The following is a 114,801-nucleotide window of genomic DNA, read 5'->3' as shown; positions in this document are numbered from 1 at the left end:
CCATGAGCTTTGCTGATGGTTCACAGGTACGGCTTGCCGATGTGTCGGAAGCCACAATCGGCACGATCCCCGCAACGCCTGCATTCCAGATCATGCGCTATCGCACGGCCAGCGTGCGCCTGTCCAAGCAGGTGGATATCTCCGATGAGGTCCGCGCTGATCGCAACGTGCCCGGCATCACCGATGTCGGCCGCAATGTGAGCGGATCGATCGAAACCCGGTTTTCGTACGGCACCTATGACAGGTGGCTTGAGCGTGTGCTGTGCTCCGAGTTCACGGGCGGTGTGCTGAAAAACGGCGTCACCCACAAGGCCGGCACCCTCGAAATGACATACGAGCAGGGTGCGACCGACAGCTATGTCCGCTATCGCGGTTGCCGCTGGAACACGCTCGACCTCAACCTGCGCTCGCGCCAGCCTGTGCAGGCGACGTGGGGCATCATGGGCATCGGCAGTCCGACGCCGACCACGGCGATCATTGCCGGCGCCACTTATGCGGCCGCGACCACCACCGAAGACTTCAACGCCGGCCTCAATGTGGCGAACCTGTCGATCCAGTCGGCAGCCATGGTCTCGTCGCCCAAGGTGCAGGCGCTGTCGCTGCGCATCAACAACAACATCTATCAGGTCGATGTCGTCGGCCAGTATGATGCCTATGGCCACGGTCTCGGCCGGTTCGAAGCGACTGGCAACATGACCGTGCTGTTCGAGGATCTGTCGGCCTACACCGCGATCCTGAACCACGAAGATGTGACCATCGGTTTCGACATGGTCGATCCGGTGGGCAACAAATATGCCTTCGCCATTCCGAAGGTGAAATTCAACGATGGCGGCCCGGCCGCTCCGGGCAATGGTCAGCCTGTCGTTCTGGAAGTGCCGTTCCAGGCATTCTTCGATCCGACCAGCGCGGCTTCCATGTCCATCACAAAAACGGATGGCTGATCATGGCAAAGCGCAGCAAATCCGCCCGGCCGGAAGATGCCGGTCCCGAATCCATCCTGCCGCTGACCGATTTCCGGGGCGATCCGTGGGGCATCGGCAACGAAAACGCCGTCGCCTTCCGGGCCGGCATCCTGTCATCGCCGGTTCCGGCAGAATTTGCCCGACGCATGCGCGATGAGGGCAAGGCGGAGAAAGCCGGAATTGTTGGGATCACTGACGATGCGCCCGCCGCCTTGCTTGCCGCCGACACGGCATCTGATCAGTCGCAGGACTGATATCTGCGCAGATCGGCCGGGGCGCTTGTCGGGGCGCTCCGGCCACCAATCCCGACAAAGGAAATCCCCATGACGATCAAGCTCGGCAGCCTTGCGGCTGACCTGACCAAAGAACGCGAAGGCGAGTGGATCGAGCCGAAGGAATGGCCCGGCCTCAATCCGGATAAGCCGCTGGACATGATGCCGCTGCCCGGCGTGTCATTCCACGTTCGGTCGACCAACTATCCGCCCTATGTCACCGCGCGCCAGACGGCGCTCGAAGACATGAAAAAGGACTATCCCGACGACAAGGTGCCGCCTGAGGTCGCAGCCCGCATTGAGGGTCAGCTTGCCGTCGAGCACCTGCTGCTGGGCTGGAAGGGCTTCGATATCGAGTATTCGGCCCAGGCCGTGAAGACGATCCTTGCCGCCGAAGAGCACCGCGTGCTGCGCACGATGATCTACTGGTGCGCCGGCCGTGTCGGCAAACGTCAGGTCGAGTTCGTGTCGGATGCCACAAAAAACTCCGAAGCGCCTTCCGCTGGCAAATAAGCAGGAAGGCGCCAGAGCACGAAGAGTGGATCGAAGAACTCATCAGGGCCTATCCGGGCGAGAAGTGGCTGGAGCGGGCGGTTGAAAAGCCGCCTGCCGGTGCCGAGCCGGAAGCATGGCACGCCTTTTACCTGCGGGCGTGGCAGGTGCTGCGTTTCGATCGCCAATATGGCGCATTCGGCGGGGAAACGCCGATCAGCTTCATGGCGCTGGACGGATATGCCCGGCGCTACGGCATCGAGGGCGAGGCGTTCGAGCGGTTCCTCGCGTTCGTGACGGCGCTGGATGATGAGTGGCTGGAGCATGTGGCGCGCTCCCAGTCTCAAAAGACCGACGAATAAGCCGGAGAAATCCATTGGTCACACAGATTTCATCGCTGATTGTGCAGCCTGCCGTCGATGCCTCAAAATATACCGCTGGTGCACAGGACAAGGTTGCCGCCGATAAGGCCATGGCAGCTTCGTCGCGCGAAGCGGGTGCGGCTGTCGTCGACACATCTGCAAAGATCAGCACCAGTGGAGATGTGCTGGCGCGGCTCTCGCGTCAGTATGTCGAGGGATATGCATCACAGCAGCGTTTCGAGCAGGGCTTGAGGCAACTCAATCGCGGGCTGGAAAGTGGCAAGATCAGTGCCGAAGGTGCTGAGCGCATCCTTGTCGGCATGAATCAGCGTCTCGGCCTGACCGCCAATGCATCCGATCTCGCAGCCAAGGGGCAGATGTCGCTCGCGGCTGCTGTCGAGCGCGCGAACATTCAGATTGCCCGTCAGGCAAATGATCTCGTCGCCGCCGAGGCTGCCAGCCGTCGAGTGCAGGCTGCGAACTCCAACACGATATCGGCCGAGGCAAAGCGCGCTGCGGGGTTCAACGCTGGTCAGCAGTTGCAGGACATCGCCATGATGTCGCTGATCGGTCAGGATCCGCGCACGCTGGCCCTCCAGCAGGGTCCGCAGCTTGCAACCGCCATTCAGCAGGGCGGCGGTCTGACGGCGCTGGGTGCTGGTCTGGCATCCGTATTCAGCATGACAACCTTGCTGACGGTCGGCTTTACGGCGGCAACCGCTGCGACCATTCAGTGGGCAATGAAAGGCAAGGATGGAGCGAAGTCGCTTGATGATGCCCTGAAGGCTCACTCTGAATCCCTGCGGTTGCTTAAAGACCAGTATGGCGAGCTTGGAGAGGCTGCGAAAACGGCAGGCAATGCCGGGGGCATGGCCTTCACCGGCGCGACGAGCCGGGATGCTCAGACGTTGATTCAGGCTCAGATCCGCGAAAGAAGCGGTCCCTTTCTCGATACTCTGGGTGGAACCGGTTGGGTTAAGGGTTTTTTTGGCAATGGTGGCGGCATCGAGGCGCTGCGCAATCTGTCGGGTGATCAGAAGCAGTTCGCAGCACCCATGGCTGCTCTCATCGAGAGCGCGAAGAGCGGGAAAACCGATCTTGCTGCCTTCAACGAAGAGGTTGAGCGGCTTTTTGAGAGGGCGCTGGGCAAAACCGACAATCCAGCTCGGTTGCGTGCGACGGCGGACGCCGTTCAATTGCTTGGCGCCAATGCTTTTGAGGTGAGCGGGAAATTTGCTCCGTTCGCGGACGCGATCAACCGGCTGAGGGTGGAGGCGGCGGATGGAAAGCCAAACCTGTCGGCTTTCAACACCGAAATCGAACGTCTTGGACAGCAGAAAGGCCTGCGCAAGCTGGCAGACGAGGCGATTCTCGCCGGTAAGGAAATTGTCTCTCTCGCTGACAAGGCAAAGGCGCTGGAAGAAATACTGCGGCGCATCGATCGGGAAGAAACCCGCCCGGGCCTTGCCGACCGCCGCGCGCTGGGCGCCTATGTCAATCGACGCGCTGCTGATCTTGGCACTCTTAACGACCAGTTCGCAGCCGAGCAACAAATGGCGCGTGCGCGGAGCAATGCCGAGCGCCTCGCCGCCATAGAGGCGCAAGTGCGTTCCCGGGCGCGTGAAGATGGCGACACCGGCGGCGGCTTGCAGGCGCGCGTAGATCGCGCCCTTGCCGAAGAGCGAACCCGACAGGAAGTCGAGGCTCGTGATGCCGCCATCCAGCGTGCCCAGTCAATCGAGCGCTCGCTTCAGCAGCAGCGTCTTGAACTCGACCTGATCGGCAAAACCGGTGGCGAGCAGGCCAAGCTGCGGTTTGAGTTCGAGCGCATGCAGGAATTGCGCGAGCAGGCTGCGCGCACTGGCGCTCCGATCGATCAGAAAGAGGTGGCCCTTATTCGCGCCGCAGCTGCTGAGATGGCCCGCTATGCAGATGCGCTGGCGCTGGCAAAGCTCGGCAGCGACCTTCAGTTCGAGCGGGATCAGTTGGCGCGCACTCCGCTTGATCAGCAGGTTGCCAGCCAGTTGCGCGGCATAGGTCAGGCCGTTGATCTGGATGGCGAGGCTGCACGCGAGATCCGTATCAATGCGATCCTCAAGCAGCGTGTGGGTATCTGGAACGAAATTCGTGACACCGGCATGGACGCGATCGACCAACTGGTGAGCAGCGCCAGCCGGGGCTTTGACGATATCGGTGAGACTTTCGAGGGCATCGCCAGCGACATCACCCGACAGATACTGCAGCTGTCCGTCGCCAATCCGCTGAAAAACGCAATTTACGGTGCGGGCCTGCCGACTCTGGATGATATCGGCGGCGCCGGCGGATTTCTGGGGACGTTGCTGGGGCAAACGGCGAACCCTGCATCAGGTTTTCAGAGTGTCGGCGCGATGACCGTAAATGCCGGGTCTGTCATGCTGACCGGCTCGATTGACATGAACGCCGGCGCCGATATTCTGGATCGCCTTTTCTCGTCTGGAAAGATGGGTGGGGAGTATCAGCCTACATCGACCATGTCGTCATATGCGGCTGCGATCCGATCAATCGAAAGCGCTGGCAATGGAGGTTATTCCGCCCTCGGGCCGCTGCTGAGCAACGGCAATCAGGCGCTCGGCGCTTACGGCATGATGCAGTCGAACCTGCCGTCATGGTCGATGGAGGCGCTGGGCCGAAGGGTTTCGCGCGCGGAATTCATGGCCTCGCCCAGCATTCAGGATGCGATCTTCGAGAACAAGTTCGGCAGCTACATCTCCAAATACGGAAACCCGCAGGATGCGGCCTCGACATGGTTCACCGGGCGTCCGCTGGCGAGCGGGAAGAATGCGGTCGACGTGCTCGGCACCTCGGGTGCCGCTTATGTCGACAAGTTCAATCGCGCGCTGGGTGCTGCCACCGGCGGCGCGACAGACTTCAGCAAGGGCTTGCAGGCCGGTCTGGGCGACATTGGCAAGGGGATGGGCGATCTGTGGAAAGGGCTTGGCTCTTTCCTTCAGTCACCCACCGGCGGCGGATCATTATGGTTTCAGGGCTTGTCGTCGATGTTTGGCGGCATAAGCGGCGCCATGAACCATATGCTGTCGATATCCCCCGCAGCCACCGGAAACATCCTTTCCGGTTCGTGGGGGCTTTACGACAGGGGCGGCTATACCGGCGACGGCGACAAGTATCAGGTAGCTGGTCTCGCGCACCGCGGCGAGTTCTATTTCTCCAAGGAGGCCACCGCCAATCTGGGTGTCGACTATCTGTCATCGCTCCATGAGGCGGGCCGGCGCGGGCGCGGATTGGCAAGCGGCGGCTTTGCGGGTGGCCCTGTTCCGACGCCAAGCCGGATAGGCTCCGACCGTGGCATGGTGGTCAACGTCATCGATCAGCGAGAGGCCGGAGCGCCTGAGGTCGAGCAGCGGGAAACCGTTGGGGCGGACGGAACGCGTCAACTCGACATTCTTATCCGCCGCACGACACAGGATGAGGTGGGGCGGCCATCTGCTGCAACCAATCGCCAACTGCGTGGCGCTTATGGCCTTTCAAATCAGGTGGTGCGTCGATGATCGCGTGGCCGGCAACACTTCCGCAGCGAGCGCTGCGCGATGGGTATCAGTCGGGCTTTGGCGACGGCCGTGCCCGCACCGAGACGGATTCCGGCATTGCCAAGATGCGACGAAGGTTTTCTGCTGCTCCCCGGCCGCTGACCTTCTCCATGCACATGAACGCTGGTCAACTGGCGATCTTCAAGACTTTTGTGACGACGGACACCGCTGGTGGCGTCAAACCCTTCACGTTCCCGGCGCAGGACGAGCCGGGAACATGGATTGTCCAGTTCGGCCGCGACATGCCCCGATGGGTGCCGCGCGGCATCGACTGGGTTGTAAGCTTTGATCTGGTGATCCTGCCATGAGAACCGTATCTGACACCTTCCGCCATGCGATGTTCGATCAGCAGACGGACGAACTGCCGGTGCTGCTGCTTACGATCAGCCACCCTGATCTGGGCAGCGTATGGCGCCTGTCTTCAGACAACGCCGATCTGCTGGACGCTGAAGAGCAGTTGCGCGGCACGATCAGCCGGGGACAGAACTACTATTTCTTTCCGATGGATGTGAGCCTGCCCGAGGATGGGGAGGATGCATCGAACGTCATCCAGATCACGCTCGACAACGTAACGCGGGAGATCACGCCGCTGCTCAAATCGACGGTGACGCCGGCATCGGTGACGATCGAGATCGTGCTCGCCAGCGCACCGGATGAAGTCGAGATCGAGTTTCCGGATTTCGAGCTGGCATCCGCTGATGTGGATGCCGGCTCAGTGGTGCTGTCGCTGACTGTCGACACAATGGCATCGGAGCCGTTTCCGGCTGACAATTTCACACCCTCATCCTTCGGCGGTCTCTGGGCTTCCACCTGACATGATCGATCTCAATCACTATGTCGGCCTGCCTTGGCGGGATCGCGGGCGCATGCGCAATGGCTGCGACTGCTGGGGGCTCCTGCGCCTTGTCTATGCCGGGGAGCTGGGCATTGGCCTGCCTGACCATTCGAATGGCTACGCCGACACGTCAGATCGGCCTGCCGTTGCCGGATTGATCGAGGCGGGGCTCGCAGACTGGATGCCTGTCGCTGCGGGGCGTGAGCGTCCACTCGATGCGATCCTGATCCGTCAGGCGCCGTGGCATGTCGGCATTGTCGTCCGCAGGGGCCTGATGCTCCACATGCCCGAAAACCAATCCAGTTGCATCGAGCCATATGACACCGGCCGCTGGTCGCGCCGGGTCGAGGGCATTTATCGTCACAGGAGCGCAGCGCCATGAATGCACTTGTCCGCGCGCCTGTCGCTGGCGAGATCCTTGGCCCGGCTGATGTGATCACCGTCACGGCCGCCGTGCATCCCCTGAAGCCGCATGCCGAGATCCTGATCCTGCCGGCCGGATTGTCGCTGGCAGAAATCGTCGATGAGGTTGCGCAACGCTGCCATGTCTCCCGGCTTGCACGTGGCGCCGATGTCTCTGTCTCGGGCCATGCGATCGATCAGGTGTTGTGGTCGAGGGTGCGCGTAAAATCCGGCGCCCATGTCACGGTACGTGCGCGTGCTGGAAAGGCCATCGGCGGCATCCTGAAATCTGTGCTCATGATCGCATTGTCGGTGGCGGCGTCCTTCATCGTCGGGCCGGCCGGCTTGGGTATTGCCGCAGCCATCGGTGGCACTGCGGGGCAGGTGGTTGCTTCGCTCGCTGCCGGCGCGATCATGATGGCCGGTGGGTTTGCGCTCAACGCGCTGTTTCCGCCGACGCAGACCCGCTCGGAAAGCAACAATCCATCCTATTCGATTTCGGCCGGAAGGAACGGCGCATCGAAATGGGGACCGATCCCGGTTGTGCTGGGCAAAGTCCGCGCGCTGCCGAAATATGCCGCGCTGCCCTACACTGAATTTGAGGGCGACGATCAGTATCTGCGGCTGCTGTTTGTCTGGGGCTATGGCCCTATGAACATCGAGGATATCCGCATCGGGGATACCTCCATTGCCGAGTTTGAAGGCGTCGAGATCGAGACGTTCGAAGGATATGGCAACGATCCGCAGCAGACCATCTATCCCTCCGAGGTGGTGCAGGACGATCTGTCGATCGATCCCGCGTACAATGTGCCGGTAACGCGCACATCGGCCGAAAATGTCGACGAGATCGTGCTGGATTTCGTGGCGCCGGCCGGTTTGTGTCATGTCAGCAAGAAGGGCAAGCGGCAGAGCAAAGTTGTCGACTTCAAGGTCGAGATGAGCCCGGCCGGCGCGAATGCCTGGGTCAACAAAGGCAATGTGCAGCTTCAGGGCGCTACGAACGATCCGGTTCGCCGCTCGTTCCGCTATGTCGTGTCAAAAGGCCGATACGACATCAGGATCACCCGCCTGACGGGCGATGAGAACACGACGACCGATTTTTCCGAAGTCACATGGACTGCGATCAAAAGCTTCCGGGTTGGGGATCCGCCGATCTCCTTTGGCAAGCCCCTCGCCATCACGGCGTTGCGCATCAAGGCCTCGAAGCAACTCAACGGCATGGTCGATACGCTGAATGCGCTGGTGACGTCTGTCGGCAAAAGCTGGAACGGGACATCTTGGGTTGAGGCGCAGGAGACGCGCAATCCGGGCGACCTGATGCGGCTGGTGCTTCAGGGACCGGCCAACGCGCGTGCGGTTTCCGACAGCCGCCTCGACCTTTCCGGGCTCGCAGCCTTTGCTGATCATTGCAGGGCGAAGGGCTACACCTTCGACATGTATCGCGACTTTACTGCATCGGTGCGAGATACGCTGCGCGACATCGCGGCGGCAGGCCGAGGCGTCCCAACCTTCCGCGACGGGAAATGGTCGGTCACATGGGAGGACGCATCCGCTCCTGTGGTCCAGCATTTTACGCCGCGCAACAGTCGCGATTTCCGCTGGAGCCAGACCTACAGGACCTTGCCTCAGGGCTTGCGGTGCAAGTTCGTCAATGCCGACAAGGATTATATCGAGGACGAACTCCTGTGCTTTGCCGATGGCTACAACAAGGATAACGCCAAGCTCTATGAGCAGGCAGAGTTTCCGGGCGTCACGTCGGGTGAACTCGTCTACAAACACGGGCTCTACCGCCATGCCGACGCAAAAGAGCGCCCGGCTGTTTACAGCTTCAGTGTCGATTTCGAGCATCTGGTTGCGCAGCGCGGCGATCGCGTGGCAATGGCCTACGATGTGGTGCGACAGGGAATTGCATCAGGTCGCATTCAGGCCGTGGCCGGCCAGCAGCTGACGCTTGATGAGCCGGCCATCATGGAGTCCGGCAAGCTCTACGGCATTCGCATTCGCCGCAGGGACGGCACATCGATCGTAAGGCAGGTGACGACCAATCCGGGCACCCGGACTGTCATCACCATAACCGGCACGCCGCCTGAAGCCGGAGATCTGTACACCTTCGGCATTCGCGATCAGGAAACCGGCATCTATCGCATTCTGCGCATCCGGCCCGGTAGCGATCTGTCGGCCGAGGTGGATCTCGTGGATGATGGGCCGAACGTCCAGACCGGCGACAGCTCTACCGACATTCCGTCCGGATCCGTGACGCCGCCGGCACCGGTGTCCAGTCTCACACCCTTCGGGTTGCGGGCAGAAAGCTTTGTGCAGGCCGGAGAGGTTGGCCGCACATATGTCGTGCGTCTCTATTGGCAGCCGGTTCTGGGGCCGGACTATACCTCCTTCGAGGTCATCGGAACGAGCGACCCGGGTATCGTCCGCAAAGTTGTGGCAGGTGATCAGCAGGTTGCTGAGTTCGAAAACATCCAGTCGGGACTCTGGAGCTTTACCGTCAGGGGGCTGATGTCAGACGGTGGCTATACGCTGCCATCTGCACCGCTCGTCGTGCCTGTTGAGGTTCCATATGACGATGTCGGCATCGAGTTTGACGATATCGCGGCTGAAGTCGACCAGCACGTCACCGAAATGCTCGACTGGCTGGATTCCGACAGCCCAATCTACGAACTTGGGCAGGAGGTTTCCGCCAACACAGACGCCATCGTTGCCGAGAGATCAGAGCGAATGGTGGATGTTGGCGGTCTGGCTGACCGCTGGCGATCTCTGTACGAGACGGTCAACCGCACAGCTTTTGCGCTCAGCGACACCATGCTGGCGCAAAAGCGCGACCTCATCCTCGTGCGCGAGGAGTTGGTATCAGTTGACGAGACCGGACGTGCATTTGCGCTCGATCAGATCCAGCTTGCGGTGGGGCCTGGATCAGCTCTGGCAGAGCGACTGACGACGATCGAGGGGCAGGCCGACGCGAATTATGTCGCCCTGTCCGGTGCGATCCAGACCGTGCAGTCCGTGGCGCTCGATGCCGTAGCCGACGAAGCGACGGCAAGGCAGGCGCTGCGCATTCAGCTTGTCGGCAATTACACCGGCAACGACATCAAACAGGTCACACAGGGGTTGCTCTATCAGAGCCAGCAAGGCTGGATCAGCGAAACTGAAGCGCTAGCCGAGCAGGTGGGGCTTCTGTCGGTAAATGTTGGCAATGCATCGCTGTTCAACCAGATCATCGGATGGGCCTTCGCTGATAGTGTACTGGGATGGTCTGGTAATGGAGCGCCCTCCATCGACAACGGCTGGCTTACGCCGGCCAATCATGGAAGTGAACCCTATCTCGTCAGCCCAGCAGGCCTTGGCGTGCAGGGGTCTCGTTATCAGCAGGTCCGTCTATACATCCGCAAAATCGGAAGTCCGACATGGGCTGGACGCCTGTGGTGGAAAGCTACTGGTGATGCCACATGGGATGCCTCCCGACGTGTTGACATCGCTGAGCCTGCATTCGTCGATGGCGTTGCAGCCATCACCGTCAATGTCGGGTGGGTCGGAACAATTGAGCAGGTTCGGCTTGATCTGACTTCGGCCCAATCTTCTGGGCAGGGAGCCCAGATAAAGAACTTCTACATCGGTGAGCCGGCAGCAGGCTTCAGTCAGGCGCAGGCATCAGCGATGCAGCAAGCGCTGGCCAGCCAGATACTTGCGGAGGCATCGAGCCGTGAGGCGCTGTCTGTCGCGCTGACCGGGCTTGCCGATCCGACAGGGGCGACGATCCCCAGCCTGTCGCAGGGGCTGATTTACGACGAGAGCGTTGCCCGAGTGACGGGCGACGAGGCCAATACGCTGCTCATACAGGGCGTCGCGGCGCAGATCGATGATCCATCGACCGGCCTCGATGCTCTGGCGCAGGTCCAGTCCACCATGCAGGGGCAGATATCCAGCCTCGACGGCGTGGTGACAGTGATGGGCCAGAGTATTGATGATCTGGTCTTGTCTGTGGACGATCTGGAGACAGGCAAGGCCGACATCGGCATCACCGATGGCTTGCAGGCTCAGATCAATCAGATGGGTGGTGGCGAGGGTCTGTCGTTGATCGCGGAAGCCATCCGCTCGATGCACCTGACCGTGGAGAAGCTTGCTCTTGGGCAGGCCGGTGTCTGGCTGGCGGGCCAGAATGACCGACGGGAGCTTGGCAATATCGTTGCCGATGTCCATCAGCAGACCACCAGCCGCATTGATGCGACCGACGATCAGGTAACGCTTCATGGTCAGATACTCGACCGTATCCGGCTCGACATGGGTGGGTTAGCTGACCTTGATGCGGTGCAGGCGCTCGACGGCCGCGTCACCGCCACCGAGAGCGGAATTGAGAACATCGGCCAGAGCATCCTGCAGATGCGGGGCACGATCGGGGATCTGGAAACCGGAAAGGCCGACGCTTCGGTGCTGGTCAACTACCGTACGAAGCTCGACAGCTACAGCAAAACGGAGACACAGGAGGCAGCCACAAACGCGGCGGCCGAGGCCACCACCACACTGTCATCTGCTCTGACGCCGCAGATCGAGGAGGCGCTCGGAAAATCAGGCACGGCACTTGATGCACTCGCCGGCTACACAGCTCCCCAGGCAGTGGCGACGGCGATGCTGGCGACGAACACGGCGGTTTCAGAACTCGGCGGTGTGGTTTCGGCGCAGGCATCCCGCACAGACGAGTTGTTCGCAGCGGCCGGTGGTGACGAGAATTCCATACGTGCCAAGTGGGAAGTGCTGACAGGGCCAAACGGTTACACGCGCTACGGACTGCGGCTCCTGACTTCTGCGGGTGCACAACGCGCGATCACCATGTTCGGCGACGTTCCGAATGATCCGGCAAAGAAAACGAAATGGATGTGGGACGCGCAGGAGTTTGCATTCATCGACACATCCTCCGGAGAGGTCTCACCCAACTTTCTCATTTATGCCGATGGCGCGTGGCGGTTGAGCGTCGCGGACATTGGGCTGGTCAGAGCAGGGACCGTCGAGTCACCGAACGGCAAGCATCGATACACGGTTTCCGAGGGCACGATGGAGTGGTGGGACTGATGACGTTGCGCGGCTACATGAAAAGGATCAACGGCAGCCTGCGTATGCGCTTCGTGATGCCCGGCTACGATGCCGATGACGAAAACGTTCCGCCAAACAAGGTCATCTTCGACAGCGACAACATCGGCACGCTGTCCATACTGCTGAGCGGTGTGTACTCGTGGAATGGCGAATCCCCGACCGATCAGTGGGTGCCGATTGCCACGTGGTCTGCACTGAGCTTCGTGCCGCTGTGCTACTTCGTGTCTCGGCAGGCTGCCTACCCTGCCTCCGAAGCCCGTACCCAGAACTTCTTGCCGCTCCATCCGACCGCGGGACAGGCCATAGTGTCGCTGACTAATAACATGATCCGAGTGAAGAAGAACGGGATCGATCTGAAGTACCGGGGATCGCAGCCCGGAACTACGCACATCTACTGGTACGCCTTTAATCTGAGGGCAGCGTGATGGCGAAGCGGGGCATAATTTCCAGCAGCAAGATCCGCTTCAGCCCTCCGGGCGTGGATGTGGACACCGCCCAGCCGCACGAACTGCTGATGCGCGAGCAGTTCCTGTTCACGCAGCCGTACTTCTTCAGGTTCGTAGCCTGCCCCTTTGCCGGAAACACATCCACCAGCCTGCTCGACCAGACGGTCAGCGTCACCATCCCCAATGTCACGCCTAGCCCGATCGTGCTGCTGTGGCCTGTCGACTCCGACGAATCGATCGCATGGCCAAGGCCGCGCGACGAGACAGGCGGGTGGGCTACGAACTGGACAGTCTATCATGAGGTGATGAGTTCGACGCGGCTCGATGTTCGCTTCATCAAGGGCCTTGACAGCCAGCGCTCGCCGAATGGTGCCTATGTCGTTCTCATGAGGAATGCAGATGCCTAGAATGAGATTGTCATCTGCCGGACCCGAGATCGCGCTGCCGGGATATGATGTGGACACGGCGCCGCTTGAGAAGATGGCTTTCTCGCCGTCATTCGTGGCAATGCGGCTCGCTCTCTCCGGTACCGTGACTGTGGGGCCATTTTCAGGCCTCCTGTCTGTATATGGGTACCAAGGTGTGGTGACATTCCCGACACCGTTCGTCAGGCCTCCGATTGTGATGGTCGCCGGGTTAAACAGCGACGGCACCACTCAGCAGTCTCCCTTCGTTCGGAACATCAGAGCAGGTGTGTCCGGAGTAGACAGAGTCATGCCGTGGTCCGAGATACGTACGTACAGGGACAGATTCGAGCTGTTCGTCCTGATGAGACAGGGCAGCGACCCAACCCCATACGAGGACAGGCCCCTCAACTGGCGATATTTCGTCTTCGAAAATACTCTTGACGCCTCCTAACGTCATCTGACCTCAGAAAAAGGAGTACTCCCATGACAACCGACGCACCCGCGCCGGCCGGCATTGCCGTGCCTGCATCCACCCCTGTTGCCCGCGATTACACTGTAGCGCGGCTGACACGACAGCGAGACGCGGCAGAGCAGCTGGTCGATACGCTCTCAGCACGCGTTGCGGCGCTTGAGCAGGACAAGATCGAGCTGGCCGCAAAGCTTGCTGAGGTGTCGGCCGAGGCCGCAGCACCCAAGACCCGAAAGGAGGCAAGCAATGGCTGACTGGAGCCCGATCTACAAAACCGGCACCGCCACCCTGACCAACGGCCAGACGGCTGTGACTGGACAGGGCACAAGCTGGAATACTGCAGGGCTGCGGGCTGGTGACCAGATCAAAGCGGCCGGCTTTTCGGTGACCATTGCTGCCATCAATCCCAACGGCACCGGCCTCACACTGGCCGAGGGGTGGCCCGGCGTTACGCGAACGGCGCTGCCCTACGAAATCCTGCGGGTCTCCGATGCCGATCGGCTGATCGCTGCCCATGCCGATCTCATGGCCGCACTGGTGCCCAACCTCACCAGCCTCGGCGGGCTGACCCTCGCCGCCAACAAGGGCATCCATGCCACTGGTGCCGGCGCGCTGGCAACGCATAACCTGACGGCATTTATGCGTGGCGTGCTCGGTTCGGCCGACGGCAGTGCGGCACGGCTCGCCCTCGGCGCCAATGACGCCGCCAACCTCAATGCCGGCATCCTGCCGGCTGCCCGGCTCCCGTTTGTGGCAGGCACATCTAACCTCACGTTGACCGCAACAACGACATCTCCGACCATCAGCTCTTATGCCGCTCGTATCTGCACGTGGATAAAACTAGGCCAACTCGTCCTGTGCAACTTCGACATTCGCCCCACCGTAACAGATGTTGGCTCGGGATCCGTTCAGATCGATGGTGTGCCTTTTGTGCCTGCTGGTGGTCGGGCAGTCTCTGCTGCAATCGGCCTGAATTCGTTAACATCCGTGCCGGTCAACATCGACATCTCTGCTGTGGGACAAGCGCGCATGCTCACAAATCCCGGCGGCTCCGCACCCACCAGTGTGCTGAAGACAGGTGCGAATATTCTGTTCTTCAGCGCGGCATTTTGGACGGCGGCTTAGGAGGCACACATGGATATCACCATCTTCACCGATCCAACCGGCCCCATCACGCTCCGCGATGCTGGCGGCCACACAACGCTCTACGCACCGGGTGTGTGGCGGCAGGGCGTATGGGAGGCCACCGCGGTGGCCAGCTTGCCCGAGGCTGTACGTGAGGCTGCCGAGGAGCATTGGACGGCTGCGCGCGTTGCCTCTTACCGCACTGCTTCGGAGCCCCCGGTGCCGACACGAGATGATCTGCATGCCGCCATCAATGCCGAGCGCCAGCGCCGTATCGAGGCCGGCAAGGTTATCGATGGCGTCTACGTCACCGGCCGGGATGAGGATGCCCGCAACCTGACCAATCTGGCGCTGGCTGCCCAGATGCGCATTGCTGGCGGCGACACCTCGACAATCACGGTTTATCGCGACGGCAACAATGTCAACCACGAGCTGACGCCGCCTCAGGTATTGTCGCTGTGGCAACAGTCGTCTGCTTATGTCTCCGACCTCTATGCGGCAAGCTGGGCGGTCAAGGCTATGGAGCCATTGCCGGTGGACGTGACGGCGGATGATCTGTGGCCGGTGTTACCGAGTTAAAGAGCTGCGAACCGAACTTGCGCGCTACAGCTACCTGCCGGAAATAGCTCGCTGATCACCTGCAACCGAGAAGCTTCACGCGTGGCTGTTGCCGGGTCAGGAAGGAGCCCGGGACGTTTTCCTGCGATTGCGCGCGAATACGGATATTAACTGGCTTTGCGTCGGGAACCCTCCGGCCCTCGAAAATGACTGATCGCTCGACCTGGGCGACAACGGCAGCGGCTGATCGATTGATCACCTTGAAGTATGTGTACTGGTGATCACTCGACATGCTGCTGCTGATCGTGACGGTCGATGGGCACGAGGTCACATCTACCTTGGATGACAACGAACACGACGACGCCATTGCCGCAGCCGACAGCGCTAGAAAGACTTTGTAGTTCACTGAGCCCCTCCCTTAATCCCCGGGGCGATACAAGCACAGCGTCAGGCAGGGAGTCGAGTCACGCAAAGATCAGCGCGGCCAGCACGACTACAACAGCCGCCATGACAATGATGATGCCAAGCCCGCTGTTACCGGGCGGATTGCCGTAGTCGGGAGATTTTTCGTAGCCGGTCACAAGATCCCTCTTCGGCGAGGCAATGGCTAACCCTAAGTCCTGAATAGGGCTGAGACATTTGCCCCGGTGAGGGTTATTGTCATAAGCGACAGCAAAAGAAGACCGAATGCTATCCAGCAAACAATAGAAATTGCTTCGTTTCGTGAATTTTTAAGTCGGAGTTGTGGTGCGGTCGTCGCAGTTGAAGCGCTATCGGAAGGATCGTTACTTGGTGGATGTTCCATTCAATTTCGCCCTCCACAAAAATGATGTTGGTCGGGCTTTTATCAAATTGTTTCAGTCTTGTCACGTTTCGTGATGAAGGAAGGCGCATCTGCCGCCAGTCATCTTCATCTCAAAAAAGAGCCGGCGCTCTGTATGGTCCTTGGGGAGGAAAGAGCGCCGGCTCACGGCAACATGGGAACCGCAGCACCATTTTGGTCAACGAAGTTCATCGCTGTCAATCTTCAGGCGGGCATTGAGTTCCTTCATGGACTGTAGGTGGTCATAAAGCCCGTAGACGCCAGTCGCCCCAACCGCGAGCGTCACCAGCACAATGGCAACGTATAAAATCCTAAGTGCATCGCGCTGTCGCATGCGCCAACCTGAAACCCTTCTTTTGGTTGGGCTGACGCACCGTCTAGTTCCCTGCCGGATAGCGCGCCAGCCCTGCGGCTGCTGGAGAAAAGCCGCAGGCGACCATATGAAAAGTTATCAGGAACGCAATGCTGTTCTGTCCGGCAATGGTTTGCTGACCCATGTCTGTATGATCATGGCGACCGTCTCGGATGAAAGCTTCAGCGTATAGCGATACGTGGAGGCGTCGTAGATGCCTTCAGCATCCATCGTCAGCCATATTCCATCAATGTCATGCGTGATGGCTGTTGGCATCAGCGGCGATTTTCGGATCAGCTTGCGTCTGCCGGGCCTTTTGGCCGGCTCCACGTACATTTCCATGACTTGCCCCCGCAAAGATTGAAGCCCGAACGATAGCGCCGGCACCGCGGGGCCGTCCAATACCTCTTTTGGCTAATGCCAGAGAGGCCCACCACCACAACGAAAGGAACTGACATGACGAACGTGCCAACTGGCGCGGGCGACCGCTATTACGTGTACCGCCCTGTGCTCGACCTTCTCGGCCTTTCTGAAGGCACCGACAAAGGCCGAGGATACAACGAGACTCTGGCCTACGGTGCGTACACGGGCGGCCCGGTCGATCTGGTCAAGATGACGCTCAAGCAGGTCGATGGTTTGCAAGGCAGAATGCTCGCCCACCCGAAAAACAAGTGGAAGTCGTCTGCGTGTGGCCGCTACCAGATCGTGCGCACCACGCGCCGGAATATCCAGAAGGCGCTCAGTCTCCCGTCAAGCACACTGTTTGACCGTGACATGCAGGATCGGATGGCCTGCTACCTGCTTGGTCAGCGCGGCATCGACAAGTGGCTGGCGGGTCGGCTGTCGCTCAACTCTCTGCTCGACAATCTGGCGCGCGAATGGGCCTCGCTGCCGACCTCCAAAGGCAAAGGCTACTACAGCGGCCAGAATGCATCCGTCTCCGTCATGCAGGTCACGGCGGCGCTGTCTGAGGTCAAGCGCTGGCATGAGGCGGGACAGCCAAAGATTGAGGTGCCCGTCGAGGTCGAGAAGGAAGTCGTGCCTCCCGAGGTCGAAGCCAAGGTCAAGGAGAAATCCGACCTGTGGACCAAACTCACCGGCGGTGGCGGCATTGCGGCTCTTGGCCTTGGCGGCATCTTCGGCATGGACTGGCAGGCGATTGTCGCCGGCGGCGTGGTCCTTCTGGTGATCATTCTGCTGCTGCTTCTCCTTCGCCGCCAGATCGTCGCCGCAGTTCGCCAGATCAAGTCCGAGGTGTCGGGATGATCTCCTTCCTCTTGTCACCCCTCGGCCGCGTGCTCGGCGCTCTTGTGGGTGCAGCCTTTATCACGGGCATTCCTTGGCTCCACGGCTACCAGCGGGGCGCTGCGTCCGAACGGCAGGCCATTCTCACCCGATCCGTTGAAGTTCTCAGGCAAAGGAGCGCGACCGATGAGAAAGTGCGCAACATGGATGATGCTGGCCTGTGTGCCGCTCTTGGCGGGAGCATCCTGCCAGATGGTTCCTGCCAGTGAATGCGATGGGTGGCGAAAGCTTACGCCATCGGCAGAAACCCGGCAGGTCATCATCGCCAGCGACAGGCCGTTTGCCGAGCAGGTGGCGGCTCACAACCAGTTTGGAAAAGGCCGGGGATGCTGGAAATGATAAGCGATCTGCTGCGTTCGATCGGGATCGATCCGAGCTTTCTTGCCGCAGGTGCTGCCGGCGGCTTGCTCCGCTCGATCACCCGCAAGAAGATCCGGCTGAGGGAGATCATTGTTTCTCCCATCGCCGGCATGTTGGCATGCGTCTATCTCACAGTGCCTATCGTCCAGTACCTGCAACTGATCGGCTGGCCGATGCCGGAGAACAATTTCCATGTATATCTGGCGTCGTCGTTTCTTGTCGGCAACTCGGCCATGTGGGCGTCTGATCTGCTGTTTGGTGCGATTGCGAAATGGTTCGGGGTGACAAAGGAGCCGCCGTCCTAAAAAGCCACAGAACCCGGAAACACCGTCAGGCCCGCTATCCAAGAGGGTGGCGGGCTTTTCTCATTCTTCAGCGATCGCAGCGGTGGGATTGGGATCGACTCTCGCTGGAGCAATGGAGATTGCCACAACTGCGCCTAGGACGGCCGCGGCGAACGCGACCAAGAATATGTGGATTGCTGTATTCATAATGCGATCCTCCTGTCCGATAGTTAACAAGACCGGTAGCAAGATGTTCCACAGGATCGACGAAACCAAAATACGCTGAAGCCGGACGGCCGATTTTAAAAGAGAGCGGGAACCTTCTTGATTTGTGAACGTTAACAGGGTTCATCACGAGAGATGTTGCCACACTGCCCGCTGTCGAATGTTCCCTCGGCAGCGGGCTTTTTTCTGGTGTGGCCGATGTGCTGAAGCCGATATGCTGAAATAGAGTTGCACCTAAGGATTTGAGATGCCGACTTTCTCTTTCATGTATCTGGATTGTGACGACGTTGAGCAGGAAATTAAGGGTATCGAATTTCCAACCCCAGAAGCCGCCCGCGCTGAAGCGCTGCGCTCAGCAAAGGATCTCTACGACGAGGCTGTCGAGGCGGGCCAGCAGCCGTCAGGATGGGCGGTCAGGGTGCGCGATAAAGACGGTAAACAGATCTGCGAGATATCGTTCGATGACGTGAAGGGGATGGCGGTTGCCTCCCCGTTGTGAGCGCCTGTGGTGGCTCTCTACTGGGGCAGCGCGAGAATCTGCGGGACCCGGAAGGATTCAGAGGAGTGTCCTCTAACGCGCATGCTCTGAAACATATTTTTCGCCCGTCTGAATAAATCTTTGAGCGCTTTCGCAAAAACGAGCTTCTGCCTCAACGGAGGGGTAAGTCATTGTGGCAACAACGCCAACAACGGCAAAAACGCGCTCTCCAGCCTCTGTAGTAAACGCGTCTGTTCCCCCGGCAGCTTTAATAAGTGCATCCGACGCAGGAGGCGTAGAGCAGCGATTTTTGGTGAAAAGTGCCATTGCATAGGATGTCAGAAGCGGGCTCGCTGTTGCCAGACGCTCGAACTCTTCCTGCGCTTTCCCCGGAACCAGAAAGAGGGATTGGACATACTCTTTGTAGAGCGGGTCATCTTTGGCGACAGCAGGCGAAGCCCATCGCAGTTGAAGCTCAGCGCCGCCGATCCCAGCGAGAAGCGCAAGTATCGCTAAACCGCAAAAAAGCTTCCACCTCATTCCGATCCCCCTACCCTAGCTCATTGCCCTGCCCTCGCCTGCCGCTTGGCCTTCGCGATCCGCGCCATGTCGGCCTTGTCCTTCTCGCGGCGGCAAGCCTCATGGGCCGGGGCGCAGATCGTGTTCACGTCCGGCCCGAGCAAGCCGAGGGCGCGGATATGTTCGACGGTCCACTGGTCGCTGTGCCTGTGTATCAGCTTACCGCACAGACAGCACGGTGCGACGTGGTGCCCGGTGCAGTGCTCGGTGAAGATTGCCTGCCTGCGCTTGGCGGACATGGGGCGGCTCGGCGTTGCGGTCGCGCTGGCAGTTTCCAATGGTGACACCTTGGTGACACAGGGGTTTGTACCGCAGCAGTACAAAGATGCTAAGTCATTGGAATTATTGGCGCACCCGACAGGATTCGAACCTGTGACCTTCGCCTTCGGAGGGCGACACTCTATCCAGCTGAGCTACGGGTGCATAAGCAGTGCGAGCAACCTCTTAGACGATCCGTGCGCGGGCATCAACGGGAGAGATTGCGAAATGGGTGTTTTGTAAGGGAAGCTGCGGCCAACATGGTGATAGTCGTTCGCTGACGTTACCGATGTGACGGCGCTCATGCTGCCCGTTCGGCAATCGCGGTTCCCGCCGCCCAGCCGGACGACCACGCCCACTGGAAATTGTAGCCGCCGAGCCAGCCGGTCACGTCCACCACCTCGCCGATGAAATGCAGGCCCGGAACGGCTTTGGCTTCCATGGTGCGGGAATCGAGGCCGCCGGTGTCGACACCGCCGAGCGTGACCTCCGCCGTGCGGTAGCCTTCCGTGCCGATGGGGAAGACCTCCCAGCCCTGAAGCGTGGCGGCGATTGCGGCAAGCCTTTTGTCGGTCGTTTCGCCGAGCGTTCCGGTCCAGCCCTGCGTCTGCGCCAGATGTGTTGCCAGCCGCTTTGGCAGGAGTTCGCCAAGCGCGGTGGCAATGCTGCGGCGGCCGTTTTCCCGCTTGGCCGCGGCAAGGGCGGCAAAAAAATCCTGACCGGGCAGAAAGGCGATGCGAACGGGCTGCTTTTCGCGCCAGTAGGATGAAATCTGCAGGATGGCGGGACCGGAAAGGCCCCGATGCGTGAACAGCAAGGCCTCCTCGAAAGCAGTCTTGCCGCAGCTGACGCGCGCATCGACCGCGACGCCTGAGATTTCACGAAAGCCGGTGAGCACATCCTCGCCAAAGGTCAGGGGAACGAGCCCGGCGCGGGTTTCGGTCACGGCGAGACCGAATTGCGTTGCGATCTGGTAGCCGAGGCCGGTCGCGCCCATCTTCGGGATGGATTTGCCGCCGCAGGCGACGACGAAGTTGCGGCAGACAATGTCTGCAGCGCCCTCGCCGCCCAGCGTCACCGAAAAACCGGCTTCACTGCACCCGACCTTTTCCAGCGTGGTCGAAAGCCGGACCTCGCAGCCAGCCTGCGCCATCTCGTCCAGCAGCATGGCGATGATGTCCTTGGCGGAATGATTGCAGAAGAGCTGGCCGAGCGTCTTTTCGTGATAGGCGATCCCATGTTTCTCGACCAGCGCGATAAAATGCTGCGGCGTGTAGCGGCCGAGTGCGGACTTGGCGAAATGCGGGTTCGCTGACAGGAAATTGCGCGCAGTGGCGCCGGTGTTGGTGAAGTTGCAGCGGCCGCCGCCGGAAATGCGGATCTTTTCGCACGGATTGCGGGCATGATCGACAATCAGCACGCGGCCGCCGCGGGCGGCGCCGTGGATCGCGCACATCATGCCGGCGGCACCGGCGCCGAGAATGACGGTGTCGAAACTTTGTGTGCGCATCCGGACCTTTCCGCGGGGCAATTTCGCCCGGCGCCCGCCCTACCCCATCATGGCTTCGAGGGGAACCTGTTTCGGCAGCAGCAGCCCCGACCTCAGGTGGAGGCAAAAGGCGTGAAGCTGCTGCGCGTCTCGTCGATGCGCAGCGCCTGCGCCACCGGCGGGAAGGCGCGCTGCGGGCAGGCGGGCCGCTCGCAGATCTTGCAGCCGGCGCCGATCGGCGTGCGCGCCTCGGCGTCGTCGAGTCGCAATCCCTTGGAGTAGACCAGCCCCGGCGCATGCTGGAGGTCACAGCCAAGACCGATGGCGAAGGTCTTGTCGGGCGTTCCGTAGCCACCTGCCGAATGATCGACCGTGCGCGCCATCCACAGATAGGTGCGCCCGTCCGGCATCTCGGCAAGCTGGGTGACGATGCGTCCGGGCCGGGTGAAGGCTTCATAGACATTCCACAGCGGACAGGTTCCTCCCACTCGCGAGAAGTGAAAGTCCGTGGCCGACTGGCGCTTGGAGATGTTGCCGGCGCGATCGACGCGGATGAAAAAGAAGGGAACGCCGCGCGCGCCCGACCGCTGCAATGTGCTGAGGCGATGGCAGACGGTCTCGAAACCGACATCGAATTTCTGTCCGAGCAGGTCGATGTCGTAGCGCAGCTCCTTGGCCGATTGCAGGAAGACGGAATAGGGCAGCACCAGTGCGCCGGCGAAATAATTGGCAAGGCCGATGCGGGCGAGCGCCCGCGTCTCCGCATTGGAGAACGAGGCTTCCGCCAGTTCCGCATCGATCAGCCCGCCATATTCGAGAAAGGCGAGCTGGGTTGCCAGCTGGAATGCCTGCTGGCCGCCGCTCAGGCGCTCCGAAAGCCGCAATATGCGTCCCTGCGGATCGAAAGCGCGCTGCACGCCGGAGCCGGGCGGCAGCGCGTGGCGCAACACCCGCACACCGTGTTTCGCTTCCAGATAGGTCTCCAGCCCCGTTACCATGCGCCCCGGCGGCAGGCCAAGCCCCGTGGCGGCGGCCTCGGCAGCCCGGTCAAGCGCATCGATATGGTTGTGCCTTGCATAGAAGAAGTCGCGCACCTCCTCGAAGGGAGCGGCCGCGATGGGTGCTGAGTCCGCCCCGCCGTCGCCCTGCCGGTCATCGCCCAGCCGCGCGGCCAGCGCCGCAGACTGGTCCAGCGCGCGCGACAGGCGCTTGTGCAGCCCGACGATGGCGCGCCCCACGGCCGGCATGCCGGTGGCGATCTCCTTCAGCTCAGCGCTCGAAATCTCCTCTCCCACGCCCGGATCGAACAGCGCCTCGCGCAGCTCGCCCACCAGCCGCGCCTCGTCCTCGCCGGAGAAAAGCTGCACGTCGACACCGAAGGCGGCGTTGAGCTTCAGGAGTACCGCTACGGTGAGCGGGCGCTGGTTGTTCTCGATCTGGTTGAGATAGCTCAGCGAAATGCCGATGGAGTCGGCCAGCGCCTGCTGGGTGAGCCGGCGCTCTTCCCGCAGCCGCTTCAATCGCACGCCCATAAACAGCTTTTTCACGGCGTCACCCTCGCCTCACAAACTTCGCAAACTTTGCAAATTCACTGATCTGGCTTCGCAAATGTCTGCCTTTTCAGTGGTTTACGATTTTTAACATATGCGGATATTGCGGATTAGCAAAGAGGCTCTCGAACCAAGGAGCACGTTTCAGGAATGCCGGAGGAACTTTCCCTGCACAGCGATGCGCGCTTCAGTGAACTGGTTCTGCCTGCACTGACCAATCACTACGGCACGCTTTATGGCGCCAATGCGCTGCACCTGATGGGCAAGGCCGCCTTCCTGTGCGCTGCCCGCCATGCCGGCTGCGATGTCGTCATGGCGAAAGCCGATGGCATCGAATTCCATCGCCCGGTGCGGCTGGGCGAGATCATCGACATCAGCGCCCGCATCGTGTTTCGCGGCCGCTCCTCCATGACCATTCTGGTCAATGCCTTCACCGATGACAGCGGTGAGAAAGACCCCGCCATCAGCGGCCATTTCATGATGGTCGCCGTCGATGGCGACGGCAGGCCGACACCCCTCCCCACTTCCGATCAATGCAACGCAGAGGATATTCATTCGTGAAGTCGCATAAGGTCCGCACCTACAAATCCGCCGAAAATCTGGCCCGCGAAGACCAGCTCGCCTGGAAGATCGCCTCGATTGCCGCCGACAACGTCGCGCTCGACGCCGATGTGGTCGAGATGATCGGCAATCGCATCATCGACAATGCGGCGGTTGCCGCCGCATCGCTGGCGCGCCGCCCGGTGGCGAGCGCCCGGGCGCAGGCGCAGGCTCACCCCTTCCTGCCCGGCGCTACCGTGTTTGGCCTTTCCACCGCCAAGCGCATCTCGCCGGAATGGGCGGCATGGGCCAACGGCGTGGCGGTGCGCGAACTTGATTTCCACGACACCTTCCTCGCCGCCGACTATTCGCATCCGGGCGACAACATCCCGCCGATCCTTGCCGTGGCGCAGCATTGCGGCCTGTCGGGCGCGGCACTCGCCAGAGGCATCGCCACCGGCTACGAGGTGCAGGTCAATCTCGTGAAGGGCATCTGCCTGCACGAGCACAAGATCGACCACATCGCCCATCTCGGCCCCTCGGCCGCCGCCGGCATCGGCACGGCGCTGGGGCTTTCGGCGGAAGTGATCTATCAGGCCGTGCAGCAGGCGCTGCATGTCACCACCACCACCCGCCAGTCGCGCAAGGGCGAGATTTCGAGCTGGAAGGCTTATGCTCCGGCCTTCGCCGGCAAGATGGCGGTCGAGGCCGTGGACCGCGTGCTGCGCGGCGAAGGCGCGCCGTCGCCGGCATGGGAAGGCGAGGACGGCTTCATCGCTTACCTGCTTTCAGGCCCCAAGGCCGAATATGTGGTGCCGCTGCCCGAAAAGGGTGAGGCCAAGCGCGCCATCATGGACACCTACACCAAGGAGCATTCGGCCGAATACCAGAGCCAGGCGCTCATCGATCTGGCACGCCGCATGGGGCCGAAAATCGGCGACCTCACCAGGGTGAAGGACATCGTCATCCACACCAGCCATCACACCCACTACGTGATCGGCACCGGCGCCAACGACCCGCAGAAGATGGACCCGAAGGCGAGCCGCGAAACGCTCGACCATTCGATCATGTACATCTTCGCCGTGGCACTGGAAGACGGCGGCTGGCACCACGAGCGTTCCTATGCGCCCGAACGCGCCAACCGGTCTGAAACGGTGGCCCTCTGGCACAAGATCTCCACCGTGGAGGATCCCGAATGGACGCGCCGCTATCACAGCCATGATCCGAAGGAAAAGGCGTTCGGCGGCCGCGTCACCGTCACCCTTCAGGACGGTTCGGTCATCGAGGACGAACTGGCGATCGCCGATGCGCATCCACTGGGCGCACGCCCCTTCACCCGTCCGGACTACGTCAACAAGTTCCGCACGCTGGCCGAGGGCGTCGTGGAGAAGGCCGAGCAGGACCGTTTCATCGCCACAGTCGAGCGCCTTCTGGAACTGAAGCCGGAAGAACTGTCGGGCCTCACCTTCACGGTCGCGCAGGACAAGCTCGGCCCGGCCGCCGCCACCGGCATTTTCGACTGGAAGAGGTAGGGAGGAAGTAATGAGCGCATTCAAGCCGAAGAAGTCCGTTGCCCTGTCCGGCGTCGTTGCCGGCAACACGGCGCTGTGCACCGTCGGGCGCACCGGAAACGATCTCCACTATCGCGGCTACGACATTCTCGATGTGGCCGAGACCTGCGAGTTCGAGGAGATCGCCCATCTCCTCGTCCACGGCACGCTGCCGACGCAGGCCGAGCTTGCCGCCTACAAGGCGAAGCTGAAGGCCCTGCGCGGGCTGCCGGATGCAGTGAAGCGCACGCTGGAGCTGTTGCCGGCCGCGACCCATCCGATGGACGTGATGCGCTCCGGCGTCTCCGCTCTCGGCTGCGTTTTGCCGGAAGCGGCGGACCACAACCTGCCCGGCGCGCGCGACATCGCCGACAGGCTGATGGCCTCGCTCGGCTCGATGCTGCTCTACTGGCACCACTTTGCCCATAACGGGCGGCGCATCGAGGTCGAGACTGACGACGACAGCATCGGCGGCCATTTCCTGCATCTTCTGCACGGCAAGGCACCGAAGGCCTCGCATGTGAAGGCGATGCACATCTCGCTGATCCTCTATGCGGAACACGAGTTCAACGCCTCGACCTTCACCGGGCGCATGATCGCCGGCACCGGCTCGGACATGTACTCGGCCATCACCGGGGCCATCGGCGCGCTGCGGGGGCCGAAGCACGGCGGGGCCAACGAGGTCGCCTTCGAGATCCAGAAGCGCTACGCCGATCCGGATGAGGCGGAAGCCGACATTCGCAGCCGCGTCGAGGCGAAAGAGGTCGTCATCGGCTTCGGCCATCCGGTCTATACGGTGAGCGACCCGCGCAACAAGGTCATCAAGACCGTGGCGCGCCAGCTTTCCGTCGAGGCCGGATCGACGAAGATGTTCGACATTGCCGAGCGCATCGAATCCACCATGGCCGATGCCAAGGCGATGTTCCCGAACCTCGACTGGTTCAGCGCGGTCTCCTATCACATGATGGGCGTGCCGACGGCAATGTTCACACCGCTGTTCGTCATCTCGCGCACCAGCGGCTGGGCCGCGCACATCATCGAGCAACGCGTCGACAACAAGATCATCCGGCCTTCCGCCAATTACACGGGACCGGAAAATCTGGAATTCGTGTCGATCGAGCGCCGTGGCCGGCCGGCCGAAAACTCCAAGGCAGCCTGAGGAAAAGCATGCCCTATCTCGTCTCTTCAGACCTTCCGCAACACTCCGCAGGCGAGCGCTTCAGGGCGCTCGTCGCAAGCGGCGGCATCACCCGCCTTCCCGGAGCCCATAACGGCATGGCCGCCCTTCAGGCCAAGGCCGCCGGCTTCGAGGGGCTTTATTTGTCGGGCGCGGCCATGACCGCCTCGATGGGCATCCCCGATCTCGGCATCATCACCGTCGACGAAGTGGCCTTCTTCATCCGCCAGATCGCGCGCGCTTCCGGCCTGCCGCTGCTGGTCGACGGCGACACCGGCTATGGCGAGGCGCTCAACGTCATGCACATGGTGCGCACATTCGAGGAGGCTGGCGCCGGCGCGGTTCACCTCGAAGACCAGCTCCTGCCCAAGAAATGCGGCCATCTCAACGACAAGAAGCTGGCCGACGCCAACGACATGGCGGCCAAGGTCGCCGCTGCGGCAAAGGCGCGGCGCAACCTCTACATCATCGCCCGCACCGATGCGGCGGCCAGCGAAGGCATGGACGGCGCCGTGGCGCGGGCAAAGCTCTACATGGAAGCGGGCGCGGATGCGATCTTCCCCGAGGCGCTGACCACGGCGGACATGTTCCGCGAATTCGCCGCGCGCATGCCGGGTGTGCCGCTGCTCGCCAACATGACCGAATTCGGCCGCACGCCCTTCTTTACCGCCGACGAGTTCGAGGCAATGGGCTACAAAATGGTGATCTGGCCGGTTTCCTCACTGCGCGTCGCCAACAAGGCGCAGGAAAAGCTTTACGCGACGCTGAAGCGCGACGGCTCGACAAAGGCGATGGTGCCCGAAATGCAGACCCGGGCCGAGCTCTACGACATGATCGACCTTGCCGGTTACGAGGCGCTCGACGCGTCCATCGTGGCGACGGTGGTGCCGACGCCGGTCTGAACACCGAGGCCCCGGAAGCGGTCCGTCAGAGTCGTTCAGTATTTCACGGAATCACTGAACGGCTCCAAGTCTTTGATTCGTCGCGTTTCCGAACCGGAAAAGTGGTTCCACTTTTCCTGGAAACGCTCCAGCCGCAAGCAGTGGCCGCCCGGCAAGCCGGGGCGGCCATTCGCTTTTCGAAGCTGCCGGCGCAGTTGTCTAGTGCCGGGCGGGTCAGTCGTTGATTGCCGTTATCCGGATTTCGCCCGGCTCCCCGACCGCCGAAAACCAGATTTCGCCGTCGCCAACCATCACCCCCTGCCAGTTCGCGAACAGGCTCTCATAGGCCTGCGCCTCAAGGGCATGCTTCACCTTTGCGGTGACGACCTGATCGTAATCGGCAACGAAATGGGCGGCATCGCGGATTTTCACCGACTTGCCCTTTATCCGGGCCTGAAACGGATAATCCACCATTTCCGCGAATGACTTCTTGTCACCCTCCGCGACCGCTTTCTTCAGCGCTGTGAAAAAGCTGTGGTAGCGGTCGTGCTCGCCGAACAGGGAATCGAGGCTGGCATTCATCTCATCGGCTGTCTGCGCACTGGCCGGCAGAGGCATCGCCACGCCAGCCAGAAGTGAAATGCCTGCTGCGATAAACAGTCTGCGCATGTTTTCCCTCTCCTTTGTAGAAGCTCTCAACCTGCCCACCGTAGCATGGGCGCGCGCCCTTCAAAATCGGACGTCGCAGCGAAAACATCGGCCCAGAACCTTGCTGCTTCCGCCATCATGAGCGACATGGCATCACAGATGCCGAAACCGGAGATGTCAGCCATGACTGGTACAGTGCCGCAACACGCTCCCGCCTCCGAAGTGCGGATCCAGTCCATCGCCCGCGCCAAAGCCCTGCTGGATGCCATGGCTGGCGGCGAATGGGTTTCGCTGCGGGATCTGGCCCAACGCACCGGGCTCTTGAAAACGACGGCGTTCAACCTGATCAAGGCGCTGGTCGAGACGGGGCTCGCCGAGCACGACACGGGAACGGGCTCCTACCGGCTCGGACTTCAGCACCTCGTCTACGGAAACGCAGTGGCCCGCCGGCTGGACATCGCCACGATTGCACGTCCGCATCTGACCGCCCTGTGCGCGCAGACGCGCGAGACGATCAACCTTGCCATTCCGGGCCCCGCCGACGTGTTCATCGCGGAGAGCCTCGAAGGCAGCTACAATCTGCGCGTTTCCTCCTATTCCGGCACGAGGGCTTCCTATCATTCCACCGCCTGCGGGCGCGCGCTGCTGGCTTACCAGCCCGAGGATTTCCGGCGCTTCATCTATGAGGTCGCGCCGCTGCAAAAACTGACGCCCAACACCATTACCGATCCGGAAGAACTCGAAAGCGTATTGCAGGACTGTCGCACCAGAGGATGGACGCAGGAGTTCGAGGAAAACGAACCCGGCAGTGCGTGCTTAGCAGCCCCGATTTTCGGTCCGGGCGGCAATGTCGTCGCCTCCGTCAGCATCGCCGGCCCTGCCTCACGGTTCGATGGCCCGGCCGTCTCGCGCCTTTCCAATATCCTCATTACCAGCCTCGCCGGCATCACCCGGGATCTCGCTGGCCAGTCCTGACAGAGACGCGGAAAAGGCCCAAGTTCCTGAAATCTTATAATGTAGGATGTTTTTCTCAGAATTGACCTCGATAACGATAAATCATGATGGTTTATCGTGATAATCAGCTTGATAAAGGCTAAAATTCCGTATTAGATCGCCACATGAACATCGGAAGTCGTCCTACATTATGCGACTAACGATCTTATAGGGAACGGGGCACTCAGACATGCCTGCACCGTCGCGGCCAGTCCGTGGCGGCCACAGACTGCAGCCTCTGTGAGCGCACCGCCTCATCTGTCTTATCGGGAGCAAGACATGACTGCCTCAAGCAACGCCATCACATCGGACCTTCTGTCCTTTACCAGATCGGCGGAGGCCATCCGGCACAACTGCCAATGGATGGCGGGCGGCGTTAACAGCAATTTCCGCCTGAACATCTCCCCCACGCCGCTGGTGATCGAGCGTGGCGAAGGTCCCTTTCTGTATGACGTCGATGGCAACCGGCTGATCGACTACTATCTGGGCATGGGGCCGATGATCCTCGGCCACAACCCCGCAGCCCTCACACAGGCCGTCAAAAGGCAGATCGACGACGGCATTCTGTTCGGCGCGCAGAGCGCTGTCGAAGCCGAGGCTGCGCGCCTTGTCTGCCAGATGGTTCCTTCGGCTGAGCGCATGCGCTTCGGCGGCTCCGGCTCCGAAGTGGATCAGGCAGCCCTTCGCCTTGCACGCGCCGCCACGGGGCGCCGGAACATCATCAAGTTCGAGGGCCATTATCACGGCTGGTTCGACAATGTGCTGTGGTCGACGGCACCCGCACCCGACGCGGCCGGCCCGCGCGAAGCACCGAAGGCTGTCGCGGGCAGCAAGGGGCAACTTGCCGATACCGCCGACACGCTGGTCGTGTTGCCATGGAACGATCCGGAGCTTCTGGAAGCCCGCCTCGCGCAGGGAGATATCGCCGCCGTCATCATGGAAGCCGCCATGTGCAATGCGGGCGCCGTTCACCCCCTTCCCGGCTATCTGGAAGGCGTTCGCGAAGCCTGCACCCGTCACGGCACGATCCTCATCTTCGATGAGGTCATCACCGGTTTCCGCCTCGCCCCCGGCGGCGCACAGGAACTGTTCGGCGTCACGCCCGATCTTTCAACCTTCGGCAAGGCAATCGCCAACGGCTTCCCCGTCGCCGCCATCGCCGGCCGGGCCGACCTTCTGGACATGTTCGTGAGCGGCGGCGTCGTGCATGGCGGCACCTACAATGCACAGCCCATCGCCATGGCGGCCACCGTTGCAACCCTGCAGTCGCTGAAGCCTTCGCTTTACGAAGAGATCGCCGTCAATGGCACAAGGCTGATGGATGGCATGCGCGAGATTTTCGCACGGCATGGCGTCAAAGCCGTGGTCGAAGGCTTTCCGCAGGTCTTCCATGTCGCCTTCGGGCTTGAGCAGCCGGCACGGGACTATCGCGATCTGGCACGCATGAACCGGCAGGCTTACGTCGCCTTTACCACCGCCCTGCTGCATCGCGGCGTGCGCGCGCTCGAACGCGGCGCATGGTTCATGTCGATCGCCCATGACGACGCGGTGGTCGCCTCCACGCTGGAGGCGGTCGAAGGTGCCGTGAAGCAGATCAGGGCCGATGGCGCGATCTGAGCCACATCATCGGTCGCGGATCAGGATCGGGTGGAAGCACCCGGTTCCAGCTTCACCGGCAGGATGATCTCATGAGAGCTGAACGTTGCCGCCTGAAGCCGCGCGATCAGCTCCGCCGCGGCCCGCTCGCCCAGCGCATGGGCGGCGGAACGCACGGTGGTCAGCACCGGATCGACATAGCGCCAGAAATCGAAGGCATTGAAGCCGGTGATCTGGATATCTTCCGGAACCCGCAATCCGTGGGCGATACAGGCCTTCATCGCCCCCACCGCCATCTGGTCGTTGCCGCCGACAATGGCATCAGGCGCCTTGCGGCTGCGCAGGGCGGCGAGCGTTTCGGCATAGTTGACGTCAAAACTCTCGTCGGCGCAGCGGATCACTTCGGGCGGCGGCAGGCCAGCCTCCCGCCACACGGAGGCAACGCCTTCCATACGCGCCCGCATTGCCGGCCATTCGGTCTGCGGCATCAGCATCCAGCAGGTGCGGGTTCCGTTGGCGATGAGATGCCGCGCAATCTGGCGACCGCCATCGAAATCATCCTGCCGGATGATCGTGCAGTCGTCATGGGCCGGGCGCTGGTGCTCCTGCAGGAGCACGAACGGTACACGCAAGGTGGCCAGTTCGCTCACGAACCATTTGCGCTGCACCTCGTCGCCCGAGAGAATGGCCACCATGCCATCGGCTTCAATGTCCTGAAACAGTCCAGACGTGCGGAAATCCGAAGGCTTGATCCCACGCAGGATCAGGCTGTAGGCATGCGCTGTGAGATAGTTGGTCAGGCCCGTCACCTGCGCGGTGATGAAGGGATCGGAAAGAAAATCCGGGTCTTCCACGACGATCAGCATGCCGATCGTCCATTGCTGGGAAAGCCGCAGCCGCCGTGCCGCCACCGAAGGCCGATACCCAAGCCGCTCGACGACATCGCGCACGTTCTGCGCCGTGGTTTCGGCCACGCGCCCGCGCCCGTTCAGAACATTGGAGACGGTCATCGCCGAGACTCCCGCCTCGCGCGCCACATCCTTGATCGTTACCGGCTTGTCCGACATATGCATCTCTGGCTGTTTTCTCTGGTTTGACCGAAAACCAATCCAGTCTGCAATAGAGCGTTTCGGCTTTTCCCGCCGCTGCGCCCGTTCATCATTATCGTCGGGCAGAAATAGTGCCCGAAACAATGAACCGCCGGACGCTATACATCATCCGGCGGCCCGATCATCTGATACGAAAGTCCTGAGCCAGGACTAGGCGTCCGCCTTCACATTCTGCTTCTGCGTGCCCAGCCCTTCGATGCCGAGTTCGATAACATCGCCGGCCCTGAGAAAACGCTGCGGCTTCATGCCCATGCCGACGCCCGGTGGCGTGCCTGTGGAAATGATGTCGCCCGGCATCAGGCTCATGAACTGGCTCAGATACGAAACCAGATAGGCCACCTGATAGACCATGGTTCTGGTCGAGCCGTTCTGCATCGTCTCGCCGTTCACCTTCAGCCACATGCCAAGCTGCTGCGGATCGGCGATCTCGTCTTTCGTCACCATCCACGGCCCGATCGGCCCGAAAGTGTCGCAGCTCTTGCCCTTGGTCCACTGACCCTGACGCTCGTTCTGGAAAGCGCGCTCGGACACGTCGTGCGCAACGCAGTAGCCAGCCACATAATCCATCGCCTCGGCTTCGGAGACGTATTTCGCCTTGCGGCCGATGACGATGCCAAGCTCGACTTCCCAGTCGGTCTTTTCGGAACCGCGCGGGATCAGCACATCGTCATCGGGACCGACAATGGCGGACGAGGCTTTCATGAACACCACCGGCTCGGACGGCACGGCGAGGCCCGATTCTGCGGCGTGGTCGGCATAGTTGAGGCCGATGCAGATGAACTTGCCGACATTGGCGACGCAAGGCCCGATGCGCGGCGAGCCTGAGACCGCAGGCAGGGTCTGCGGGTCGAGTTTCGCCAGTTCCGCCAGCGCGGCGGGGTCGAGCGCAGCGCCCCCGATATCGGTCACATGTGCCGACAGGTCGCGGATCCCGCCTTCAGCATCGAGCAGACCGGGCTTTTCAGCGCCCGGCTCTCCATAGCGCAACAATTTCATGAAATATCCTCTCCACAGCGCCCGTTCCGGGCTTCTTGTCAACCCGCGACGCCGGAGCGTCGCCGGTCAGGTGGTCTGTTCCAGAACGGCTGTCAGGAACTTCCTGAGCCGCTCGCTCTTCGGCCGGGTGAAAACCTCCTCCGGTGGTCCGACCTCGACCACGACCCCGCCATCCATGAACACGACCCTGTCCGCAAATTCGCGGGCAAAGCGCATTTCATGGGTAACGAGTAGCATGGTCATGCCCTGACGCGCCAGATCGCGCACCACATCGAGAACCTCGCCGACCAGCTCGGGATCGAGCGCGGAGGTGATCTCGTCGAGCAGCAGAAGCCGCGGTTGCATGGCAAGGCAGCGCGCAATGGCCACACGCTGCTTCTGCCCGCCGGAAAGCTGCCTCGGGAAGGAATTCGCCTTCTCCAGCATGCCCACCTTTTCCAGAAGGCGGCGCGCTTCAGCCTCGGCCTGATCACGCTTTATCCCGCGCACATGAACCGGCGCTTCCATCACATTGGCAAGAGCCGTCATGTGCGGAAACAGGTTGAACTGCTGGAACACCATGCCCATGCGCGTGCGCAGCTGGTTGATGTCGGTGCGCGCATCGATGCGGTTTCCCTCGAAGAGCACATTGCCGCCGGTCGGGGTTTCCAGCCGGTTCAGGCAGCGCAGCAGCGTGCTCTTGCCCGAGCCGCTCGGCCCGATGATGGCAATGCTCTCGCCCTCTTCGACCTTCAGGTCCACGCCGCGCAGAACGCTGAGCTGGCCGAAGGCCATCTCAAGCCCCTGCAGTTCGAGTATGGTCTTGCTCATCGGGAAGCCCTGCGCTTTTCAAGAGCCTTCGCAAACCCGGACAGGGGAAGGCAAATCGCCAGATAGAGAACGGCCGCCATCGAATAGATGGCCATGCTGCGGTACGACTGGCTGGACGCATCGTAGGACCGGTACATGATCTCCGGAACCGAAATGGTCAGCGCCAGCGACGTGTCCTTGATCATGGAAATGACAAAGTTGGTGAAGGGCGGCAGAACGATCACCGCCGCCTGCGGCAGGATGATGCGGCGCATCGCCAGCGGGGTGGACATGCCAAGGCTGCGGGCGGCCTCGAACTGCCCGGTATCCACCGCCTCGATGCCGGCGCGGAAGATTTCCGCCGCATAGGCGCCGCCGACCAGTGACAGGGTGATGGACGCCGCGGTGAACGGATCCAGCCGCAGGCCGAACGAGGTCAGGCCGAAATAGATGATGAAGAGCTGCAGCAGCGCCGGCGTGGCGCGGATCAGCTCGATGTAAATGCTGGCAACGATGCGCAGCAGACGCAAATTGGCGAGCTTGGCGAAGGTCGTGAGAAGACCCAGCGCCACGCTGCCCAGCAGCGCCACGATCGTCAGCTGGATCGTGATCGACGCGCCCTTGGCCACGTAGGGAAAATAGGTTTGCACAAGCTGGAGATAATCGCTCATCGATTTCCAATCCGGGAGACAGGAGCCCCGACGCCTGCGCGCCGGGGGCCTTGTTCATGAGATGCGGGGCATTTGCGCCTTTAAGGGAAGAGCGAAATGCGCCTGCTCTTTGATGAAAGCAATTCGGAATGCCGAATTGCGGGCACTTCTGCCTGAACCCTCAGAACTTTCCGGTCAGGTAGGACGGGTTGCTGAGGCCGTATTTTTCCATGATCTGCTTGTCGACGCCGGCAGCCTTGAGCTTCTCCGTGGCGGCATCGAAGGCCTGGATCAGGCCGGCGGTGCCGTTCTTGGAGAAGACGTAGTAGTTGCCGGGCAGCGTCTCGCTGTTGAGATATTCCGGCGCCAGATACTCGACGACCTTGAAGTCGTAATCCGGGTTCTGCTGGGCAGCGTAGTCGAATGTGTAGCCCCACCAGACCGCGGCATCGAGGCGACCGGCCTTGAGGTCCATCAGCATCGGATCGGCTGCATCGTACTTGCGTATGTCGGAAATGCCGTAGCGCTTCTGCAGTTCGGCAGCCTCGATTTCCTGCGCGGAGCCGCGCACGGTGCCGATCACCTTGTCCTTGAGGTCTTCAACCGTGGCCACGCCGCCTTCCGAGCGGGTGAGCAGCACGTCGATGCCGTACCAGTAAGGTGCGGAGGCATATGCCATCACCTTTTCGCGCTCAGCGGTGCGATAAAGGCCGGAAATGACGTCGATACGGCCGGAATCGAGGGCCGGGGCCAGCGCCGAGTGAACCAGCACGACCGGATCGACCTCAACGCCGATCTCTTCCGCCACAGCCTTGGTGAAGTCGGCCGCGATGCCTTTCCATTCGCCGGTGCTGATGTCGATCCAGGTTTCCGGCGGAATGCTGAATGTGCCGACGCGGATGAAACCGCGCTTTTTGATATCTGCCAGCAGATCGGCGTCCTGCGCGAAGGCGAGGCTGGTGCCGGCGGCGAGGCCCGCACCGGCAGAAGCCGCAGCCAGACCGAAAGTTGCGCCCGCACGCATGAACCCGCGGCGCGTCATCCCATTGTTCATCTCAAGTCTCCATTGTCGTTTTTGTAGGAAGGACTGACACTTGCCGGCGCGGGCCCTCCATACCCGACCCACGCCATTACTTCACACTGCACTCCCCCACCCCGCTCCGGAGAGCCTGACGGGAAATCTTTCATTCAACGTCTCGTCCGCCATCCGGCGCGGCACGCTCTGGCGCCGGGAACCGCCCTCCTTCACGCGAGGGAGTTGACGAGCTGTTCCGCGACCCCGATTTTGGCGTCGGTGTAATCGAGCGAGATCGAGACCTGCCTTGTGACCGCCTGGAAATGGAACACGCCATTTCGATCAGCACATGACGACAGGCGAGACGCCCGGGCGGATGATGGCGATCACCGCCTCACCGACTTCCGGGTTGCCATGGCCGAACAGTTGCGAGGGCGTGATCACTCGGTTCAGCGACATCGTTCCACCAGCACTGTACCGGCGCCGACGATCAACGGTGCTCGCAAGGTCTGCCGACATAACTCCCCTTTCGCCGATATGCGATGCAGGCGGCTTTTAGCACCTGCTTACAGCGCGTCCGCTTCTTATCCCGGCAATCTAGGTGAGTTAAGTTTAACGTTAAGTCAAGTGGGTTATTCGCAGGATTCGGCCATAAATGTCATCCCGGCCGAATTTTCCACGAAATACACCCGATCGAGGACGCCGTGGCGCGCAAACGCGGCGAAGGCAGATTTTCTACATTTCATATTGTAGGACGGATATCGAAAATCTTCCGGACGGAATGGGCAACTGACGGGAAGACGAGGAGCCCAATGCCTTCCTTCACCGCTGTCAGCGCGGAAGCAAGAGCTGTGTTCTCGTGCGATGTCAGAGCGACTGCCTTGCCGCACTGGTGCCAAATGATGCCAGCACACATTAAGACAAGAGCAGATTTCGCTCGCCAAAAAGAAACGGCGCCACCGGCAAAAGCCGGCAGCGCCGTCGAAGCAAGCTATCCATCCTGGCAGCACGAAGACTGGAGAACCGAAATGGCGGCCCTTCTCTCCGAGCCGGAATTCCTGCCTTTTTCAGCCGCATTCCTGCGGCATCAGCCGCTCAGTCGATGCCACCTTGCGGGGCGTTATCATCGGCATTTTCCGGCGTTACATCCAGCACCGCCGCATGCATTTTGACCTCCGCCTTGTCCGGCTTGCAATCACGCATGCAGGGATCCGACTTGTCGGCATAGTGCGGCTCGCTCTCGCGATCGTCTTCGATGAAATTATCCGCATTGGGCAATTTGATCGATGTGAAGTTTTCCTTCGACAGCTCGAAATCCTCATCATCGACGATATCATTGAGATAGAGGAGGTAAGCCGTCAGCGCGTAGACATCGTCATCGGAAAGAGACCGCGCATTGCCGAACGGCATGGCGCGACGCACGTAATCATAGACGGTCGACAGATGGGGCCAGTAAGAGCCGATGGTCTTTTCGGGCCGTTCGTTCTCCAGCGTGCCCTGCCCGCCGGCCAGAACCGGCCAGCGATCCACCGCCTCACCGAAATCGCCATGACAGGAAGCGCAGTTCTCGTCATAGATCGCCATGCCTTCGGCTGCGGTGCCGCGTCCTTCCGGAAGGCCCAGACCATCGGGGCGCACGTCGATATCCCATGCAGCTACTTCTTCCGGCGTGGCCTCGCGGCCAATGCCGAATTTTCCGGCTGCCGGCGCGTCCTGCGCGGCAAGGGAAGCCGATGCGGGAGCCACCAACAGCGCGGCGGCCAGGACAAGCTCAGGAAATCTCGACATTCTCGACCACTCCCTCGCCGTCGACATGCCAGGTCTGGATGCCATTGTTGTGATAGATGGAATTCGGGCCGCGCACCGAGCGCAGCTGCTCCTTGGTGGGCTGGATGAAGCCCCTGTCATCGATGGCGCGCGACTGCAGGAACAGTTCCGAACCGTCCCAGTCGAACTCATAGTAGAAGCGATGCAATGCCATGGGCAGGCTCGGCCCGTCGATGCGCGCCGCGTGCCAGTTGCGGCCGCCATCGATGGAGACATCCACCCGGCTGATCGCGCCATTGCCCGACCAGGCCAGCCCGGAAAGCACCATGGCGCCCTTGCCGTGCGTGATCGGGGCCTGCGGGCTTGGATTGGTGATCACCGACTTCACGTCCATCACCCATGTGTGACGACGCGCCTTGCCGTTGGCGAGCAGGTCCGTGTATTTCGAGGTTTCCTCGCGCTGCTCCCATGGCTCATCGCCCACTTCGAGGCGGCGCAGCCACTTGATCCACATATTGCCTTCCCAGCCGGGCACCACGAGACGTATCGGATAGCCCTGCTCGGGACGCAGCGCCTCGCCATTCATGGCGAAGGCGACCATGCAGTCGTCCAGCGCCTTTTCCATCGGGATCGACCGGGTCATGGCCGACGCGTCGGCGCCTTCGGCCAGAAGCCACTTGCCTGCCGTCTTCACGCCGGCTTCCTCAAGCAGATATTTGAGGCGAACGCCGGTATAGGCGACGCAATGGATCATGCCATGGGTGAACTGGCAGCCGTTGAGCTGTGCGCCGCGCCATTCCATGCCGGAATTGGCTGCGCATTCGAGGAAGAAGATCCGGTTTTCACGCGGGAAGCGCTTCAGATCCGCCATGGTGAAAACCAGCTGCCGATCCACCAGACCGTTGATCATCAGCCGGTGCGATCCGGGCTCGATCTCGGCAATGCCGGCATGGTGACGCTCGAAGCACAGCCCGTTCGGCGTGATGATGCCATCCAGCTCATGCAAAGGCGTGAAGTTGATCGACGAGATGGAATCGGACGTCAGCCACGGCACGTTCTTGCGCACCACATGCGCCTCGAACTGGGAGGGCTGGCCGTAAGGGCGCGCGTCGACGCCATCGCCGGGATAGCGGTTCCAGTCCTGGATCTCAGTGATGACCTCCTCGCCTTCCGAAGCACGGGCAAGACCCGTGCCCGCAAGAGCGGCAGCGCCCATCAGCCCGCCAGTGAGGAAGCCGCGCCGCGATGGCGACAGCACCTGCTGCCGTTCAGCCATGATGTCCTCCAGACAATTCTTTCATCAATTCTAACATATGAATTTTTCTATGTATAGAACAGCAAGAAAGCCGGCGTAAAGCCGGCTCGCTTGCGGACTGCGCTTATTGGATGACTTTTACGGTCCGCTCATCCGCAACGGACACCGTGCCCTTGCCGGAAATGTAGCTTTCCATGAGGTCGTAGATGGCGGGACCTTCGGTGCCTTCGTTGACGGAGGCCCAGCCCCCGACGACATAGGTCGCATCCGGCTCTATCGCCTCGCCGGTGGCGGCAAGCTTCATGTCGGAAATGCGGTTGCCGATCTTCTCGCCCACCGTGCAGCTGTAGGTCATACCACCGACGCGCACCATGTCGCCGCCCTGCTGCAGGAAGGGATCCGGGTTGAAGAGGTTGTCGCAGACATCCTCCAGCACTTCCTTGAGCTGCGCGCCGGTCATCTCGTTGCGATAGACGGCGGGATAGCTCATCGAGGTTTCGGTGTAGAGATCGTCGATGGTGATGTCCTGACCCGGCAGCAGGGTCGTGCCCCAGCGGAAGCCCGGCGACAACGCAATCTGCGTATCCCGCTCTTCCATGATGCCGCGGCAGATGAGATCGTCCCACGTGCCGTTGAAGTTGCCCCGGCGATAGAGCAGCGTATCGGTCTTGCCGATGACGCGGCCAAGCTCGTCCTTGTAGGGGTCGCGCACTTCTGCAATCTTGGCGGCCATTTCGGCGTCAGGCGCAATCACGTCTGAGAACACCGGGATCAGCTTCGAGCTGTAGCCGGTCACCTTGCCATCGGACACTTCCAGATCGATGCGGCCGAGATATTTGCCATGCGAACCGGACGACATGACGAGCGTGTCCTCCACCTGAAGGGCGACCGGCACGGCATCATGGGTATGGCCGGTGAGGATGACATCGATACCCTTGACCACGCTGCACAGCTTGCGATCGACGTCGAAGCCGTTGTGCGAGATCAGCACGACGATCTCGGCACCGGCTTCGCGGGCGGCGTCGACATTGGCCTGAAGCACATCCGGGCGGATGCCGAACGACCATTTGGGGAACATCCAGCGCGGATTGGCGATCGGCGTGTAGGGCATCGCCTGACCGATCACCGCCACCTGCACGCCGCCGCGCTCGAACATGGCGGTGTTGTCGAAGGCCGGTTCGTCCCACTCCGCATCGAAGATGTTGGAGGCGAGGAAGGGGTAGCCCATGCTCTCGACGATTTCGAGAAAACGGTCTTCGCCGAAGGTGAACTCCCAGTGGCCGGTCATGGCATCCGGCTTCAGGAGCTTCATGCAGTCAACCATATCCTGACCGTTGGTCTTCAGCGAGGTGTAAGACCCCTGCCAGGTGTCGCCGCCATCGAGGAACAGAACCTTGTCGTCACCACGCTCGGCGCGGATCGCCTTGACCAGCGTGGCGGTGCGGTCGAGGCCACCGAGCCGGCCGTAAGCACGGGCGAGATCGACATAGTCGAGGAAGGTGTGCGCATAGGCAAGCGGACTGCCGGCATCAATGCCGAACTCCTTCAGGAAAGCCTCTCCGACCAGATGCGGCGGGATGCCCGCATAGTCGCCCACCCCGATATTGGTATCCGGCGGGCGGAAATAGATCGGCATCAGCTGGGCATGAACGTCGGTAAAATGCAGCAGCGTCACCTGCCCTTTGGTATCGAAACTCAGCAGGTCATCCTGCGTCAGCTTCTGCTGGGCCAGCGCGCGGGTGGGATTCGACAGATAGCCGGCAGCGCCCAGCGCCATGCCGGCATTGGCTGCGAACTGAAAGAAATCCCGACGGGTATAGGTCATGCTTGCCTCTTCAGGGCGTGGGGCCCGGAAAGTGTTCTGGGGCAATTCCGCGCTTCTCCGAAGCGCCGAAATGCTCCAACCCTTTGTTTTAATGCAACTCCGAATACAAAACCGCTGCGTATTTCTGCCGGAATTGCTTCAGCCGGCCGGAACGCCCGGCCGGGCTGCATGTCATCGCTGACGTCGTGCTTACTGACGGACGGCAGGCGTCTCGACCGACAGGCCGGTTCCGCGCCACGTCACGTAGACCTCCAGCGCCATCAGATCGTCGGAGAAGGCATCCGGCATTTCGGCGCGCGTGTCCTTGATGCAGCCGCGCAGGCGGTCATGCAGCGAGATCACCTTGCCGTCGCGGAAGCGGTAGGTCGGGAAGCCGTTGGCCTGCCCCTGGCTGAGGTGGTCGGCACGGATATATTTGCCCATCGAGGCCTCGTGGCACGATGCACAGGCAAAATTGAGCTGCCCCATGCGGGTGTAGTAGTTCTCCTTGCCCTTGTCCCACCAGCTCTGCATCTGGCCTTCGGCCAGATCGATCTTCACCGGCATGCCCAGCGACTGGTGCTTGATATAGGCGGCGAGCGCGATCTGGTCGGGATGGTCGAACTTGTAGGACTCCGCCTCCATGTTTTCGACCCTGCACTTGTTGATCTGCAGTTCCAGATTGACGGGCTTGCCGGAGGCCGCATCCCATTTCGGGAAACGCGCGCCCACGCCCTTCATGCTCTCCGCCGCTTCATTGTGGCAGGAGGAACAGGACTTGCCTGCCGCACCCTCGACCGTGTCCCAGACATCGGCGCCGCGCTCGACGGTGAGCATGCCCGGATTGGCAAAGGAATCGGCTTCCGTCTCGCGTGTCTCCGCCTCGCGGAACAGCCAGCCCGACAGCACCTCATCGAAAGGGTGCCCCTCCGGAGCGGGGGCGCGGGTGATCATTTCCACGCCGTCGATCTCAAGCTCCTCATCAACCGGATCAGCCCAGGCAGCCCCAACCACCAATGCCGCAACACTTGCACAAAGAGCGGACAATGCCGCAATGGAACGTGTGCTCACCCTCGTCCTCCCCCGCTGGCGCGCGGCATGTCAGCCGCGCATCTGGCTCAGGCCACTTCGATTGTCTGCTCGTCGGTGTATACCGATCCGTCGTCATCGACCCATGTCAGCTTGAAGGTGCCGCTTTCGTTAACCTTCGCGCTGAACTCGAAATAGGGATTGGCCGAAATGGCCGGATCGATGTCGCACGAGAACACCGGCTGACCGTTGAACTCGCAGGTAAACTTGTTGATGATCTTGCGCGGGATGACATTGCCATCCTTGTCCTTGCGCTGACCCGATTCCATTTCATGGCTGATCAGGGTCTTGAGCACGACGATCTCGCCGGCCTTGGCCTTCTTCGGAATCTTCACGCGGGGCTTGGGAGCTGCAGACATTTCTTTTCCTTCAAATCAGAACCAGAGGGGGATGAAAGCACCGGTCAGCCGCCGCAGCCGCCGATGGTCACCTTCACTTCCTTCCTGTCCATGTAGACCGACCCGTCGGCCATCTTCGCCACCGCGATGACGTTCTGGGTCTTGGCCAGACGCATGCGGGTGGTTGCGGCCGCCTTGCCGCTCATCGCGGTGAAGGCGAAGGTCGCCACATCGGCGCTCGGATTGCCATCAGCCAGAATCAGCACCTGATTGACCATGTCGTCACCTTCCATCTCGCTCTCAACCTCGACCGAGATCGGCACGGTGTTGCCATTCTCGGCGATCTCCGGCGCGGTGAGCGTGATCTTGCCGCTCTGCGGCTCCTTGCCGCCGGCAAAGTCCGCAATCAGCTTGCCGACCTCTTCAGGGGCAGCAAGCGCCCGTCCGGGCAGAAACTGAAATGCGGGCACGACAGCCGCGCCTGCGGCCAGTGCGAGTACATGACGCCTGCTGAGAGCCATGCTTGTCTCCTTCCTGTTCATTCCTTGAGCGTCGCCAGATAAGCGACCACATCCTCGACCTGCTGCGCGGTCAGTATCGTTTTTCCGGCAAGGTCCTTGCGGACATCCTTGCCCAGATTCAGGCTGTAAAAGCCCGGCATCATCGTTTCATCCGAGAACACCTGCTTGGCATCGACGACGATGGCGCGCAGCTCTTCCGGCGACCAGCGATCCGCGACCCCATCGAGCGCCGGCGCAACATCGCCGTGGAACTGCTCCTTCGTCAAAGCAGCCACCGCATGGCAGGCGAGGCAATTGCCGAGACCGCGATTGGCGAGCGCCTTGGCGCCCTCTTCCGGGTTACCCGGCGCACCGGTCAGCGACGTGGCGACCGCCATGTCCTCGAAAGCCACATCGGCCGGCGCGATCTCGCCAGCCCGCGCCATTCCGGCAACGGCGCAAACGGCAACAGCAGCGATAGCGGTGAGCGTCCGCCTCATTCGGCCTTCTCCTCCAACCCGCGATCCGCAAAGGGCGAACCGCTCCTCCTGACGTAACGATAATCCGGCCTTACCGGCCAATCAATCAAAAAATATGAATTTGTGAATATATCACTCTTCATCCCCAAGCCGGCCTTCGGCGCGCAGCTCGTTTATGATGCGCGCATGATATTGCTGGAAGTGCTCGTCGCGCTCGTAGCCCTTCTCCCTCACCCAGCGGAACATGTTGAGAAAGGTCCATTTCCCGAAGGCGCCGGGCATGGTGGCCACAGCGGCTTCCGCCACCGTCTTGCCTTCCGGTGCTTCCTCCGGAAGAAACACGATGGTCGGCGTGAAAACGTAGCCCCACCGGCGCGCGGCGGTTTTTTCCGTCAGCGTCTCGCCATCCAGATCGGTGACCTCCTCGTCGCCGAACATATTGTACTGCACGACCATGAAGTTCGCCGCGATATAGTCGCGCACTTCAGGATCGGAGAGAATCTTCTCGTGCATCTGCGCGCAATAGATGCAGCCGCGCTGCTCGAAGGTGAGAGCCAGCCGCTTGCCCTCGGCCTTTGCCTGCGCGATGTCGTCGGCAATGTCGCGGAAGGTGATGGTGAACCACGCCTCCTTGTGCAGGCCATCATCGCCCACTTCCGCCGCATGCAGCGTCTGTGAAAAAGCAAGCGCCATCAGCATGGTGACGGCGCGGGCCAGAAGCTTGTGCATGTTTTCTCCTCCTAACCGATGGTCTGGCTAACCGATGGTCTGGAATGCCGGAAAGGTTTCCAGAAGCCAGTACGAGATCGCCGACATCTGGCCGGTGATGAACAATATGCCGGTGAGCACCAGCAGGCCGCCCATTGCCATCTCGACCTTGCGCATGTGCTTTTTGAAACGCGCGGCCCAGCCAAGGAAACGGCTGGCGAAGATGGCGGCGAGCAGGAAGGGGATGCCGATGCCCAGCGAATAGGCGCCAAGCAGGGCGGCACCGCGCAGTGCGGTGCCCTCACTGCCGGCAATGAACAGAATGGCGGCCAGAACCGGCCCGACGCAGGGCGTCCAGCCAAAGGCAAAGGCCAGTCCGATGACATAGGCGCCCAGCGGCCCCGCCGGCTTGCGGTCCACCTGTACGCGCGCCTCGCGATAGAGCATGCCGATGCGGAACACGCCCAGAAAGTGCAGCCCCATGATGATGATCAGAATGCCGGCGACGATCGCCAGCGTATCGAAGTACTGGGCGATGGTCTTGCCGATGACACTTGCGGTTGCACCGAGCGCGATGAATACCGTGGCAAAGCCGAGCACGAAAGCGAAAGCGGCAATGATCACCCGCCTGCGCTGCTCAGCACCGGGCGCTTCGTCGCGCAGTTCATCGAAGCTCACACCGGCCAGCCAGGCCAGATAAGGGGGAACGATCGGCAGGACGCAGGGGGACACAAATGACAACAGCCCCGCCAGCAATGCGGCGCCCACGCTTACATCCAGCATTTCCCCTCCCGGATCGCAGATCAGGCCTTGCGTCAGTCTGGCCTATTGAATGCATACAATGCTATATTTCTATATTAAACAAGGGCCGACGTTGTGCGAGGACACCTATGATCAGTTTCAGGGCGTTGCTGAAATTCGCGCCTGTCTTGTTTTTGCTCGGGTTTTCACCTGCATCCGCGGCCGAATTGCTGATGATGGAGCAGCCGGGCTGCGCGTGGTGCGCGCGCTTCGATGCCGAGATCGCCCCAGCTTGGCCAAAGACCGAAGAAGGCCGCCGCGCGCCCTTGCGGCGCGTCGACATCACGCGCCCATGGCCGGAAGATCTCAGGCATGTGCAAAAGGAGCGTTTCACTCCGACCTTTGTCCTGATGGACAACGGCAAGGAAATCGGGCGTATCCGGGGCTATGTGGGTGATGAGTTTTTCTGGTATCGTGTCGGCGAACTTCTTGCCCTGTTGCCGAAAGACCAGCCGATACAGTAACAGACCTCAAGATATGCAAATGTGCGGCGCACAAATGCGCGGCCTCAACTGCGGATGGTCAGTGACGTTATGAGCTTGCCGAAAATCCAGGACGCCCAGACGCCGGAAGATTTCAACGAGCTGCTGGCGCAGGCCCGTGAAGCCAGCGAGTTGCTGAAGGCCCTTGCCCATGAAGGCCGGCTTCTGATCCTGTGCCTGCTGGCGGAGGGTGAAAAGTCGGTGTCCGAACTGGAGGAGGCCATGCGTCTGCCGCAGGCCGCCGTTTCGCAGCAGCTTGCGCGCCTGCGCTTCGACCGGCTGGTAAACACCCGCCGCGAAGGCCGGGTGATCTACTATTCGATCGCCAGCAAGGAAGTGTCCTCGGTCATCGAAACGCTGTACAATCTGTTCTGTGCTCCGGTGAGGCGCCCGAAAGGCGACTGAACCTGACTGCCGCGAACGGGAGAGCGCGGCGGCACGGATACCAGCCAGAGACCGGACCGCCGTCGACGCGAATCCGGTCTTCAGCCAGAGGGAGGGAAACATGAATATCGCCACCCATCCATGGTTCCTTGCCTTTGCCGGGCTCGGGGCCGGCATTCTGCTCGGCTTCGTGGCACGCGCCAATCATTTCTGCACCATGTCCGCGCTGGAGCGCATGTGGTACGCCGACGACAGCCGCGGCGTTCGCACATGGATGCTGGCCGCAGCCACCGCCATGATCGCCACCCAGTCGCTGCAGGCGCTCGGCGTGGTCGATACGCAATCGAGCTTCTACATCCATTCCAGCTTCGCCTGGGTGGGCGCCATAGCAGGCGGGCTGGCCTTCGGCATCGGCATGGCGCTGGTGGGCACATGCAGCTTCGGCGCGCTCGTGCGGCTGGGCGGCGGCAGCCTGCGCTCCCTGATCGTGCTGATCGTGCTGGGTCTCGCGGCAATGTCGGCGCAGAAAGGTCTCGTCGCGCAGGCGCGCGTCGCGCTTTCGGACAATCACGCCATCGACCTGTCCGAAATGGGCGGCCAGTCTATCGGTGCGCTGGCGTCATGGTGGTCGGGACATGACCTGACCCTCACCATCGCTCTGGTTGCCGGCCTCGCCATGTTCTGCTGGATATTCAGCGAACGCCGTTATCGCAGCCATGCGGGCTCGATCCTGACCGGTCTCACCATCGGCCTGATCATCACCTTCGGCTGGTGGGCCACGACCTATGCGAGCGAACACTCTTTCGAGGTGGTGCAGATCGAGGCCGGATCCTTCGTGGTGCCGGTGGCAGACACCATTCTGCACGCCATTACCTTCACCGGCGTGGTGCCGGATTACGGTGTCGGCCTTGTGCTGGGCGTTATCGGCGGTGCTGCGGCCTGCGCCGCGTGGAAGCGCGACGTGCGCTGGGAAGCCTGCGACGACGCGCGCGAGCTTGGCCGCCACATTGCCGGCGGCGCGCTGATGGGCTTTGGCGGCGTCTTCGCCATGGGCTGCACCATCGGTCAGGGCGTTACCGGCGTTTCGGCCCTCGCCATATCGGCGCCACTGGTGCTGGCCTCCATCTTTCTCGGCGCGAAGCTCGGGCTCGCCTATCTGATCGAAGGCTCGCCGCTCGGCGCATTCCGCGCCATGGATCGCCAGCCTGCCGAATAGGGCCAGGGTACATTGCCCGAAGCCACCATTTCCGGGCGTCAGGCGGCCACGTAGACGAAAGCCGCGCCGCGCCGCTCGACAATGCCCGCACCCGGATGCGGAAAGTGGAAGCCGATGGCTCTTGCCTTGTCGCCCGCCAGCCTGTCCAGCAGCGCCGCCCGGGTCTTCGCACCCAGTGCAGGATCCTGATCGCTGGCGGTCGGCCACTCGGGATGTGCGAAGGCGACCGTGTCGTTGCCGATGGCATCGCCGACGATCAGCACCGGCTCCGGCCCATGGACCATGAACGACAGATGGCCCGGCGTATGACCGGGCGTCTCCATGGCCTCGATGCCCGGCAAAACCTCATCGCCATTTCCAATAAGGTTCACGCGACCGTCGAGCGCCGCAAAACGGTTCTGCGCGCCGACCACGAAGGTCTGCCGGTCCTCCGGCATCTGCGCCATGGCATCGGGCGAGGACCAGAATTCCCATTCCCTCGCCCCGATATGATAATCCGCATCCGCGAACACCAGTTCGTCAAAGTCGTCGGTCAGGCCCCATATATGGTCGGGATGGGCGTGGGTGATGACGACATCGGTCACGTCGCCGGGAGCAACGCCCGCCGCCGCCAGAGAACCCAGCAGCTTTCCCGTGCTGGACATGAAGTTCGGCCCCGCGCCCACATCGAAGATGGCGAGCCGATCCCCCGTGCGCACCAGCGTGACGTTGCAATCGGGCCGCATTGCATCGGCCGGCTGCCCGTATTCCTCCAGCAGCTTCACCAGCTCTTCCTGCGGCGCATCGGGAAAAATGAGGCCGAGCGGCAAGGTCATCATGCCGTCGCTGACGACGGTCAGCTCGGCGCTGCCCGTGGAAAGAGTTTGCGCAAAGGCCCTTGCAAAGGGAAAAGCAACGGTGCCACCAAGCAAGGCAGCCGCTCCGCCAAGAAAGTGCCTGCGGTCCGGTCCGCTTCTGCGGGACGACATGGTGGGCATATGCCAATCTCCTTCTATGCAAACATTTTATTTTTTGCATATTATGAAGAAGCAGGCTAGCCTTGCATGGCGGATTGCAGCCTCATGCAATTCGGGGTTGGGACCCGAGGAGGAATTATATGCTTATGCCAAAAGGTGTCGGCGCAGCCCTGCTTGCGCTGGGATTGGCCGGTGCCGTTATGAGCCCCGACGCGCAGGCGCAGGACGGTGTCCACACCGTGACGACGGATACGGCTTTCACGCAGGTGATCGCCGATCTCGAAGACGCCATCGTCAATCGCGGCTATGTCGTGGACTATCACGGCCATATCGGCGACATGCTGGAACGCACCGCCGCAGACGTGGGTGGCAGGAAGCTTTATCGCAATGCGGAGTTCCTGCAATTCTGCTCCGCCGTGGTGTCGCGCAACGCCATGGAAGCCGACATCGCCAACATCGCCTTCTGCCCCTACATCGTTTTCGCCTATGAGGCGGAAACGAAACCCGGCGAGGTCGTCATCGGCTTCCGCGAGTTGCCGTCAGGTCCCGGCCGGGATGAGGTCAACACGCTTCTCACCGAAATCGTCGATCAGGCGGCAAATGGTCTCTGAGGCTTTTTCGCCGCTTGACCCCGAAACCGAATATTGGAACGCATGGACGCGGAAGTGCAGTCCCGGCGCGCTCCATGTCCTTGTTTTTACTGGAGGTACTATCTTGAAGACGTTTTTTGCCGCTGCTGTGGCCATCGGTCTTGCGCTGCCTGTTTCCGCCCTTGCGGCGGACCATGAGGTAAAGATGCTGAACAAGGCCTCGGATGGCACGGCGATGATGTTCGAGCCGCTCGTGGTCAGGGCTGCGCCGGGCGACACCATCACCTTCATCCCCACCGACAAGAGCCACAATTCGGCCAGCATGAAGGATGGCCTGCCCGAGGGCGCCGAAACCTGGAAAGGCAAGACCAACGAGCAGATCACCGTCACGGTGGGACCGGAAGGTGTCTACATGTATCAGTGCACGCCGCACTTCGGCATGGGCATGATCGGCGCTGTCGTCGTTGGGCAGCCGACGAACCTCGATGCAGTGAAGGGGCTGAAATATCCCGGTAAGGCCAAGAAGACGGCGGAGCGGATTTTCGCCGAGATCGAAGCCGGTTCCTGAGGCTTTTCATGTGGCCCGCATCACGCTGTGCGTGCGGGCCACATCACTCTGCGGAACAGTCGTCTGTTCCGAAACTATCTGGCGAACTTTCTGGCGCCTGCGACGCAGGCCACGATGGCGACGGTCACGACGATCATGGCCGCATTGACCTCTTCGTGCAGCAGCAGCGCCGCCAGCGCCAACCCGAAGAAGGGCTGCAGGAGCTGAAGCTGGCCCACCGCCGCGATGCCGCCCAGCGCCAGTCCGCGATACCAGAAGACGAAACCGATCAGCATCGAAAACAGCGACACATAGGCAAGCCCGATCCATGCCGGGCCGCCGATACCGGCGAGCGTGGCCGGACTGGTGAGCAGGGCGACCAGTGCCATGACGGGAAGCGACAGCACCAGCGCCCATGAGATCACCTGCCAGCCGCCCAGCTTGCGCGACAGCCTGCCGCCTTCCGCATAGCCCAGCCCGCACACGATGATCGCGGCCAGCATCAGCGCATCGCCAAGCGGTGCCGCCGACACGCCCTGCGAGATGGCGAAGCCCACGACCAGCGCGCTGCCCAGACAGGAGAACGCCCAGAAGGCAGGACGCGGACGCTCACCGCCGCGCAGCACGCCAAAGATAGCGGTGGCCAGCGGCAGCAGGCCGATGAACACGATGGAATGGGCCGAGGTCATATGCTGCAGGGCAATCGCCGTCAAAAGCGGAAAGCCGACCACAACGCCAAGCGAAACGATGGCGAGCGACACAAGGTCGTCACGACCCGGCCGGCGCTCGCGCAGCGCCACCAGCAGTGCCAGCGCGATCAGGCCGGCTATGGTGCCGCGCGCTGCCGTCAGGAAGACGGGATCGAAATCGGCAACGGCCACGCGCGTGGCCGGCAGGGATCCCGAAAAGATCAGAACCCCCAGAAATCCACTCAGCCATCCGGTCGTCGTCTTGTCCATGTCCATCACCTGCCGTTTCCGTTGCTATCGGCCGGGAGGGCATGGTTTTTCCAGATACAGTGCAGTACGGTTTCACCGAACTGTATTGGTCTGAAGGGCAGTACGAATGGAAACCGCTTCCTCCCGGCAAGGTGCCGCTCAGGGTGATACCCTGATCAGCACTGTGATGGCCTCGATCCGCCGGCGCATCGTATCGCGCGGCCTGACGCCGGGTGCCCGTCTGCCCTCGATCCGCGCGCTCGCCACCACCATGCGCGTGTCGAAATCGACTGTGGTGGAGGCTTACGAACGGCTTGCGGCGGAAGGGCTCATCCGCGCGCGGCCGGGCTCTGGCTACTATGTCAGCGCGCCCATGGCTCCGCTTTCGCTGGCCGAGATCGGCCCGAGGCTCGACCGCGAGGTCGATCCCCTGTGGATCTCGCGCCAGTCGCTGGATGCGGGCGACACCGTGCTGAAGCCGGGCTGCGGCTGGCTGCCGGCGTCATGGATGCCGCATGAGGCGATCCGGCGCGGCCTGCGCACGGCATCGCGCGCGGCCGATGCAACGCTTGCCGACTACGGCACGCCGCTCGGCCTGCGGCCGCTGCGCGAATTGCTGGCGCGGCGCATGGGCGCGCATGGCATTCCCGCCGCGCCCGAACAGGTGATGCTGAGCGAATCCGGCACGCACACCCTCGACCTGATCTGCCGCTACCTGCTCGAACCGGGCAATACGGTGGTGGTCGACGATCCCTGCTACTTCAATTTCCATGCCCTGCTGCGCGCCCACCGGGCCAGGGTGGTGAGCGTGCCCTATGGGCCGGATGGGCCAGACATCGCGAAGTTCGCGGCTGTGCTGGAAGAACACCGGCCAAGGCTCTACCTGACCAACAGCGGCATTCACAATCCCACCGGCGCCACCCTTTCGCCGGTGACGGCCCATCGCCTGCTCAAGCTGGCCGACCAGCATGAGCTGATCATCGTCGAGGACGATATCTTCGCCGATTTCGAGATCTCTCCCGCACCCCGGCTCGCCGCTTTCGACGGGCTGGAGCGGGTCATCGCCACGGGAAGCTTTTCAAAGACCCTTTCGGCCTCGGTGCGCTGCGGCTATGTGGCGGCAAGACCGGACTGGCTGGAAGGGCTGGTCGATCTCAAGATCGCCACCAGCTTCGGCGGCAGCCACTTCGCCGAGGCTCTGGTGCTGAACCTTCTGATCGACGGCAGCTACCGCAAGCATCTGGAAGCGTTGCGTGTGAAACTCGCGCGCTCGATGGCCGAAACGGCCGGACGGCTGGAAGCGATCGGCATCAGGCCATGGCTGATGCCGCAGGCCGGAATGTTCCTGTGGTGTCACCTGCCGGAAGGCGTGGATGCGGGCAATGTCGCCCGGCAGGCGCTGGCCGAGGACATCGTGCTTGCACCCGGAAACGCCTTCAGCCTCTCGCAGACCGCGCACGGCTTCATGCGCTTCAACGTCGCCCAGTCGGGCGACGAGCGGATTTATCGCAGTCTTGAAGCCGCGATGCGCGGCTAGAGCATCGGACCGAATGGTGGAATCCGGTTTTCGGTGCTTCCGATGCTCTATCAATAATTCAGATCGTCCTTTGTGCGTCCGAATGGACGCACGGCGATCTGAATTCAGTGCGCGGCAGGAGCTGCCGGCGAACGCATCAGCATGCCGAACAGATCGCGCGGATCGTCCGGATCGGCGATCAGGTCGAGCGCTTCCAGCGCATCGCCATCCACCGTCAGATCATAGACGTAGCGCAGCGCGGAGAAATCCTCGATGGCGAAGCCGACCGAATCGAACAGCGTGATCTGACGCTCGTCGCGGCGGCCCTGAACATGACCGGCGATCACATCCCACAATTCGATGACGGGATGATCCGGGCCAAGCTGCTGGATCTCGCCCTCGATGCGGGTCTGCGGCGGAAACTCCACGAAAATGTCCGAGCGCCGCAGGATGTCGCCATGGATCTCGGTCTTGCCGGGGCAATCGCCGCCCACGGCGTTGATGTGGACGCCGAGACCGACCATGTTGTCGGTGAGGATCGTGGCATATTGCTTGTCGGCGGTGGCGGTGGTGATGATCGAGGCACCCTCGACAGCCTCGGCTGCCGCACCGAAGATCTCGATCGAAGCAAAGCCGTGCCGCGCCAGATTGCCGGCACATTTGCGCGATGCGGCCGGGTCGATGTCGTAGAGGCGAAGCTTGTCCACGCCAAGCAGCGCCTTGAAGGCGAGCGCCTGAAACTCGGACTGCGCGCCATTGCCGATCAGGGCCATGGTCCTGCCGCCCTTCGGCGCCAGATATTTGCCGGCGAGTGCCGACATGGCGGCGGTGCGCAGCGCCGTCAGCATCGTCATTTCCGACAAAAGCACCGGATAGCCGGTCGCCACATCCGCCAGCAGCCCGAAGGCGGTCACCGTCTGGAGGCCGTCGCGCGTGTTCTTGGGATGGCCGTTGACATATTTGAAGCCGTAGAGCTTGCCGTCGCTGGTCGGCATCAGTTCGATGACGCCATCCACGCTGTGCGAAGCGATGCGCGGCGTCTTGTCAAAACTCTGCCAGCGGCGGAAGTCTTCCTCGATATAGCCGGCGAGTTCGGTCAGAAATCGTTCGATCCCCACCGAATGCACCAGCCGCATCATGCGGTCGACGCTGACGAACGGCACCACGTTCAGTTGCTTGTCCATTCAGGCTGCCCTCCTCTTGCCCGTTATCGTCTTGCCGAGCAGGCTGCTCACCAGTTCGATGGCGAGCCCTGCCGTGCGGCCACGCTCGTCGAGCGTGGGATTGAGTTCGACCACATCAAGGCTGGCCACCAGTCCGCTCTCATGCAGCATCTCCATCGCCAGATGGGCCTCGCGGAAGGTGGCGCCGCCCTGAACCGGCGTGCCAACACCCGGCGCCAGCGGCGGATCGAGGAAATCCACGTCGAAGGAGACATGCAGCAGGCCGTTGGCCGCGCGTACTTCATCGAGGAAGGCTTCAAGCAGGGGCGCGATGCCCTTGCGGTCGATGGTGCTCATGTCATAGGCGCGCACGGGTGAACTGGCCAAGGCCTCACGCTCAGCCCTGTCGACGCTGCGCAGTCCCAGAATGCAGACCCGCTCCTGCGCCAGCGGCGCAACAAGCGGCGGGAAGTAGCCTTCAAAGCCCGGCAGGCCGCACAGATAGGCCAGCGGTACGCCGTGCAGATTGCCGCTGGTGGTGGTGTCCAGCGTGTGGAAATCGGAATGGGCATCCATCCAAAGGACGAAAAGCGGACGGCCCTGTTCGGCGGCGCGGCGGGCGATGCCCGACACCGAGCCGGCCGAAATGCTGTGGTCGCCGCCAATGAAGATCGGAAAGCCATCCGCGCTGGCCTCATAAGCCATGTTGGCGGTCGCCTCGATCCAGGCGCTGATTTCGGGCAGATGCTTCAGATTGTTGGCATGGGGCGGTACGGGGTGCGGTGCGGGCGTCGGCACGGCGCCAAGATCGGTCACATCATGGCCAAGCTCGCCGAGCGCGGCGGCCACACCGGCACCCTTCAGCGCCTCGGGGCCAAGCGCACATCCGGGAACGGGTTGTCCCTGTTCGACCGGTACGGAAATCAGTTTGCAGTTCATGGCCGTTCCTCAAGCTCTTTGCAGAGCTAGGAAACTCCATTCTCCCGGCACTTGGAAGCAGCCAGATTGCCTAATTCGCGCGTGTGACTTACCTATATGGTCAGACTGATTGATCGAAATGAGCAGCAAATGGACGCAATCGACCAACGGCTTATCACCATATTGCGCCATGACGGGCGACGCAGCCTTTCCGATCTGGCGACGGAGCTCGGGCTCACCCGCGCCACGGTGCGCGCACGGCTGGAGCGGCTGAAGAAAAGTGGCGAAATCATCGGCTTCACCGTCATCCTGCGTTCCGATGCCATCGACCTGCCGGTGCGCGGCATCATGATGATCGAGATCGGCGGGCACAGCGCCGATGCCGTCATCAAGACGCTGAACGGCTTTTCGGAGGTGAGCGCCATCCACACCACCAACGGCAAATGGGATCTGGTGGCGGAGCTCGGCACCTCCGACCTGATCGCCTTCGATCAGGTGCTGCGGCGCATCAGGCTGATTGCCGGCATCACCAATTCGGAGACCAGCCTGCTGCTGGCCACGCCGCGCAGCGTCAAGGCAAGGCTTTAGAAGAAGGTAGAGATACGCGCGGATCGTTAAGCGGACGAACGTCCCGTTCAGGAAGCTTCAGCCAGCTTCCGCTCCAGATCGTAAATCACCTGCCGCAGCGCGCCGCAGGCTTCAAGGTCCAGCCGGATCGTAACCCTGTCACCGCCCTCATTCTCAAACAGGACTTCACCGAAAACCGGAGTTTCCTCCCGCGGCGAGATGATTCTGATCGTGGAGGGGACGAATGGCGTGGTCATGGTTAGACCCAGCTACCCGACTTTCATGACAGTTATATTGCAGTGCCCGGCAGCGTCTCCACCATGTCCGTGGCCGACAATTCCTGACCCATGGCAAGCCAGCCGCAATATCACGCGGCGCCAGCAGCCTGACTGGCTGCGACGTGCCGTATGATGCAAATCTGATGAAGAGGAGTGGTGCCGCTTGCGTGACTCGAACACGCGACCCCATCATTACGAATGATGTGCTCTACCAACTGAGCTAAAGCGGCCCGGGAGGACCAGCCTCCGAGAATGCGGGCGTGATAGCTGCAAGCCTGCGCAAATTCAAGATGCCAATGCAATTTCGGAGACGATTGTCGATGATAATTGCCCCGCAACCCGGTTCCGGTTTCACAAACCCGCCCTCATCAGCCTGTTCATGGCTCATTACGTAGGCCTGCGGCGTTGATTGATCGGCATTCTGCGGGTAACCATCAGCATAGTGTAAAGCAGCGTACAGAGGATTCCGGCTTGGACCCGATCGAAAAAGCGATTCGGAATGCCCTGGAAAAAGGCGATTCCACAGACCGGGCCTTTCGCGAAAAGGTCTATCGGTCGGCCTTCTCCGCGCTCGACCGGGCCCTGAAGGCCAATCCGAACGTGACGGTGGAATCGGCCATCAACCGTCGCAAGGCGATGACGGCCAGGATCGCCGAGATCGAAGCGGAGTTCCTGCCCGCACCCGCGGCTGCCGGAAATCCGGCCGGAGCCGATGCCCCCAGCATAGACGCGCCGGGCCATCACGGCAGCTCCGCCTCCGATGCGCACATAATGCCGGTCGTGCCCGACATCATGCCCGATGCGCCCTTGCCGCGCACCATGGAGCCGGAGCCCGACATCGCTCCGCGCCGGAGGCGGCCGCGCAGGCGCGGGCTGCCCGCCCTGTTCGCCGCACTGACCGTGCTTGCCGTCGTCGCTCTTGGCGCATGGTGGCTGCTGCAATCGGGAGCCCTGCGGACGCCCGAGCAGCGTGGCGAAGTGCCGGTGCCGCCGGCAACGGTCGAGGACGAGGATTTCAGCCCCTCCGGCGGGGCCACGGCGCCGCTGCGCACGGGCGAGAACGGCTTCTCGGGCGAATGGATCACCGTCTTCACGCCGCTGGACCCGACAACGGTATCCACCCCCTCGGACGCCAAAGCCGATGTCATGGAAGATGACAGCGGCACCTACCTGCGGGTGCGCTCGGGCAGTTCTGGCTCCGCCGTATCCTTCGATGTCGGACAGGGCATACTGGACGAGGTTGCCGGCACGCGCGCTGTCTTCGTCATCGTCGCGCGCGGCGAAGGCGGCACGGCAACGCAGGTTTCTATCGACTGCAATTTCGGTGAACTCGGCGATTGCGGACGCAAGCGCTACGACGTGAAGGGCGACCGCGGAGAATATCTGTTCGACGTGCAGTTCCCGGACAAGCGCGCAGGGGCTGCCGGCACCATCGCCATCACGTCCGACGTGGAAAACCAGGGTCGGTCGGTCGATATCTACGAAATCCGCGTTTCGGTGGCGGAGTAGCCGCCTCCGGCTTCGAGCCTGAAACTTGCGCGACAGCCGGATCAGGTCCGGGCGGCCGCTTCGTCTGCCTGCTTCGCTGCATTTGTGTGCCATCCGGTGAGGCGGCCCGGCTGCGAAATGCCCTATCCGTCCAGCAGGCGCCTGAGCGTTTCGATGCGGTCGGCTTCCGCAGCCGGCTTGTCCCAGCGCAGGCGCGAGACACGCGGAAACCGCATCGCCACGCCCGACTTGTGGCGGCTGGAACGGTTGAGCCCTTCGAATGCCACTTCCAGCACCAGCCCGCTCTGGCGGTCTGCGCGCACGGCCCGCACCGGGCCGAATCGCTCGACCGTGTTGTCGCGCACATATTTGTCGATGCGGCGCAGTTCCTCGTCCGTGAAACCGAAATAGGCCTTGCCCACCGGCACCAGCTCCTCCTCGCCTTCCGGCCCGGCCCAGACGCCGAACGTATAGTCGGAGTAGAAGGAGGATCGCTTGCCGTGGCCGCGCTGCGCATACATCAGCACGGCGTCGACCGTGTGCGGATCGCGCTTCCACTTGAACCACGGGCCCTTCGGCCGGCCGGCAAGATAGGGCGCGTCCCAGCGCTTCAGCATCACCCCTTCGATGATCGGATGCGGCGGTGCGGTGCGCAGTGCTTCGAGCTGTTCCCAACCCTCGAAGGCGACCAGAGGCGAGAGGTCGAAGCGGACAGGGTCGAGCTTCGCCACAAAATCCTTCAGCCGGGCGCGGCGTTCGCGAAACGGCAGGTGCCGCAGATCATCGCCGCCCAGTTGCAGAAGATCGTAGCAGCGCACGAAGGCCGGATAATTCTGCATGATCTTTGACGAGACCGTCTTGCGGTTCAGCCGCTGCTGAAGATCGGAGAAGGTGCCGGTGGCGGACGGCTGGCCGACCAGAAGCTCACCGTCGATGACGGCCTCGAAATCGAGTGCATCGGACAGATCGGGAAAGGCGCGCGAAACGTCGTCGCCGGTGCGCGAATAGAGCCGCCGCACGCCGCCTTCCGATGACACCTGCACGCGAATGCCGTCCCATTTCCATTCCGCCGCATAATCCGCCGGATCGAGCTTTTCCAGATCGCCCTCACCGACCGGATTGGACAGCATCACCGGCCGGAACAACGCAAAAGCCGCCCGCTCGGGCTTCGGCGCGCGCCCTTCCAGCCATGCGAACAGGTCCGTATAGGGCGGCTCAAGCCCATGCCACAGTTCCTCGATCTCGGCCACATCGACGGGACCGAGATCCGCCAGCGCCTGTTTGGCGAGGCGGGCTGACACGCCGATGCGCAGGCCGCCGGTAACCAGCTTGATGATGGCGAACCGGGCGGCGATGTCGGACCTGTCGAGAAGACCGGCCAGAACACGCGGCCCGTCGGAGCGGCTGGCCCCTTGCAGCTTCGCCACCACGTCGGCCAGCGTCATGGGCGTGGCGGATTCCGCATCCCCATCGTGCCGGGCCGGCCAAACCAGCGAGACGGTCTCGGCCAAATCGCCGACATAATCGTAGGAATAGCCGAACAGCACCGGATCCATGCGCTCGGCCACCAGCGCGCGCAGCATGGCAGGCTTTATCGCCGCGATGGACAGGTCGCCGGTGATCGCCGCCAGCGCCAGTCCGCGATCCGGGTCTTCCGTCTCGCGACAATAATCGGTCAGCAGTTTGAGCTTGCCGTTGCGCGACGGCGTCAGCACCAGACGGTCGAGGAGTTCGGCGAAGCGGTCCATGCCGGTCAGTCCCCCTCGTCCTCGTAGCCGACCAGATGCAGCGGGCGGGCGCTGATGCCCTGCAATTCGCACCAGCGCACCAGCGCTTCCTCGCGGCCATGCGTGACCCACACCTCGCCGGCCCCCGTCCCGGTGATGGTTTCGCACAGCTCGTCCCAGTCGCAATGGTCGGAGATGATGAGCGGCAGTTCCACGCCGCGCTGCTTCGCGCGCTGGCGGATGCGCATCCAGCCGGACGCGAAGCAGGACACGGGGTCGGGAAAACGCCGCGCCCAGCGGTCGGCGAAGGCCGAGGGCGGGCCTATCACCACCGCGCCTGCGAAGTCGCCCTTGCGGCCCGCCTCTACCGTCGCAGGCTCCAGCGGGCCGAGATCGATGCCCTCGGTCTGATAATAGGCGCTGAGCTTCGCCAGCGCGCCGTGGATGTGGATCGGCCGGTCATAGCCGGCTTGCCGCAGTTCCTTCATCACGCGCTGCGCCTTGCCGAGCGCATAGGCGCCGACCAGATGGGCGCGCTCGGGAAACTGCGCCACCGATTTCAGCAGCCTGCCGATTTCCTCCTGCACCGGGGGATGACGGAAAACCGGCAGCGCGAAGGTTGCCTCGGTGATGAACACATCGCAGGGCACAAGCTCGAAGGGCGCGCAGGTCTGGTCTGGCACGCGCTTGTAGTCGCCGGAAGCGACGATGCGCAGGCCGTCCTTTTCCACCGCGATCTGGGCCGAGCCCAGCACATGGCCTGCCGGATAAAAGGTGACGGACACGCCGCCGACATCGATGGTTTCGCCCAGCGCCGCCGCCTGCCGGGCGCCGGCGAAATTCTCGCCATAGCGCAGCGCCATGATGTCGAGGGTCTGGCGCGTGGCCAGAACTTTCGCATGGCCCGAACGCGCATGATCGGAATGGCCATGGGTGATCAGCGCGCGGCCGACCGGACGCACCGGGTCGATGAAGAAATCGCCGGGCGGGCAATAGAGCCCTTCGGGGCGGGGCTGGAGCAGATCGCTGGGACGCATGGCTCTCAGATAGGTCGTTTCAACGGCATGGAAAGGCCGCACTGTGCCTGCGACTGGCCGCGGGCACAAGCAAATGATCCTGTTTTGTTCTTTTTGCTTGGCGATGCGCCCTGCCCGCGCTACCTGTGTGGCGTGACAGCGAAGCCAGAACCCTTGCAGGAAACGGCCGTCGCCCGCCTACCCGAGCCGTTCCTGAAATGGTTCGCAGGCAAGGGCTGGTCGCCACGCGCCCATCAGCTCGAACTGCTTTCACGCGCGCAGGCAGGCCAGTCCACCCTGCTGATTGCCCCCACGGGCGCCGGCAAGACGCTGGCCGGCTTCCTGCCCTCGCTAACCGAACTGGCCGTGCGGCCGAAGCGCAAGCCGGGGGAAGCGCATCGCGGCATTCACACGCTCTACATCTCGCCGCTCAAGGCGCTGGCGGTGGACATAGAGCGCAATCTCGGCAAGCCGGTTGCCGAAATAGGGCTGCCGATCGCGATCGAGACGCGCACCGGCGACACGCCCACCCACAAACGCCAGCGCCAGAAGCTCGTTCCCCCCGACATTCTGCTGACGACGCCCGAGCAGCTTGCCCTGCTGATCGCCGGCGCGGACGCAAAGCGCTTCTTCGAGGATCTGCGCTTCGTGATCTTCGATGAGTTGCACTCGCTTGTGACCTCCAAGCGCGGCCATCTCCTGTCGCTGGGCCTTGCCCGGCTGCGCGCCATCGTGCCGGGGCTCCAGACCATCGGGCTTTCCGCAACGGTGGCGGAGCCGGACGAATTGCGCCGCTGGCTGGTGTCGCAGAACCCGCCCGGAGAGATGGCCGGCCTCGTCACGGTTGCCGGCGGGGCCAAGCCCGACATTTCCATTCTCGAATCGCAGGAGCGGGTGCCGTGGGCCGGCCATTCGGCGCGCTATGCCATTCCCGAAATCTACGAGGAAATCCGGCAGCACAAGACGACGCTTTTGTTCGTCAACACCCGCAGCCAGGCCGAGATGCTGTTTCAGGAACTGTGGCGCGCCAATGAGGATGCGCTGCCCATCGCGCTGCATCACGGCTCGCTCGATGTCGGCCAGCGGCGGCGCGTGGAAAAGGCGATGGCCGACAATGCGCTTCGCGCCATCGTCGCCACCTCTACGCTCGACCTCGGCATCGACTGGGGCGATGTCGACCTCGTCATCCATGTCGGCGCGCCCAAGGGCGCCAGCCGGCTTGCCCAGCGCATCGGCCGCGCCAACCACCGCATGGACGAGCCGTCGAAGGCGATCCTCATTCCGGCCAACCGCTTCGAGGTGCTGGAATGCCGGGCCGCCCTCGACGCCAACTATCTCGGCGCGCAGGATACGCCGCCGCTGCTGGCCGGCACGCTCGACGTGCTGGCGCAGCATGTTCTGGGGACGGCCTGCGCAGCCGCCTTCGATGCGGACGCGTTCTATGAGGAAATCCGCTCCGCCGCGCCCTATGCGCAGCTTTCGCGCAGCAGCTTCGATCAGGTCATCGACTTCGTCGCCACGGGCGGCTACGCGCTGCGCGGCTATGAGCGCTATGCCCGCATCCGCCGCACCAAGGAGGGACTGTGGCGCATCACCCATCCGCGCATCGCCCAGCAATACCGGCTAAATGTCGGCACCATCGTCGAGATGCCGGAGCTGAACGTGCGCTATGTGCGCTCCAGCCGCGGCCTCGCCGGCCATGGCGGGCGGGTTCTGGGCAAGGTGGAGGAATATTTCGCCGAAACGCTGCGCCCCGGCGACAACTTCCTGTTCGCCGGCAAGATCCTGCGCTTCGAGGGCATCCGCGAAAACGAATGCGTGGTCTCGGCCGGCTCAGGTGCCAACATCATCGTGCCGAGCTATGCCGGCGGCAAGTTCCCGCTTTCCACCTATCTGGCCGATCAGGTCCGCGCCATGCTGGACGATCCGGCCAGATGGTCCACCCTGCCCGAGCAGGTGTCGGACTGGCTGCGGCTGCAAAAGGAAAAGTCCATGCTGCCGAAACGCGGCGATCTTCTGGTCGAGACCTTTCCGCGCGCCGGCCGGCATTACATGGTGTGCTACCCGTTCGAGGGGCGGCTGGCGCACCAGACGCTCGGCATGCTGCTGACACGCCGGCTGGAGCGCGCAGGCGCGCGCCCGCTCGGCTTCGTCGCCACCGACTATTCGCTGGCGATCTGGGCGCTGGACGATATGGGCGCGCTGTTCCGGGCGAATAAACCCTCGCTTGCCGGGCTGTTCGACGAGGACATGCTGGGCGACGACCTCGACGCCTGGCTCAACGACAGCTGGATGCTCAAGCGCACCTTCCGCAACTGCGCGGTGATCTCCGGCCTGATCGAGAAGCGCTATCCCGGGCAGGAAAAGACCGGCAGGCAGGTGACGGTTTCAGCCGACCTGATCTACGACGTGCTGCGCAGCCATGAGCCCGACCACGTCCTGTTGCAGGCGACCCGGGCGGATGCGGGCGCCGGGCTGCTCGATGTCAGCAGGCTTGCCGACATGCTCTCGCGCATCCGCGGGCGAATCGTGCATAAGCCGCTTCAGCAGATTTCGCCGCTGGCGGTTCCGGTCATGCTGGAGATCGGCCGGGAAAGCGTCAATGGCGAGGCCAATGACAGCCTGCTTCTGGAAGCCTCCGAACTGATCGGGGATGCGATGGGAACGGCGATGGATGACGCGCCGGCGCGCAACGGACCGGCGGTGGCGATTCACGGAAGCGCACCAAGGCCCGGGCGCGCAGAATGGAAAGGCGTCGGGACGGCCGACTATGGACGCCGCAGCATGAGGACGAAATGACCACGGCCTTCCATGCCGGATCGACAGCGCAAAGCGTACTGGCCAGCATCGCCGGTGAGCGCGCAATATGCGACGCGCGCGGCGTGCTTTATTTTCCGGAGCTGCGCCTGCTTGCGGTCTCCGACCTGCATCTGGAAAAGGGCTCCTCCTTTGCCCGGCGCGGCGCGCTGCTGCCGCCTTACGATACCATCGCCACGCTGGCGCGGCTGGAGGAAGCGCTGGAGCTTTTCCGGCCACGCATCGTCATCAGCCTCGGCGACTCCTTTCACGACGGCGGCGGAGCCACGCGTTTGCACACCGCGTTTCGCGACAGGCTGGAGGCGATCATGTCCGGGCGCGACTGGTTCTGGATCACCGGCAACCACGACCCGGACGCGCCCGCCGGATTGCCCGGCGACACCGTGCGGGAGCTTGCCATCGGCACCCTTCTGTTCCGGCACGAGCCATCGCAGACACCGGTCGAGGGAGAGATCGCAGGCCACCTCCATCCCTGCGCACGCATCGTGCAGCGTGGTCGATCGGTGCGCCGGCGCTGCTTCGCCGGCGACGGGAAGCGCATGGTCATGCCGGCCTTCGGCGCCTTCACCGGCTCGCTCAACGTTCTGGACCCTGCCTATGCGGGGCTGTTCCGCCGCGACAGCCTGATGGCCTACATGATGGGCCGCGACAGGGTGTTTCCCATCGCCGGCTCCCTGCTGCGGCCGGGTTGACGGCACCTTGAATTCTCGTTTTTACGCATATCGCCCGAAACCGGCTCCCGTTTTCAGGCGATATGCTTTTAATCCTTGCGGAAAACGATGCTGCCAAGCCAGCCCACGCCCATGGCCAGAGCCACCGACAACGCTCCGTAGAACAAGCCGTGATTGTGGGCGAGCCGGAACACGGCCTGCTCGAAGCCGGCCTTGCGGATTTCCAGCTGGGCCGAGCTTTCCTTCACGAACACGCCGTTCTTGAACAGAAAGGCACGCGCCTTGTGGGTGCCGACGGGTGCATCCGGCGCCAGCCGCACGGTTGCGCGAAAAAGGTTCTGCGACAGAAAGCGAACACCGCCGACATTTTCGCTGTAGAGGCCGGCTGCCACCTTGCGCTCACGAAGCGCCTTCGTGAACTCCGCAATGGTCACGGGGTTGCCGGTCATGTCGGCCGGCTGCAGATAGATGTTACCGGCGCCAAGGGAAAGCTGGCGATAGCTGACCGGCTCGGTGATGTCCTGGAAAGGACGCGTGGTTGCGACCGAGTATGAGAACGGCACGTTCTCGAATTCCTCGGAGCGGAGATTGATCCAGATGCCCATCACCCGGTCCTTGCGGCGCACGACAATGCGCCTTGCAGGGCCTTCCAGAACCACGATCACATCATAGCGCCCCTGCCGGGCCACTTCAGGGTCGGGATTCTCCAGAGATCCGAAAATGGTGAGATCGGCGCCGGAGAAGCCGGCGGTGATCTCGACGTGCTCGGTGGACAGCCCGATCTGGATGCCTTCGGGATTGGCAAGCTGCGCGGCAGCCGGCGCGATAAAAGCCAGCAACGCCATAACAGGCACAAGAAGGCGCAACGGGAGAGAGGCGCGCGCAGACATCAGCCCATCCCCGGTATCGAAAGCGAATAGAGATTGTTGGGGCGGATGAAGAGGTCGACGGCAAGGCGCGCCGCAACCGCCAGCACCAGCAGCGCCAGCAGGGCGCGGAGCTGTTCGCCGCGCAGCTTCTGACCGGCTTTGACCCCATATTGCGCGCCCGCGACACCCCCGATCATCAGCAGCATGGCCAGCACGATATCGACAGTGAAGTTGGTCGAGGCATGCACCAGCGTCGTGTAGGCGGAGGTGAAGATGATCTGGAACAGTGAAGTGCCGACCACGACATTGGTGGGCACGCGCAGCAGATAGATCAGGGCCGGCACCATGATGAAGCCGCCGCCGACACCCATGATCGAGGACAGGAAGCCGATGATGGCGCCGATCGCGAGCACCGGAATGACGCTGACGAACAGCTTCGAGGTGCGAAACCGCATTTTCAGCGGTAGCCGGTGAATCCAGTTGTGCTGGCCGGATTTCTTCAGCGGCTTCGGCGTTCCGCCACGGGACACGCGCAGAGTGTTGAGGCTTTCCACCAGCATCAGCCCACCGACGGAGCCCAGCAGCACGACATACAAAATGGAGATGAAGAGGTCGAGCTGGCCGAGGCTGCGCAACAGCGAGAATACATAGACGCCCGCGGTCGACCCCACGATACCCCCCGCAAGCAGCATGAAGCCCAGCTTGAAGTCGAGCGTCCCCCTCTTCATGTGCGACATGGCGCCGGAGAAGGACGAGCCGATCACCTGATTGGCGCCGGTCGCAACCGCGATTGCCGGAGGAATGTTATAGAATATCAGCAGCGGCGTGATCAGGAAGCCGCCGCCGACCCCGAACAGGCCCGACAGGAAGCCGACCGCCGCGCCCATGGCCAGCAGTACGAAGACATTGACGGAAATTTCCGCAATCGGGAGATAGATGCCCACCCGCTTGTTCCAAACAACTGTCGCTTCCGGCCCGCATCATAGCGCCAAAAAGCTAACCTCTTCTTGCGCAAGGACCGCAGGCGGATTTTTTTACCCGCTGCGGCCTTGGGAAGAAAACATCTCAGTCGGTTAGCAGGCATTTGTAAGGCAAGGCATCGCACAAACGACGCTGTCCACGCCTATTTGCACGATGGCAGCGGCCCGCTGACCATTACGCGCCTGCAGCGGCGCTTTTTTGCAGCTACGCGTCTGCGGCGGAGCTTTGTTTATTTGTGTGCTGCGGCGGCACTTTTTAGTTTGCGCGCCGGCGGCGACGCGGTTGCTACTTGCGTGCCTTCGGCAACGCGGTTGCTACTTGCGTGCCAGCAGCGCCTCGACCAGCTTGTCGTCGATATCGCCCGTCGCCGGCAGGCCATTGTCGGCCTGGAAGGCGGCAATGGCTTCCTTCGTCTTGCCGCCCATCACGCCGTCGATCGCACCGGCCTGATAGCCGTTCTTGTTGAGGATGCGTTGGATGTTCTGCACGGCCTTCTTCATGTCGACCGAAGACGTCGTGACCGGCTCGCCCAGCCATGCATCGGGAACGTCCACGTCATTGGCCGCCGGGTCCATTTCGCGGGCCTGCCACAGCTCTGCCGTCTGGCGGGCCTTTTCAAGCTGCTCGGGGCGCAGCGCCTTGGCGATTTCGTCGCGCTTGGCGGCCGCATCCTTGTCGCCGGTGCGGGCAACAAGCGTGAACCACTTGTAGGACTCTTCCAGATTCTGCGGCATGCCCACGCCCTTGGCGGCAAGAATGCCCAGATTGAACTGGCTGTCCTTGACGCCGAGATCCGCGGCAGCCTTGAACCAGCGGGCAGCACCCTCGTTATCGGCGGGAGCGTCGGTGCCCATGGCCAGAAGCACCGCGAGATTGTGCATGGCGCTGGCATTGCCCTGAGCGGCAGCCTTTTCATACCATTCACGCGCCTTTGCCGTATCGCGGGCGACGCCAATGCCCTTCTCGTAGAAATTGCCGATGCGGTACTGGGCCGGCGCGAGCCCCATCTCTGCAGCCTTTTCATACCAGTTTGCGGCAGCAGCAGTGTCTTCCTTCACACCACGCGCTTCAGCGTAATGGGCACCGACCTCGAACAGCGCTTTGGCATCGCCACCGGCAGCCGCTTCACGAAGGGCAGGCGTGCCCACATCCGCCGGCACATCGATCAGGCTCGACGCAACCGGGGGAACCGCGCCGGTTGAGAGATCGTCCGTCGCATCGTTCGTGGCTTCCGGAATCGCGGGTTGGGGGGCAGAGGCTTCCTGCCGGGCTTCAGCCACCGGCGCAGCCGGCTCCGCCGCAACCGGCCCGGAGGCCGGGTTGTCGGCCGTCTGCACTGGCTCCTGCAGTACGGATTCTTCGATGATTGGTGCAACGGGGTCCTGCGCCACCCGCTCGGGCTCGACCACACGCGCGGCCTGCACCTGTGGGGCGGGCTGCTCCGCCGGCAGGATCTGCTCGATGGCGGCGGGTGCAGCGGCGGCACGCGGCGCTTCTTCCTGCTTGCCGATGAAAGCCTTGCCGAACTGGAGGCCGGCCAGCGCCAGCATGACCGCGCCGACAGCCATCAGGATCGGCTTGCGGCGGGCCCTGAACAGCTCGCCGATGCGCAGCCCCCTGGCGGGACCGCCGAGGGTCGACTGGCGCTTCAGCGTTTCGGCTTCGGCGGCAGCCGCCTGAGCCGCGCGACGGGCTGCAGCTATAAAGTCGGACTTGGCGGCATCGGTGCCCGGACGCTCGGCCGACTGACCGCGCTCGTCACGCACACGCTTCAGAATGGCGTTAAGGTCCGGGGCCCCGGAACCGGGTTCCAGCGGACGGTTGAGCAGCGAAGGCTCCAGCGGCTCGTCCAGCCCCGGTTCGGCAGTTGCGGCAGCCGGTTCGGCCACTTCGGGCCGCACCACTGCCGCATCCTTGCGGAAAGCGCGGGTGATGTTTCCAAGCAGAGACGTCTTGCGCGCAACCTCTTCACCGGCCACATCGCCGAGAGCCGCGCGGGCGGCTTCGGAAGCAGCCTGCGCAGGGGTGCGCACCTGCACTTCGCCATCCATGGCGTCGGCGAGCAGCGTCTCGCCTTCACCAGCCAGCGTGTCCATGTCCAGGCTCGGCACCTGACGGACCGGAATCTTTTCAGCTTCGGGACGCACGACTTCCGCGGCAGAGCTGAAATTTTCCAGAGAGCCGAGCCGCTCCACGATCTTCAGAAGCGTATCGTGAATGGCCTCGAACGTCCGCGCATTGCGGTCATCAGAGCGGCGCGTCAGCGATTCAAGCGTCTTCAGATCCTGCGCCAGACCGGCAACGGCCGCCTTTTCGGCATCCGCTCCGGCCATCGACTGCACGGCCCGCTCGGCGGCGTCGCGCGCCGCTTCCAGAATGGTTTCGCGCGTACCGGCCAGCGACTCTTCGATCTGGCTGAGACGCGGGCTGATGTCCTCCAGATCCGGCAGCGGTGTGCCGGGCTGCGACAGATGGGCGGACAGCCCAGCGACCTGTGCTTCAAGGCTGCGGATCAGATCCTGATCAAGGCTGCTGAAGCGCTCGGAAGAACCGTCAAGCCGCTGGGAAATGTCGGCTAGACGCGCCTCCAGGCCGCGTATGGCGTCCTGACCTGCCGGCTCGCGGCTTTCCAGCTCACGTGCCAGTGCATCGAAACGGGCATCGATGGCTTCGATGACCTCGCCGCCGTCGAAGGCCGGCACGGCATCGCGCCGGTCGAGCCGTTCGGCGAACTCGTCCAGCCGGCGTTCCAGATCACGGAAGATGATGTTGCCCTGCTCGACGGCGTCGCTCTGACGCCGCTCCACGGAAATGGCGAACAGGTCGAGGCGCTGCTCCAGCCCTTCCAGCAGATGACTGAGATCGGGCATTTCGGGCCTCTGCCCGACGCGCTCGGCAATCACCGCCATCTGGTCAGCAAAGCGCTCCAGCATATCGACGGGCAGGCGGTTGCCGGCAGCGAGTTCGTCGACGCGGCGCGACAACAGGCCAAGCCGCTCCATGATTTCAGCCGAGGGGCGGTCATGCGCCACCTCTTCGATCTGTTCGGCCAGCGCGGCAATCCTGCTCTCAATCCGCTCAAGGGAGGCCGGATCGAAACCGCTGGTCTTTGCCGCCACGGTGGAAGCCACGATCGCCCGCGAAATCTCGTCCAGCCGCTCGTCGATCAGGCCAAGCGTCTCTTCGCCGGACGGACGGTGCGCGGCAAGCTGGTCGACAGCGCCCGAAAGCGTGCGCAGCTTTTCTTCCAGCGAGCGCAGCGAAAGCGACTGCGGCAGCGTGTCGACCGCGCGGGCAATGTCCTCCAGCCGCTGATTCAGGATGGAAAAGCCTTCTTCGGCAATGCGATTGTCAAGACCGGCCCCGAAACGATCCTCGAAAGCCGTCCAGCGGCGGTCGAACTCGTCCCAGCGACGGTCGACCGCCTGCACGCTGTCCTCGCGGGCCAGCGTCTCGACCTGTCCCCTGAGCTGTTCCAGTTCCAGACGCAGCATGCTGACGCTGCGATCGTCGCTTTTATGAGCCAGTTCCTGCACAGCGCCGGAAAGGCGCTCCAGCTCGCGGCCGAAGCGCAGGGAGCTGCCCGCCCCTTCGCCCGAGCGGACAGAACGATCGATGTCGCGGCGCAGCACCTCGAATTCACGCTGGAGGCCAACCGTCATCTGCTGGCGCAGTTCCTCCCGCAATCCCTGCAACTCACCGGCGATCCGGCCGGCCATGGCAAGGCCGTCTTCCTGACCGCGCACGCGATCGATGTCATGGGCGATGGCCTGATAATTACGGCCCTGGGCCGGCGCCGTCTTCTGCGCATATCGGGACGAACCGGGTGCGGAAGCACCCCAGTGCAGGTCGTCGCGCCCGGCATCGCGGTCCGCTGCTGCGGAAAAGCTGCGCAGAAATCCGTCCTGCCGAAGGTTTTCGGAGCGGGGCTGCACATCGGCACGGCTGCGCTTCAGGCGCTCTTCAAGCGCGGCCAGCGACTCATTGATCTGGTCGAGAGCCGAGTGCGGCTTGCGCGTCCGGCCCGCGTTCAGCGTGTCGAGATAGGACCTTCTGTTGCTCATCGCGACGCCCCGTTTCCTCAAAGCGGCCGGTCTTCACCGGCGTCCCCTTCAAATTCGGTCGGAACGGAAAGCTGGCACGGGCGTTTATGACCCGGCGCTTGCCCGAAACCGTGAAAACTTCGCTACTGGATAAGCACGGAGGACCGACAAACGCACAATTCGCCGAACGTGGTAAACAAGCGGTTAACTGTGGTTAACAAGTCATCTGTTTGCGGCTGAAAAACGCAGCTTTGCCGGTATGAGCGCTCAATACTTGAACCCGGAGGCAATTCCCGCTAATCACAGTTTACGTAAACGTAATAGACAGGACTGACAAACCGACGCAAGCTGGGGCCGACTTAAGCCGGGCCTTTGACGTCAGGCAAACAAACATGATCCGGGACTCCCGAATGAAGACGAACGATCTGATTGCCGAACAGGCGACCACCGCAACCGGTGAAATCCATGATTGCGAAGAACTGACCCGCATTGGCGAGATGGCCAAGCATTTCGGCATAACGCTGCGCACGCTGCGTTTTTACGAGGACAAGGGGCTCATCAATCCGCAGCGTGACGGCACCACCCGGCTTTACACGCATCGCGACAAGGCGCGGCTGAAGCTCATCCTGCTCGGCCGCAAGGTCGGTTTCTCCCTGCGCGACGTGAAGCAGATGATGGATCTTTACGATCCGACGGGCTCCAATGCCCGGCAGCTGAAAGTGACGCTGGAAAAGTCGGAGAAGCAGATGGCACGGCTCCAGAAGCAGCGCGCCCTGCTCGATGAGGCCATCGCAGATCTCGGTGCCGCAATGGACGATGCACGGCGCAGGCTCACCGAACACGCAACATCCCAGCAAAGCAGCGCTGCCTGAACCGGCGATCTGCCACGAAAACCGGTCAGCCTTCGCGATTTTCGGGGAGGCTGGTGCAGGGACGGCGGATGCCGCCGTCTTCAGCTATTGGCCGCGCACCAGAAGCGGCCGGACACATCTACAGATAAAGATTTCCTTATATCCGTTGTCGTATCTGCCGTGATCTGCTAGTCAGCCCAGCAGCTTTGCGCCATTCGCCATGTCCGTGGCAGGGCGGCCCGCCAACAGATTCCCACCGGAGTGCCATCATGACAGCTAACAAGGACTATGTGGTCGCCGACATCTCGCTTGCCGACTGGGGCCGCAAGGAGATCGAGATCGCGGAAACGGAAATGCCCGGCCTGATGGCCTGCCGCGAGGAGTTTGGCCCGAGCCAGCCGCTGAAGGGCGCGCGCATCACCGGCTCGCTGCACATGACCATCCAGACCGCGGTGCTGATCGAGACGCTGAGCGCGCTTGGCGCGCAGGTGCGCTGGGCTTCCTGCAACATCTTCTCCACGCAGGACCATGCCGCCGCCGCGATCGCCGCGTCCGGCGTTCCCGTGTTCGCGATCAAGGGCGAGACGCTGGAGGACTACTGGCAATACACCGACCGCATTTTCCAGTGGGATGACGGCCAGCCCTCCAACATGATCCTCGACGATGGCGGCGATGCCACCATGTACATCCTGCTCGGCGCGCGCGCCGAAGCCGGCGAGGACGTGCTGACCAACCCCGGCAGCGAGGAAGAGGAAATCCTCTTCGCCCAGATCAAAAAGCGCATGGCGGCGACGCCCGGCTTCTTCACGAAGCAGCGCGAGGCGATCCGCGGCGTTTCGGAAGAAACCACCACCGGCGTCAACCGCCTCTACCAGCTCCAGAAGAAGGGCCTGCTGCCCTTCCCCGCCATCAACGTCAACGACTCGGTCACCAAGTCCAAGTTCGACAACAAGTATGGCTGCAAGGAATCGCTGGTCGACGGCATTCGCCGTGGCACCGACGTGATGATGGCCGGCAAGGTTGCCGTGGTCTGCGGTTATGGTGATGTGGGCAAGGGTTCAGCCGCTTCGCTTTCCGGCGCCGGCGCACGCGTCAAGGTCACCGAAGTCGACCCGATCTGCGCGCTGCAGGCAGCCATGGACGGCTACGAGGTGGTGACGCTGGAAGACGCAGCCCCCAACGCCGACATCATCATCACCACCACCGGCAACAAGGACGTCATCCGCCTCGACCACATGCGCGAGATGAAGGACATGGTCATCGTCGGCAATATCGGCCACTTCGACAACGAGATTCAGGTCGCCGCCCTGCGCAACCTGCAGTGGACCAACGTGAAGCCGCAGGTGGACATGATCACCTTCCCGGACGGCAAGCGCATGATCCTGCTGTCCGAAGGCCGCCTCCTCAATCTCGGCAACGCCACCGGCCATCCGAGCTTCGTCATGTCCGCTTCCTTCACCAATCAGGTGCTTGCCCAGATCGAGCTTTACACCAAGGGCGGTGAGTACAAGAACGAAGTCTATGTGCTGCCCAAGCATCTCGATGAGAAGGTCGCGCGCCTGCATCTCGACAAGCTCGGCGCGAAGCTGACCACGCTTTCCGAAGAACAGGCTTCCTATATCGGCGTCACGCCGCAGGGTCCGTTCAAGCCGGAACACTACCGCTATTAACCATAACTGAAATTACCACCAGATATAGAGCCGGGCGGTTGACTTTCCGCCCGGTTTTATTTTTGCGCCCGGGCTGCTTCACGCAGATTCGGCGAGGCGGTATTGTGGGGTGATTCGCGACGCTTCAGCCGGACAGGGGTTCGGAACCGGGGTTTGCCGGCTGGGCGTCCTTTACAAAGGGCGGCGGAGAGGACCACGACATGCCGGGGGAAAACCCGCTTCATGCGGGAAAGGCCGTTGCCGGCGGCCACGACGATTTCCGCGACGGGAAACGCCCGTCATTTCGTTGGCGGCTGCGCGCCGGGCTCATGCCCTGCCGTCTTCTTGCCTCCTCGGCGCTTGTCCTTCCCCTGACGTCTCTGAGCGCCGGCGCACAGACCGCGACGCGCGCGGCCATGCCCATAGGCACGTCCGACGTGATCCAGCTTGCGCTGTCGGTCGGCGTGATGGGCGCTGCACTTATTTCCGCGATCGTGCTTATCCGCGAGCGCCAGCGCACCGCAGCGGAGAACGCGAAGCTTCGCGCCCGCATCGCCGATGTCAACGCAGCCCTGCAGCGCTCGGACGCCATCCTCAATCTGCGCGACCAGCGCGTCATCTTGTGGTCCGGCGACAACCAGAAGCCCGAACTGGTCGGCTCGCTTCCGCTGGAGGCCGGTGCCCCGGAGGACCGCGCGCCTTTTCTGGCTTTCGGACGCTGGCTGGCGCCGCGTTCCGCCGCAGCGCTCGAACGCGGCATCGCGAGCCTGCGCGAAAAAGGCACGCCTTTCGACGTCGTCGCTGAAACACATGGGGGCGCGACCCTCGAAATTCAGGGCCGCAAGGGGCCATCGCACACGCTGGTGCGGTTCCTCTCCCTTTCGGACATCCAGCGCGCCCATGCACGGCTGAAGCTGGAAAACGAGCGGCTTGTCGGCGACCACGAAACGCTCATCAACCTGCTCAATGCACTCGAAATGCCGGTATGGCTGCGTGATGAAAACGGCCGGCTGAAATGGATCAACCGCGCCTATGCCGCCGCCGTTGAGGCTTCGGCGGATGAAGATGCGATCCGTGAAGGCCGCGAATTGCTGGGCGACGGCGCCCGCGCGGCGATTGCCGATCAGCACCGCACGCATCCGGTGTTCGCGCAAACCATGTCCACCGTCATCCAGGGCGACCGGCGCCAGTTCACGGTAACGGACTACAGCGGCACAAAAGGCTCTGCCGGCATTGCCTGCGACGTGAGCGCGGTGGAAACGATGCGCGAGGAGTTCGAGCGCACCGTGCGCAACCACTCTGACACGCTCGATCATCTCAACACCGCTGTCGCGATCTTCGACACCGAACAGAAACTGCGCTTCTTCAATCAGGCTTTCCAGAAGCTGTGGTCGCTCGATATTCCGTTCCTCAACAGTGCGCCCGACAACGCCCTGCTGCTCGACCGGCTGCGCAGCGAAGGCAAGATCGCCGAACAGCCGGAATGGCGGCGCTGGAAGGAAAACCTGCTCGGCGCCTATCGGGCGGTCGAAACGCAGGAGCACTGGTGGCACCTGCCGGACGGCAAGACCATTCGCGTCGTCGCCAACCCACAGCCCAAGGGCGGCGTGACCTGGCTGTTCGAAAACCTGACCGAGAAGATCGACCTCGAAAGCCGTTACCAGACCGCGGTGCGCGTACAGGGCGAGACGCTCGACAATCTGGCCGAGGGCGTTGCCGTGTTCGGCCCGGACGGGCGGCTACGCCTTTCCAACCCGGCTTTTGCCGCGCTGTGGGGACTTGAGGAAAGCCTTGTCGCGCCGAATGTCCATGTCGCTTCGGTCCGCGCGGTTTGCGACAGCCGGGCGAAGGACAGCCCATGGGGCGGTTTCGTTGCAGCCATCACCGGCTTCGACGAAGAGCGCACCAACTGGCATGGTCTGGTGGAACTGAACGCGGGCAGCGTGTTGCGCTACGCCGTCATCCATCTGCCCAACGGACAGGTGATGACGACCTTCGTGGACGTGACCGACAGCGTCAATGTCGAACGGGCGCTGAAGGAAAAGAACGAAGCCCTGCTGAAGTCCGACCAGATCAAGAACGAGTTCGTGCAGCACGTTTCCTATGAGCTGCGCTCGCCGCTCACCAACATCATCGGCTTCACCGAACTGCTGTCGCTGCCGGCCACCGGACCGCTGTCGCCGCGCCAGCGCGAATATCTGGAGCATATCGGCTCGTCGTCGTCGGTGCTGCTCACCATCGTCAACGATATCCTCGACCTCGCCACCGTCGACGCAGGCATCATGCAGCTCGACATCACCGAGGTCGACGTCAACAACGCCATTACGGCCGCCGCAGAACTGGTTTCCGAACGGCTGCAGGAACACGCTATCAGGCTCTCGGTCGACGCCTCCGCCGCACCGCAGACGCTCAAGGGCGACGAGGTACGGGTGCGGCAGATCCTCTACAATCTGCTCACCAATGCCGCCAACTATGCGCCCGAAGGCAGCACGGTGCGCCTGACCTGCCGGCAGTTGCCGGACGGCGTCGAATTCTCCGTGCATGATGACGGGCCGGGCATGCCGCCCGACGTGCTGGATCTGGTGTTCCACCGCTTCGAATCGCGCGTCAATGGCGGGCGCAGGCGCGGGGCGGGCCTTGGCCTTTCCATCGTCAAAAGCTTCGTCGAACTGCATGGCGGCGAAGTGCGCATCGAGACCGGCTCCGGACAGGGAACCACGGTCGTGTGCATCTTCCCGGCTACGCCGGCAGATATGCGCAACGCGGCGGAGTAGCTCCCCACATGGAAGCCTCCCCTATCGAGGTGGCGCTCGGCGATGAGGCGGCGACACAACGGCTCGGCGAGGACCTCGCCATGGCCGTGCGGCCGGGTGACGTTCTGGCCCTGCATGGCGATCTCGGCGCCGGAAAATCCACGCTGGCGCGGGCCCTGATCCGCGCCCTTGCCGACGATGCCACCCTCGAAGTGCCGAGCCCCACCTTCACGCTGGTGCAGAGTTACGAGACGCGCTTTCCCGTCCACCATTTCGATCTCTATCGCCTCGGCCATGAGGACGAGCTGGACGAACTTGGTTTCGAGGACGCCTTTGCCGGAGGCGTGGCTCTGGTGGAGTGGCCCGAACGCGCCGGCAGCCGCCTGCCGGCAAGTGCGCTGACGGTCGAGCTCATCCACGAGGGCGAAGGCCGTCGCGCCCGCATCTCCGGCACCGGCGAGGCGATGGCGCGCATCGGACGCTCGCTCGCCATGCGCGCCTTCCTGACAGGCGCCGGCTGGGGCAGCGCCCAGCGCCGCCATCTCACAGGCGATGCCTCGGCGCGCTCCTACGAGACGGTACGCCTTGCAGGCGAAGCGGATCGCATTCTGATGAACTCGCCGACGCTGGTGATGGGTCCGCCGGTGCGCGACGGCAAGCCCTATGCCGAGATCGCCCATACCTCAAAGACCGTCGCGGCCTTCGTCGCCATCGACAAGGTGCTGCGTGAAGCCGGCATCTGCGCCCCGGAGATTTATGCGCAGGATCTCGACAATGGTTTCCTGCTGATCGAGCATCTGGGCAGCACGGGCGTGCTGGATGACGCGCGCAATCCCATCGCGGAACGCTATGTCGCTGCCGCCGAACTGCTGGCCGACATGCATGGCCGTCCATGGTCTCCTCATATCGAAATCGCGCCCGGCATTGTCTACGACGTGCCGCCCTTCGACCGGGACGCCATGCTGATCGAGGCCGATCTTCTGGTCGACTGGTACGTTCCGGCTGTGAGCGGCAAGCCGGCGGACGATGCGCTGCGCGCCCGCTACCGGCGGGAATGGAACGCCGCGCTCGACCGCATCGAAGGTTTTGAGCCCACGCTGATGCAGCGCGATTATCACTCGCCGAACCTGATCTGGCGGGCGGAGCGCAGCGGCCACGACCGGCTGGGCATCATCGATTTTCAGGATGCGCTTGTAGGCCCGACGGCCTACGATCTCGCCTCGCTCGCCATGGATGCCCGCGCCACCGTGCCGCGCGACATCGAACAGGCGACGGTGGATGCCTATCTTGCCCGCCGCCGCGCGGCCGGACCTTTCGACGAGACCGCCTTTCTGGAAGCCTACGCGCTGATGGCGGCGCAGCGGAACTCGAAAATCCTCGGCATCTTCGTGCGCCTGCATCGCCGCGACGGCAAGCCCGGCTATCTGAAACACCTGCCGCGCATCCGCGATTATCTGCGCCGCGCGCTCGCCCACCCGGCGCTTGCCCCGATGCACGCCTTCTACGAGGAACAGGGTTTTCTTGAGGAGCGGGAACTTTGACAGGCCCGAAGACAGCGATGGTGCTCGCCGCAGGGCTCGGCACGCGCATGCGCCCGATCACCGACACGCTGCCGAAGCCGCTGGTGGAGATAGCCGGCCGCACCCTGCTCGATCGCGGGCTGGATGCGCTGGCCGGGACCGGCGTGGATAAGGCCGTGGTCAATGTCCATCATCTGGGCTTCATGATCGCCACCCATGTCGCCGGATACACGAAACCCCGCATCGTCATTTCCGACGAGAGCGACAGGTTGCTCGACAGCGCCGGCGGCATCGTGCGGGCGCTGCCGGAACTGGGGCCGGATCCGTTCTACATTCTCAATGCCGACACCTTCTGGATCGAACGCGGCACGCCGGAGCTTGAGCGGCTGGCCGCGACGTGGGACGATGCGCGCATGGACATATTGCTCATGCTCGCCAATCCGGCGGATTCCACCGGCCACAGCGGTTCGACCGATTTCCTGCTTGCCGACGACGGCCGGCTGGTGCGCGGACGCAATCACCCCGAGGGGCTGATCTATGGCGGTGCGGGCATCGTCCATCCGCGTATCTTCGAAGGGGCGGACGCGGAACCGCATTCGCTCAACCTCTACTTCGACCGCGCCATTGCCGCAGGCCGCCTGTTCGGTGTGGCCATGAACGGCCACTGGATCACCGTCGGCACGCCGGATGCCATCGCCCCGGCGGAGGAAGCGCTGCGGCAAGTTCCGGCCGGTGCGGCATGAGCAGCGCGCCGCGCGTTCTTTCGATCCCGCCCGGAGCGCCCTTCCTGCCGACACTGGCCTCGGCGCTGCTGTCGGGCGAACTGGTTCCGGGTTTCCGCTTCGACGGCGATCCGCTGGCGCTCGCCGACGTCACCATCTATGTGCCGACGCGACGCGCCGCGCGCGCCCTGCGCACCGAGTTCATGGAGCTGATGGGCGGCCGCGCCGCCATCCTGCCGACCGTGCGGCCGCTTGGCGAATTCGATGAGGACGAGGCGCTGTTCGAGACGGATGCGCCCGAAAATCCCGCTGCACTCGACCTTGCCCCGCCCATCGCCTCGACCGAACGCCTGCTGCTGCTCGCCGTTCTGGTGCGGGCGTGGAAACAGCGGCTGCCGGCCGAGGTGGCCGCGCGTTTCGCGGAAGAGATCATGGTGCCGGCCTCCGCCGCCGACGCCATCTGGCTGGCGCGCGATCTGGCCGACCTGATGGACGAGGTGGAAACTGAGGGTTCCGACTGGGCAAAGCTCGCCGGGCTGGTCACCGGCAATCTTGCCGGTTGGTGGCAGGTGACGCTGGATTTCCTCGGCATCGCCAGCCAGCACTGGCCGCTGATCCTCGCCGAGCGCGATCGCTCCAATCCGGCGGCACATCGCAGTGCGCTGATCCGCTTCGAGACGGAACGCCTTCAGCGCAAACCGCCCGCAGGTCCCGTGATCGCCGCCGGTTCGACCGGCTCGATCCCCGCCACGGCTGAACTGCTGAAGACAATCGCTCACCTGCCGAACGGCGCGGTGGTTCTGCCGGGGCTCGATGCAACGCTCGATGCACCCTCGCTCGCCGCCATCTCGGCGCCGGACGCGCGCCCCGCGCTGCTCGGCCATCCGCAATACGGCCTGATCAAGCTGGCGAACAAGATCGGCGTCGCCCGCGACGAGATCGCGCCGCTCGGAACGCCTTCCTCCGCGCTTGACCTGCGCAACGCCATCGTCAGCGAAGCGCTGCGCCCAGCCGATACGACCGAGTTGTGGCTGCAGATGCGCGCATGCTTCGGCGATGCCGACATGACGGCCGCCCTTGAAGACGTGAGCGTGCTGGAAGCGCCGAACGAGCGCGACGAGGCAACCGCCATTGCGGTGGCGCTGCGCTATGCCGTGAGCGCACCCGGCAAGCGCGCAGCGCTGGTGACGGGCGACAGGGCGCTGGCCCGGCGCGTCTCAGCCGAACTGCTACGCTTTGGCGTCACCGCAGACGATTCCGGCGGCACGCCGCTCGCCAACACACCACCTGCCGCGCTGTTGCGCCTTGCAGCGCAAGCCGCCTTCCGCCCCGGCGATCCGCTGCCTTTGCTGGCGCTGGTCAAGCACCCGCTGCTGTCGCTTGGAATGGAGCGCGCGCCGGTGCGCCACGCAGCCGAACTGATCGAGCTGGCCGCGCTGCGCGGAGGCACCGGACGCCCCGACATCGCCGCCCTGCCCGACCTCTTCGAGCGGCGGCTTACCGACCCCGGCGACGGCGGGCGCGAGCCGTTCTGGTTCGCGCGCTTTCCGGCAAGGCGCATCGAGGAGGCGATTGGTGTTGCCGCCAGACTTGTCGACGCGCTCGGCCCCCTGCTCGAACTGCGCGGCCGCACCGACCTCGGCGTTCCCGATTTCGCGCAGGCAAGCACACAGGTACTGGAAGCGCTGGGCCGTCAGGCCGATGGCAGCGTCACAGCGCTCTATGCCGGCGATCCAGGCCACAAGCTGGCACAGGTCCTGCGCGATCTGGTGGCGGCTCACTCGCCCTTCACCTTCGGCGCCGACGAATGGCCGGACGTGCTCGATGCCCTGCTCGCGCCCGAAACGGTAAAGCCGCGACAGGGCACAGACCGGGCCATCGCCATCTGGGGCGCGCTGGAGGCGCGGCTCCAGCATGTCGACACACTTGTCGTCGGCGGGCTCAACGAAGGCGTGTGGCCGCGCAAGCCGGAGAGCGACCGCTTCATGTCGCGGCTGATGAAGGGCGGGCTCGATCTCGAACCGCCGGAGCGGCGCATAGGCCTTGCGGCGCATGATTTCCAGATGGCGATGGGCACGCAGAAGGTGGTGCTGGCGCGCGCGCTGCGCTCCGGCGATGCACCTGCCGTTCCGTCACGCTGGCTGCAACGCCTGCTCACCTTCACCGGCAAGGACCATGCCGCCGTCATGCGCCGACGCGGCGAGCAACTGCTTTCATGGGCGCGCACGCTGGATGACGCACCGCGCGTCGACTTCGCACCGCGCCCCTGCCCCGCGCCGCCCGTCGCTATGCGTCCAAAGCATTTTTCCGTCACGGAAATCGAGACGCTGCGGCGCGATCCCTATGCCATCTATGCCCGTCGCATCCTCGGCCTTCAGGCGCTCGATCCGGTGATCCGCGATCCGGGCGCTGCCGAGCGCGGCACGCTGTTCCACGACATACTGCACCGCTTCTCCATGCAGGCCGATCCGTCTGCCCCGGACGCGCTGGAGAAACTGTTGCAGGCGGGCCGCGACTGCTTCGCCAATGCCGAACTGCCGGAAGATGTCGAAGCCGTATGGTGGCCGCGCTTCGAGACATTGGCCGCCAACATCCTCGCATGGGAGCGCGGCCGCTCCGACGTGCAGTCACGCCATGCCGAGGCGCGGGCCGAGAAAACGGTCGTCGGCGGCACCGGCGTGACGCTGTCCGGCTATGCCGACCGGGTCGACTTGCTCACCGGCAACATGGCCGACATTCTCGACTACAAGACGGGCTCTTCGCCCTCCAAGGTACAGGCGCACACATTGCTGGCACCACAGCTCGCGCTGGAAGCCGCTCTGCTCAGGCGCGGTTCGTTCCGCGATCTGGGCAGCCGGGAACCGGCGGACCTTGCCTTCATCCGCCTGCGCGCCAATGGCGAGGTGGAGCAGGAGTCGATCCTCAGGCACGGCAAGGGGATCCGCTCCGGCACGGAGCTTGGCGAGGATGCATGGGCGCGGCTGGAAAAGCTGCTCTACCATTACGCCAACCCGGCCACCGGCTATTTGTCGCGCGCGCTGCCCTTCCGCGAGGGCGAGACGGATGGCGATTACGACCATCTGGCGCGCGTGCTGGAATGGTCCGCCGGCGGCGACGGTGCGGGTGAAGGGGGAGAGGAATGAAGTATCCGATCCCCACCGACACCGCGCTCGCACAGGCGCGCGCCTCCGACCCCGCCAATTCGGCGTGGGTGTCGGCAAATGCCGGCTCCGGCAAGACGCATGTGCTGGCCCAGCGCGTCATCCGGCTTCTGCTGCGCGGCACCGAACCGTCGAAAATCCTGTGCCTGACCTATACGCGCGCGGCGGCCGCCAACATGTCGAACCGCGTCTTTTCCACGCTGTCGGAATGGACGGCGCTCGACGAGGCCGAGCTTGCGAAGCGGATCGAGGCCATGGACGGGCGCCGCCCGGATGCTGCGACCTTGCAGCGGGCGCGCCGCCTGTTCGCCGAGGCGCTGGAGACGCCTGGCGGGCTGAAGATCCAGACCATTCACGCCTTCTGCGAGGCGGTGCTGCACCAGTTTCCGCTGGAAGCGAATATCGTCGCCCATTTCCAGATGGTCGACACGCAGATGGAACAGGCGCCGGTCGCCGCCGCGCGCCGCGACATGATCGCCGGCGCGGTGGGCGGTGCGGCCACGGACCTCACGGAAGCCTTCGCCACCGTGCTTGCGCGCGGTGGCGAGACCGGGCTCGACACGCTGCTTTCCGAGATCGTGGGCAAGCGCGAAGCGCTGCGCGAATTTCTCGGCAGGATCGGCGGCACCGCGGAAGGCTTCGCACCGCTGTTTTCGGAATTCGGCTTCAGCGCCGATGACGATGAGGCCGCTATTGCCGAAGCGATCTGGCCCGTGCACGGTTTCGAGCCGTCCTATATGGCGACGCTCGACACGCTCTCCTTGCAACTCGGCGCAAACCGCGCACGCGGCTCGCTTGTGGACGATGCGCTGATCGCCTTCGCCGAGCCCGACCCGATGCTGCGCCTTGCGGGTTTGCAGAAATCCTTTCTCAGCGGCAAGGGCGACGCCTACAAGCCGGACTGGCTGTTTTCCAAGGCGCTGCTCGGCGCGATGCCCGATCTGGCAGAGCGGTATCTCGCCGCCACAGATGCGATCATCGCCGCGTGCGATCGGCTTGCGCTCTACCGCATGGTGAAAGGCACCACCTCAGCGCTCACGATCGCCGACTGGCTGATCCGCCGCTATGAGGAGCTGAAACGCGCGCGCGGCCTGCTCGACTTCAACGACTTGATCACCCGCACCGTCAAGCTGCTCAAGCGCCCGGAAGCCGGTGCATGGGTGCAGTACAAGCTCGATCAGGGCATCGACCACATTTTGCTCGACGAGGCACAGGACACCAGCCCCGAACAATGGGACGTGGTGAAGAAACTCGCCGAAGAATTCTTCTCCGGCGAGAGCGCCCGCGACGACACCTTGCGCACCGTGTTCGCCGTGGGCGACGAGAAGCAGTCGATCTACTCCTTCCAGGGCGCGGCACCGAATTCCTTCGCCGAAAGCAAGGACGAGTTTGCAATTCGGGTGCGCGATGCCGGGCGACAGTTTGCCGATCTGAAACTCACCTTTTCCTTCCGTTCCAGCGAGGACGTGCTGCGCGCGGTGGATCGCGTGTTCTCCGACGACGAGGTGCGGCGCGGCATCAGCCACGATCCCGACCCGCTCGACCACAAGGCGATCCGCAACGATGCGCCGGGGTATGTGGAAGTGTGGCCGACGCTGGGCGCCGATCAGGTCGAGGAACCGGACGACTGGACACTGCCGGTCAACCACGCCAGCGCGCCCGCCGTGCGCGTGGCCGAGCATGTCGCCGCCACCATCAAGAGTTGGCTGGACAAGGGCGAAATCCTCGAAGGCAAGGGGCGCCCGCTGCGCGCCGGCGATGTTCTGGTGCTGGTGCGCAAGCGCGACCGCTTCATCCATGCGCTGTCGAAGAGCCTGAAGGAAAAGGGCGTGCCGGTGGCAGGCGCGGACAGGCTCAGCCTGCCCGGCCACATCGCCGTGAAGGATCTGGCAGCACTTGGCCGCTTCCTCGTCCAGCCGCAGGATGACCTGTCGCTTGCGGCCGTGCTGCGCTCGCCGATCTTCGACCTGCCCGAGCAGCGCCTGTTCGATCTCGCGGCGGGGCGGGAGCGCAGCATCTCGCTGATCCAGTCGCTGCGCCGTCTGGCAGAGACGGACAAGCCGCTTGCCGCCATCGCAGAAACCCTTGATCGCTGGGCGAGCGAGGCCGCCTTCAAGCCGGTCTTCGAGTTCTATGCCGGCATTCTGGCGCGCGATGGGGTGCGCCGCAACATGATCGCACGTCTCGGCCCCGAAGCCGGCGACATACTGGACGAGTTCCTGAACTTCTGCCTCGCAGAAGAGCGCACCGGGCTGCCCGGTCTCGATTCATTCCTCTCCACGCTGGAAAACGCCGGCCCCGAAGTGAAGCGGGAGATGGACCAGAGCCGCAACGAGGTGCGCATCATGACCGTGCATGCTTCCAAGGGCCTCGAAGCGCCGGTGGTGTTTCTCATCGACGGCGGCGCGCGCGCCTTCAGCGATCAGCATCTGCCGCGCCTGATGCCGTTTGAAAGCTCGGGCCGACACTGGCGCGGCCGTGGCTATCTGTGGCGCTCTCATGCCGAAATCGCCAACGCCGTCTCGCGCGGCGCGGCCGAGACGGCCAAGCAACTGGCCGACGACGAGTATCGCCGCCTGCTCTATGTCGCCATGACGCGCGCCGAGGACCGGCTGATCGTCGCCGGCTATCACGGCAAGCGCGAGCCCGGCGACGGAACCTGGCACCGGATCGTTTCCCGCGCGCTGGCAACGGCGCCTGAGACGCGTGAACTGGCGCATCCCGTCACCGGCGACCCCGTACATCGCTTCCACGCCACCGGCCTGCCGCCTCTGTCTTCCGCACAAGCCGATACTGAAACCGCAGGAACCAGCTTCACACCCCTGCCCGCCACGCTGTTCGACCGTCTGGACGACGATGAGGAACTGCCGCGCCCGCTCTCGCCCTCCGGTGCTTCGGCGCTGATCGGAGAGGACGGGATCGAGCCGCTTCCCGATCCGCGCTCGCCGGTGCTGGAAGCGAGTGATGAGCCTTCGCTGGCCATCGCGCGCGGCCTCGCCACCCACAAGCTGTTGCAGATGCTGCCCGGCATTGCTGACGACGAGCGGGAGGAGGCCGGCCGGCGCTATCTGGCGCGCGCGGGCGCCGACTGGCCGCAATCCGAGCGCGAGCGCGTGCTCGGAGCGGTGCTCGATGTGCTCGGCGATGCACGCTTTGCTCCCATCTTCGCCCAAGGCTCCCGCGCCGAGATCGCCCTCATGGGGAGCCTGAAGGTGAAGGGCAGGCAGCGCTCCGTATCGGGCAAGATCGACCGGCTGGCGGTGACGGACGAGCGGGTACTGATCGTCGATTACAAGACAAACCGCCCGCCGCCCGCCACGCTGGCGCAGGTGCCGGAGGCTTATGTCTTACAGCTCGGCCTCTATCGGGAACTGCTGAAGCCGCTTTATCCGGGGCGGGAAATCGCGGCCGCCCTGCTGTTTACCGAAGCGCCGCGCCTCATCGAACTGCCGGGTGACGCCATGGATGCCGCCCTTGCCCGACTCACCCTATCGTGACACAAGACCTGCCTGAATTTGAACTCGCTTGAATTTGGCCGGTTCCACCGCCACATATCGTTGAGCTGAACAACCGAAAGGACTTTCGCATGGCAACCGTTAAGGTCGACAACGGCAACTTCCAGTCGGACGTGCTCGACGCCAAGGAACCCGTCGTGGTGGATTTCTGGGCTGAATGGTGCGGCCCGTGCAAGATGATCGGCCCGTCGCTGGAAGAGATTTCCAACGAGCTTGGCGGCAAGGTCAAGATCGCGAAGCTGAACATCGACGAGAACCCGGAGCTTGCCGCCCAGTTCGGCGTGCGCTCCATTCCGACCCTGATGATCTTCAAGGATGGTCAGGTTGCCGATACCAAGGTTGGCGCAGCCCCCAAGACCGCCCTGTCGCAGTGGATCAACGGCGCCGTCGCCTGATCCGAAGCGGATACCAAACAAAAAGCCCGGCCATTGTGCCGGGCTTTTTTATGGCAGGCTGGATGGCCGATCAGCACCGGCCCGAAAGGATGCTTCAGGTCGGCGGGGTTCCGTTTTCAGCCAGAACGGCACCAACAAGATAGAGCGAACCGCCGATGAGGATGCGCGGCGGCACATCTGTCTCCTGCCAGTTGTCACGCAGCAGCATCAGCGCATTTGCCACCGAGCTGACCGGTTCAGCCGACAGGCCTGCCGCACTGGCGCGCACGGCCAGTTCGTCATTGCCCACGCTGGCATCGCTGAAATCCACCGGCACGGTGTAGACATGCTTCACCAGACCGTTGAACGCGTGGAAATAACCGCTCTGATCCTTGGTGTTGATCATGCCGGCGATCATGAACAACGGCCGCGGGTCCTTCTGTTCGAGTTCCGCCAGCGCTTCTGAAATGACGATGCCGGCGCCGGGATTGTGGCCGCCATCCACCCAGATTTCGGCTCCGGCAGGCGCCAGCTCCATCAGCTTGCCATGCGGCAGCTTCTGCATGCGGCCCGGCCACGAGGCCGTCGTCATGGCGCGGTCGATGGCGTTTTCGCGCGGATCGAAACCGGCGGCCTTGACCGCCGCAATGGCAGCCGATGCGTTGGCGAGCTGGTGGCGGCCGGTCATGCGCGGCAGGGAAATATCCATCAGGCCATCCTGATCCTGATAGACCATGCGGCCATGTTCCGCGAAGGCAAAAAAGTCCTGACCATAGATATGGGTCGGGCAGCCGAGACGCGCGGCGGTGTCGGCAAGCACCTCAAGGGCAGCCTCATGCGGCTGGGAGCCGATCACGACCGGGCAGCCCTGCTTGATGATGCCGGCCTTTTCGGCAGCGATCAGTTCGACCCGGTCGCCGAGATAGGCCTCATGATCCATGGAAACTGGCATGATCACCGAGGCGGCAGGCCGTGCAATGACGTTGGTGGCGTCGAAACGCCCGCCAAGGCCGACCTCCATGACGACCACGTCGGCAGGATGCTCGGAAAACAGCAAGAACCCGACCGCCGACAGAATCTCGAACACGGTGATCTGCTGTCCGTCATTGGCCTTCGCCACGCGCGCTATCGCCTCGGCCAGCGTGGCATCGTCGACCAGCCTGCTGCCGCCATCAGCGGCGATGCGGTAACGCTCATGCCAGTTGACGAGGTGCGGCGAGGTGTGGGTGTGAACGAGCAGGCCCTGCGCTTCGAGAATGGCGCGGGTGAATGCGGCGCAGGAGCCCTTGCCATTGGTGCCGGCGATATGGATCGCCGGCGGCATGTGATCCTGCGGATTGCCCAGTTTGTCGAGCAGCCGTGACACCCGATCCAGCGAAAGGTCGAAACCTTTCGGATGCAGCGTCATCAGATGTTCGATCTCGCGCTCGGCGGAAAGCGTGTTCATGCCGCGCGATCAGGCTTGCGGCCGCGCTTCCGGGGCAACCGGAGCGGGCGGCGGCATGTCGGCAACCTGCTCCTGATGCGTTTCCGGCTTCTTGAGCAGCAGCTTGAGCAGGTTGGCGACCGTCTTCTTCATCTCCAGACGCGACACCACCATGTCCACCATGCCGTGCTCCATCAGGTATTCGGCGCGCTGGAAGCCTTCAGGCAGCTTTTCGCGGATCGTCTGCTCGATGACGCGCGGTCCGGCAAAGCCGATCAAAGCGCCGGGCTCGGCAATATGCACATCACCCAGCATGGCGTAAGAAGCGGTGACGCCGCCCGTGGTCGGGTTGGTCAGCACCACGATATAGGGCAAACCGGCCTCCTTGAAGCGGTCCACAGCCACGGTGCTGCGGGCAAGCTGCATCAGCGACAGGATGCCTTCCTGCATGCGCGCGCCGCCCGAGGCAGCGAAAAGCACCATCGGCTTGCGGCTCTGGCGTGCCGTGTCGAAAGCGTGGATGATCGCCTCCCCGGCGGCAAGGCCGAGCGAACCGCCCATGAAGGCGAAATCCTGAACTGACGCGACGACCGGAAGGCCGTCGATCTGGCCGGTCGCGCTCAGGATGGCGTCGTCCATACCGGTCTTGGCCTTGGCGTCCTTCAGGCGGTCGACATAGCGCTTCTCGTCACGGAACTTCAGCGGATCCTGAACGACTTTGGGGTTTTCCAGAACCTCATAGCTGCCTCCATCGAAGAAGAACTTCAGCCGCTCCTTCGCGGCGATCTTCATGTGATAGCCGGAAGCCGGGATTACGAACTGGTTCTCTTCCAAATCCTTGTGGAAGACCATCTCGCCCGACTCCGGATCCTTGATCCAGAGGTTCTCGGGCATTTCGCGCCGTCCGAGCATCGAATTGATCTTCGGGCGGACGTAGTTGGTGATCCAGTTCATCGTTCGGCTCCTGACCGCGACTTGATTCTGTTTGGGTTAGGGCAACTATTCGGCAGCAGCAAGGCGGGCCTGACGCACGCCCTGTGCAAGACCGGAAACCAGCGTTGCAACCGCCTCGGCCGGATCGGCGGTGCGCTTGCCATCGGCGCCCAGAACATTAGCAACCGCATTGACGATGGCCGTACCGACCACGACGCCGTCAGCCGAGGCGCCTATGGTGCGGGCCTGCCCGGCCGTCTTGACGCCGAAGCCGACGCACACCGGCAGATCAGTGTGCTGCTTAATGCGCTTCACCGCCTCGGAAACCTTGCCGGTGTCGGCCAGAGCGGAGCCCGTAATGCCGGTCATCGACACGTAGTAGACGAAGCCGGAGGTGTTTTGCAGAACCTTCGGCAGGCGCTTTTCATCTGTCGTCGGCGTAGCGAGGCGGATGAAGTTGATGCCTGCCTTCAGCGCCGGAACGCACAGTTCCTCGTCCATTTCCGGTGGCAGATCGACCACGATCAGACCATCGATGCCGGATGCCTTCGCATCGGCCAGGAAGCGGTCCACACCGTAGATGTAGATGGGATTGTAGTAGCCCATCAGCACGATCGGCGTCTCATTGTCATCTTTGCGAAAATCGGCTGCCATCTGCAAAGTGCGCACCAGCGTCTGCCCGCCCTTCAGCGAACGCAGACCTGCCGCCTGAATGGCGGGACCATCGGCCATCGGATCGGAAAACGGCATGCCGAGTTCGATGATGTCGGCCCCCGACCGGGCAAGCGCCTTCATGATCGACAGGGAGGTGTCATAGTCGGGGTCGCCGCCCATGAAATAGGTGACGAGCGCCGGGCGGCCCTCTTCTTTCAGCTTCGCCATGCGGCGGTCGATGCGGGTTTCGGTCATTTCAGATCTCCATGCCCATCATCGAGGCCACGGTATGCACGTCCTTGTCGCCACGTCCGGACAGGTTGACGATGATAATCTGTTCCTTGTCCATCGACGGGGCGATCTTGACGGCCTGGGCAATGGCATGGGCCGATTCCAGCGCCGGGATGATGCCTTCGGTGCGGGTGCAGAGCTGGAACGCCTCCAGCGCCTCGTCATCGAGGATCGGCACATATTCGACCCGGCCCGTGTCGCGCAGCCAGCTGTGCTCGGGGCCGACACCGGGATAGTCGAGACCGGCGGACACGGAATGGCCGTCGATGATCTGGCCGTCCTCGTTCTGGATCAGATAGGTGCGGTTGCCGTGCAACACGCCGGGGCGTCCCGCATTCATCGACGCGCAATGCTCGACGCCGTCGAGACCGCGACCGCCGGCTTCGATGCCGATGATGCGGACCTCCTTGTCATCGAGGAAAGGATGGAACAGGCCGATGGCGTTGGAGCCGCCGCCTACGGCAGCGATGATCACATCGGGAAGGCGTCCTTCCTGTTCCAGCACCTGCGCGCGCGCTTCCGTGCCGATCACCGACTGGAAGTCGCGCACCAGCTCCGGATAGGGGTGCGGCCCGGCCGCAGTGCCGATCAGGTAATATGTGTCTTCGACATTGGTGACCCAGTCGCGAAGGGCTTCGTTCATCGCATCCTTGAGCGTGCCGTGGCCCGATTCCACCGGCCGCACTTCGGCGCCCAGAAGCTTCATGCGGAACACGTTGGGGCTTTGGCGGGCCACATCGGTCGCGCCCATATAGACGACGCAGGGCAGGTTGAAGCGCGCTGCGACGGTGGCGGAGGCCACGCCATGCTGGCCGGCACCCGTCTCGGCGATGATGCGGGTCTTGCCCATGCGACGGGCGAGCAGGATCTGGCCAAGACAGTTGTTGATCTTGTGGGAACCCGTGTGGTTCAGGTCCTCGCGCTTGAGATAGATTTTCGCGCCGCCCAGATGCCGGGTCAGACCCTCGGCAAAATAGAGCTTCGACGGGCGCCCGGCATAGAAGGTGGAAAGCGCCTGAAGCTCGGCCCTGAATTCGGGATCGGTTCTGGCCTTGTTCCACTCCTCCTCAAGGTCGAGGATCAGCGGCATAAGGGTTTCGGCCACGAAACGGCCCCCGAAAATGCCGAACATGCCCTGCTCGTCAGGGCCGGTGCGGAATGAATTTGGCGTGGCCGGCTTGTTCATCGCCGATCTCCTCGGGCAAAAGGCTGCGGTTCAGGCTGCACGGTCGTCGCGCGCGGCTGCAACCGCCTTGAAAAAGGCTTCGATGAGCGCCGTGTCCTTGACGCCGGGCTCACTTTCGACGCCTGACGATATGTCGATGCCGGGCGGGTTAGCAAGCCGCAGGGCGTCTGCGATATTGGCAGCGTCGAGCCCGCCGGAAAGCATGTAATCGACACCAGCGTCAAGCCCGGCAAGGATGGTCCAGTCGAAGCGTACGCCGTTTCCGCCCGGAAGCGCGGAGCCTGGCGGCGGCTTTGCATCGAACAGGAAGCGCTCGGCAATACCGCGATAGGGTGCTATGCGCGCCAGATCCGCCGCCTTGTGAATGGCGAAAGCCTTCATCACAGGCAGCGCATAGCGCACCTTGACCTGCGCCACACGTTCCGGGCTTTCGGAGCCGTGAAGCTGGAGCATGTCGGGTTGCATCGCATCGACGATGGCATCCAGAAAAGCGTCATCGGCATCGACGGTGACCGCGACAGCCTTCGCTCTGCCGCGCGCCAGTGCGCGCAGTTCACCGGCTTCCTGCGGGGTCACGTTGCGGGGGCTTTTTGGGAAAAAAATAAAGCCGACATGGCTGGCGCCGCCGTCGATGGCCGATGCCAGCGCCGCCTCCGTCTTCAGCCCGCAGATCTTGATGTCCAGTGCCATGGCGGGGACTTGGCATGAAACGGGCCCCGAGTCGAGACAAAGCCGCCGGCTACCGGCTCTTGACAAGGCAGCGGCCGCACTGTGCGCGGCCCCTGCCTCGTCAGAGGCGTCCCGCCTCGATGATCTGCTTCAGGAAGGCGCGCGTGCGTTCTTCCTTCGGCTCGCCGAATATCTGCGCGGGCGGCCCCTTTTCCAGAAGCTTACCCTGTTCAAGGAACACCACGACGTCGGAAACCTCGCGGGCGAACTGCATTTCATGCGTGGCGAGGATCATGGTCATCCCATCGCGGGCCAGATCGCGCACGATGTTGAGCACCTCCGCCACCAGTTCGGGGTCGAGCGCGGAGGTGATCTCATCCAGAAGCAGCGCTTCCGGCCGCATGGCGATGGCGCGCACGATGGCGACGCGCTGCTGCTGGCCGCCGGACAACTGGTCGGGATAGTAGCTGGCGCGGTGCGCGAGGTTGACCCGTTCCAGCAATTCGCGCGCCCGCTTCAGCGCCGCCCCGCGATCTTCGCCCAGAAGGCGGATCGGACCGACGGCGATGTTTTCCTCGACCGTCATGTGCGGGAACAGGTTGAACGACTGGAATACCATGCCGACCTTGCGGCGCAGACGGTCGAGATCGACGCCCGGCCCCGAGACGACGTCGCCGTCCACAGAAACGGTGCCGCGATCGATCGTCTCCAGCGCATTGATGCAGCGCAGCAGCGTCGACTTGCCGGAGCCCGATGCACCGATCAGCGTCACCACCTGATGCTTTTCCACATCGAGGTCGATGCCCTTGAGCACCTGATGGCCGGAATAGCTCTTCTCGATGCCCGAAAGTTCGATGAAAGCCATGGTCAAGCTCCCTTGCGGCGGCTGGCGCCACGCTCAAGCATCCAGTCGACAAAGCGGGTCTGCGGAATGGTGATGATGACGAACAGGATGGCCACCACCGTCACCGACGACAGGTTGAACGTGCTCGACGCGTAGAACTTCGCCTGGTTGAAGGCATCGAGCGTGCCGATGACGTTGACCAGCGAAGTGTCCTTCTGCAGGGCGATGAAGGTGCTCAGCATCGGCGGAATGACCAGACGCATGGCCTGCGGCAGAATGAAGAAGCGCAGCGTCTGCAGATAGGAGAAGCCGAGCGAGCGGCTGGCCGCCCATTGCGAGGGGTGGATGGATGCGATGCCGGAGCGGTACACCTCGGCCACATAGGCGCTGTAAGTGAGTGACAGCGCCATGATCGCGAACCATTCGGCATTGAGCCCGCTCAGCAGCGGCAGATTGGTCAGCGGCAGGCCGAAACCGATCAGGTAGAGAACGATGATGGCCGGTACCGCCCGCATCAGGTCGATATAGGCGACGGCCAGAAACCTGACCGGCGCGCCGGCTTTGCCCGGGATCATGCGAGCAATGGCCAGAACCAGCCCGAACACCAGAACGATGACGCCCGAGATGAAGGCCAGCCGGATGTTGACGATGAAGGCACGCGCAATGTCGAGCGCGCTGGAGGCCATCAGATCGCCGCGCAGGAAGGTGCGCTGGATGTTGCCGTCGTTGATCAGCACGAGCTGGATCAGTGCAAAGGCGATCACGATGGCAAAGGCCAGCCCGAAGGTGACGAAGCTCTGCTGGCGCGACTGCGCAGCGCTGGCACGGGAGGCGAGCACCTCACCGGCGGCTTCTTCACGGGCACTGCGAAAAGAATGACGCAGCGCGCTCACGGCGGCCCACAGGGTTAGGGCACCGAGCGCCAGCCCTGCTACCATCACCCAGATGCTGAAGGTGGAAAGCTCCGGGCTGGTGGTTATGCCTGCGCGAACACTTTCTCCCACCGCAGCAACGGCAACGAGCAAGGCTATGGCGAGCAGCGTGGCGAAAACCGCCAGACCGCGACTGCGCGGTGCAGGGCTCAGCGAGGTCATGCCAACTCCAATCTGTCAGTTGATAAACCGGCTGCCCGGAACCGCATGACGATCCGGGCAGCGCTGTTGGGAATCAGATCCGCACCGATGGGCGGAGGGGATAAAGTCAGTTCTGGTTCCAGACGGGGATGGTCGCCGGATCGACGCCGAACAGGGGCGTCAGATATTTGGCGGACAGACCAGCCAGCGTGCCGTCTTCCCGGAAGGTGGCGACCGCCTGATCGATCGTGGCGGCATTGGCCGAGCCCTTCGGCAGCACGATGCCATAACCCTGATCGAGCTCGAACTGGCCGATGACTTCGATCATGCCATTGGTTCCGTTGGTGGCGGAGAGGACCAGCGTCGTATCGGAGATGATGGCATCCACCTGACCGGCGATCAGGGCCGTGACCATGTCGGGCTGCGACTGGTAGAGGCCCGGCTGCTGCTCGGGCTTCAGCGTGCCGATGACCCAGTCCGAACCCATGTTGCCCTGCAGCACGCCGATACGCTTGGTGCGGATGTTCTCAGCCGTCACGTCGGCGCCCTTCTTCACGGCAACGCCGAGATTGGACGAGAAATAAGGCTGGCTGAAATCGAAGACCTGCTTGCGGGCTTCGGTGATGGTCGTGCCGGCAATGCCGATGTCATAGTTGGAAGCGGTGCCGGAGATGTACTGGTCCCAGGCCATGTTGACGAGGCGCACCTTGTCCAGACCAGCGCGATGGGCGATCTCGGCGCCCATGCAATATTCGAAGCCGTCCTCGATCTTCTCGGGCGACACACCGTTGTACCAGCCCGGATTGGGCAGCACCGTCGCCACAGTCAGCGTATCGGCGGCAATGGTTTCCAGCTTGATGCTGCCGCGCTCGCCCTGCGGCTCGCACTTGCCATATTCGGCCGCCTGAGCGGCAGCACCGGCAAAAACGGCAAACGCGCCGGCCGCGGCCAGCAATGCAAATGACTTCATCGAAGTGATCTCCCTGATCGTTGTTTTATGTTGTTATGCGCGGCGGCAATGAGCGAGAAACGCACCCACAAGCCGTTCGAAATCTTCATGCGAGGCTTTGGGGTCTTCCGGATGCCACTGGACACCCACCACCCACGCGTCGTCGGTGCCCTCCAGCGCCTCGACAATGCCATCCGCCGCCCTTGACGCGACGCGAAGCCCCTCGCCGACCTTCGACACGGCCTGATGATGGCCGGAGCGGACGATGATCTCGCCGGCCCCGAAAACCTCTTCAAGGCGAGTATCCGGCAGTATTTCGGTGGGATGCGCGGTCATCACCGAATTGTCGGCGTTGAGATAGTGCATGGTGCCGCCACCGATCTCCTGAACCATATCGCCGCCGGCAGCGATGTTGAGAAGCTGCATGCCACGGCAGATGCCCAGAATGGGGAGACCCTTCTCCCGCGCAAGCTGCAGAAGCCCGATCTCATAGTCATCGGCCGCCCGATGGATGCCGTAGACGCTGTCGGCCACGACCTGCTGTCCGTATGTCTGCGGATCGGCATCGGCGCCGCCAAGCATCAGCACTCCGTCGACGTCTTCGAGCGCCTCGCGCTGGGTAAGCTGCGGCGCGGACGCCTCTACGAAGGAAACCGAGGCGCCGCCGGCCTTCAGCCCGGCAAAGGCGGAATCCGAAAACTCCCGCAGGGTGCAGGCCAGATAATCGCTCGCATAAGGCGAAGAGAGAGAGCCGGAGACGAGAATGCGGGGACCGGCCGGCTTGTGTTCAGAGGTGGTTTGGGGCATTGCATTCCAACTGTTAATCACATAACCTTTAACATCTATAGTTTAATGGTCAAATGAAATTTCTGAAGCCTCTCTCCGCTGAAGGAAACAGCGCGCCGGACATGGTGTTCCGCCGCCTGCGCGAAGCCATCACCATGGGCGAGCTCAGCCCCGGCGAGCAGCTTCCGCCTGAAAACGAGCTGGCCAGAATGCTGGGCGTCGCCCCGATGACGGCCCGGATCGCGCTGGGCGCCATGCGCGACATGGGATTGCTCACCACGGTACGCGGCCGCAATGGCGGCAATTTCATCGCTGAGGATGTGGGCGAGCGTCTGGCCGATGCCGCGCGCCGCCTGCGGCTGACGCGCGAGGAATTGCGTGATCTGACCGACTGGCGACGCGCCATCTCCGGCGAGGCCTGCTATCTGGCCGCCGAGCGCGGTACGGAGGACGATTTCGTCCGCATCGAGCAGGCGGCACGGGAATACGACGATCTGCTGCCCAAATTTCCGGACATGCGTTTCGCCGATGCCCGCTTTCACATGGTCATCGCCGAAGTGTCGGGATCGTCGCGGCTTCTCAAGCAGGAAACGGAAATTCAGGTCGAGGTGACGAATTTCATCCTGTCGGCGGCCAAGCCGGCAGCCGCCAAGAACCTCACTCCCTACAATCATGACAGGATCGTCAAAGCGATCCGCAATCGTCAGCCGGCGGCCGCGCGCGACGCCATGGCCGAACATGCGGAACAGACGTTTGCATGGGTCACGGTGGTGATCTGAGATCGGCCGCCCCGGGGCCGGCAACACCCGACACCGAATTGAAAAAGGCCGGACGGCAATGCCGCCCGGCCTCCTGGTCTGAAAAGCTTTGGCCAGCCTACTTGGTGTAGATCGGCTCCGGCACATAGACTGCGGTTTCGGGCTGGGCACACTGGCTGGCGCCGCCGAAATTGTAGCGCAGGCCGGCGCGCACCTCATGGGTGTTGAAGCCCTTGTCGAAGCCCGGACCGGCGCCATTATACTCGAACATGCGCCCGCCATTGATGCGGCTGAAGCGATAGCCGGCATCGATCATGGTGTTTTCGGTCAGGCAGTAGGATGCACCGGCCATCAGCGCATAAGCAAAGCGCCAGTTCTTGCTGCCCTTGTGAACGGCGTAGCCGACATTGGCGTCATTCTCCAGATCGCCCCACTTGATGTGGGCGCCGCCGATACCTGCGCCGACATAAGGCGTCAGCCCGTTCCAGGTGCCCAGATCGACATAGGCATTGGCAAGCAGCACGAGCGCGGACATTTTTGCGCGGTCGACGGACTGGCAGGGAATGGTGGGGCTGCCGCAACCATAGTTGCCATCATCGGACGTGCTGCCCTTGAACTTGGACTTCGACCAGTAATCGAGCGTAAGATCCGTGCGGAAATACCGGTTGAGCTGATAGCCGACACCGGCGCCGATCGAGAATGTGCTCTTGAGTTCCGTTTTGTCGAAGCTCTTGGTGCCGCCCGCCCCGCCACAACCGGGACCGCACGGCGCACCATAGGTGATGTACTCCGAGCCGCGCATTTTCGACTTGTGATAATCCACATCACCGCGAATGTACCAGCCGCCGAACTCCACCGGCTGTTCCACGACCACGGGCTCTTCGATGACAACCGGCGGCTGAACATAATCGGCGGCAAGGACCGGCGCGACGGCGAAAGTTGCAATCACGGCGAGCGCCGCTTTTATGGAAAGATCAGACATACATCACCCCTAGATCACCAGAATGACGGCGCAACGGCTGCCATCTGATCGCGACATGGATAATGATTTAAAAATGTTAAAACGAACTTAACCCTGTCGGTTAACCACGATGCATCACAAATGCAGCCGTAGGCAGGACAAGTCAGAGTTGAGAAACGCTGATCCTCGTATTCCTAGACCATTCCTTAAAACGTATAGGTTAAGGCTGGGGAGGGAGCAGCATGGCCGGGGCGGAAATCTCAGGATGCATCGTATCTCGGCCGTGAAGCGCACTTACGGAGCACAGGAGATGACACCACCGCAGGAAATGCGGGCGTCCGCACCGGTGAAAACGAGCTGGCAGAGTTCCGGGTCGTCCCATTTTGAGGTGCGGGCCTTTGACAGGCCTTCGCTGATCGAGCCGGAATGGAGGCAGCTGGAGGCAACCGGTTGCGGCACGGTCTTTCAGCGCTACGACTGGGTCGATGCCTATGTGCGCCATGTCCTGCCGCATGAAAATGCCCGGGCGTCCATCCTGCTTGGACGGCTCGATGGAGAACCGGCCTTCATTCTGCCGCTCGCCATATCGAAGACCGGACCTGTGCGCATCGCGAGATGGATTGGTGGCAAGCATACGAGCTACAATTTCGGACTGTGGAGCCGGGAAGGCGCAGCGAGAATGCGCACCCTTTCCCGTTCCGTCATCGAGCGGATACTTGGTAAGGCGCTCGGCAACGCCGACTGTGCGCTGCTTGGGCAGATGCCGCGTTGCTTCGATGATATCGCCCAGCCTCTCGGCGCACTGTCCTCAATCCCATGCGCGACCGAAGGCTATGCGTTCGCGCTGTCCCGCGACTTCGACGCCCTTCTTCAAGACCGTGACGGGCGCAATCGCCGGAAAAGAGTGAAGGCCAAGGAGCGCAAGATGGGCGCGGCCGGCGAGGTCCGCTATCAGATGCTGCTGGATCCCGCAGAGGAACATGCAGCTCTCGACTTCTTCTTCGAGCAAAAAGCGCTCCGTCTTGCCGAGCAGGGCAAACCCAACAGCTTCGCAGAACCGGGCGTTACCGCCTTCTTTCACGATCTGATAGATCGCTCCATCGGAACGGATGAGCCTCTCCTGGAGATAGCCTCGCTTTCAGTCGACGGGAAAACGCGGGCCGTTACCGGATCGGGCATCTATCGCGGCCATATGAACAGCTATTTTACGGCATTCGCGCTCGACGAGCTTGCACAACACAGCCCCGGCAACGTACTCACCTTCCGTCATATCGAGCACAGTTGCGAACGTGGCATGACCGTCTACGATCTCGGCATCGGCTATGAAGACTACAAGACACACTGGTGCGATATCATTCACGAACTCGACGATGCCTATGCTGTTTTCACTCCCCTTGGATCAGTAGCGGTTTCAACGATGCGCCTCGGCGAGGCCGTCAAAGACCGCATCCGGCGCAACAGACAATTATGGCAGAGCCTGAAAACCGTGAAGGACTACGTTTCTCGCCGCCTGTCCAGATGAGCAAGCAATGACGAGCCGGTCCCCATCTTCCGCGACTGTCCCTGAACCATCCCCTGCCTCCGACGCCCCTCTGGCCGGAGTGCGCATGCTGTTCGTCGCCCCGGACGACTATCCGCCCTTCCGTGTCGATCTGGTGGAGCTGTTTTCCAACCATCTGGTCGGTCGCGGGCTTGAGATAGACTGGAGCCTGCGCCCCTATCAGGACGGCCCGGCCCGCGTGGAAGAGCGTGGAAGCGAGCGCTTCTATCTGGCTCACCGCGCCAAGGCGAAGCGCTTCGGCTCCGTGCGGTACATGCTGGCTGAGAACTGGCTGCGGCTGAAACTGGCGTGGGAGGTCGCGCGCGGCCGCTATGACCTCGTGCAGGTCCGCGACCAGCCGCTGTGGGTGATCACCTACGCTCTCGCCGCGAAAATCTCAGGCACGCCCTGCCTGTTCTGGATGAGCTATCCGGTGCTGGAAGCGCGCCTGCGCATCGCCGTGGAAAATCTCGTTCCGATGAGCTGGCCATCACGGCTGCTGCGGATGCTCTACGCCACCCTGGGCAGCGTTCTGTTCTACCATGTGGGGCTGCCCCTCACCGACCATGTCATCGTGCAGTCGAAACGCATGCGCGAGCGCGTCGGCTTTCGCGGCATACCCATGCAGAAGATGACGCCGATCCCGATGGGCGTCTCCACCGGGCGCTACAATGCGCAATCCATTGTCCCGACAGACGATCCGCGCCTGACGGGCAGGAAAAGCATGGCCTATATGTGCGCGGATGTTTTCAGCATCACCACCGATCTGACCTTTCAGGCGCTGGCTGCACTTGTGGCCGAAGGCTACGACGCAGTGCTGGTCATCATCGGCGCAGTGCCTGATTTCGAGCGCGACAATTTCATGGAACAGCTGGAAAAGCTTGGCATATCCGAACGGGTGATCTTCACCGGACGCCTGCCGCTTGCCGAAGCGCTCGGCTGGGTCAAGCGGGTGGATGTGTGCCTGTCGCCTTTCGAGATGGACTCCGCCCAGCAGGTCGCGACCCCGACCAAGCTGGTTGAGTATCTGGCCATGGGCAGGCCGGTGGTGGCGACGGTTCACTATGACCAGAGCGAGGTCATCAACTGCAGCGGCGCCGGATACATCACCGCCTTTTCAGGCGAAGCGATGGCACAGGCCGTGGCGCGGCTTTTCGACGACCCGCAAAAGGCCGAGGCAATGGGGGCAAAGGGCCCCCCATGGATCAAGGCCAACCGCGAATACGCGCATCTGGCAGATACCGTGGAAGAGATCTACGCCGGGTTGCTGGCGAGACGGAAGAAGATCCGCAACTGACCCACCTGCCCAGCGGGGCCGTGGCACATTAACTCTAACGCAACCGCACCCTGCTAAGGCACTTTCATGTTGGGACGGCTAAGCTGGTATGCGCGTCGCCTCGCCGTCATGGAACGCGGCGAGATCGGCCATCGGATTCGCGAGCAGATTGCACGGCGTGCCGCCCGGCGCGAGAATGGCGGCTGGGCGCAGTTCGCCAAGCCAGGCGCACGGCCGCAGGTGCTGCCGATGTTCGCACCGCTGTTCGAAAACGATCTGCCGGCAATGATTTCGGCGCAGCTGGCGCATGCCGCCGACACGTTCCGCTCCGGCAAGCTGAGGCTGCTGAACCGCGACTGGCCGGGAGCGGTTCTCGACGCCGGCGGCGGCATCGCCCCTTCCATATGGACGCTGGATCCGGTCAGCAGCACGGACTGGCCGGGCGCGGAAGTGTCGGCCTTCGACATCGATTTCCGCTTCGAGGGGGACAAACGCGACGTCAAATATGTCGCCGAGGCAAACCGTCTGCATTTTCTGGCGGCACCCGCCATCCATGCCCACCGCACGCAGGACGCCGCTCTTGCCGGGGCCATCCTGCGGTCTGTGCTTTCATGGATGGAGGCCAACCCGCCCGGCCGGGGCGTAAACTGGTATTCGGGAATAGAAGCCGGCTACAGACTTGTTTCATTGAGCGTGATCGTCGCCGCCCTCGATCCGTGGATCGACAGCGCGACAGGCGAGAAGCTCGCCGCTTTCGTGGCCGCCCATGGCACATGGCTGGCGCGTTTTCCCTCGCTGTTTTCCTCTGCCAACAACCATCTCGTGGCCGAGGCGATGGGGCTTGCTCTGGCCGCGCGCCTGCTGCCCGGTCATGCGAAGGCGCCGGAGTGGCTGGCGCAGGGCCGGTCGCGTCTCGAAGACAGGGCGCTCGCACTTTTTCATGAGGATGGCGTCGGGCAGGAACAGTCGCCCGCCTATTCGGCCTTCACGCTGGAGATGCTGCTGGTCGGCTTCGCGGCCATCGGCGCGGACGCCCCCCTGCCTGCCGTGCGCGAGCGACTGGCGATAGCCGCGCAGGCGCTCTGCGCCTTCCTCGACGATAATGGCATCGTGCCGCTGATCGGCGACGACGACCAGAGCCGCGTACTTATGGCCCATGGCAGCGACGAACCTCGCTATGCCGCCTCCATCGCCGGTGCCATCGCCGGCTTCCTCGAACGTCCCGATGTTGCGCCGCATATCAGCGATCCGCACTGGCGCGACATCGTCTTCGCAGCGCCGCCACCCGGCCCCGTCCCCGCGGACGTCACGACGACCTTCAGAGACGGCGGCTACACCATCCGGCGCGGTGAGATCGCCGGCCGGCGCGTGCATTTCACCTTCGATCATGGCCCGCTGGGTTTCGGCGCGCTTGCCGCGCATGGCCATGCCGATGCGCTTTCGGTCTGGCTGTCGCTCGACGGCCGGCCGGTGCTGGTTGATGCGGGAACCTACCTCTACCATTCGGAAGGCGAGAACCGCCGCCGCTTTCGCGTGACGCCGGTGCACAACACCCTCACTCTGAGCGGGGTCAGCCAGAGCGAGCCATCCGGCCCCTTCAACTGGATGCCGCGCCGGGCGCGGGCCACGCTCGACAAGGGGGCGGACAGTTTGCCGCTTGCGGTCTCGGCCTCCCATGACGGGTATGAAAAGCGCTTCGGGGTCATCCACCGCCGCGAGATCACGGAGACCGCCAACGGCTTCGACATCACCGACAGCCTGAGCGGAACCGAACCTGCCGGAGAGGTTGAGATTGCGTTCCTGCTCGCACCGGACCTCGACGTGTTTGCCGTGCAGGGTGAGGTGCAGGTAAGCCGCAATGGCCGGCATGAACTCACGCTCGCCGCGCCCGAAGGTGCGACCATCGAAATTATCCGCGCCGACGCGGTCTCGGGGCGCGGTTTTCATTCTCCCGGCTTCGGCATCCTGCAGGAGGCTGCAACCGTTGTTTTACGCGCGCCGGCGTCGGCGCGGCGGTGGCGCTGTTCGATAATCCTGTCACCCGTAACGTGACCTTTACCTGTGACAGGTACATGGGTGCCAATGGGCAGGACAGGTAATTCCGCTACGTTTGCGGAAACAGGGCAAATGGTCGAGCATCAATGAAAGTTTCTATTTTCGGACTGGGATATGTCGGAACAGTCTGCGCTGCCTGCCTGGCCGAACGCGGCCATGAGGTCATCGGCTGCGACGTCAGCGAGTCCAAGGTCGCCCTCGTCAATGCGGGCCAGAGCCCGATCATCGAGAAGGACATCGGCGAACTGGTCGCGGCAAAGGTCGCCGCAGGCAGCCTGAAGGCCACCACCTCGACGGAAGAAGCGGTCATGGGCAGTGACCTGTCGCTTTTGTGCGTCGGCACGCCTTCGCGGCCAAACGGCTCGCTCGATCTTTCCGCAGTTGAAGCGGTGGCCCGCCAGATCGGGGCCGTGCTTGCCACAAAGGACAGCTACCATTCGGTGGTGATCCGCTCGACCGTGCTGCCGGGCACGCTGGCCGACATCGTCGTGCCGGCACTTGAAGAAGCTTCCGGCAAGAAGCTGGGCGTCGGTTTCGGCGTTGCCTCCAATCCCGAGTTCATGCGCGAGGGGTCGGCGGTCGCCGACTTCAACACCCCCGCCAAGACCGTGATCGGCACCGACGACGAGCAGACCCGCCAGCGCCTGCTCGACCTTTATGCCGGCCTGCCCGGACAGACGATCCTCACCGAGCCACGGCTGGCGGAACTGGTGAAATACACCGACAACACATGGCATGCGCTGAAGGTCGCCTTCGGCAATGAGATCGGCAATATCTGCAAGGCGGCCGGCGTCGACAGCCACGAGCTGATGAAGGTGTTCTTCGCCGACACCAAGCTCAACATCTCCAATGCCTATCTGCTGCCCGGCTTCGCCTTCGGCGGCTCCTGCCTGCCCAAGGACGTGCGTGCCATCAACGCCTATGCCGTTCAGCATGACGTGGAGGCGCCGCTGCTGAAATCGCTGATGCCGTCCAACAAGCAGCAGATCGAACGCGCGCTGCAATGGGTGCTCGGCCACGGCAAGCGCAACATCGGCTTCCTCGGCTTCTCTTTCAAGGCCGGCACTGACGACCTGCGCGAGAGCCCCTATCTGGAGCTGATCGAGCGCCTGCTCGGCAAGGGTTGCGACATCCGCATCTTCGACCAGAACGTCTCGCTGGCGAAGCTGGTCGGCGCCAACAAGGCCTATCTGATGAACGCCATCCCGCATGTCACCCAGCTCATGGTGCCGTCGGTTGACGACGTGGTGAAGCATGCCGACATTCTGGTCGCCACCAGCCGTTCGCCCGAATATGAGGCGGTGGTGAACAAGATGCGGCCCGGCCAGGTGCTGCTCGACATGGCGCGGCTGCCGAACACCGACGCGATTGCGGGGACTTATGACGGCATCAACTGGTAGGCGCGTCCTCATCATCGTCGAGAACCTGCCTGTTCCCTTCGACCGGCGGGTCTGGTCGGAGGCCACCACGCTTGTCAAAGCCGGCTATCAGGTCTCGGTCATCTGCCCGAAAGGCAAGGGCTCGACCGCCTCCCACGAGGTGATCGACGGCGTCCACATCTACCGCCATTCCCTGCCGCTCGATGCCGAGGGCGTGCTGGGCTATGCGGTGGAATACAGCGCTGCCCTGTTCTGGGAATTCCTGCTGTCGCTCAAGGTGCTGTGGCAGCGCGGCTTCGATGTCATACACGCCTGCAATCCGCCCGACACCATCTTCCTGATCGGCGGCTTCTACCGGCTGTTCGGCAAGAAATTCCTGTTCGATCACCACGATATCAATCCCGAACTCTACGAGGCCAAGTTCGGCCGCCGCGATTTCGGCTGGAAGCTGATGGTGTGGCTGGAGAAGCTGTCGTTCCGCACCGCCAACCGCTCGCTTGCCACCAATGAGAGCTATCGCGAGATCGCCATCACCCGGGGCGGCATGGATCCGGACAAGGTGCATATCGTGCGCTCCGGTCCCAATCTCGACCGCGTGCGCGAGGTGGAGCCGGATGCGAAATGGCGCAACGGCCGCCGCTTCGTCGTCGGCTATGTCGGCGTCATCGGCAAGCAGGAAGGGCTCGACCTCCTGCTGGAATCGGTCAGCCATCTGGTCAATGTGCGCAAGCGCGACGACATCCAGTTCGTCATCTGCGGCGGCGGCCCGGAGCTGGAAACGATCAGGGCCGAAAGCGTGGCGATGGGGCTGGGCGACTACGTCACCTTCACCGGACGCTGCCCGGACGAGACACTGTTCTCCGCGCTCTCGACCTCCGATGTCTGCGTCAACCCGGACCGGCCGACGGCGATGAACGACAAGTCGACCATGAACAAGATCATGGAGTACATGGCGCTCGGAAAGCCGATCGTGCAGTACGATCTGCGCGAGGGGCGGTTCTCGGCACAGGAAGCCTCGCTCTACGCCACCTGCACCGATCCGGCAGACTTCGGCGACAAGATCGCCGACCTTCTCGACGATCCTGAACGCCGCGCTGCCATGGGCGCGTTCGGACGCGAACGGGTCCGCAAGGAGCTCGCCTGGAACTATGAAGCTCCGAAGCTGCTGGCGGCCTATGAGGCCTTGTTCACGGGCAGGAAGACTGTTGCCGCCGGGGATGCCGTGAACGGCTCCGCGGCGACCCACGGCAAACAGTAGAGGCTCGCGCCATGTGTGGCATCTTCGGATTTCATGCCAGATCGCGCCTGTCGCTCGATGCCGAACTGAACACGGCCACCGACCTTCTGGCCCACCGGGGACCTGACGGGCGCGGCACGTTTACCGCCCGCAGTCCCGATGGCGACTGGCAGGTCGGGCTCGGCCACCGCCGCCTGTCGATCGTCGACATCGAAGGCAGCCCGCAGCCGATGCACTCGCATGATGGCCGCTACACGATCGTCTACAATGGCGAGATCTACAACTATATCGAGCTGCGCGCGGAACTCATGGAGCGCGGCCATCGCTTCGCCACGCAGGGCGACACGGAAGTCCTGATCGAGGCGTGGCGCGCGTGGGGCGAGGAATGCTTTTCCCGCTTCAACGGCATGTTCGCCTTCCTGCTCTGGGACAGCCACACCGGCCGCCTGATCGCGGCCCGCGACCCGTTCGGCAAGAAGCCGCTGTTCGTCGCCCGGGCCGAAGGCGTGCATGCCTTCGCCTCGGAAATCGAGCCGCTGCGCAGGTTTCCGGGCATCAATGACCGGCTCGACCGGGATTCGCTGCGCGAATATCTGAGCTACCGCTATGTGCCGGGGCCGGCCACCTTTTTCAGGGGCATCGCCAAGGTGCCGCCCGGCACCTTCATGGTGCTGGATGGCGACAAGGTTTCCACCACGCGCTATTTCACCACGCCGTTTTCGCGAAGCACGCCCGACGTCACCGACTTCGACGAGGCGCTGCGCCTGTTCTCCGCACAGCTCGACGAGGCGGTGCAACTGCGGCTGCGTTCGGATGCGCCGTTCGGCGCCTATCTGTCGGGCGGGCTCGATTCCTCGATGATCGTGGCGCTGATGAGCCGCCATGTGAGCAAGCCGGTCTCCACCTTCTCGGTTGGCTTCGATGTGCCGGGCTCTTCCGAACTGCCCTATGCCGCGCAGGTTGCCAAAGCCTTCGGCACCGATCATCACGAACTTTCCGTCGGCCTGAACGACTTCACCTCCGTGTGGGAGGAAGCGGTGCTGCGGCGCGGTGCGCCCGTCGCCGAGCCTTCCGACCTGCCGGTGCTGCTTTTGTCCAGAATGGCCAGCCGCAGCGTCAAGATGGTGCTGACCGGCGAGGGCGCCGACGAGCTTTTGGGCGGATACCCAAAGCATCGCGCCGAGCCATGGGTTGCCATGTACCAGCGGCTGATGCCGGGCTTCCTGCATGATGCCATTATCGCCCCCGGCGCACGCGCCCTGCCCTATTCGCTCAGGCGCGTGAAGACCGTGGCGGGCGTCGCCGGCATTCGCGACTATCAGGCGCGCATGGTGGCATGGTTCGGCGGCGGCGATGCCGATCTGGCGGAAGCGCTCTACCGCGGATCACCTGCCTCGCGCCTGCCAGATCCCCTGCCCTTCGATGCTGCCGGCGCCGCCAGCCCCCTGAAGAGGATGCTGCATTTCGACCAGACCTCATGGCTGCCCGACAATCTGCTGGAACGCGGCGACCGCATGATGATGGCCGGCTCCATAGAAGGTCGCATGCCGTTCATGGATGTGAAGCTGGCAGAACTCGTCGCGCGTTTCCCCGATGCGTTCCTGACCGGCGCTCCGAAGGGCAAGCGCGTGCTGCGCGTGCTGGCAGCGCGAATGCTGCCCGAGGCCATCGTCACCCGCAAGAAGGTCGGCTTCCGCGTGCCGGTGGAACAATGGTTCCGCACCGGCATGGCAGACCAGATGCGCGACCTTCTGCAGTCCGGCGATTCAACCGTGCGGCAGGTCTGCGAACCGCGCGAAATCGACCGGCTGATGGCCGAGCACATTGGCGGCGTGCAGAACCATGAAAAGGTTCTGTGGGCGCTCGCCAATCTCGAACAGTTCTTCCGCATCTTCCGCCCGACGCTCGCCTGAGAGATCGATTCGGAACCGGAACAACCGGGTTAAACACCCGAAAATCGCTGTTTGCGACCTTCAAGAGCTTTGGAATAGACGCTCTTCAGCGCGGCAACCATCGATTCGAGCCCGAAACGATCCTTGTAGATCGCGCGCGATGTATTGCGAAACGCTTCCCTGCGCCCGGTATCGGCAATCAGCAGCCCCAGCGCTTCGGCGATGTTTCCCGGATCGTCCGGTCGGATCAGCAGGCCGTTTTCGCCTTCATGCAGCACGTCCGGCACGGAGCCCACCGGTGTCGCAACGAGTGCTGCGCCCGCGCATGCGCCTTCCAGGAGGCAGACGGGCAGCACCTCGTTGCGGGAGGGCAGAACCACGATGTCAGCCTGCCGGTAAAGCGGCAGGATCGCATCGCGCGCAACCCAGCCGGTGAATTCCGCCTGCTGCGAAAGACCAAGCCTTGCGGCTTCATCACGAAAGCCCTGCACATCGCCGGTGCCTGCAAAGGTCATATGCCAGCCGGGCAGGTCGGCCGGCAAAAGCGACAGCGCCTGCAGCAGTGCGCCGGCCCCCTTCGCATCGGTCAGATTGCCGGCGAACAGCAGCCGCACGGGCGTGCCCGCCTCGCGCGGCAGCGGCGCATCCGGGGCGAAATCGGCGACGCCGTTGGCGACCACATCAAAGTGTTCGACGGGCATGCCATAGAAGCGGGCGACGAATTCGCGCCAGTAGTTTCCGAGCACGATGATGGCCGACGCACGCTCGAAAACCTGCCTCAGAACCGGCACCCACCCCGGCTGCTTTTCACCCGGCTTCGGAAAGGCCGAACCATGGAAATGCACCACAGTCGCCACACCGAGCAGGCGTGCCACGCCCTGCATCATCCATTTGCGCCACGCCGAAGCATTGGTCGCGGCATTGAGGTGGACGATGTCGTAGCGCCGTGTCGCCACCATCCACACATAGCGCAGGAAGGCGAAAGGAAAGTGCAGCACCCAGCCCGCGCCGGACGCATCGCCGCGTGATGCCAGAAAGTCCATTTCGAGGCCCAGCTCAGGATGCGCCCGCAGTTCCTCGTCGACATGCGAGAACAGCGTTTCGATGCCGCCGCGCCCTTTCAGGCCGCGCGGCACGATGCACAGGACGCGGATCGCAGCGGGCATGCTCACCCTGCCCTGCGCAGCCTGTTGCGCATCATCGGCGAAATGCAGTCGATGGCCTCAAGATGAGCGGTGCTGTTGAGGGTATGAACCCGCGGATAGGGGTTTTTGCCAGAAGACAGAACCGGCACCGGCGGCGTCAGGCGCACCTTGCTTTCGTCGAGTTCCACGAGATCGGCCAGACCAAGCGCCCCGCCGTAATCATGCGTTCCGTCCTGCAGCGGCAGAACGATCCGGTCGTCCACCTGAACGAAATGCCCTCCGGGCCGGGCCGCGGCGCGATCTATCCTGACCGGATTTGCGACATGGGGGATCCAGGGTCCATGCAGGGAGATGGAATGGAACACCGCCATCGTATCCGAGGCGCTGCCATAGCCGTCGCGCTGGCTTGCGAAGAGCCACAGCCGCCCGCTGTGCTTCAGCAAGGTGGCGTCGAAAATCTCGCAGTCGGGCAGCAACACGGAGTGCCGCACCCACCGGTTCGGAAAATGCTCGGCCCGATAGAGAACCAGATTGTTTCCGGATCCGCTCTCCGGCAGCATCCAGATCTCGCCGTCATGGGCGAACACCTGTGGATAGGAAAGGTGATAGGGCTCGTCGATGACGCATCTGGGAACGGTCGCCGTGCCATCCTCGAATATCTCGGCTACCGACAACACTGCCTTGTCGCTGCCATGGGGGCAGTCTTCCACGAAGATGAAGTAGCGCCCCTGCCATTCGAAGAGGAACGGGTCGGCATAGAAGCGCTTGCCATCGTCGGGCAGGGTTATCCACGGCTCTCCGGCCAGAAGACCGGTGTCGGCGACACGCCTGCCCTTGTGGAACCTGTAGCTGACGTTCCAGCGGTGCAGGTGGAAACCGAGCCGCATGAACGCGCCCCGCGCCTGCCTCGGCATCATCGACAGGATGTAGGAGCCGACAATATCGGCACTCGTCGGAGATGGTTCAGCCTGAGCGCCCGCCGGCACGAAGCCCAGCCGTTCGCCGGAAACATAGCGATGCGCTGTATCGACCATCAGCGTTGCCACCCGCGCCAGCACGTCGTTGATTCCGCGGAAGACAGAAAGGCGGCTATCGACCATCGGGGCGGCGTGGGCGACAGACCGGCCCTCGTCGAGCACGATGTCCACGTCCGGCAGGCGCCCCATCATCAGGAGCCTGGCCGCCTGGGCGATCGAATTGCAGCCGGCAAATTTAGGCGTGAGCACCGGGGATGTGAATTGTTCGCCGCTTCCCGAAAGGTTGACGCGCAGGGCTGCTTCGGGTCGCGCCGGATGAAACTGCACATCGCGGATGCGCTCCATGAGCTTGTGCGAGCGGATGCAAAGCATCCTGCGCTCCAGAAACAATATGTTCTCGAGTACGCCCGGCACACCCGGCGCGTCCACGCCGACAAGCGCCACATCGTGACCCTTCTCGCGAAGCCGTTCTGCGATCACCAGATGTATACGACATACCGCCTGTGCGGGCACCAAGACATCAATCGTGCTCATAGCAAGACTATCACCGCCCCTCAGAGCCCCGCACGCCCTCCTGGACACGCAAAAACATGCTCCAATACCTTTTTTAAGCATCGAACCGGCCCATGAACGGACTGTTCCAATGCTCCCGACCCCGGTCGATAGTAATGGGCTTCAAATGCTAAGGCCGGCTTAATGCTCAGGAGCGGCGCAACCCACCTTTATCTGCTCAGAACGGGCAAGCTGCCCGCATGTAGCGAGCCTGCGGCAGATATGAGCCCGCTCTGGCCCGACCCGTCTTTGCCGACAATAAGGCAGCCGATAACGGCTGCCTCATAAATTGCTGATAGAAAGCTGGCACGGGGACCTGAAACGGGGAAGATATCTTGATGCGCCCAATACGGACACTGATCAGCCAGTCGGCCGATCTGCGCAGATTCAGCTTCGGCTTTGTCTGGTCCGTACTCGGCACGGTGGCCGTGCGGCTGACCCCGATGATCACGACCATTCTGATCTCGCACTGGTTCGGCATCGAAGCGGTCGGCAAATTCGGCGTCACCTACGGTACGCTGGTTTCGGCAAGCATGCTGGCAGCCACCGGCGTCAGCCTGATGGCGACCCGCAATGTCGCCGCCTATGCCACGACCGATCCGGAAACGGCCGGGCGGCTGGCCGGCATGGCCCTCATTCTGGTCGCCGCGACCAGCGCGCTTCTGGGACTCGTCATCTTCTGCCTCGCAGACGATATCGCCAACCGCCTGCTCAGGCAGCCGCAGCTCGGCTTCTACCTGGGGGTCATCGCTCCCATCATCGTGGTCAGCGCGCTGAACAGCGTCCAGACAGCCATACTGAGCGGTCTTCAGGAATTCCGGGCGATCGCCCGCCTCAACATCATCATGGGCGCGCTTATGATAGCGGCGGTGCCGGCCGGCCTCTATCTGCATGGCCTGACCGGCGCATTCATCGCGCTTGGCTGCGCCTATCTCGCCGGCTGCTTCATCACCATGCCGACGATGATGCGGGCGCTGAAAGCCCATGGCGTCCCGCTCGCCTTCCGGGGGGCGCTGTCGCAATGGCGGATGATCACGCGCTACGCCATACCGGCCTTGCTGGCGAGCATCCTGTATGAGCCGGTGAACTGGATCTGCACCACCATCGTGGTCAACAAGCCCGACGGGCTGGAGCAGGTCGGCCTCTATTTCATCGCCATGCAACTCGAGACGCTGCTGCTGTTTGCCCCGCAGATCGTGGTGCAGGTTCTGATCCCGATGCTGTCCACCGGCTTCGGCGAGGGCAACCGTAGGCGCGTCCTCAACATACTGGCGATGAGCATCGGCACCAACCTTGTCATCGCCATCGGCTTCGTGTCGGTGATGATGCTGTTCGGCGACTGGTTCCTGCTGGTGTTCAAGCTCGATCCCGCGCGCGACTGGCCCGTTTTCGTGATCGTGGTCTTCGCCTCGGCAATGATCGCCTGCGCCCTGCCGCTGGGACAGGTTCCCGTCTCATCCGGCCATATGTGGACGGGCCTGACCATCACCGCCGGCTGGGCGGCGACCTTCATCATCGGCACGTGGCTTTTGCAGGATCAGGGCGCAAAAGGCATCGTCATCGCCCGCGTTATAGCGTGGGGCCTGCAAACACTGGTCTATACCGGCTTCACACGCTTTGCCATCTTACGCACCGGATGCAGCAATTCGCAGGAAAAAGCCTGATCCCCGATTTCCCCGCGCATCTTTCGCGGAGCGCAATTTCAGCGACACCCCTGATGCGGATATTCTCCTCCGCTCAATACTGCTTGCGGCTGAACCGTCGGATGTCCTTGATCACCGCTTAAACAGGGTGCTTCTCTGTCCCGGAGTTCTGTCTCATATCCGCTCCGTGATTGGCGATGAAGGACCGGGATTCCTCCCCCTTCTGAATTAAGCCGGTTTTATCTCAGTGTTAGGCACGCCGGAAATATCAGCGCATGGACGAGACGTTGGGAGCAAAGAGAACATCGAAAGGCTCAGCAAACACTTCTGGTGAGAAGCCGGTTTCCCTGCACTCTGGCTGAAGCCTTTTTCAGCCGCGCCATCTCACGGCACAAACGGCATCAGCCGGGAGGCCGGCTCAGGCCACCTTGTCGAGACGGGTGGCTTCACCGCGCGCCACCAGCGAGACAGTCACTGCACCATCATTTGACAATGCCTCGACCATGCGCTGTTCGCGTGCATCGACGCGTCCGGGATTGACCACAAGAGCCGCATTGCGGGTCAGTTCGGCAACGGTTCGGGCAGGCAGGCCATGCTCGGTTTCGAGCTCACCGATATTGACCACGACGTCGTCATACTCGGCTGTGACGGCTTCGATGACGTTGGAAACCTCACGACGGGAAAGACGTTCGACGGCGCGCGAACGCCCGATGTTGAGGACATGGAGCCCACTGTCCTGATCGGCTTTCACTGCACCGAAAGCGGAAATTTCTCCGAGTGCGATGTCGGCCAGCCCGGGAACCGTTCTGGGGGCGTCTTCCGCCAGATCGATGAAGATCGTGCGCCGGCCACGCGATGCGGCTCCCTGCGCAAGGTCCAGCGCACCCTGACGGGCCGTGACCGGATCATGCAGCGTCGTCACCAGAACGAGGCCGTTGAGCTCCACCTCCGCGCCGGGTTTCGGCATCAGTGAGGAGCTATTCGGGCGCCGGCCCAGAAGACCCGCGAAGAAGTCGAGCAGGATCGCCATCAGTATGCCGGCGAACAGCCCCATCAACACGGCGGCGATCAGAAGCGGCATGCGGGGCGGGAAGGAGGGAGCGGCGGGCACTGCCGCTTCCGCGATCACGCGGGCGGTGCGCGCGGCAATGCCTTCCTGCTGCGCTGTTTCCTGCGCGCGTACGAGGAAGGATTCATAGACGAGCCTGATCGACTGCGCCTCGCGTTCAAGCTCGCGCAGCCTGATCAGATCCTGATTGGTCGAGAACGATGCAGTGGTGGCGCTCTGAAGTTCTGCGTTGATCTTGTTCAGCGCATCGACTGCAATCCGCTGATCGTCACGTGCGCTTGCCACCAGCCTGCCGCTTTCTTCGCGAATGGCGGTTTCGGCTTGCGTCACTTCCTGGATGGCGGCGGTCACGCGCGGATGACGGGGGCCCAGAACATTCTGAAGGTCGGCCAGCCGCTGCCTTGCATCCGCCAGACGGGTGCGCAGCGCCCCCATGGCACTGCCGGCATCTGAAACCGTCGCGCCCACATACCCACGGGTGCGCAGGCTCTCTTCAAGCACCTGAAGGCGGGAATTGGCTTCATTGACGCGTGACAGCGCTTCCGACTGCCGGGCGGAAAGATCGGTCAGCCGGCGATCGCCGAGGGTCTGGCCTTCGGTAAGCGAGATGTTGTGCTCGCGCTTGAAGGTTTCGATCCCTTCCTCGGCATCGTTCAGCTGCTTCTGCAGCTCGGCAAGCCGGCTGCGGATGGCAGCGCTGATATCGCGTGCGGAATTGGCGGCCGACGAAATCTGGTCGGCGACATAGGCGGCCGCAATCGCATTGGCAAGGCGCGCGGACTTGGCCGCCTCCCGGGTGGTGACACTGATCTCGATCACATAGGTGTTGTCGCGGCGCGTCACCTCGGTTGCCCGGGCGAGCCCTTCCATCGCGATGTCGGCAGCTGTGCGCCCTCCACCGGGCTGTCCGCCGAACTGGGGATCGTCAGCGAGATTCATGCTTTCCACGACGCGGCCAAGCACGGTCTCGGAAGTGATCACCTCGATCTGGCTGTCAACGAGCGCCATGTCGCCGCCCAGCCCCTGCTGGACGATTTCGTTCTGCACCACGCGCTGCTCGCGCGGATCGATGAGAATGCGCGCCGTGGCAGAGTAGCGGGGCGCTATCGTGCTCAGCGCAGCAAAGGCCAGACCGGTAACAGCCACCACGCAAAAGAGTATCGTCCAGCGCCTGCGCAGGAGCGTCCGGCCCAGATCGTAGAGATCGACGGTGGAATCGATCTGTCTGCCGGGTCTGTTGCCCGAAAGAGATGCCATGCGCACGAGCCCCGAAAAGCGATGACGGCAATTTGCCGGATGGTAAACAACCTATGCGCAAACAGACTTAAAATCACGTTAAGTCAGCGTTTCAGGCACCGGATGCCCCGTCATCCTTTTCAGGAACGATATCGTCAGCCGCGCACCGAATTCATGGTCTGAAGCCGGCGTTCCCAGGAGAGCGCATCGGAAACGATCTGCCCGAGGTCGTCATGTTGCGGCGCCCAGCCAAGCTCGCTGCGCGCCAGATCCGCGTTGGCGACAACCGAGGCCGCGTCGCCGGGACGGCGATCGCCATTGCGCACTTCGAAATCGCCTCCAAAAGCGCGCCTGACCGCCTGGATGACTTCCAGAACCGAGTAGCCGTGACCATAGCCGCAATTGGCGATGATGCTGTCTCCGCCCGCCCGCAGCCGTTGCAGGGCAAGCCGGTGCGCCCGCGCCAGATCGCTGACATGAATATAGTCCCGCACGCAGGTTCCGTCGGCTGTCGGGTAATCCGTACCGTAAACCTGCATGAAGGGGCGTTTGCCAAGCGCCGTCTCGCAGGCAATCTTGATCAGATGCGTGGCGCCCGGCGTGGACTGGCCCGTGCGCCCCTGCGGGTCGGCACCGGCAACGTTGAAATAGCGCAGTGCCGTGAACCGCAGATCATGCGCGGCAGCCGCGTCACGCAACATCCATTCGCTCATCAGCTTGGAGCGGCCATAAGGCGATTCAGGGTTGAGACGCGCCTCTTCTCTGACCGGCTCGATGCCAGCATCGCCATAGACGGCAGCGGTCGAGGAAAAGATGAAATTGCCGACGCCCGCCTGCACAGCGGTTTCGATGAGGGTGCGCGTCTTGCAGGTGTTGTTCTGGTAATAAGCAAGCGGATCCGCCACGGATTCCGGAACCACGATCGATCCGGCGAAGTGAATGATGGAATCCACGGCGTGCTCGCGAATGAGGCCGCCAACCAGCGCGGAATCGGCGACGTCGCCCTGTACCAGCAGAGCCTCGGGCGCCACTGCCCAGTCGAAACCCTTCGACAGATTGTCGACGACGACGACCTTTTCGCCGGAATCCAGCAGTTCCCACACCATATGGCTGCCGATGTAGCCAGCACCACCCGTCACCAAAACCGTCATGCGAGCGCTCTCATCCTCTTGCCTGTAGTGGCATCTCTATCGGTTCCGGCGGGTGCTGGAAAGGCCGTGGTCCCAAACCTTGCAATCGTGCTTACCGCGGACAGACGGAAACAGCGATAAGCCTCTGTTTAACGATAGATGCTACAAGGCATTTACCCGTTGCTGGTAGCCCTGCTGCCGGCAGTACGGGAAAAAGCGGACTGGGGGATCAATGTCAGGACACCGGCCGGTTTCCGGCCCCCGCAGAACGTGGGTGAACTCGCATGAACAGGTGCGTGCGCAACGAAAATTTGCGTTGCTCGGCGCTTTGGGAGATCGGCATTGAGCACTATCCGTGCATTGACTGAGCAGGATCTTCCCGTCGTGGCAAACATGCTGCAGCAGGTTCTGCGCCACAAGAACAGCCCCGCGCCCGCCTCGCTCGTCGACTACATGCGCAGTTTCTACCTCAGCGCGCCCGGATGTGGTGACGACATCACCTCGCTCGTCCACGTCACGGATGCGGGTGAAGTTTCGGGGTTCATCGGCGTGCATGTGTTGCCGATGGCATGGAACGACCGGAAACTGCGCGCCGCCATATGCAGCTCATTCATGGTCGCGGAAGGAAACCGCGATCCCATGGCAGGCGCCCGCCTGATGAAAGCATTCATGGACGGGCCGCAGGATCTCTCGTTCAGCGAAACGGCCAATCACATATCCACCCAGATGTGGACAAGGTTGCGCGGCATAACCCTGCCCCAGTACAGCCTTGACTGGATACGCATCATCCGCCCCTGCTCGTTTGCGATGAGCATGATCGGCCAGCGCTTCTCTCCCGCCCGGCTTTTCAATCCGCTGGCATTCGCAACAGACAAAGTCTGGCGCAAAAGGCTCAAGCCGGGAGAGGCACGCTGGACGGCCACCGCCCCTACCGGCATGGCTCCGGTCGCGCTGCGCACCCGGGAAATCAACCGGGCCGAATTTGCGGAGCTGGCGGAGCCTCTAACAGCCCACTTTGCACTGAAACCGCACTGGCCGGCCGTCGCTCTTGACAGGATTCTTTCGGATGCCGCCGATAAGCCGGACTGGGGCCAGTTCGTCATGGCCAGCGTGACCACCGCGAGCGGCACAAGCGTCGGCGCCTTCGCATATCATGCCCTGAAAGGCGGCATCGGGCGTGTTCTGCAGATCATGTCCCGCCCCGGGCAGGCCGGCGCGGTGATCGACTGTCTGGTTGAACATGCAGGAAATCGTGGCGTCGCGGCGTTACGCGGTCGCACCCAACCGGAACTGCTGGCCGCAATGCAGACCCGGCGCACGGCCTTTCTGCCAGCTACCGCCACCATTGCCCATTCGCGCGACCCGGCCCTGCTGAACGCCATGGCACATGGCGAGGCGTTTCTGAACGGACTGGCCGGCGAAGAATGGAGCCGCCTGATCGGCGGCCGCTTCACCTGAAGCCTGCCTCCCCAAGGGAGAGCCGACTTTGGGAAGGCGACATACATAAGAATAAGACCTTAAAGCGCGTCGCCTGTTTCTGAATAAACGCAAAGTGCTTCAGACAAAAATGAGACGGCTCCGGCAGCCTGCTCCGCCAAGGGAGCACCTCACGGTTAGCTGAGGCAACTCTCAAGACGGACCAATCTTCAGGGACAGGGCAATTGCGGGCTTCAGCCGCGTCCGGCGGGAGAGAGGATTTTCGAGAATGAAAGCTTCAATCGTGGACACAGCCTCGTGGGGAAGAAAATGGAAAACGGATCAGGGCGAGCCAAAGCCCGCCCTGCGACACGCAGCGTCAGAATTTCGCCGTCATGTTCAGTCGGAAGGTGCGACCAGGTGATGGCATCATGCCAAGTGTGAGTGCATCCATGTAATAGACGTCGGTAAGGTTATCGATCGCCGCGTCGATCTGGAAATTCTCGTTGATCTTGTAGCTCGCGAACAGGTCGGCCAGCGTATAGGGGGTCCATTCGACGGTCATTCCCGTCACCTGGGTCGAAGCCCGCTCGCCGACATGCGTCAGGCGGCCGCCAAGGGTAAGCCGTCGATCGAGAAGACGGACACCGGCCGTCAGCGAAACCGTATCCTTCGGCGGAATGTGCGCGCCGGCATAGCTTTCATCCATTCCACCGGAGGTGCAGCGCGGCTGGCTGGCGGTGAGAGCGGTATCCTCCCTGTGGCAGAATTCCGTTTCCAGATAGTGGTTCCAGGCAGCACTGACGAAGTATTTTCCGGTATCGTATTCGCCGCTGATTTCGATCCCGCGCATTCTGGCATTGTCGAGATTGCCAAGCCGGTAAAGGCGCGCCGCATCGTCGAAGCGGGTAATATAATTCTCGATATTGTTGTTGAAATAGGCGGCTTTGAACCGGAACGCATCACCGGCGAGGAAGAGATCGTCACGAAGGACATTCAGTCCGAATTCCCAATTCCTGGCGTGCTCCGGGTCGATGACATCGAACGAACGCAGCCCGGTGGACGAGTCCCCGGTCGTCGCCTCCCACAAGCTCGGCCCACGTAGCGCCTCGGCATATTTGGCATAGAACTGAACGCCCTTCCATGGCTCAACGGTCGCGCTGAGGATGGGAGCGAAGCCGGACCCGTTCTGGGCGAACGGGTCTTCATAGATCAGGATATTGTCTGTGCGGATGAACGTGCCCGTTCCACCGGCGCGCTCATATTGTCTTCTCGAACCGTAGAACGTGACGGTCGTGCCATTCTCGTCGAAATAGCTGATGATCTGCGTTTCTAGATAACGCCGGTTGTTATCGCGCGTCTTGAAGTTGGAGTAGCGCAGGCTTCCGTTCAGGGTGAGCCAGTCATAGGGCTTCCATTCGGCGCTCCCGAAGCCGTTGATCTCCTGACGCGTCCCGCTCCGGCCTAGCCTGTCGGCATAGCTCACGCCGTCATAGCTCGTCAGCTCCGAAAGCTTCTCATGAGCATACGACACTCCGTAATTCATGGAGACAGGGCCGAACAGCGTATCGAAACGGGAGGTGTTGTCGACGCTCGCCGTCCAGCGATGCGAATCCCGTTGATTGTTCGCAATGTAGTAGCCAACGCTGCTGGAGGTTCGATCAACGCTTGCAAGGTTCGTCAAGCCGACAGAGATCTTCAGGTCAACAAGATCGTCATCATCCGGGTTGAAGGCGTATTTGGCGGTGTAAGTGTCCAGTTCAGCCGTGGAGAGGTAGTTCTGGTATGAGCCTTCGCCACGTGTGATCTGCGACGGCATCATCTGGCCGAAATCGGACTCAAACCGCGTGAAGCCGAGATCGAGTCTGTGGCCGCCATCCGCCCTGAACGTCCCTTTAAGCAGGTAGGACGTGTTGTCGAAAGAGGTATTCAGCACTTCCTCGCCGGCCCGGTAGCGGTTGAGGCCGTCGATCCCCACCGCAGTCCATCCCGCGCGGGGATTGTAGCAACTGCCGGAGGCCAACGCGCCGGCGCAGTCGGCTATGAACCACGGCTCTGGCTGGCCGTCGCCATGGGTGCCCGCATGGTAATTGCCGTTCCGGCGCCTGGAATAGGCGGCGACCACATCGACATGGTCCGAGCGGAAGCCGGCCGCGATGCTGCCACTGCCGCTCGTCGGCTTCAGGAAGCCGGGGCGATCCATGCCCTCTGGCCCACCGAACGAGGACGGCAGCTGGTCGTTGGCATAGACGCCGACCGTGCTGAAACCGGCGCCCGGAAGCCGCAAGCCGCCGAACGTGCCCACCGCCGGAGCGCTCGAACTGTTGGAATTGAAGCCGCCTTTGAGGCGGATACCGAAACTCTTGCTAGGCAGCACCACGTCGTCGACGCCGATCGTGCTCATGCGCACGACGCCGCCGATGGCGCCATTCGCATCGGCCGACGAACTCGGGCCTTTCTCGATGGCGACGCTCGAGATCATGTCGGGATCGACGTAGCTGGCGCTCGCCACCCCGGCATAGCCCTTGTACAGCACCACCTCGTTGGATGCGCCGTCGACGACCACCGGCACACGGTTCATGCCCTGCATGCCGCGAATATTGACGTCTATAGCGCCGCTGTTGCGGTTTTCGCCTGTCATCACGCCGGGGATTCCCTGAAGGAAATCGCCGGTAGAGGTGCCCCGGCGCTGCTCCATCTGCTCTCCCGAAATGTACGCGCTTGAACCTGCCGTCTCATAAGGCGTATCGGACGAGAAACCTCTGCTTCCACCCGCAACAGTGATCGTATCGAGCACCAGCGAACCGTCAGCATCCACCGGAGCCGCACCGGCAGCGCTTGAGGATTTGTAGTAGATCGTAACGGCATTGCCGCCCGTCAAGCGCCACGCGAGGCCGCTGCCCGAAAGGAGCCGTTCCAGCGCCTGGCTCTGCGTGAGAGCCCCCTGCACTGCCGGGGCAGATTTACCCTGTGCCAGTTCCGCGGGATAGACGATGCGCAGCCCCGTGGCGCGCGCGAAAGCAGCAAGTGAATCTGAAAGCGATTGGGCGGGGATATCGAACGAGGCGGGTTGCAGTCTTGCCGCCGTCTGCGCCTGAGCGACGGACACGGATGCTACCGGAATGATCGCAGTCGATGCGATCAGCAGCGCCTTCAACAAATGTACACGCGTGGTATTTCTCACCATAAGCCCCTGTCCTCGGTTCTCAGTGTGAGGGGAGGCTCGCCAGCGCTTTCCATACCCCTCATTAGGTTAGAGGTCCGGAGCGGAAAAAATCCTCAATAAACAGGACAAAATAATTCAGGAATTTATCAAACGCTTGAAATCACGGTAAGAAAATTTGCGAGATGGCGAACGCGGATTGGCAAGCCGCCTTGCAAGGCATCCAGGGAGCTACGCGGATCGCGCAGGTCGAGCACCGCATCGACGCGCAGTGCCCGCAGGTCACCACCGGCAATGACGATGCTGCCGCCATACCATGGCGACAGGGCCGCAACGACCTCGGCCAGCGTCCGCGCGTTGGCGCGGTAAATGCCCTGCCGCCAAGCGCCGGTGTCGGCTACATTCTGGTGGCGAACGGGGCCGATGTGACCTGCCCCATCCACGGCAACAATCTCGCCCTCATGCAGATTGATCGAGGCGGCAGAAGGCGCGAGCACTTTTACTGTGTCGGCTGCGACGGCAACTTCCGTCACGCCGTTGGGAATATCGCGAGCGACGTCGAACACAGCACCATGCGCCCGGATGGATACATCTCCTACCTTGACCTCGAAAGGAAGAGACGGCGCCTGGGCGACCTCCAGAAATGCCTGCCCCTGAAGAAGCGAGATGCCACGGGAACGCGGGCTAAAGAAAGTGTCGAGCGCCGAGCGGGCGCCGAGCGTAACTTTCGAACCATCCGGAAGTTCGATCATTTCAGTCGCTGCGACGGAAGTGACATGGTCGGCAAACAGGCGCGTAAAGGTGCCGGCGCGCCACATACCTCCACCGGCTATACCAGCCGCCGCGACGACGCCACCTGTCATCATGGCTCTTCGGGACAGAGTACGCGGCTTGCTGCCCGGCCTGATGAGGCCGGTTGCGGAATCGACATGCAGTTGGGAGATATCTGCCCACAGGCTCTCGGCTTCGACGGCCGCCTGTTCGTGGAGGATGCTAGCCGCACGCCATGCATCCCACTGCTGCCGGTCTGCTTTAGTGGCTGTGCCAGAATTCAGCCGCGCGATCCACCGCATGGCGGTTTCGGCCAGTTCCTCTATCTCGGAATCGGATTCTGCCATCGTCACAAGCACCGGCTCACAGGCATCAATACCCTCTTATTGGTATAGAGCCGTAGCTGACACAAAATCCGCAACGCCAGACGAAATTTCCTCAATCGCCGGCATGCACCCTCATGAGGGCACGGCAGTGGAGAAGCGCACGGACCACATGTTTCTCGACCATGCTGACGGAGATGCCAAGCCTTGAGGCGATCTCCGGGTGAGAATAGCCTTCGAACTTGTTCATGATGAACGCCTTGCGGCAGGCGGGCGGCAGTTCGTTGAGAAAGACAGCCAGCTTGGCCAATTGCCGGGTCTGTTCGTAGCGCGCCAGAGTCTCATCTGCCAACTCG

100 protein-coding genes and 2 tRNA genes (1 of these 102 running past the window's edge) are annotated in these 114,801 nt (G+C 62.7%); 51 read left to right on the top strand and 51 right to left on the bottom strand.

Annotated features, from left to right (window positions below):
• Nucleotides 1-2 precede the first annotated feature (2 nt).
• From HNR59_RS06140 to HNR59_RS06070, 15 genes are all read left to right on the top strand, one after another.
• Nucleotides 3-941 (top strand): phage tail tube protein, encoded by a 939-nt coding sequence (locus tag HNR59_RS06140; protein ID WP_183827370.1) that lies wholly within the window; start codon nucleotides 3-5, stop codon nucleotides 939-941.
• Nucleotides 942-943: 2 nt separating this feature from the next.
• Complete coding sequence (locus HNR59_RS06135) at nucleotides 944-1,216, top strand: hypothetical protein (protein ID WP_183827367.1); 273 nt, start codon at nucleotides 944-946, stop codon at nucleotides 1,214-1,216.
• 69 nt (nucleotides 1,217-1,285) lie between these two features.
• Nucleotides 1,286-1,747, top strand: a complete 462-nt coding sequence (locus tag HNR59_RS06130) for a hypothetical protein (RefSeq protein ID WP_183827364.1) — start codon at nucleotides 1,286-1,288, stop codon at nucleotides 1,745-1,747.
• Complete coding sequence (locus HNR59_RS21020) at nucleotides 1,663-2,088, top strand: phage tail assembly chaperone (RefSeq protein ID WP_425488625.1); 426 nt, start codon at nucleotides 1,663-1,665, stop codon at nucleotides 2,086-2,088. Before HNR59_RS06130 ends, HNR59_RS21020 begins: the two co-directional genes overlap by 85 nt.
• A gap of 14 nt (nucleotides 2,089-2,102) precedes the next feature.
• Entirely contained in the window at nucleotides 2,103-5,633 is a 3,531-nt protein-coding gene (locus HNR59_RS06120) for a phage tail length tape measure family protein (protein ID WP_183827358.1), read from the top strand.
• Nucleotides 5,630-5,980 carry a hypothetical protein gene (locus HNR59_RS06115; protein WP_183827355.1) on the top strand — a complete coding sequence of 117 codons (351 nt, stop codon included), beginning with the start codon at nucleotides 5,630-5,632 and terminating at the stop codon, nucleotides 5,978-5,980. The genes HNR59_RS06120 and HNR59_RS06115 overlap by 4 nt, the downstream gene beginning before the upstream one ends.
• Complete coding sequence (locus tag HNR59_RS06110; protein WP_183827352.1) at nucleotides 5,977-6,486, top strand: DUF1833 family protein; 510 nt, start codon at nucleotides 5,977-5,979, stop codon at nucleotides 6,484-6,486. Before HNR59_RS06115 ends, HNR59_RS06110 begins: the two co-directional genes overlap by 4 nt.
• A gap of 1 nt (nucleotide 6,487) precedes the next feature.
• Nucleotides 6,488-6,889: an NlpC/P60 family protein gene (locus tag HNR59_RS06105; protein ID WP_183827349.1), complete on the top strand. Its 402-nt coding sequence runs from the start codon at nucleotides 6,488-6,490 to the stop codon at nucleotides 6,887-6,889.
• A complete protein-coding gene (locus tag HNR59_RS06100; RefSeq protein WP_183827346.1) occupies nucleotides 6,886-11,985 on the top strand; it encodes a host specificity factor TipJ family phage tail protein in 5,100 nt (1,699 codons plus the stop codon). The genes HNR59_RS06105 and HNR59_RS06100 overlap by 4 nt, the downstream gene beginning before the upstream one ends.
• Entirely contained in the window at nucleotides 11,985-12,431 is a 447-nt protein-coding gene (locus HNR59_RS06095) for a hypothetical protein (RefSeq protein WP_183827344.1), read from the top strand. Before HNR59_RS06100 ends, HNR59_RS06095 begins: the two co-directional genes overlap by 1 nt.
• On the top strand, nucleotides 12,431-12,859 hold the full coding sequence (locus HNR59_RS06090; protein WP_210307214.1) for a hypothetical protein: 429 nt from the start codon (nucleotides 12,431-12,433) through the stop codon (nucleotides 12,857-12,859). Before HNR59_RS06095 ends, HNR59_RS06090 begins: the two co-directional genes overlap by 1 nt.
• A complete protein-coding gene (locus HNR59_RS06085; protein ID WP_183827338.1) occupies nucleotides 12,852-13,310 on the top strand; it encodes a hypothetical protein in 459 nt (152 codons plus the stop codon). The genes HNR59_RS06090 and HNR59_RS06085 overlap by 8 nt, the downstream gene beginning before the upstream one ends.
• A 32-nt stretch (nucleotides 13,311-13,342) precedes the next feature.
• Nucleotides 13,343-13,582 (top strand): hypothetical protein, encoded by a 240-nt coding sequence (locus HNR59_RS06080; protein ID WP_183827335.1) that lies wholly within the window; start codon nucleotides 13,343-13,345, stop codon nucleotides 13,580-13,582.
• Complete coding sequence (locus HNR59_RS06075) at nucleotides 13,575-14,453, top strand: hypothetical protein (RefSeq protein WP_183827331.1); 879 nt, start codon at nucleotides 13,575-13,577, stop codon at nucleotides 14,451-14,453. The genes HNR59_RS06080 and HNR59_RS06075 overlap by 8 nt, the downstream gene beginning before the upstream one ends.
• Nucleotides 14,454-14,462: 9 nt before the next feature.
• Nucleotides 14,463-15,032, top strand: a complete 570-nt coding sequence (locus HNR59_RS06070) for a DUF4376 domain-containing protein (RefSeq protein ID WP_183827328.1) — start codon at nucleotides 14,463-14,465, stop codon at nucleotides 15,030-15,032.
• A 55-nt stretch (nucleotides 15,033-15,087) separates the two neighbouring features.
• Here the strand turns inward: HNR59_RS06070 and HNR59_RS06065 are convergent, their stop codons facing one another.
• From HNR59_RS06065 to HNR59_RS06055, 3 genes are all read right to left on the bottom strand, one after another.
• On the bottom strand, nucleotides 15,088-15,417 hold the full coding sequence (locus HNR59_RS06065; protein WP_183827326.1) for a hypothetical protein: 330 nt from the start codon (nucleotides 15,415-15,417) through the stop codon (nucleotides 15,088-15,090).
• Between the two features lie 595 nt (nucleotides 15,418-16,012).
• Nucleotides 16,013-16,168 (bottom strand): hypothetical protein, encoded by a 156-nt coding sequence (locus HNR59_RS06060; protein WP_183827323.1) that lies wholly within the window; start codon nucleotides 16,166-16,168, stop codon nucleotides 16,013-16,015.
• Between the two features lie 117 nt (nucleotides 16,169-16,285).
• Nucleotides 16,286-16,528, bottom strand: a complete 243-nt coding sequence (locus HNR59_RS06055; RefSeq protein WP_183827320.1) for a hypothetical protein — start codon at nucleotides 16,526-16,528, stop codon at nucleotides 16,286-16,288.
• A gap of 114 nt (nucleotides 16,529-16,642) precedes the next feature.
• Between HNR59_RS06055 and HNR59_RS06050 the strand changes: the two genes are divergently transcribed.
• The 3 genes from HNR59_RS06050 (at nucleotide 16,643) to HNR59_RS06040 (ending at nucleotide 18,859) form a co-directional block, all read left to right on the top strand.
• Nucleotides 16,643-17,452 (top strand): lysozyme family protein, encoded by an 810-nt coding sequence (locus tag HNR59_RS06050; protein ID WP_183827317.1) that lies wholly within the window; start codon nucleotides 16,643-16,645, stop codon nucleotides 17,450-17,452.
• 365 nt (nucleotides 17,453-17,817) lie between these two features.
• A complete protein-coding gene (locus HNR59_RS06045) occupies nucleotides 17,818-18,156 on the top strand; it encodes a hypothetical protein (RefSeq protein WP_246374517.1) in 339 nt (112 codons plus the stop codon).
• A 451-nt stretch (nucleotides 18,157-18,607) separates the two neighbouring features.
• Complete coding sequence (locus HNR59_RS06040; protein WP_183827314.1) at nucleotides 18,608-18,859, top strand: DUF6894 family protein; 252 nt, start codon at nucleotides 18,608-18,610, stop codon at nucleotides 18,857-18,859.
• A 72-nt stretch (nucleotides 18,860-18,931) separates the two neighbouring features.
• Here the strand turns inward: HNR59_RS06040 and HNR59_RS06035 are convergent, their stop codons facing one another.
• The 5 genes from HNR59_RS06035 to HNR59_RS06015 form a co-directional block, all read right to left on the bottom strand.
• A complete protein-coding gene (locus HNR59_RS06035) occupies nucleotides 18,932-19,378 on the bottom strand; it encodes a hypothetical protein (protein ID WP_183827312.1) in 447 nt (148 codons plus the stop codon).
• Nucleotides 19,379-19,398: 20 nt separating this feature from the next.
• On the bottom strand, nucleotides 19,399-19,695 hold the full coding sequence (locus HNR59_RS06030) for a hypothetical protein (protein WP_183827308.1): 297 nt from the start codon (nucleotides 19,693-19,695) through the stop codon (nucleotides 19,399-19,401).
• 68 nt (nucleotides 19,696-19,763) lie between these two features.
• A tRNA-Arg gene (locus HNR59_RS06025) sits at nucleotides 19,764-19,840 on the bottom strand.
• Between the two features lie 136 nt (nucleotides 19,841-19,976).
• Nucleotides 19,977-21,185 (bottom strand): BaiN/RdsA family NAD(P)/FAD-dependent oxidoreductase, encoded by a 1,209-nt coding sequence (locus HNR59_RS06020; RefSeq protein ID WP_183827305.1) that lies wholly within the window; start codon nucleotides 21,183-21,185, stop codon nucleotides 19,977-19,979.
• A 92-nt stretch (nucleotides 21,186-21,277) separates the two neighbouring features.
• Nucleotides 21,278-22,711, bottom strand: a complete 1,434-nt coding sequence (locus HNR59_RS06015; protein ID WP_183827302.1) for a short-chain fatty acyl-CoA regulator family protein — start codon at nucleotides 22,709-22,711, stop codon at nucleotides 21,278-21,280.
• 153 nt (nucleotides 22,712-22,864) lie between these two features.
• Between HNR59_RS06015 and HNR59_RS06010 the strand changes: the two genes are divergently transcribed.
• Genes HNR59_RS06010 through prpB form a run of 4 tightly spaced genes read left to right on the top strand, consistent with a single transcriptional unit; the run spans nucleotide 22,865 to nucleotide 26,883 of the window.
• Nucleotides 22,865-23,275 (top strand): acyl-CoA thioesterase, encoded by a 411-nt coding sequence (locus HNR59_RS06010; protein ID WP_183827299.1) that lies wholly within the window; start codon nucleotides 22,865-22,867, stop codon nucleotides 23,273-23,275.
• A complete protein-coding gene (locus HNR59_RS06005; protein ID WP_183827295.1) occupies nucleotides 23,272-24,786 on the top strand; it encodes an MmgE/PrpD family protein in 1,515 nt (504 codons plus the stop codon). Before HNR59_RS06010 ends, HNR59_RS06005 begins: the two co-directional genes overlap by 4 nt.
• 10 nt (nucleotides 24,787-24,796) lie before the next feature.
• Nucleotides 24,797-25,963 carry a bifunctional 2-methylcitrate synthase/citrate synthase gene (gene prpC / locus HNR59_RS06000; protein ID WP_183827292.1) on the top strand — a complete coding sequence of 389 codons (1,167 nt, stop codon included), beginning with the start codon at nucleotides 24,797-24,799 and terminating at the stop codon, nucleotides 25,961-25,963.
• An 8-nt stretch (nucleotides 25,964-25,971) separates the two neighbouring features.
• Nucleotides 25,972-26,883 (top strand): methylisocitrate lyase, encoded by a 912-nt coding sequence (gene prpB / locus HNR59_RS05995; RefSeq protein WP_183827289.1) that lies wholly within the window; start codon nucleotides 25,972-25,974, stop codon nucleotides 26,881-26,883.
• 213 nt (nucleotides 26,884-27,096) lie between these two features.
• On the opposite strand, the gene HNR59_RS05990 is transcribed toward prpB, so the two are convergent.
• Complete coding sequence (locus tag HNR59_RS05990) at nucleotides 27,097-27,531, bottom strand: hypothetical protein (protein ID WP_183827287.1); 435 nt, start codon at nucleotides 27,529-27,531, stop codon at nucleotides 27,097-27,099.
• A gap of 162 nt (nucleotides 27,532-27,693) precedes the next feature.
• Between HNR59_RS05990 and HNR59_RS05985 the strand changes: the two genes are divergently transcribed.
• Together HNR59_RS05985 and HNR59_RS05980 are read left to right on the top strand one after the other, a co-directional pair.
• A complete protein-coding gene (locus HNR59_RS05985) occupies nucleotides 27,694-28,485 on the top strand; it encodes an IclR family transcriptional regulator (protein ID WP_183827283.1) in 792 nt (263 codons plus the stop codon).
• 297 nt (nucleotides 28,486-28,782) lie between these two features.
• A complete protein-coding gene (locus tag HNR59_RS05980; protein ID WP_183827280.1) occupies nucleotides 28,783-30,120 on the top strand; it encodes an aspartate aminotransferase family protein in 1,338 nt (445 codons plus the stop codon).
• A 20-nt stretch (nucleotides 30,121-30,140) separates the two neighbouring features.
• Here the strand turns inward: HNR59_RS05980 and HNR59_RS05975 are convergent, their stop codons facing one another.
• From HNR59_RS05975 to HNR59_RS05910, 14 genes are all read right to left on the bottom strand, one after another.
• A complete protein-coding gene (locus HNR59_RS05975) occupies nucleotides 30,141-31,166 on the bottom strand; it encodes a LacI family DNA-binding transcriptional regulator (protein ID WP_183827278.1) in 1,026 nt (341 codons plus the stop codon).
• Nucleotides 31,167-31,358: 192 nt separating this feature from the next.
• Nucleotides 31,359-32,204, bottom strand: coding sequence for a fumarylacetoacetate hydrolase family protein (locus HNR59_RS05970; RefSeq protein WP_183827275.1), 846 nt, complete (start codon nucleotides 32,202-32,204; stop codon nucleotides 31,359-31,361).
• Nucleotides 32,205-32,270: 66 nt separating this feature from the next.
• Nucleotides 32,271-33,014 (bottom strand): amino acid ABC transporter ATP-binding protein, encoded by a 744-nt coding sequence (locus tag HNR59_RS05965; RefSeq protein WP_210307212.1) that lies wholly within the window; start codon nucleotides 33,012-33,014, stop codon nucleotides 32,271-32,273.
• Nucleotides 33,011-33,664 (bottom strand): amino acid ABC transporter permease, encoded by a 654-nt coding sequence (locus HNR59_RS05960; protein WP_183827272.1) that lies wholly within the window; start codon nucleotides 33,662-33,664, stop codon nucleotides 33,011-33,013. Before HNR59_RS05960 ends, HNR59_RS05965 begins: the two co-directional genes overlap by 4 nt.
• Before the next feature lie 160 nt (nucleotides 33,665-33,824).
• Nucleotides 33,825-34,697 (bottom strand): substrate-binding periplasmic protein, encoded by an 873-nt coding sequence (locus HNR59_RS05955; RefSeq protein WP_183827269.1) that lies wholly within the window; start codon nucleotides 34,695-34,697, stop codon nucleotides 33,825-33,827.
• Nucleotides 34,698-35,753: 1,056 nt separating this feature from the next.
• Nucleotides 35,754-36,446 (bottom strand): c-type cytochrome, encoded by a 693-nt coding sequence (locus HNR59_RS05950; RefSeq protein ID WP_246374515.1) that lies wholly within the window; start codon nucleotides 36,444-36,446, stop codon nucleotides 35,754-35,756.
• Nucleotides 36,430-37,701 (bottom strand): sulfite dehydrogenase, encoded by a 1,272-nt coding sequence (gene soxC / locus HNR59_RS05945; protein WP_183827263.1) that lies wholly within the window; start codon nucleotides 37,699-37,701, stop codon nucleotides 36,430-36,432. The genes HNR59_RS05950 and soxC overlap by 17 nt, the downstream gene beginning before the upstream one ends.
• A 103-nt stretch (nucleotides 37,702-37,804) precedes the next feature.
• Nucleotides 37,805-39,505 (bottom strand): thiosulfohydrolase SoxB, encoded by a 1,701-nt coding sequence (gene soxB, locus HNR59_RS05940; protein WP_183827260.1) that lies wholly within the window; start codon nucleotides 39,503-39,505, stop codon nucleotides 37,805-37,807.
• A 189-nt stretch (nucleotides 39,506-39,694) separates the two neighbouring features.
• The gene (gene soxA / locus HNR59_RS05935; RefSeq protein WP_343060685.1) at nucleotides 39,695-40,555 is read right to left on the bottom strand and encodes a sulfur oxidation c-type cytochrome SoxA; all 861 of its coding nucleotides are present in this window, start codon (nucleotides 40,553-40,555) and stop codon (nucleotides 39,695-39,697) included.
• A 47-nt stretch (nucleotides 40,556-40,602) separates the two neighbouring features.
• Nucleotides 40,603-40,932: a thiosulfate oxidation carrier complex protein SoxZ gene (gene soxZ / locus HNR59_RS05930; RefSeq protein WP_183827257.1), complete on the bottom strand. Its 330-nt coding sequence runs from the start codon at nucleotides 40,930-40,932 to the stop codon at nucleotides 40,603-40,605.
• A gap of 44 nt (nucleotides 40,933-40,976) precedes the next feature.
• Nucleotides 40,977-41,432: a thiosulfate oxidation carrier protein SoxY gene (gene soxY / locus HNR59_RS05925; protein WP_183827254.1), complete on the bottom strand. Its 456-nt coding sequence runs from the start codon at nucleotides 41,430-41,432 to the stop codon at nucleotides 40,977-40,979.
• 17 nt (nucleotides 41,433-41,449) lie between these two features.
• A complete protein-coding gene (gene soxX, locus HNR59_RS05920; RefSeq protein ID WP_183827252.1) occupies nucleotides 41,450-41,911 on the bottom strand; it encodes a sulfur oxidation c-type cytochrome SoxX in 462 nt (153 codons plus the stop codon).
• A 111-nt stretch (nucleotides 41,912-42,022) separates the two neighbouring features.
• Nucleotides 42,023-42,589, bottom strand: a complete 567-nt coding sequence (locus HNR59_RS05915; RefSeq protein ID WP_425488656.1) for a SoxW family protein — start codon at nucleotides 42,587-42,589, stop codon at nucleotides 42,023-42,025.
• A 57-nt stretch (nucleotides 42,590-42,646) separates the two neighbouring features.
• Entirely contained in the window at nucleotides 42,647-43,381 is a 735-nt protein-coding gene (locus HNR59_RS05910; RefSeq protein ID WP_183827245.1) for a cytochrome c biogenesis CcdA family protein, read from the bottom strand.
• Nucleotides 43,382-43,488: 107 nt separating this feature from the next.
• On the opposite strand from HNR59_RS05910, the gene HNR59_RS05905 reads away from it, so the two are divergent.
• The 3 genes from HNR59_RS05905 to HNR59_RS05895 all read left to right on the top strand — a co-directional run bounded on the left by HNR59_RS05905 (nucleotide 43,489) and on the right by HNR59_RS05895 (nucleotide 45,481).
• Nucleotides 43,489-43,863 carry a transcriptional regulator gene (locus tag HNR59_RS05905; protein WP_183827242.1) on the top strand — a complete coding sequence of 125 codons (375 nt, stop codon included), beginning with the start codon at nucleotides 43,489-43,491 and terminating at the stop codon, nucleotides 43,861-43,863.
• Between the two features lie 69 nt (nucleotides 43,864-43,932).
• Complete coding sequence (locus HNR59_RS05900; protein WP_183827240.1) at nucleotides 43,933-44,286, top strand: ArsR/SmtB family transcription factor; 354 nt, start codon at nucleotides 43,933-43,935, stop codon at nucleotides 44,284-44,286.
• 100 nt (nucleotides 44,287-44,386) lie between these two features.
• Nucleotides 44,387-45,481, top strand: coding sequence for a YeeE/YedE family protein (locus tag HNR59_RS05895; protein WP_183827237.1), 1,095 nt, complete (start codon nucleotides 44,387-44,389; stop codon nucleotides 45,479-45,481).
• A 38-nt stretch (nucleotides 45,482-45,519) separates the two neighbouring features.
• Here HNR59_RS05895 and HNR59_RS05890 read toward each other — a convergent pair whose 3' ends face one another.
• Nucleotides 45,520-46,458 carry an MBL fold metallo-hydrolase gene (locus tag HNR59_RS05890; protein WP_183827234.1) on the bottom strand — a complete coding sequence of 313 codons (939 nt, stop codon included), beginning with the start codon at nucleotides 46,456-46,458 and terminating at the stop codon, nucleotides 45,520-45,522.
• Between the two features lie 119 nt (nucleotides 46,459-46,577).
• Here HNR59_RS05890 and HNR59_RS05885 point away from each other — a divergent pair, with 119 nt between their 5' ends.
• Together HNR59_RS05885 and HNR59_RS05880 are read left to right on the top strand one after the other, a co-directional pair.
• Nucleotides 46,578-47,048, top strand: coding sequence for a DUF302 domain-containing protein (locus HNR59_RS05885; RefSeq protein WP_246374513.1), 471 nt, complete (start codon nucleotides 46,578-46,580; stop codon nucleotides 47,046-47,048).
• A gap of 184 nt (nucleotides 47,049-47,232) precedes the next feature.
• Complete coding sequence (locus HNR59_RS05880; protein WP_239801140.1) at nucleotides 47,233-47,595, top strand: pseudoazurin; 363 nt, start codon at nucleotides 47,233-47,235, stop codon at nucleotides 47,593-47,595.
• A 74-nt stretch (nucleotides 47,596-47,669) separates the two neighbouring features.
• Here HNR59_RS05880 and HNR59_RS05875 read toward each other — a convergent pair whose 3' ends face one another.
• The gene (locus tag HNR59_RS05875; RefSeq protein ID WP_183827228.1) at nucleotides 47,670-48,533 is read right to left on the bottom strand and encodes a DMT family transporter; all 864 of its coding nucleotides are present in this window, start codon (nucleotides 48,531-48,533) and stop codon (nucleotides 47,670-47,672) included.
• A 106-nt stretch (nucleotides 48,534-48,639) separates the two neighbouring features.
• Here HNR59_RS05875 and HNR59_RS05870 point away from each other — a divergent pair, with 106 nt between their 5' ends.
• Nucleotides 48,640-50,049 (top strand): aminotransferase-like domain-containing protein, encoded by a 1,410-nt coding sequence (locus tag HNR59_RS05870; protein WP_210307211.1) that lies wholly within the window; start codon nucleotides 48,640-48,642, stop codon nucleotides 50,047-50,049.
• 104 nt (nucleotides 50,050-50,153) lie between these two features.
• Here HNR59_RS05870 and HNR59_RS05865 read toward each other — a convergent pair whose 3' ends face one another.
• Together HNR59_RS05865 and rocF are read right to left on the bottom strand one after the other, a co-directional pair.
• Nucleotides 50,154-51,212, bottom strand: coding sequence for an ornithine cyclodeaminase (locus tag HNR59_RS05865; protein WP_183827225.1), 1,059 nt, complete (start codon nucleotides 51,210-51,212; stop codon nucleotides 50,154-50,156).
• Nucleotides 51,213-52,130 carry an arginase gene (gene rocF, locus HNR59_RS05860; RefSeq protein ID WP_183827223.1) on the bottom strand — a complete coding sequence of 306 codons (918 nt, stop codon included), beginning with the start codon at nucleotides 52,128-52,130 and terminating at the stop codon, nucleotides 51,213-51,215.
• Between the two features lie 129 nt (nucleotides 52,131-52,259).
• Here rocF and HNR59_RS05855 point away from each other — a divergent pair, with 129 nt between their 5' ends.
• The gene (locus HNR59_RS05855) at nucleotides 52,260-52,697 is read left to right on the top strand and encodes an Lrp/AsnC family transcriptional regulator (protein ID WP_183827221.1); all 438 of its coding nucleotides are present in this window, start codon (nucleotides 52,260-52,262) and stop codon (nucleotides 52,695-52,697) included.
• A gap of 47 nt (nucleotides 52,698-52,744) precedes the next feature.
• On the opposite strand, the gene HNR59_RS05850 is transcribed toward HNR59_RS05855, so the two are convergent.
• On the bottom strand, nucleotides 52,745-52,933 hold the full coding sequence (locus HNR59_RS05850; RefSeq protein ID WP_183827219.1) for a hypothetical protein: 189 nt from the start codon (nucleotides 52,931-52,933) through the stop codon (nucleotides 52,745-52,747).
• Between the two features lie 175 nt (nucleotides 52,934-53,108).
• Nucleotides 53,109-53,184: transfer RNA gene (locus HNR59_RS05845), tRNA-Thr, on the bottom strand.
• A 241-nt stretch (nucleotides 53,185-53,425) separates the two neighbouring features.
• On the opposite strand from HNR59_RS05845, the gene HNR59_RS05840 reads away from it, so the two are divergent.
• Nucleotides 53,426-54,463 carry a hypothetical protein gene (locus HNR59_RS05840; protein WP_183827217.1) on the top strand — a complete coding sequence of 346 codons (1,038 nt, stop codon included), beginning with the start codon at nucleotides 53,426-53,428 and terminating at the stop codon, nucleotides 54,461-54,463.
• A 122-nt stretch (nucleotides 54,464-54,585) separates the two neighbouring features.
• On the opposite strand, the gene HNR59_RS05835 is transcribed toward HNR59_RS05840, so the two are convergent.
• Together HNR59_RS05835 and HNR59_RS05830 are read right to left on the bottom strand one after the other, a co-directional pair.
• Nucleotides 54,586-56,190, bottom strand: coding sequence for a cisplatin damage response ATP-dependent DNA ligase (locus HNR59_RS05835; protein WP_183827215.1), 1,605 nt, complete (start codon nucleotides 56,188-56,190; stop codon nucleotides 54,586-54,588).
• A gap of 5 nt (nucleotides 56,191-56,195) precedes the next feature.
• Complete coding sequence (locus HNR59_RS05830) at nucleotides 56,196-57,206, bottom strand: ligase-associated DNA damage response exonuclease (RefSeq protein WP_183827213.1); 1,011 nt, start codon at nucleotides 57,204-57,206, stop codon at nucleotides 56,196-56,198.
• A 153-nt stretch (nucleotides 57,207-57,359) separates the two neighbouring features.
• Between HNR59_RS05830 and HNR59_RS05825 the strand changes: the two genes are divergently transcribed.
• A complete protein-coding gene (locus HNR59_RS05825; protein ID WP_246374511.1) occupies nucleotides 57,360-59,984 on the top strand; it encodes a ligase-associated DNA damage response DEXH box helicase in 2,625 nt (874 codons plus the stop codon).
• Nucleotides 59,981-60,694, top strand: a complete 714-nt coding sequence (gene pdeM, locus HNR59_RS05820) for a ligase-associated DNA damage response endonuclease PdeM (protein ID WP_246374510.1) — start codon at nucleotides 59,981-59,983, stop codon at nucleotides 60,692-60,694. Before HNR59_RS05825 ends, pdeM begins: the two co-directional genes overlap by 4 nt.
• Before the next feature lie 68 nt (nucleotides 60,695-60,762).
• On the opposite strand, the gene HNR59_RS05815 is transcribed toward pdeM, so the two are convergent.
• The 3 genes from HNR59_RS05815 to HNR59_RS05805 all read right to left on the bottom strand — a co-directional run bounded on the left by HNR59_RS05815 (nucleotide 60,763) and on the right by HNR59_RS05805 (nucleotide 66,587).
• The gene (locus HNR59_RS05815; RefSeq protein WP_183827209.1) at nucleotides 60,763-61,563 is read right to left on the bottom strand and encodes a TIGR02186 family protein; all 801 of its coding nucleotides are present in this window, start codon (nucleotides 61,561-61,563) and stop codon (nucleotides 60,763-60,765) included.
• Nucleotides 61,563-62,486: a sulfite exporter TauE/SafE family protein gene (locus HNR59_RS05810; RefSeq protein ID WP_183827208.1), complete on the bottom strand. Its 924-nt coding sequence runs from the start codon at nucleotides 62,484-62,486 to the stop codon at nucleotides 61,563-61,565. The genes HNR59_RS05815 and HNR59_RS05810 overlap by 1 nt, the downstream gene beginning before the upstream one ends.
• Nucleotides 62,487-62,837: 351 nt before the next feature.
• Nucleotides 62,838-66,587, bottom strand: a complete 3,750-nt coding sequence (locus tag HNR59_RS05805; protein ID WP_183827207.1) for a peptidoglycan-binding protein — start codon at nucleotides 66,585-66,587, stop codon at nucleotides 62,838-62,840.
• Between the two features lie 389 nt (nucleotides 66,588-66,976).
• On the opposite strand from HNR59_RS05805, the gene HNR59_RS05800 reads away from it, so the two are divergent.
• The 8 genes from HNR59_RS05800 to trxA all read left to right on the top strand — a co-directional run bounded on the left by HNR59_RS05800 (nucleotide 66,977) and on the right by trxA (nucleotide 81,132).
• Complete coding sequence (locus tag HNR59_RS05800) at nucleotides 66,977-67,438, top strand: MerR family transcriptional regulator (protein ID WP_183827206.1); 462 nt, start codon at nucleotides 66,977-66,979, stop codon at nucleotides 67,436-67,438.
• Between the two features lie 248 nt (nucleotides 67,439-67,686).
• Nucleotides 67,687-69,087: an adenosylhomocysteinase gene (gene ahcY, locus HNR59_RS05795; protein WP_183827205.1), complete on the top strand. Its 1,401-nt coding sequence runs from the start codon at nucleotides 67,687-67,689 to the stop codon at nucleotides 69,085-69,087.
• 200 nt (nucleotides 69,088-69,287) lie between these two features.
• The gene (locus HNR59_RS05790) at nucleotides 69,288-71,840 is read left to right on the top strand and encodes a sensor histidine kinase (RefSeq protein ID WP_183827204.1); all 2,553 of its coding nucleotides are present in this window, start codon (nucleotides 69,288-69,290) and stop codon (nucleotides 71,838-71,840) included.
• An 8-nt stretch (nucleotides 71,841-71,848) separates the two neighbouring features.
• Nucleotides 71,849-73,360, top strand: coding sequence for a tRNA (adenosine(37)-N6)-threonylcarbamoyltransferase complex ATPase subunit type 1 TsaE (gene tsaE / locus HNR59_RS05785; protein ID WP_183827203.1), 1,512 nt, complete (start codon nucleotides 71,849-71,851; stop codon nucleotides 73,358-73,360).
• 17 nt (nucleotides 73,361-73,377) lie between these two features.
• Nucleotides 73,378-74,082 carry a nucleotidyltransferase family protein gene (locus tag HNR59_RS05780; protein WP_183831367.1) on the top strand — a complete coding sequence of 235 codons (705 nt, stop codon included), beginning with the start codon at nucleotides 73,378-73,380 and terminating at the stop codon, nucleotides 74,080-74,082.
• On the top strand, nucleotides 74,079-77,204 hold the full coding sequence (gene addB, locus HNR59_RS05775; protein ID WP_183827202.1) for a double-strand break repair protein AddB: 3,126 nt from the start codon (nucleotides 74,079-74,081) through the stop codon (nucleotides 77,202-77,204). Before HNR59_RS05780 ends, addB begins: the two co-directional genes overlap by 4 nt.
• Nucleotides 77,201-80,719, top strand: a complete 3,519-nt coding sequence (addA, locus tag HNR59_RS05770) for a double-strand break repair helicase AddA (protein WP_183827199.1) — start codon at nucleotides 77,201-77,203, stop codon at nucleotides 80,717-80,719. The genes addB and addA overlap by 4 nt, the downstream gene beginning before the upstream one ends.
• An 89-nt stretch (nucleotides 80,720-80,808) precedes the next feature.
• The gene (trxA, locus tag HNR59_RS05765) at nucleotides 80,809-81,132 is read left to right on the top strand and encodes a thioredoxin (RefSeq protein ID WP_183827196.1); all 324 of its coding nucleotides are present in this window, start codon (nucleotides 80,809-80,811) and stop codon (nucleotides 81,130-81,132) included.
• A 94-nt stretch (nucleotides 81,133-81,226) separates the two neighbouring features.
• On the opposite strand, the gene HNR59_RS05760 is transcribed toward trxA, so the two are convergent.
• The 9 genes from HNR59_RS05760 to HNR59_RS05720 all read right to left on the bottom strand — a co-directional run bounded on the left by HNR59_RS05760 (nucleotide 81,227) and on the right by HNR59_RS05720 (nucleotide 89,943).
• Entirely contained in the window at nucleotides 81,227-82,558 is a 1,332-nt protein-coding gene (locus tag HNR59_RS05760) for a bifunctional folylpolyglutamate synthase/dihydrofolate synthase (RefSeq protein WP_183827193.1), read from the bottom strand.
• Nucleotides 82,559-82,567: 9 nt separating this feature from the next.
• On the bottom strand, nucleotides 82,568-83,491 hold the full coding sequence (gene accD, locus HNR59_RS05755) for an acetyl-CoA carboxylase, carboxyltransferase subunit beta (RefSeq protein WP_183827190.1): 924 nt from the start codon (nucleotides 83,489-83,491) through the stop codon (nucleotides 82,568-82,570).
• Nucleotides 83,492-83,536: 45 nt separating this feature from the next.
• Nucleotides 83,537-84,379: a tryptophan synthase subunit alpha gene (gene trpA / locus HNR59_RS05750; RefSeq protein WP_183827187.1), complete on the bottom strand. Its 843-nt coding sequence runs from the start codon at nucleotides 84,377-84,379 to the stop codon at nucleotides 83,537-83,539.
• 1 nt (nucleotide 84,380) lies between these two features.
• Entirely contained in the window at nucleotides 84,381-85,601 is a 1,221-nt protein-coding gene (gene trpB, locus HNR59_RS05745) for a tryptophan synthase subunit beta (RefSeq protein WP_183827184.1), read from the bottom strand.
• Nucleotides 85,602-85,631: 30 nt separating this feature from the next.
• Nucleotides 85,632-86,291 carry a phosphoribosylanthranilate isomerase gene (locus tag HNR59_RS05740; protein WP_183827181.1) on the bottom strand — a complete coding sequence of 220 codons (660 nt, stop codon included), beginning with the start codon at nucleotides 86,289-86,291 and terminating at the stop codon, nucleotides 85,632-85,634.
• A 100-nt stretch (nucleotides 86,292-86,391) separates the two neighbouring features.
• Nucleotides 86,392-87,135: an amino acid ABC transporter ATP-binding protein gene (locus tag HNR59_RS05735; RefSeq protein WP_183827178.1), complete on the bottom strand. Its 744-nt coding sequence runs from the start codon at nucleotides 87,133-87,135 to the stop codon at nucleotides 86,392-86,394.
• Between the two features lie 2 nt (nucleotides 87,136-87,137).
• On the bottom strand, nucleotides 87,138-88,208 hold the full coding sequence (locus tag HNR59_RS05730) for an amino acid ABC transporter permease (protein WP_183827175.1): 1,071 nt from the start codon (nucleotides 88,206-88,208) through the stop codon (nucleotides 87,138-87,140).
• A 106-nt stretch (nucleotides 88,209-88,314) separates the two neighbouring features.
• Nucleotides 88,315-89,157 (bottom strand): ABC transporter substrate-binding protein, encoded by an 843-nt coding sequence (locus HNR59_RS05725; RefSeq protein WP_183827172.1) that lies wholly within the window; start codon nucleotides 89,155-89,157, stop codon nucleotides 88,315-88,317.
• Between the two features lie 33 nt (nucleotides 89,158-89,190).
• Nucleotides 89,191-89,943 (bottom strand): gamma-glutamyl-gamma-aminobutyrate hydrolase family protein, encoded by a 753-nt coding sequence (locus tag HNR59_RS05720; RefSeq protein WP_183827170.1) that lies wholly within the window; start codon nucleotides 89,941-89,943, stop codon nucleotides 89,191-89,193.
• Nucleotides 89,944-90,044: 101 nt separating this feature from the next.
• Between HNR59_RS05720 and HNR59_RS05715 the strand changes: the two genes are divergently transcribed.
• Entirely contained in the window at nucleotides 90,045-90,701 is a 657-nt protein-coding gene (locus HNR59_RS05715; RefSeq protein WP_246374509.1) for a FadR/GntR family transcriptional regulator, read from the top strand.
• Nucleotides 90,702-90,798: 97 nt separating this feature from the next.
• Here HNR59_RS05715 and HNR59_RS05710 read toward each other — a convergent pair whose 3' ends face one another.
• Complete coding sequence (locus tag HNR59_RS05710; RefSeq protein WP_183827164.1) at nucleotides 90,799-91,662, bottom strand: outer membrane protein; 864 nt, start codon at nucleotides 91,660-91,662, stop codon at nucleotides 90,799-90,801.
• Nucleotides 91,663-91,771: 109 nt separating this feature from the next.
• On the opposite strand from HNR59_RS05710, the gene HNR59_RS05705 reads away from it, so the two are divergent.
• The 6 genes from HNR59_RS05705 to asnB all read left to right on the top strand — a co-directional run bounded on the left by HNR59_RS05705 (nucleotide 91,772) and on the right by asnB (nucleotide 101,041).
• Entirely contained in the window at nucleotides 91,772-93,163 is a 1,392-nt protein-coding gene (locus HNR59_RS05705; RefSeq protein ID WP_183827161.1) for a GNAT family N-acetyltransferase, read from the top strand.
• Nucleotides 93,164-93,248: 85 nt separating this feature from the next.
• Nucleotides 93,249-94,478: a glycosyltransferase gene (locus HNR59_RS05700; protein WP_183827158.1), complete on the top strand. Its 1,230-nt coding sequence runs from the start codon at nucleotides 93,249-93,251 to the stop codon at nucleotides 94,476-94,478.
• Nucleotides 94,479-94,544: 66 nt separating this feature from the next.
• Nucleotides 94,545-96,509 carry a heparinase II/III family protein gene (locus HNR59_RS05695; RefSeq protein ID WP_183827155.1) on the top strand — a complete coding sequence of 655 codons (1,965 nt, stop codon included), beginning with the start codon at nucleotides 94,545-94,547 and terminating at the stop codon, nucleotides 96,507-96,509.
• Between the two features lie 89 nt (nucleotides 96,510-96,598).
• Nucleotides 96,599-97,912, top strand: a complete 1,314-nt coding sequence (locus tag HNR59_RS05690; protein ID WP_183827152.1) for a nucleotide sugar dehydrogenase — start codon at nucleotides 96,599-96,601, stop codon at nucleotides 97,910-97,912.
• Nucleotides 97,893-99,149, top strand: coding sequence for a glycosyltransferase family 4 protein (locus HNR59_RS05685; RefSeq protein ID WP_183827149.1), 1,257 nt, complete (start codon nucleotides 97,893-97,895; stop codon nucleotides 99,147-99,149). The genes HNR59_RS05690 and HNR59_RS05685 overlap by 20 nt, the downstream gene beginning before the upstream one ends.
• An 11-nt stretch (nucleotides 99,150-99,160) precedes the next feature.
• Entirely contained in the window at nucleotides 99,161-101,041 is a 1,881-nt protein-coding gene (gene asnB, locus HNR59_RS05680) for an asparagine synthase (glutamine-hydrolyzing) (RefSeq protein ID WP_183827146.1), read from the top strand.
• Between the two features lie 29 nt (nucleotides 101,042-101,070).
• Here asnB and HNR59_RS05675 read toward each other — a convergent pair whose 3' ends face one another.
• Together HNR59_RS05675 and HNR59_RS05670 are read right to left on the bottom strand one after the other, a co-directional pair.
• Nucleotides 101,071-102,186, bottom strand: coding sequence for a glycosyltransferase family 4 protein (locus HNR59_RS05675; protein ID WP_183827143.1), 1,116 nt, complete (start codon nucleotides 102,184-102,186; stop codon nucleotides 101,071-101,073).
• A 2-nt stretch (nucleotides 102,187-102,188) separates the two neighbouring features.
• Nucleotides 102,189-103,676, bottom strand: a complete 1,488-nt coding sequence (locus HNR59_RS05670) for a glucosamine inositolphosphorylceramide transferase family protein (RefSeq protein ID WP_183827140.1) — start codon at nucleotides 103,674-103,676, stop codon at nucleotides 102,189-102,191.
• 356 nt (nucleotides 103,677-104,032) lie between these two features.
• Between HNR59_RS05670 and HNR59_RS05665 the strand changes: the two genes are divergently transcribed.
• Entirely contained in the window at nucleotides 104,033-105,358 is a 1,326-nt protein-coding gene (locus HNR59_RS05665) for an oligosaccharide flippase family protein (protein ID WP_183827138.1), read from the top strand.
• A gap of 397 nt (nucleotides 105,359-105,755) precedes the next feature.
• On the opposite strand, the gene HNR59_RS05660 is transcribed toward HNR59_RS05665, so the two are convergent.
• On the bottom strand, nucleotides 105,756-107,663 hold the full coding sequence (locus tag HNR59_RS05660; RefSeq protein ID WP_183827135.1) for a GumC family protein: 1,908 nt from the start codon (nucleotides 107,661-107,663) through the stop codon (nucleotides 105,756-105,758).
• Nucleotides 107,664-107,797: 134 nt separating this feature from the next.
• Nucleotides 107,798-108,793, bottom strand: coding sequence for a UDP-glucose 4-epimerase GalE (gene galE / locus HNR59_RS05655; RefSeq protein ID WP_183827132.1), 996 nt, complete (start codon nucleotides 108,791-108,793; stop codon nucleotides 107,798-107,800).
• A gap of 321 nt (nucleotides 108,794-109,114) precedes the next feature.
• On the opposite strand from galE, the gene HNR59_RS05650 reads away from it, so the two are divergent.
• Entirely contained in the window at nucleotides 109,115-110,230 is a 1,116-nt protein-coding gene (locus HNR59_RS05650) for a hypothetical protein (RefSeq protein WP_183827129.1), read from the top strand.
• Nucleotides 110,231-110,567: 337 nt separating this feature from the next.
• On the opposite strand, the gene HNR59_RS05645 is transcribed toward HNR59_RS05650, so the two are convergent.
• The 3 genes from HNR59_RS05645 to HNR59_RS05635 all read right to left on the bottom strand — a co-directional run.
• Complete coding sequence (locus HNR59_RS05645) at nucleotides 110,568-113,375, bottom strand: TonB-dependent receptor (RefSeq protein ID WP_183827126.1); 2,808 nt, start codon at nucleotides 113,373-113,375, stop codon at nucleotides 110,568-110,570.
• A gap of 125 nt (nucleotides 113,376-113,500) precedes the next feature.
• Nucleotides 113,501-114,424 (bottom strand): FecR family protein, encoded by a 924-nt coding sequence (locus HNR59_RS05640; protein WP_183831365.1) that lies wholly within the window; start codon nucleotides 114,422-114,424, stop codon nucleotides 113,501-113,503.
• A 136-nt stretch (nucleotides 114,425-114,560) separates the two neighbouring features.
• On the bottom strand, nucleotides 114,561-114,801 hold the 3' portion of the coding sequence (locus tag HNR59_RS05635; RefSeq protein WP_183827123.1) for a sigma-70 family RNA polymerase sigma factor. Its footprint extends 275 nt past the window's final position; only the last 241 of its 516 coding nucleotides appear in the window; its start codon lies beyond the right edge, outside the window; the stop codon is at nucleotides 114,561-114,563.

Source organism: Aquamicrobium lusatiense (assembly GCF_014201615.1).
In the GTDB taxonomy this organism is placed as follows: domain Bacteria; phylum Pseudomonadota; class Alphaproteobacteria; order Rhizobiales; family Rhizobiaceae; genus Mesorhizobium; species Mesorhizobium lusatiense.
The sequence above is the reverse complement of the archived record's forward strand: the minus strand, read 5'-3'. Positions and strand labels throughout refer to the sequence as shown.

Bases quoted from the DNA above. Each gene is read 5' to 3' on its own strand.
- HNR59_RS06140 (WP_183827370.1), top strand. From the start codon at position 3: ATGAGCTTTGCTGATGGTTCACAGGTACGGCTTGCCGATGTGTCGGAA.
- HNR59_RS06135 (WP_183827367.1), top strand. From the start codon at position 944: ATGGCAAAGCGCAGCAAATCCGCCCGGCCGGAAGATGCCGGTCCCGAA.
- HNR59_RS06130 (WP_183827364.1), top strand. From the start codon at position 1,286: ATGACGATCAAGCTCGGCAGCCTTGCGGCTGACCTGACCAAAGAACGC.
- HNR59_RS06115 (WP_183827355.1), top strand. From the start codon at position 5,630: ATGATCGCGTGGCCGGCAACACTTCCGCAGCGAGCGCTGCGCGATGGG.
- HNR59_RS06110 (WP_183827352.1), top strand. From the start codon at position 5,977: ATGAGAACCGTATCTGACACCTTCCGCCATGCGATGTTCGATCAGCAG.
- HNR59_RS06105 (WP_183827349.1), top strand. From the start codon at position 6,488: ATGATCGATCTCAATCACTATGTCGGCCTGCCTTGGCGGGATCGCGGG.
- HNR59_RS06100 (WP_183827346.1), top strand. From the start codon at position 6,886: ATGAATGCACTTGTCCGCGCGCCTGTCGCTGGCGAGATCCTTGGCCCG.
- HNR59_RS06095 (WP_183827344.1), top strand. From the start codon at position 11,985: ATGACGTTGCGCGGCTACATGAAAAGGATCAACGGCAGCCTGCGTATG.
- HNR59_RS06090 (WP_210307214.1), top strand. From the start codon at position 12,431: ATGGCGAAGCGGGGCATAATTTCCAGCAGCAAGATCCGCTTCAGCCCT.
- HNR59_RS06085 (WP_183827338.1), top strand. From the start codon at position 12,852: ATGCCTAGAATGAGATTGTCATCTGCCGGACCCGAGATCGCGCTGCCG.
- HNR59_RS06080 (WP_183827335.1), top strand. From the start codon at position 13,343: ATGACAACCGACGCACCCGCGCCGGCCGGCATTGCCGTGCCTGCATCC.
- HNR59_RS06075 (WP_183827331.1), top strand. From the start codon at position 13,575: ATGGCTGACTGGAGCCCGATCTACAAAACCGGCACCGCCACCCTGACC.
- HNR59_RS06070 (WP_183827328.1), top strand. From the start codon at position 14,463: ATGGATATCACCATCTTCACCGATCCAACCGGCCCCATCACGCTCCGC.
- HNR59_RS06060 (WP_183827323.1), bottom strand. From the start codon at position 16,168: ATGCGACAGCGCGATGCACTTAGGATTTTATACGTTGCCATTGTGCTG.
- HNR59_RS06055 (WP_183827320.1), bottom strand. From the start codon at position 16,528: ATGGAAATGTACGTGGAGCCGGCCAAAAGGCCCGGCAGACGCAAGCTG.
- HNR59_RS06050 (WP_183827317.1), top strand. From the start codon at position 16,643: ATGACGAACGTGCCAACTGGCGCGGGCGACCGCTATTACGTGTACCGC.
- HNR59_RS06045 (WP_246374517.1), top strand. From the start codon at position 17,818: ATGCTGGAAATGATAAGCGATCTGCTGCGTTCGATCGGGATCGATCCG.
- HNR59_RS06040 (WP_183827314.1), top strand. From the start codon at position 18,608: ATGCCGACTTTCTCTTTCATGTATCTGGATTGTGACGACGTTGAGCAG.
- HNR59_RS06035 (WP_183827312.1), bottom strand. From the start codon at position 19,378: ATGAGGTGGAAGCTTTTTTGCGGTTTAGCGATACTTGCGCTTCTCGCT.
- HNR59_RS06020 (WP_183827305.1), bottom strand. From the start codon at position 21,185: ATGCGCACACAAAGTTTCGACACCGTCATTCTCGGCGCCGGTGCCGCC.
- HNR59_RS06010 (WP_183827299.1), top strand. From the start codon at position 22,865: ATGCCGGAGGAACTTTCCCTGCACAGCGATGCGCGCTTCAGTGAACTG.
- prpC (WP_183827292.1), top strand. From the start codon at position 24,797: ATGAGCGCATTCAAGCCGAAGAAGTCCGTTGCCCTGTCCGGCGTCGTT.
- prpB (WP_183827289.1), top strand. From the start codon at position 25,972: ATGCCCTATCTCGTCTCTTCAGACCTTCCGCAACACTCCGCAGGCGAG.
- HNR59_RS05990 (WP_183827287.1), bottom strand. From the start codon at position 27,531: ATGCGCAGACTGTTTATCGCAGCAGGCATTTCACTTCTGGCTGGCGTG.
- HNR59_RS05985 (WP_183827283.1), top strand. From the start codon at position 27,694: ATGACTGGTACAGTGCCGCAACACGCTCCCGCCTCCGAAGTGCGGATC.
- HNR59_RS05980 (WP_183827280.1), top strand. From the start codon at position 28,783: ATGACTGCCTCAAGCAACGCCATCACATCGGACCTTCTGTCCTTTACC.
- HNR59_RS05975 (WP_183827278.1), bottom strand. From the start codon at position 31,166: ATGTCGGACAAGCCGGTAACGATCAAGGATGTGGCGCGCGAGGCGGGA.
- HNR59_RS05970 (WP_183827275.1), bottom strand. From the start codon at position 32,204: ATGAAATTGTTGCGCTATGGAGAGCCGGGCGCTGAAAAGCCCGGTCTG.
- HNR59_RS05965 (WP_210307212.1), bottom strand. From the start codon at position 33,014: ATGAGCAAGACCATACTCGAACTGCAGGGGCTTGAGATGGCCTTCGGC.
- HNR59_RS05960 (WP_183827272.1), bottom strand. From the start codon at position 33,664: ATGAGCGATTATCTCCAGCTTGTGCAAACCTATTTTCCCTACGTGGCC.
- HNR59_RS05955 (WP_183827269.1), bottom strand. From the start codon at position 34,697: ATGAACAATGGGATGACGCGCCGCGGGTTCATGCGTGCGGGCGCAACT.
- HNR59_RS05950 (WP_246374515.1), bottom strand. From the start codon at position 36,446: ATGTCGAGATTTCCTGAGCTTGTCCTGGCCGCCGCGCTGTTGGTGGCT.
- soxC (WP_183827263.1), bottom strand. From the start codon at position 37,701: ATGGCTGAACGGCAGCAGGTGCTGTCGCCATCGCGGCGCGGCTTCCTC.
- soxB (WP_183827260.1), bottom strand. From the start codon at position 39,505: ATGACCTATACCCGTCGGGATTTCTTTCAGTTCGCAGCCAATGCCGGC.
- soxZ (WP_183827257.1), bottom strand. From the start codon at position 40,932: ATGTCTGCAGCTCCCAAGCCCCGCGTGAAGATTCCGAAGAAGGCCAAG.
- soxY (WP_183827254.1), bottom strand. From the start codon at position 41,432: ATGGCTCTCAGCAGGCGTCATGTACTCGCACTGGCCGCAGGCGCGGCT.
- soxX (WP_183827252.1), bottom strand. From the start codon at position 41,911: ATGAGGCGGACGCTCACCGCTATCGCTGCTGTTGCCGTTTGCGCCGTT.
- HNR59_RS05915 (WP_425488656.1), bottom strand. From the start codon at position 42,589: ATGCTGATGGCGCTTGCTTTTTCACAGACGCTGCATGCGGCGGAAGTG.
- HNR59_RS05910 (WP_183827245.1), bottom strand. From the start codon at position 43,381: ATGCTGGATGTAAGCGTGGGCGCCGCATTGCTGGCGGGGCTGTTGTCA.
- HNR59_RS05905 (WP_183827242.1), top strand. From the start codon at position 43,489: ATGATCAGTTTCAGGGCGTTGCTGAAATTCGCGCCTGTCTTGTTTTTG.
- HNR59_RS05900 (WP_183827240.1), top strand. From the start codon at position 43,933: ATGAGCTTGCCGAAAATCCAGGACGCCCAGACGCCGGAAGATTTCAAC.
- HNR59_RS05895 (WP_183827237.1), top strand. From the start codon at position 44,387: ATGAATATCGCCACCCATCCATGGTTCCTTGCCTTTGCCGGGCTCGGG.
- HNR59_RS05890 (WP_183827234.1), bottom strand. From the start codon at position 46,458: ATGCCCACCATGTCGTCCCGCAGAAGCGGACCGGACCGCAGGCACTTT.
- HNR59_RS05885 (WP_246374513.1), top strand. From the start codon at position 46,578: ATGCTTATGCCAAAAGGTGTCGGCGCAGCCCTGCTTGCGCTGGGATTG.
- HNR59_RS05880 (WP_239801140.1), top strand. From the start codon at position 47,233: ATGCTGAACAAGGCCTCGGATGGCACGGCGATGATGTTCGAGCCGCTC.
- HNR59_RS05875 (WP_183827228.1), bottom strand. From the start codon at position 48,533: ATGGACAAGACGACGACCGGATGGCTGAGTGGATTTCTGGGGGTTCTG.
- HNR59_RS05870 (WP_210307211.1), top strand. From the start codon at position 48,640: ATGGAAACCGCTTCCTCCCGGCAAGGTGCCGCTCAGGGTGATACCCTG.
- HNR59_RS05865 (WP_183827225.1), bottom strand. From the start codon at position 51,212: ATGGACAAGCAACTGAACGTGGTGCCGTTCGTCAGCGTCGACCGCATG.
- rocF (WP_183827223.1), bottom strand. From the start codon at position 52,130: ATGAACTGCAAACTGATTTCCGTACCGGTCGAACAGGGACAACCCGTT.
- HNR59_RS05855 (WP_183827221.1), top strand. From the start codon at position 52,260: ATGGACGCAATCGACCAACGGCTTATCACCATATTGCGCCATGACGGG.
- HNR59_RS05850 (WP_183827219.1), bottom strand. From the start codon at position 52,933: ATGACCACGCCATTCGTCCCCTCCACGATCAGAATCATCTCGCCGCGG.
- HNR59_RS05835 (WP_183827215.1), bottom strand. From the start codon at position 56,190: ATGGACCGCTTCGCCGAACTCCTCGACCGTCTGGTGCTGACGCCGTCG.
- HNR59_RS05830 (WP_183827213.1), bottom strand. From the start codon at position 57,206: ATGCGTCCCAGCGATCTGCTCCAGCCCCGCCCCGAAGGGCTCTATTGC.
- pdeM (WP_246374510.1), top strand. From the start codon at position 59,981: ATGACCACGGCCTTCCATGCCGGATCGACAGCGCAAAGCGTACTGGCC.
- HNR59_RS05815 (WP_183827209.1), bottom strand. From the start codon at position 61,563: ATGTCTGCGCGCGCCTCTCTCCCGTTGCGCCTTCTTGTGCCTGTTATG.
- HNR59_RS05805 (WP_183827207.1), bottom strand. From the start codon at position 66,587: ATGAGCAACAGAAGGTCCTATCTCGACACGCTGAACGCGGGCCGGACG.
- HNR59_RS05800 (WP_183827206.1), top strand. From the start codon at position 66,977: ATGAAGACGAACGATCTGATTGCCGAACAGGCGACCACCGCAACCGGT.
- ahcY (WP_183827205.1), top strand. From the start codon at position 67,687: ATGACAGCTAACAAGGACTATGTGGTCGCCGACATCTCGCTTGCCGAC.
- HNR59_RS05790 (WP_183827204.1), top strand. From the start codon at position 69,288: ATGCCGGGGGAAAACCCGCTTCATGCGGGAAAGGCCGTTGCCGGCGGC.
- tsaE (WP_183827203.1), top strand. From the start codon at position 71,849: ATGGAAGCCTCCCCTATCGAGGTGGCGCTCGGCGATGAGGCGGCGACA.
- HNR59_RS05780 (WP_183831367.1), top strand. From the start codon at position 73,378: ATGGTGCTCGCCGCAGGGCTCGGCACGCGCATGCGCCCGATCACCGAC.
- addB (WP_183827202.1), top strand. From the start codon at position 74,079: ATGAGCAGCGCGCCGCGCGTTCTTTCGATCCCGCCCGGAGCGCCCTTC.
- addA (WP_183827199.1), top strand. From the start codon at position 77,201: ATGAAGTATCCGATCCCCACCGACACCGCGCTCGCACAGGCGCGCGCC.
- trxA (WP_183827196.1), top strand. From the start codon at position 80,809: ATGGCAACCGTTAAGGTCGACAACGGCAACTTCCAGTCGGACGTGCTC.
- HNR59_RS05760 (WP_183827193.1), bottom strand. From the start codon at position 82,558: ATGAACACGCTTTCCGCCGAGCGCGAGATCGAACATCTGATGACGCTG.
- accD (WP_183827190.1), bottom strand. From the start codon at position 83,491: ATGAACTGGATCACCAACTACGTCCGCCCGAAGATCAATTCGATGCTC.
- trpA (WP_183827187.1), bottom strand. From the start codon at position 84,379: ATGACCGAAACCCGCATCGACCGCCGCATGGCGAAGCTGAAAGAAGAG.
- trpB (WP_183827184.1), bottom strand. From the start codon at position 85,601: ATGAACAAGCCGGCCACGCCAAATTCATTCCGCACCGGCCCTGACGAG.
- HNR59_RS05740 (WP_183827181.1), bottom strand. From the start codon at position 86,291: ATGGCACTGGACATCAAGATCTGCGGGCTGAAGACGGAGGCGGCGCTG.
- HNR59_RS05735 (WP_183827178.1), bottom strand. From the start codon at position 87,135: ATGGCTTTCATCGAACTTTCGGGCATCGAGAAGAGCTATTCCGGCCAT.
- HNR59_RS05730 (WP_183827175.1), bottom strand. From the start codon at position 88,208: ATGACCTCGCTGAGCCCTGCACCGCGCAGTCGCGGTCTGGCGGTTTTC.
- HNR59_RS05725 (WP_183827172.1), bottom strand. From the start codon at position 89,157: ATGAAGTCATTTGCATTGCTGGCCGCGGCCGGCGCGTTTGCCGTTTTT.
- HNR59_RS05720 (WP_183827170.1), bottom strand. From the start codon at position 89,943: ATGCCCCAAACCACCTCTGAACACAAGCCGGCCGGTCCCCGCATTCTC.
- HNR59_RS05715 (WP_246374509.1), top strand. From the start codon at position 90,045: ATGGTGTTCCGCCGCCTGCGCGAAGCCATCACCATGGGCGAGCTCAGC.
- HNR59_RS05710 (WP_183827164.1), bottom strand. From the start codon at position 91,662: ATGTCTGATCTTTCCATAAAAGCGGCGCTCGCCGTGATTGCAACTTTC.
- HNR59_RS05705 (WP_183827161.1), top strand. From the start codon at position 91,772: ATGCATCACAAATGCAGCCGTAGGCAGGACAAGTCAGAGTTGAGAAAC.
- HNR59_RS05700 (WP_183827158.1), top strand. From the start codon at position 93,249: ATGCTGTTCGTCGCCCCGGACGACTATCCGCCCTTCCGTGTCGATCTG.
- HNR59_RS05695 (WP_183827155.1), top strand. From the start codon at position 94,545: ATGTTGGGACGGCTAAGCTGGTATGCGCGTCGCCTCGCCGTCATGGAA.
- HNR59_RS05690 (WP_183827152.1), top strand. From the start codon at position 96,599: ATGAAAGTTTCTATTTTCGGACTGGGATATGTCGGAACAGTCTGCGCT.
- HNR59_RS05685 (WP_183827149.1), top strand. From the start codon at position 97,893: ATGACGGCATCAACTGGTAGGCGCGTCCTCATCATCGTCGAGAACCTG.
- asnB (WP_183827146.1), top strand. From the start codon at position 99,161: ATGTGTGGCATCTTCGGATTTCATGCCAGATCGCGCCTGTCGCTCGAT.
- HNR59_RS05675 (WP_183827143.1), bottom strand. From the start codon at position 102,186: ATGCCCGCTGCGATCCGCGTCCTGTGCATCGTGCCGCGCGGCCTGAAA.
- HNR59_RS05670 (WP_183827140.1), bottom strand. From the start codon at position 103,676: ATGAGCACGATTGATGTCTTGGTGCCCGCACAGGCGGTATGTCGTATA.
- HNR59_RS05665 (WP_183827138.1), top strand. From the start codon at position 104,033: ATGCGCCCAATACGGACACTGATCAGCCAGTCGGCCGATCTGCGCAGA.
- HNR59_RS05660 (WP_183827135.1), bottom strand. From the start codon at position 107,663: ATGGCATCTCTTTCGGGCAACAGACCCGGCAGACAGATCGATTCCACC.
- galE (WP_183827132.1), bottom strand. From the start codon at position 108,793: ATGACGGTTTTGGTGACGGGTGGTGCTGGCTACATCGGCAGCCATATG.
- HNR59_RS05645 (WP_183827126.1), bottom strand. From the start codon at position 113,375: ATGGTGAGAAATACCACGCGTGTACATTTGTTGAAGGCGCTGCTGATC.
- HNR59_RS05640 (WP_183831365.1), bottom strand. From the start codon at position 114,424: ATGCGGTGGATCGCGCGGCTGAATTCTGGCACAGCCACTAAAGCAGAC.